We start from the raw sequence: 100,512 nt of genomic DNA, 5'->3' as shown, positions 1-100,512 counted from the left end.
CGCCCCGCGCCGGCCCGCACCCCTCCCACCGGACCCGCACCGCGCCTCCAGGCTGTCTGCCGGAGGTCCCTGGCAGGGTGGGACGCATGTCCGTCGCACCCGCCCCCTCCCGCAGGCGCCGCCGCTGGCCGATCGTCCTCGTCGTCGTGCTGCTCGTGCTCGCCGCCCTGGTCGTCGTCGCCGAGTTCGTCCTCCGCGGCGTGGTCGACCGGGTGATCGCCGACCAGGTCGAGCAGTCCCTCCCCGAGGGCGCGACCGGCGAGGTGACCGCACACGCCGAGGGCGTCGTCCTCCCGCAGCTCGTCACGGGCACCCTGGACCGCGTCGACATCCGCTCCGACCGCCTCACGGTCGACGGGGTCCCGCTCGCGGCCGACGTCACGGTGCACGACGTCCCGGTCGACGGGAAGGGCGACGTGCGGGACGTCGACGGCACGGTCACGCTGGCGTCGTCGAGCGTCAAGGACCTCGCGAAGTACAGCCCGCTGTTCGACCGTCTCACGCTCGTCGACGGCGGGGTCGAGCTCTCCGGGTCCACCGCGGTGCTCGGCTACGACATCACCTACGCGGCGACGGGCGACGTCGCCGCCGAACGGGACGGCCGCGGCGTCACGATCACCCCGAAGGGCGTCCGGATCACGAACTCCGACCTCGGCCTCAAGGTGAACTCGATCCCGGGCGTCACGGACGTGCCCGTGCAGGTCTGCACCGCGCAGTTCCTGCCCGAGCAGCTGCGCGTGCGTGCGCTCGACGTCACGGCCCGACAGGCGACGGTCCGGGTCACCGCCGACCGTCTGCCGCTCACCGAGCAGGGGCTCCGCACCGTCGGGTCCTGCTCCGGCTGACCCGCCCCGCGGGGTCGCGTGGCGCGGACGGTGGCGTAACACCGGACGGGAGGCGCGCCCCGCCTCGCTAGGATCGGGTCCCGTGAGCGAGAACCCACTGGCCCCGCCGCGGCTGCGGTTCCCCGAGGACGCCTCCGCGCTGACCGCGCGGATCTGGCCCGCGTCGGCGACGCGGACCGACGACGGCGAGCTGGCCGTGGGCGGCGTGGCCGCCGCCGACCTCGTCGCGCAGTACGGGTCCCCGCTGTACGTGGTGGACGAGCGTGACGTGCAGTCCCGCGCCGCCCGGGTCCGCACGGCGTTCACCGACGCGTTCGCCCGGATCGGCACCCGCGCCCACGTGTACTACGCCGCGAAGGCCTTCCTCACGACGCAGGTCGCGGCGTGGATGGCCGAGGCGGACCTCCGGCTCGACGTCTGCTCCGCGGGCGAGATGGCGGTCGGGCTCGCCGCCGGGGTCGACCCGGCGCGCATGGGCCTGCACGGCAACGACAAGTCCGACGCCGAGATCGCCCGGGCGGTCGAGCTCGGCCTCGGCACGATCGTGCTCGACAGCCACGAGGAGATCGGCCGCGTCGCGCGTGCCGCCACCGCGGCCGGGACGGTCCAGCGCGTGCGCATCCGGATCAACAGCGGCGTGCACGCGTCGACGCACGACTACCTCGCGACCGCGCGCGAGGACCAGAAGTTCGGCATCCCGCTGACCGAGGCGGTCGCCGCGGCCGAGGCCGTCCGCGCGGAGCCGTCGCTCGCGTTCGTCGGGCTGCACTCGCACATCGGCTCGCAGATCTTCGAGGAGTCCGGATTTCGTGAGGCCGCCCGTCGCCTGATGGACGTGCACGCCGAGCTCGTCGCGACCGGACCCGTCCCCGAGCTGAACCTCGGCGGCGGCTGGGGCATCGACTACACCGAGGCGGACAGCGCCTTCGACCCCGAGGACGTCGCGGAGGCCCTGGCGACGATCGTGGCCGAGGCATGCGCAGAACGGGACATCCCGGTGCCCGAGGTCGCGGTCGAGCCCGGTCGGTACATCGTCGGACCGGCCGGTCTCACGCTCTACCGCGTCGGGACGATCAAGCCGGTCGTGCTCGAGGACGAGCACGGCACCGCGGCCACCCGGACGTACGTGTCGGTCGACGGCGGCATGAGCGACAACGTCCGACCGGCGCTGTACGGGGCGGACTACACGGCCCGGCTCGTGCGCACCTCGGACGTCCCCGCGGTGCTCACCCGGGTCGTCGGCAAGCACTGCGAGTCCGGCGACGTCGTGGTGAACGACGAGTACCTGCCCGGCGACGTGCGGCGCGGGGACCTCCTCGCGGTCGCCGCGACCGGTGCCTACTGCTGGTCGCTCGCGAGCAACTACAACCACGTCGGCCGCCCGCCGGTCGTCGCGGTGGCGGACGGCGCAGCCCGTATCCTCGTGCGGGGCGAGTCGATCGACGACCTGCTCGCCCGCGACACGGGGGTCGTCGTCGGCCCCGGCCGCTGACACCCCCCGGGAAGATCCCCGACCCGACAGGAATGCGCACCAGATGATCGAATACCGCAACGTCCGCGTCGCGCTGCTCGGAGCCGGCTCGGTCGGCTCCCAGGTGGCCCGGCTGCTCCTCGAGCACGGCGACGAACTGGCATCCCGTGCCGGCGCCGGCCTCGAGCTCGTCGGGATCGCCGTCCGCGACGTCGACGCCACGCGCGACGTCGAGCTGCCGGCGGAGCTGTACACGACGGACGCGGAGTCGCTCATCCTCGGAGCCGACATCGTCGTCGAGCTCATCGGCGGCATCGAGCCCGCGCGTTCCCTCGTCCTGCAGGCGCTGCAATCGGGCGCGGACGTCGTCACGGGCAACAAGGCGCTGCTCGCGACGCACGGCCCGGAGCTGTTCGCGGCCGCGGAGCAGGTCGGCGCCCAGCTGTACTACGAGGCCGCCGTGGCCGGGGCGATCCCGATCATCCGTCCGCTGCACGACTCCCTCGCCGGTGACCGCATCGAGCGGATCATGGGCATCGTCAACGGCACGACGAACTTCATCCTCGACCTCATGGACCGCGAGGGATCGACGTTCGAGGACGCCCTCGCGACCGCGACCGCGCTCGGGTACGCCGAGGCCGACCCGACGGCCGACGTCGAGGGCTACGACGCCGCGCAGAAGGCCGCGATCCTGGCCTCGCTCGCGTTCCACACCTCGGTGCCCCTCGCCGCCGTGCACCGCGAGGGCATCACCTCGGTCACGATCGAGCAGGTCCGCGCGGCGCGCAAGGCCGGCTACGTCGTGAAGATCCTGGCGACCGCCGAGCGTCTGACCGACGAGAACGGCGTCGAGGGCGTCAGCGCACGCGTCTACCCTGCCCTCGTGCCCGAGGCGCACCCGCTCGCGAGCGTGCACGGTGCGAAGAACGCGGTGTTCGTCGAGGCCGAGGCCGCCGGCGACCTCATGTTCTACGGCGCCGGTGCCGGCGGGGTCGAGACCGCGTCGGCCGTGCTCGGGGACCTCGTCTCCGCGGCGCGACGGCACGTCATCGGCGGCCCCGGCGTGGCGGAGTCGACGCAGTCCGCGCTGCCGGTGTTCCCGATCGGTTCGGTGAGCACCCGCTACCAGATCACGCTGCACGTGGCGGACGCCCCCGGCGTGCTGTCCACGGTCGCCGGCGTCCTCGCCGACCACGGCGTGAGCGTCGAGACCGTCGAGCAGACCGCGGCGACCGACCCGGGCGACGGTTCGGCCGGCACCGCGAACCTCGTGATCGGCACCCACCTCGCCCGTGAGTCCGCCCTGGCCGCGACCGTCCGGGCCCTCCGCGGCGAGGACGTCGTCGTCGAGGTGACGAGCGTGCTGCGCGTCGTCGGCGCCTAGCCCACGGACGACCCGGTCCGCCGTCGTCGGCGTCGGACCCCCGAACCCCCGAACTGCAACACACCGAACAAGGAGAGCCTGATGGCCCACCAGTGGCAGGGAGTCCTGCGCGAGTACGCCGACCGTCTCGACGTCACCGAGGCGACGCCGGTCGTCACCCTCGGCGAGGGCGGCACCCCGCTCATCCCGGCCCGACGGCTGTCCGAGCGGACCGGCGCCGACGTGTACGTCAAGTTCGAGGGGATGAACCCGACCGGCTCCTTCAAGGACCGCGGCATGACGATGGCGATCTCGAAGGCCGTCGAGCACGGCGCGAAGGCCGTCATCTGCGCCTCGACCGGCAACACGAGCGCATCGGCCGCCGCGTACGCCACGCACGCCGGCATCACCGCGGCGGTGCTCGTGCCCGAGGGCAAGATCGCGATGGGCAAGCTCAGCCAGGCCGTCGCGCACGACGCGCAGCTGCTCCAGGTGCAGGGCAACTTCGACGACTGCCTCGACATCGCGCGCGACCTCGCCGCGAACTACCCGGTGCACCTGGTCAACTCGGTGAACAACGACCGCATCGAGGGCCAGAAGACCGCGGCCTTCGAGGTCGTCGACGTGCTCGGCGACGCGCCGGACTTCCACTTCCTGCCGGTCGGCAACGCGGGCAACTACACGGCGTACTCCCGCGGCTACCGCGAGGACGTCGCGGCCGGTCGCTCGACCAAGATGCCCCGCATGTTCGGGTTCCAGGCCGCCGGTTCCGCGCCGATCGTGCGCGGCGAGGTCGTCCGCCAGCCCGACACCATCGCCTCGGCCATCCGCATCGGCAACCCCGCGTCGTGGCAGTTCGCCCTCGAGGCACGCGACGAGACCGACGGGTACTTCGGTGCGATCACCGACGAGGGCATCCTCGCGGCGCACCGCATCCTGTCCGCCGAGGTCGGCGTGTTCGTCGAGCCCGCGTCCGCGATCGGCGTCGCCGGCCTGCTCGAGCGCGCCGACGCCGGTGTCGTGCCGCAGGGCGCGACGGTCGTCATCACGGTGACCGGCCACGGCCTGAAGGACCCGCAGTGGGCGCTCCGCAGCCCGGACGGCGGCGAGGTCACCCCGACGAGCGTGCCGGTGGACACGAAGTCGGTCGCCGAGGTGCTCGGACTGGTCGGCCCCGCGTGAGCATCGACCGCTCGTCCGGACCGGGGGAGGCCACGACCGCCCACACCGCCGCACCCGCCCGCGGTGCTGTACCGGCCGGACGGGCGGTCCGCGTGCGCGTGCCGGCCACGTCGGCGAACCTCGGGCCGGGCTTCGACTCGCTCGGGCTCGCCCTGGCGCTGTACGACGAGGTCGTCGTGCGCGTCCGTCCGGAGCCCGGCGCGACCGTGACGGTCGAGGGCGTCGGCGCCGGCGAGGTCGCCACCGACGACACGAACCTCGTCGTGCAGGCGGTCCGCCGCGGCCTCGCGCACGCCGGGGTCGAGCAACCCGGCCTCGAGCTGCACGCGGTCAACGCGATCGCGCACGGCCGCGGCATGGGGTCCTCGGCGGCGGCGATCGTCGCCGGGCTGATGGCCGCGAGGGGACTCCTCGAGGGCATCGTCGACCTCGACGCCGCGACGCTCCTCGCCCTGGCCACCGAGATGGAGGGGCACCCGGACAACGTGGCCCCGGCACTGTTCGGCGGCCTGACCATCGCGTGGATGACCCCGGACGGACCGGCCCACAAGCGGCTGCTCGTGCACCGCGGCGTCTCGCCCGTGGTGTTCGTGCCGACGTCGACGCTCTCCACCAAGCTCGCGCGGTCGCTGCAGCCCGCGAGCGTGCCCCACGAGGACGCCGCGTTCAACGTGTCCCGCTCGGCACTGCTCGTGGCGGCGCTCATCCAGAGCCCGGAGCTCCTGCTCGCCGCGACCGAGGACCGCCTGCACCAGTCGTACCGGGCGAGCGCGATGCCCGAGACCGACGCGCTCATCGGCCTGCTCCGGCAGCACGGACTCGCGGCCGTCGTGTCGGGCGCCGGGCCGAGCCTGCTCGTGCTCGGCAGCGACCCGTCGCAGCGCCTCACGGCAGCCGACCTCGTGGCGCGACACGCGGAGTCCGACTGGCGGGCGCTCATGCTGGCCGTCGACCTCGGTGGTGCTACAGTGGTGCCGCACTCGGCGCTCGAAGCCGATCCCGCGTAGGCGTCAGGACGCTCCTCACCAGGACCCCTCTCCGCCAGCGCAGGGTCTGGTGCGCGGGGGCATTCTCTTCCTGATCACCGAATCCCGGACCGTCGTCTGAACGACGGTCGACGCCCAACCTGTGCGCGCCGGGACGGTGGAAACTCTCCGCGTTCTGCGGTTCGAAAGGAAACACCCACCTTGACGAACGTCAACGACTCCACCCCGGTGGAGATCCCCAGCGACCTGCGCGCCCTCCGACTCCCGGAGCTCCAGCGGATCGCTTCCTCGCTCGGCATCACCGGGCTCTCCAAGCTCCGCAAGGGCGACCTCATCGCCTCGATCGAGGACAAGCGCCCGGTCGACGCCGAGCAGGTCGCCGCTGCGGCACCGGTCGAGCAGCCCGTCGCCGACGAGCCGGCCACCGAGCAGCCCGCCGCGCAGCAGGCTCCCGAGCAGCCGGTCGCCCAGCAGGCCGCGCCCGAGCAGGTCGCCCCCGAGCAGCCCGCCGCGCAGCAGTCCGCCCCGGAGCAGGCCGCCACCGAGCAGTCCGCGCCCGAGCAGGCCGCGCCCGAGCAGGGTGGCCCGCGTGGCCGCCGCTCGCGCCGCGTCACCTCCGGTGGCACCGTCACCGCCGCGCCGACCTCGGCAGCGGAGCACACCAACCACGGTCACACCGGCACCGAGGACCTCCTCGCCGGGCTCGACCAGGTCCGCGCCGAGAAGGACGCCCAGGAAGCCGCCCAGTCCGGGCAGCGCCGTGGGCGCGGGAACCGCGCCGGCCGCCAGGACGCCGCGCAGCGCGACGACGTCCAGCAGGACGCCGGCCAGGAGGCTCGTGGTGCGGCCGCCGACGTCGTCGCCGACGCCGACACCACCGAGCAGTCCGACCAGGGCCAGTCGGGTCAGTCCGGGCAGGGCCAGTCCGGTCAGGGCCAGTCGGGCCAGGACGACCAGTCCCAGGGCGACCAGGACGGCGGCTCGCGCCGCGGGCGTCGCAGCCGTGGTCGTGGTCGCGGTCGCGGGCAGAACGGTGACGCCGGCGAGCAGCAGGGCACCGAGCAGCAGAACGGTCAGCAGCAGGGCGGCCAGAAGAACGGCAAGCAGCAGGACGAGCAGAAGTCGACCGACGAGCGCGCCCAGCAGAAGCAGAACGGCCAGCAGCAGAACGGTCAGCAGCAGAACGGCCAGCAGAACGGTCAGCAGCAGGCCGCGCAGCAGAAGCAGCAGGCCGAGGCCGAGGCGGAGAACGGCCGCGGCCGTCGTCAGCGCGACCGCAAGCGCGGCCGCGGCGCCCAGAACGACGACTTCGAGCCCGAGGTCACCGAGGACGACGTCCTGATCCCGATCGCAGGCATCCTCGACGTCCTCGACAACTACGCGTTCGTCCGCACGACCGGCTACCTGCCGGGTCCGAGCGACGTCTACGTCTCCCTCGGCCAGGTGAAGAAGTACCACCTGCGCAAGGGCGACGCGATCGTCGGCTCGATCAAGCAGCCGCGGAACGACGACCAGCAGAGCCGCCAGAAGTACAACGCGCTCGTCAAGGTCGACTCCGTCAACGGTCAGACCGCCGACGAGGCCGCCGCGCGCGTCGACTTCCAGGACCTCACCCCGCTGTACCCGAACGAGCGTCTGCGCCTCGAGACCGAGCCGCAGAAGCTGTCGACGCGGATCATCGACCTCGTGTCGCCGATCGGCAAGGGCCAGCGCGGCCTCATCGTGTCGCCGCCGAAGGCCGGCAAGACCGTCGTGCTCCAGGCGATCGCGAACGCCATCGCCAAGAACAACCCCGAGGCGCACCTCATGGTCGTGCTCGTGGACGAGCGGCCCGAAGAGGTCACCGACATGCAGCGCACGGTGAAGGGCGAGGTCATCGCCTCGACCTTCGACCGTCCCGCCGAGGACCACACCACGGTCGCCGAGCTGGCGATCGAGCGTGCGAAGCGTCTCGTCGAGCTCGGCCACGACGTGGTCGTCCTGCTCGACTCGATCACCCGTCTGGGCCGCGCGTACAACCTGTCCACCCCGCCGTCGGGCCGCGTGCTCTCCGGTGGCGTCGACTCGGCCGCGCTGTACCCGGCCAAGCGCTTCTTCGGCGCCGCGCGCAACATCGAGGACGGCGGCTCGCTCACCATCCTCGCGACCGCGCTCGTCGAGACCGGTTCGAAGATGGACGAGGTGATCTTCGAGGAGTTCAAGGGCACCGGCAACATGGAGCTCCGCCTCAACCGTCACCTCGCCGACAAGCGGATCTTCCCCGCCGTCGACGTGAACGCCTCGGGCACCCGTCGCGAGGAGCAGCTGCTCTCCGCCGACGAGGTCACGATCACCTGGCGGCTGCGTCGGGCCCTCGCCGGCCTCGACACCCAGCAGGCGCTCGAGATCGTGCTGCGCAACCTCAAGGAGACGCAGTCGAACGTCGAGTTCCTGGTCCAGGTGCAGAAGTCGGTCCCGTCGACCGGCGGGCGCCACGACGGCCACCAGGAGTAACCGGTGTTCGAGTCGGTGGCAGGGCTGCTGGCGGAACACGAGGACCTGACGCAGCAGCTGTCGGACCCCGCGCTCCACGCCGACGCAGCCCGTGCGAAGAAGGTGAACCGGCGCTACGCCGAGCTCAACCAGATCAAGGCCGCGTACGAGGCCTGGCAGGCGGCGGGGGAGGACCTCGCCGCCGCCAGGGAGCTCGCCCGTGAGGACGACGCCTTCGCGGACGAGGTCCCCTCGCTCGAGGAGCAGCTGGCCGAGCGGCAGGAGCGCCTGCGCCGACTGCTCATCCCGCGCGACCCGGACGACGGCCGCGACGTGATCATGGAGATCAAGGGCGGCGAGGGCGGCGAGGAGTCGGCACTGTTCGCCGCGGACCTGCTGCGCATGTACACGCACTACGCGGAGACGAAGGGCTGGAAGGTCGAGCTCCTCGAGCGCACCGAGTCCGACCTCGGCGGCTACAAGGACGTCCAGGTCGCGATCAAGTCGAACACGACGGACCCGTCGCAGGGCGTCTGGGCACACCTCAAGTACGAGGGCGGGGTGCACCGCGTGCAGCGGGTGCCGGCGACCGAGTCCCAGGGGCGCATCCACACGTCGACCACCGGCGTGCTGGTGTTCCCCGAGGTGGACGAGCCCGAAGAGGTCCAGATCAACCAGAACGACCTCAAGATCGACGTCTACCGGTCCTCCGGTCCCGGCGGCCAGTCCGTGAACACGACGGACTCCGCGGTCCGCATCACGCACCTGCCCACGGGCATCACGGTCGCGATGCAGAACGAGAAGTCGCAGCTGCAGAACCGCGAGGCCGGCATGCGCGTCCTGCGGGCGCGCATCCTCGCGCGCCAGCAGGAGGAACTCGACGCCATCGCGTCGGACGCGCGCAAGTCGCAGATCCGGGGCATGGACCGCTCGGAGCGCATCCGCACGTACAACTTCCCGGAGAACCGCATCGCGGACCACCGCACCGGGTACAAGGCGTACGACCTGGACCGTGTGATGAACGGTGCGCTGGAGCCCGTGGTCCAGTCCGCCATCAGCGCGGACGAGGAGGCCCGCCTGGCCGCCATCGGCGACCAGGACGCGTGACCGGACCGACGGAGGACGGACGGGAGGCGCGACCCGCCCCCGCCACGTCCGTCCCGTTCGCGGCCGACCGCCTGCTCGACGAGGCGGTCGCCGCGCTCGTCGCGCACGGCGTGCCGTCGGCACGGGTCGACGCCGAGCTGCTGCTCGCCTGGGCGACCGGGACCTCGCGCGGGGCCGTGCAGGTGCGCGCACTCACCGGCGGCGCCATCGCGGGGGAGCACGTCGAGCGCTTCCGGCACGCGGTGGCACGCCGGGTCACGCGCGAGCCGCTGCAGCACATCACGGGCGAGGCGCACTTCCGCGCCCTGACCCTGGCGGTCGGCCCCGGCGTCTTCGTGCCGCGGCCGGAGACCGAGGGCGTCGTGCAGTTCGGCATCGACGCGCTCCGGGCGACCGCGGTCGCCGAGCCGGTCGCCGTCGACCTGGGATCCGGCAGCGGGGCGATCGCCATCGCGATGGACACCGAGGTGCCGAACGCGGTCGTGTACGCGGTCGAACGCTCACCCGAGGCGCTGCCGTGGACCCGCCGGAACATCGAGGCCCACGGCGGGACGGTCCGGCTCGTCGAGGGCGACCTCGGCGACGCGCTGCCCGAGCTCGACGGCACCGTGTCGGTCGTCGTGTCGAACCCGCCGTACGTCCCGGACGACATGGTGCCGGTCGATCCGGAGGTCCGCGACCACGACCCGGCCCTCGCGTTGTACGGCGGCCCGGACGGCCTCGACGCCGTCCGCGCGCTGACCGAGACGGCGTGGCGGCTCCTCGTGCCGGGCGGCCTGGTGGTCGTCGAGCACGCCGAGCAGCAGGGCGCCGGCGTCCGCGAGGTGCTGGCGCGCCGCGGGTTCCGCTCGCCGGAGACGCACGTCGACCTCACCGGTCGCGACCGCACGACCACGGCGACCCGCTAGCCGGGGCGAGCAGCGCCTCCCGGCCGTGACCACGCGATCAGCGTGACCCGACCGGCGGAGGTGTGTCGCGCCTCCCGGCCGTGACCACGCGGTCCGCGTGACGCGACCGGCGGAGGTGTGTTGCGCCTCCCGGCCGGTGCTCGGGGCGACCCCGCGGGTCAGGCGACCGTGACCTGCTCGCGGGCGGCGACGAAGGCGCGCACGGCCTCGCGCAGGTCGGTGTGCTCCTCGACGAGCACGGCGTGGATGCCGACGCTCGCAGCCGCCTCGACGTTGACCGGCATGTCGTCGGCGAAGAACGCGCGCTCGGCGGGCACCCCGTGGTGTGCCAGCGCCCGCTCGAACACGGCGCGGTCGGGCTTCCGGGCGCCGAACGCGCTCGTCGTGTCCAGGTGCTCACCGAACAGCGGCGGCAGCGACGGCGCCCAGCGCGGGATCCAGCGTCCGGCGAGCGGCCCGTTGTTCGTGAGCAGGCCGACGCGGCCGTGCTCGGCGGCGATCCGGACCGCCTCGACCCGCTCGGGGAGCTCGGTCATCGCGGCACCGCGGATCCGTGCCCACTCGTCCTCCGGGACGTCGCAGCCCATCGCCTCGGCGAAGGCCGCCAGGTAGGCGTCGGCGTCGGGGTAGTGGCCGGCCTCGGCGCGGGCCTCGTTGCCGCAGTCCCACCAGCGGCGACGCAGCTCCTCGAAGGAGTGTCCGGTGAGCTCGGCGAGGGCTGCCATGCGGACCCGCCAGTCGTAGTGGACCAGGACCTCGTCCATGTCGAACAGGAACAGGAGTCGGGGCGCGGGCGTCTCGTTCACGATGCCACCATTGTGTCGCACTATCATCGTCGAGTCATGGCCTCCCGATACGACTGCACCGACCCCGACGGGCTCCTGACCGGGATGCGGCTCGCACGTGCCGCGCTCGGACGCGGAGAGCTCGTCGTCGTCCCCACCGACACCGTGTACGGCCTGGCGGCGGACGCGTTCAGCGCGAGTGCCGTCCAGCGGCTGCTCGACGCCAAGGGGCGGACGCGCCAGTCCCCGCCGCCCGTGCTGATCCCCGGCCCGGCGACGCTCGAGGCGCTGGCGACCGACATCCCGCAGCAGGTCCGCGACCTCGTCGACGCCTTCTGGCCCGGCGGGCTCACGGTGATCCTGCGCGCGCAGCCGTCGCTCGACTGGGACCTGGGGGAGACCCGGGGCACCGTGGCGCTCCGCATGCCCGACTCGCGCATCGCGCTCGAGCTCCTGCAGGAGGTCGGCCCGCTCGCGGTCTCCTCGGCGAACAGCACGGGGGACCCGGCCGCGATGGACGTGGACCGTGCCGAGGCGATGCTCGGCGACAGCGTGTCGGTCTACCTCGACGGCGGACCGCTCCCCGAGCACGAGGGCTTCGCCGCGTCCACCGGGTCGACGATCGTCGACGCGACGGGCCTCTCGTCCGGCGGCACGCTGACGATCGTCCGGCACGGGGTGATCCCCGACGACGAGATCGTCCGGGTCGTCGGAGCCGACCACGTCTCGTGAAGTACTACCTGCTCGCGGGGGCGATCGCCGCGGTCGTGAGCTTCTGCATGAGCTGGATCGTGTGGAAGGCCGGGCTGCGGTACGGCTGGTACCCGAAGGTCCGCGAGCGTGACGTGCACCGCACGCCGACGCCGCGGCTCGGCGGCATCGCGATGTACATCGGCGTCATCGTCGCGATGCTCGCGGCGTGGTTCCTGTTCCCGTCGATCGCGGGCACCGACTACTTCCGGCTGGTGTTCAGCGAACCGGGCCGCGTGCTCGCCGTGCTCGGCGGGGCGACCATCATCGTGGTCCTCGGCGTCGCGGACGACATCTGGGACCTCGACTGGATGACGAAGCTCGCGGGGCAGATCATCGCCGCGGGCATCCTCGCGTGGCAGGGCGTCGCGATCGTGTCGCTGCCCATCGGCAACACGCTCGGGGTCGGGTCCTCGTACATGAGCCTGATCTTCACCGTGCTCGCCGTGGTGCTCGTGATGAACGCGGTCAACTTCATCGACGGGCTCGACGGCCTGGTCGCCGGAGTCGCGATCATCGCGGGAGGGGTGTTCTTCCTCTACACGTTCTTCATCAACCGCGTGGTCGTGCAGACCGAGTTCTTCTTCAACCTGCCGTCGCTGCTCACCGCGGTGCTCGTCGGCGCGTGCGCCGGCTTCCTCGTGCTGAACTGGCACCCCGCGAAGCTCTTCATGGGCGACGCGGGTGCGCTCCTCGTCGGCTTCCTGATGGCCACGAGCGCGGTGTCGGTCACGGGCAACATCGACCCCGCCGCGGTGCAGACACGCCAGGCGCTCCTGCCGGCGTTCATCCCGATCCTGCTGCCGTTCGCGATCCTCATCGTGCCGATCCTCGACTTCGGGCTGGCGGTCACCCGGCGGCTCAGCGCGGGGAAGTCGCCGTTCTCGGCCGATCGCAAGCACCTGCACCACCGCCTGCTCGACATGGGCCACTCGCACTTCCACGCCGTCCTCGTGTTCTACGCCTGGACCGCCACCGTCGCGGTCGGCTGCCTGCTGTTCCTGTTCGTGGACTGGTACTGGGTCGTGGCCGTCGTCGCGGTCGGCTTCACCGTCTGCGCCGTCGCCACCTTCGCCCCGCTGGGCCGCAAGCGTGCCGAGTTCGCCGCGCAGGTCGCCACCCGGTCGTCGTCCGTCGTCGACGCCCGACTCGACCCGCTGGACCGCGCCGCCAACGACCGATCGATCCCTGGAGACCCCTCGTGACCACACCGAACGCGCTCGACCACGTCCGTCCGGTGTTCCGCCGGATCCTCGTCTGGGCGGCCGTCCTCGCCGTCGCCCTCGCCGTCGTCGGGGGAGTCGTGGGTCTCGTGGTCAGCGGCACGCCCGGTCTCGTCGGCGGCCTGCTCGGCGCCGTGCTCAGCGTCGTGTTCCTCGGCCTGACGGCGGTCTCGGTGCTCGTGGCGCTGCGCGTCTCCAAGGGGCAGATGATCTCCGGCGCCTTCTTCGGCATCGTGATGGGGACCTGGTTCCTGAAGTTCGTGCTCTTCCTCGTCGTGCTCATCGCCCTGCGCGACCGGAGCTGGGTCGACTTCCCGGTCCTGGCCGTCGTCATCATCGCCGGCGTCGTGGGCTCCCTGGTGATCGACGTGGTCGTCGTCGCGAAGGCCCGCATCCCGATCGGCGTTGCCCTGCCCGGTGACGGCGCGGACCGACCGGCAGAGCCTGGGAAGCCCGACCCGCGCGTCTGAGAGCCCGAGCAGGCTCTCTCACCTGATAGGGTTTGTTGCGTCCGCGTCCGGAGCAATGCTCGGAGCGGACAGCCTCCACACAGTCCACCATCGCGTGCCATGACGTGCGCGCGCCGACACAGGAGACAGCGCTGCTATCCCACGCTCTTCCCCTGTCCCTCACCGCTGCGGCCAACACCGTTGCGGCGGGGAGCAGTAAGGCCGCCGAATTCCATGGTCCGTCGATCGGGGAGTTCTTCCCGGACCCGATCTTCTTCGCGGGCACGCCCTTCGAGATCGATCGCGTCGTCATCATCCGCTTCATCGCGGTCGCCGTGCTGCTCGTCTTCGCGTTCGCGGGCACCCGTGCACTGAAGCTCGTCCCCAACCGGGGTCAGGCGTTCATCGAGTACGCGTTCGACGTCGTCCGCCGCAACACCTTCGACAACCTCGGTGAGAAGGACGGCAAGCGGTTCCTGCCGCTGCTGGCGACGATCTTCTTCGGCGTCCTCTTCATGAACCTCACCGGCCTCATCCCGGCGCTGAACCTCGGTGGCACCAGCCGCATCGCGATGCCGATGATCCTCGCGATCGTCGCCTACGTCGCGTTCATCTACGCCGGCCTCCGCAAGCACCCGGGTGCGTTCCTCCGCAACGCGCTCTTCCCGCCCGGGGTGCCGTGGCCGCTCTACATCATCGTGACGCCGATCGAGCTGGTCTCGACCTTCGTGCTCCGTCCCGTCACGCTGACGCTGCGACTCCTGATGAACATGGTCGTCGGGCACCTGCTCCTCGTCCTGTTCTTCTCGGCCACGTGGTTCTTCTTCTTCGACGCCGAGGGCCTCTTCAAGTTCTTCGGCATCGGGACCCTGGCGTTCGGCATCGCCTTCAGCTTCTTCGAGATCCTCGTCGCGCTGCTCCAGGCCTACGTCTTCATGCTCCTCACCGCCGTCTACATCCAGCTGGCGCTGGCCGACGAGCACTGATTCCTCACTGACCCCCTACGGGACCGGCGACCGTCGGACCCGCACCTCGAAAGGAAAACACGTGGACGCAACGACCGTTCTCGCGGAGATCAACGGCAACATCGCGACGGTTGGCTACGGCCTCGCTGCGATCGGCCCGGCCATCGGCGTCGGCATCGTCGTCGGCAAGACGATCGAGTCCGTCGCTCGCCAGCCCGAGCTCCAGGGCCGCCTGACGACCCTCATGTACATCGGTATCGCCTTCACCGAGGCCCTCGCGTTCATCGGTATCGCGACGTACTTCATCTTCACCAACTAAGGTTCCTCGATGCAGCACGCACTCATCATCGCGGCGGAGGAGAACATCAATCCGCTGATCCCCCCGGTGTACGACATCGTGTGGTCCGCGGTGGCCTTCGTCATCATCTTCCTGGTGTTCTGGCGTGTCGTCACGCCGCGCATCACGAAGATGCTCGATGAGCGCACCGAGGCCATCGAGGGTGGCATCAAGAAGGCCGAAGCTGCCCAGGAGCAGGCCGCGGCCGCGCTCGACGAGTACAACAAGCAGCTCGCCGACGCCCGTGCCGAGGCCTCGCGGATCCGTGAGCAGGCCCGTGCCGACGCGACCGCGATCGGCAACGAGGTGCGCGAGCAGGCCTCGGCCGACGCCGCGCGCATCACCGCCAACGCCCAGGCCCAGATCGAGGCCGAGCGCCAGTCCGCTCTGCAGTCGCTGCGGAGCGAGGTGGGCACCCTCGCCCTCGACCTCGCCTCCGGCGTGATCGGGGAGTCGCTCAAGGACGACGCGAAGTCGGCAGCGGTCGTGGACCGCTTCCTCGCCGACCTCGAGGCGTCCCAGGGCCAGACGGCCGGGGAGCGCTGAGCATGCGCAGCGCCACCAGGGAAGCACTCGGGTCGACGAGGGCGGTGCTCGCCGACCTCGGCGGTGCCGTCACGCTCGACACGGGTGTCCAGATCCTCGCCGCAGGGCGGGCGATCGCCGGTGCGCCGCAGCTCCTGGGCCTGCTGTCCGACCCGACCGCCGACGCCGTCGGCAAGAAGGTGCTGATCGACCGCGTCTTCGCCGGGCAGTCGACCGAGACGCGCGCGGTCCTGACCGCCGTGGCCGGGTCGCGCTGGTCCTCGCAGGAGGACCTGCTCGCCGGCATCGAGGACGCGGGCATCCGCGCCGTCGCCGCCACCGCGTCGTCGGACACCTCGATCGAGGCCGAGCTGTTCGCGTTCGAGACCGCGGTGCGGTCCGACGCGAAGCTCGAACTCGCGCTCGGCACGAAGCTCGGCAGTGCGTCCGAGAAGGCGTCGCTCGTCGAGCGGCTCCTCGCGGACAAGACGTCGGCGCAGACGACCGCGATCCTGTCGCACCTCGTGCAGCAGCCCCGTGGCCGCCGCATCGGTGAACTGGTCCGCGACGCCTCGCGCATCGTGGCCGACCAGGCGGGCAAGCTCGTCGCGACGGTCGTCACCGCGTCCCCGCTCTCGGACGGCCAGGCGGCTCGCGTCGCCCGGGGTCTCGCCGAGCGGTACGGCAAGGACATCAGCGTGAACCGCGTCGTCGACCCCGCGGTCGTCGGCGGGGTGCGCGTGCAGGTCGGTGGCGACGTCATCGACGGCACGGTGTCCACGCGCCTGTCGGAGCTCCGGCTCCAGCTCGCCGGCTGAGCGTACGGTCGAAGCCGCCCCACCCAAGTCCACAACGGGAACTGCCGGTCAGGCAGCATCACCCTCTCGGAGCCGCAGGGCCCCGGAAACCAACAAGGAAAATCCCATGGCAGACATCACCATCAGCCCCGATGAGATCCGTGATGCCCTGAAGGACTTCGTCTCGAACTACGAGCCGACGAAGGCCTCCACGGCCGAGGTCGGGCACGTCACCGACGCGGGCGACGGCATCGCGCACGTCGAGGGCCTCCCCGGCGTCATGGCGAACGAGCTCATCCGCTTCGAGGACGGGACCCTCGGTCTCGCGCAGAACCTCGACGAGGACGAGATCGGCGCCATCGTGCTCGGCGAGTTCGCCGGCATCGAGGAAGGCCAGGAGGTCACCCGCACGGGTGAGGTCCTCTCGGCTCCCGTCGGCGACGGCTTCCTCGGTCGCGTCGTCGACCCGCTCGGCGCCCCGATCGACGGCCTCGGCGAGATCCAGGCCGAGGGCCGTCGTGCCCTCGAGCTGCAGGCGCCCGGCGTCATGTCCCGCAAGTCGGTGCACGAGCCGCTCCAGACCGGCATCAAGGCGATCGACGCGATGATCCCCGTCGGCCGTGGCCAGCGTCAGCTGATCATCGGCGACCGCCAGACCGGCAAGACGGCCATCGCGATCGACACGATCATCAACCAGAAGGCCAACTGGGAGTCGGGCGACGAGAACAAGCAGGTCCGCTGCATCTACGTCGCCATCGGCCAGAAGGGCTCCACGATCGCCTCCGTCAAGGGCGCGCTCGAGGACGCCGGTGCGATGGAGTACACGACCATCGTCGCGGCCCCCGCCTCCGACCCGGCCGGCTTCAAGTACCTCGCCCCGTACACCGGTTCGGCCATCGGCCAGCACTGGATGTACCAGGGCAAGCACGTCCTCATCATCTTCGACGACCTGTCGAAGCAGGCCGAGGCCTACCGTGCGGTGTCGCTCCTCCTGCGTCGTCCGCCGGGGCGTGAGGCCTACCCGGGTGACGTCTTCTACCTGCACTCCCGTCTGCTGGAGCGTTGCGCGAAGCTGTCCGACGAGCTCGGCGCCGGGTCGATGACGGGTCTGCCCATCATCGAGACCAAGGCGAACGACGTCTCGGCGTACATCCCGACCAACGTGATCTCGATCACCGACGGCCAGATCTTCCTGCAGTCGGACCTGTTCAACGCGAACCAGCGTCCGGCCGTCGACGTGGGCATCTCGGTGTCCCGCGTCGGTGGTGACGCACAGGTCAAGTCGATCAAGAAGGTCTCCGGCACGCTCAAGCTCGAGCTCGCGCAGTACCGCTCGCTTGAGGCGTTCGCGATGTTCGCATCCGACCTCGACCAGGCGTCGCGTCGTCAGCTCGACCGTGGTGCGCGTCTGACCGAGCTCCTCAAGCAGCCGCAGTACTCGCCGTACCCGGTCGAGGAGCAGGTCGTCTCGATCTGGGCCGGCACGAACGGCAAGCTCGACGAGGTGCCCGTCTCCGACGTGCTCCGCTTCGAGTCCGAGCTGCTCGAGCACCTGCGTCGCAACTCCGACGTCCTGACCACCCTGCGCGAGACCAACCAGCTCAGCGACGACACCGTTGCTGCGATGGAGCGCGAGATCGACGCCTTCACGAAGGGCTTCCAGACGAGCGACGGCAAGACGCTCGGCTCGGAGCAGTTCGACGCGGCCCAGGCCGAGGATGTCGACCAGGAGCAGATCGTCAAGGGTCGTCGCTAGATGGCGGCACAGGTCCGGGTCTACCGACAGCGCATCAAGTCGGCGAAGACCACGAAGAAGGTCACTCGCGCGATGGAGCTGATCTCGGCGTCGCGGATCCAGAAGGCGCAGGCTCGCATGGCCGCGTCCGGCCCGTACTCGCGGGCCGTGACGCGGGCCGTGTCGGCCGTGGCGACGTTCTCGAACGTCGACCACGTCCTCACCACCGAGCCCGAGACGTCGACGCGCGCCGCGGTCGTCCTCTTCACCTCGGACCGCGGCCTCAACGGCGCGTTCAGCACCAACGTCCTCAAGCAGGGCGAGGAACTGGCGTCGTTGCTCCGCAGCGAGGGCAAGGACGTCGTGTTCTACCTGGTCGGGCGCAAGTCCGTCGGGTACTTCGCGTTCCGTGAGCGCCCGTCCGAGCGCCAGTGGATCGGCGGCACCGACCAGCCCGAGTTCGCCACGGCGAAGGAGATCGGCGACGCGGTCGTGTCGAAGTTCCTCCAGGACACGACCGAGGGCGGCGTGGACGAGATCCACATCGTCTTCAACCGGTTCATCAGCCTAGCGACCCAGGAGCCGCAGGTCGTGCGCCTGCTCCCGCTCGAGGTCGTCGAGGGTGTCGAGGAGCCGACGTCCGGCGAGTCGCTGCCGCTGTACGAGTTCGAGCCGGACGCCGACGCGGTGCTCGACGCGCTGCTCCCGGTGTACATCGAGAGCCGGATCTTCAACGCCATGCTGCAGTCGGCTGCCTCCGAGCACGCCGCCCGCCAGAAGGCGATGAAGTCCGCCAGCGACAACGCCGACTCGCTCATCAGCGAGTACACCCGTCTCGCGAACAACGCGCGTCAGGCCGAGATCACCCAGCAGATCTCCGAGATCGTCGGCGGCGCCGACGCCCTCTCGTCGAAGAAGAAGTAGTCCGCGTCGTTCGCGGACACACCACCCCCTCAGGAAGGCACCAGCCATGACCGACACCGCTACCACCGCGGTCGAGACGTCGTCGGCGCCCGGTGTCGGCCGGATCGCCCGTGTCACGGGCCCCGTCGTCGACATCGAGTTCCCGCACGACGCAATCCCGGAGATGTACAACCTCCTGTTCACGACGATCACCATCGGTGACTCGTCGCAGGAGATCGGCCTCGAGGTCGCGCAGCACCTGGGCGACGACCTCGTCCGTGCCATCTCCCTGAAGCCGACCGACGGTCTGGTCCGTGGCCAGGAGGTCCGTGACTCGGGCGCCCCGATCTCGGTCCCCGTCGGTGACGTCACCAAGGGCAAGGTCTTCGACGTGCTGGGCAACGTGCTCAACACCGACGAGAAGCTCGAGATCACCGAGCGCTGGCCGATCCACCGCAAGGCCCCGGCCTTCGACCAGCTCGAGTCCAAGACCTCGATGTTCGAGACCGGCATCAAGTCGATCGACCTCCTCACGCCCTACGTGCAGGGTGGCAAGATCGGCCTCTTCGGTGGTGCGGGCGTCGGCAAGACCGTCCTCATCCAGGAGATGATCCAGCGCGTCGCGCAGGACCACGGCGGTGTGTCGGTGTTCGCCGGTGTCGGTGAGCGCACCCGTGAGGGCAACGACCTCATCGGTGAGATGGAAGAGGCGGGGGTCTTCGACAAGACCGCCCTCGTGTTCGGCCAGATGGACGAGCCGCCGGGAACGCGTCTGCGCGTGGCCCTGTCGGCGCTGACGATGGCGGAGTACTTCCGCGACGTCCAGAAGCAGGACGTGCTCCTCTTCATCGACAACATCTTCCGCTTCACGCAGGCCGGTTCCGAGGTCTCGACGCTGCTCGGTCGCATGCCGTCCGCGGTGGGCTACCAGCCGAACCTCGCCGACGAGATGGGTGTGCTCCAGGAGCGCATCACCTCGACGCGTGGTCACTCGATCACCTCGCTGCAGGCGATCTACGTCCCCGCCGACGACTACACCGACCCGGCGCCGGCGACCACGTTCGCGCACCTCGACGCCACGACCGAGCTCTCCCGTGAGATCGCGTCGCAGGGCCTGTACCCGGCCATCGACCCGCTGACCTCCACGTCGCGGATCATGGACCCCCGGTACCTGGGTGCCGACCACTACGAGACCGCGACGCGCGTCAAGCAGATCCTCCAGAAGAACAAGGAGCTGCAGGAGATCATCGCCATCCTCGGTGTCGACGAGCTCTCCGAAGAGGACAAGATCACGGTGGAGCGCGCACGCCGCATCCAGCAGTTCCTGTCCCAGAACACCTACATGGCGAAGAAGTTCACGGGTGTCGAGGGCTCCACGGTGCCGCTCAAGGACACCATCGAGTCCTTCCGCGCCATCGCCGACGGCGAGTTCGACCACGTTGCGACGCAGGCGTTCTTCAACGTCGGTGGCATCAACGACGTGGAAGAGAAGTGGGCGCAGATCCAGAAGGAGAACCGCTGACATGGCGGCACTCACCGTGAGCGTCGTCTCGGCGGACCGTGAGGTCTGGACGGGCGAGGCCACCATGGTCGTGGCACGCACGACGGAGGGCCAGATCGGCATCCTCGCGGGACACGAGCCGCTGCTCGCGACCCTCGCGCAGGGCCAGGTCCGCATCACCCGGGCCGACGGTTCGACGGTGGCTGCGGACGCCGAGGACGGCTTCCTGTCGGTCGAGCACGACACGGTCACGATCGTGGCGCGGCAGGCCGCGCTGGCGTCCTGACCGGACTGACCGTCCTCCTCCCGCCGTCCGAGACGAAGCGGGAGGGCGGGGACCCGGAGCGCACCCTCGACCTGGGTGCACTCTCCTTCCCGGAACTGTCCGACGAACGGGCCGCGGTGATCACCGCGGCCCGTTCCGTCAGTTCCGAGGAGTCCACCGCGCGGACGGCCCTCAAGCTGGGACCGCGGTCGATCGCCGAACGGTTCCGGAACCTGACGCTCGACACGTCGCCGACCATGTCGGCGATCGAGCGCTACACCGGCGTCCTCTACGACCCCCTCGACGTGGCGTCCGCCGACGACGCGACGCGGCGGTGGTGGGCGGAGCACGTCGTCGTGCAGTCGGCGATGTTCGGGCCCGTGGGCGCGGGCGACCCGATCCCGGCGTACCGGCTCTCGCACGACGCGCGGCTCGGTGCGCTCAAGCTCGCGCGGCACTGGCCCGGGCCCTCGAGCGCGGCGATCGCGCAGCGGCGTGCTGGGTTGGTCCTGGACCTGCGGTCGGAGGGCTACCGTGCCCTCGGCCCGGTCGACGACGCGGTGACGCTGCGGGTGGTGAGCGTCGACGGCGGAGGTCGTCGGAAGGCGCTCAACCACTGGAACAAGACGGCGAAGGGCCGCATGGTCGGCCTGCTGGGTCGCACGGGTGCGGATGTGAGGTCGATGGAGGACCTGCTCGCGTGGGCCGCCGCGAACGGGGTCGCGATCGAGCGCACGTCCGACGGGTGGGACCTGGTCGCGGAGAGCCTGGAACCGCGCGCAGGCTGATCCTCCACAGGTCGGGTGGCGCGGCCCTCCCTCCACAGGTGGTCGGCTCCGACCGGTCTGGAGGCGCGGCGCACGTCACGATCTCGTGCATGACCTCGACTCCAGGACGAACCCCGGCTGCCCAGACCCGCTACCCCCGCGAGATCGCGGCGGCGGTGACCCTCCGCGCCGCGTGCGCGGCGCTGGTCGCGCCGACCTCGCCGGCCGACGTGCCCCACACGGACCGGTTGCGGTCCGCGACCGTGCGGACGGCGTGCGGGGCCCTCGCGACCCGCTTCGCCATCCTGCGCTTCCTGACCGCGGTCGACCGACCCGATCCGCGCACGGTCGTGCCGTTCGACCCGTTCCGCGAGCCGACGCCACCGGCCCTGCGGGGCGAAGGACCGGCACCCGACGGTGCCGTCGTGCGGAGCGCGGGGGACCGGCTGACGGCAGCATGGCAGGCGTGGCGGCGTGACGGCCCCTCGTCGGTCGACGACGCGATCGCCGCCGCCGGAGCGCTGGCCGTCGGTGCGTGGTGTGCGTGGGCACTCGGTTCGTCCGCGCGGGCCGAGGTCCGGGCCCGCCACGCGCTCGACACGTGGTCGGACGACCCGCTCGCGGCGCTCGTGCTGCGGTCGGTGCGCCTGGGCGTCGGGCCGTCCTGGGACCGCACACCGAGCAGGGGCGCGACGGGGCGGACAGGATCGTCTACGGTGGAGTGACCATGCAGCGAGACACCAACGACGGCGAGGTGCCCGTCAGCGACGTCGGAGCACGGGCGGGCGTCGAGCAGGCGCGGCCCCAGCGGGCGCTCGTCGAAGCGGCGGACGCTGATCGGCGTTGCAGCGGCGGTGCGGCGGACGACACGGTGCTGCGGGCGGCCCGCCCGTCGGTCGTCACGGGGCCGGACCGCGACGACCTCGGGGACACGGTCATCGTCGCGCGGTCGTTCGGCGCAGCGGGCTCGCCCGGCGCCGGGGGCTCGCCGGACGACACGATCGTGCGGAGCCGACACGACGACACCGTCCTCGTGAGCCGACCGCCGCACCCGCTCGGAACCGACCAGACGACCACGGGGGGACGTCCTGACCACCGTGTGTCGGGCCTCCAGACCGGCGTGCCCGGGACGGGACCGACGGCGACCCGGACGCGCGTCCCGTCCGTCCGCGTCGGCGGTCGGACGGTCCGGCTCGACCGTCCCGTCGTCGTCGGCCGCAGGCCGTCGCCGCCCCGCGTCCTGACCGGACCCGGACCCGAGCTGGTGACCGTGCCCTCGCCGAGCGGTCAGGTCTCGTCGTCGCACGTCGCCCTGCACGCCGAGGGCGAGGCCGTCGTCGTCGAGGACCTGCGCTCGACGAACGGCACCGTGATCCGACCCGCCGGGGCGGCCGCGTCGCGCATGCCCGCGGGTGCCTCGATCGTCGTCCTGACCGGTACGCTCGTCGAGATCGGTGACGGCAACGTCATCGAGGTCCTGTCGCCGCACCTGCGTGTCGGTTCCTCCGACCGTCTCCCGCCCGTCCCCTCGGCACCGGTGACCGGCTGACCGGCCGGCACGCCCCGAACCCCCAGAGAGCGACCCTGAAACCGTGACCGAACTCGGCCGAGCAGCCACCGAGCACGCCATCGACGTCCCCGGGGCCGACGGCTCCGTCCTCACGCTCTCCTGGGGAGCCGCGACGGACGTCGGACGCCGACGGGACCACAACGAGGACAGCTACCTCGTCGGGGCGCCGTTCTTCGTCGTCGCCGACGGCATGGGTGGGCACCTCGCCGGCGACCGTGCGAGCGACGCGGTGGTCCGCCGGCTCGAGCAGTCGGTCGACGGTGCGTTCTCGTCGCGGAAGCAGATCCAGCAGGCACTCCTCCTGGCGACCGCCGACATCGAACGTGCTGCGGGCGGCAACGCGCTCGGCGCCGGGACGACGGTGACCGGGCTCGCGCTCGTGTCCTCCGACGGTCAGCCCGCGGCGCTCGTGTTCAACGTCGGGGACTCCCGCACCTACCGCATCGAGGACGGCACGCTCCGCCGCGTCACGGTCGACCACTCGGTCGTGCAGGAGATGGTGGACGCCGGTCTGCTCCGTGCCGAGGACGCCGAGCAACACCCCGACAGCAACGTGATCACGCGGGCGGTCGGGTTCGGCGAACCGCCGGTCCCGGACTGGTGGACGCTGCCGCTCCGGGCCGGCGACCGCTACCTCATCTGCTCCGACGGCCTGACCAAGGAGCTCGGCGACGTCGGCATCAGCCGCATCGCCGCACGCGTCCCCGGCGCCCAGGAGCTGGCCGAGCGCCTCGTCGGTGACGCCGTCGTGGCCGGTGGCCGCGACAACGTCACGGTCGTCGTGCTCCAGGTCGACGGCGCCCCGGCGGAGAGCGACCTCGAGGACACCCTCCCGCGCCACTGAGCACCGGTGCCCCTCGAAGAGGGGGCGATGCCGGGGGAGTCCGCGGCACCGGGCCGTCGGTGGGCCCTTCGTAGAATGGCACCACCGCGACGACACCACCGACCGTCCGCCGGGACCGGTCGCCACGAGAGGGGACGACGACGATGGCGCGACGCCTGCCGTCCGACCCACCCGTCATCCCGGGCTCCAGTCCGGTGCACGTCCTCGGCTCCGGCGGGTTCGCCGACGTCTTCCTCTACGAGCAGGACATGCCGCGACGCCAGGTCGCGGTCAAGGTGTTGCTCGACGAGGTCGTCGACGACCGCGTGCGCCAGATGTTCCAGGCCGAGGCGAACCTGATGGCGCGCCTGAGCACGCACCCGTCGATCCTCACGGTGTTCCAGGCGAGCGTGGCGGCCGACGGACGGCCCTACCTCGTGATGGAGCTGTGCTCGTCGTCGCTCAGCGAGCGGTACCGCCGGGAACCCCTGCCGGTGTCCGAGGTCCTGTCCATCGGCGTGCGGATCGGCTCGGCGCTCGAGACCGCGCACCGCGAGGGCGTGCTCCACCGCGACGTGAAGCCCTCGAACATCCTGCGGACCGCGTACGGCAACCCCGTGCTGTCCGACTTCGGCATCGCGGCGACGATCGGCGGGGCAGACCCGAACGAGCCCGTCGGGATGTCGATCCCGTGGTCCGCTCCCGAGGTGCTGGCCGACGAGTCCACCGGCAGCGTGCAGTCCGAGGTCTACTCCCTCGCCGCGACGGTCTACTCCCTGCTCGCCGGGCGGAGTCCGTTCGAGGTCCGGGGCGGGAAGAACGGCGCTGCCGACCTCATGGCGCGCATCGACAAGGGCGGGGTCCCGCCGATCGGCCGACCGGACGTGCCGCCGTCCCTCGACCGTCTGCTCGCGACCGCGATGTCCCGCCGGGTCGCCGCGCGGCCGTCGACCGTGCTCGAGCTCGTCCGCGGCCTCCAGCAGGTCGAGGCCGAGCTCGGGCTGCCACAGACCGCCGCCGAGGTCGCGGTCGAGGCCTGGGCCACGTCGATGCCCGGCGCCGACCGGGACCGCACCGTCGTGCGCGAACTCCTGCCGCAGGCCCGGGCCGGCCGACGCCGGCGCACGCGACGCCCGCTGCAGGGCGGTGCGTCCGTCGGTGCCCAGAGCGTCGGCACCGTCCACCGGACCGGCTCCGCGACCCGGACGCGCTCGACCGTCGTCTGGGTCGCGTCGGCCGCGGCGCTCGTGGTCGTCGCCCTCGCCGTCGCGACCGTCCTCGTCGTGACGCGGCTCGGGACGGCGTCGATCCCGGTCGTGGCGGACGTCCGTGCGGAGTCCGCCCAGGGAGCGGTGTCGTTCTCGTGGGACGACCCCGGTGTGCGCCCCGGCGACACCTACGTCATCACCTCGGACGGCGCGACGAGCCAGCAGACGGGGACGACCTTCGTCGTCTCGGGGACCCCGGGTGACGAGGAGTGCATCACCGTCGCCGTGAACCGTGACGGCAAGACCGGGACCGCGAGCCCGGAGCGGTGCGGGACGAGCGGTGGCGCACGGTGATCCGGGCCTTCCTCGCGAAGCGGCGGTCCGCGGTCGTGACGCTCGGCGCCTCCGTGGTGGTCGGCGCGGTCGTGGCGACCGCCGCCGTGGTCTCCACGGGGTACCACACGCAGCGCATCGACCTCGGGGACGGCACCGTGTGGGTGCCCTCGGCCGAGTACGGCGCGGTCGGCCGGGCGAACACCGGGGTGCTCGAGCTCAACACGGCCGTCGAGAGCCCGAGCGACGACCTCGGCGTCCTGCAGCGCGGCAGCGAGGTCTACAGCGTCGACCGCACGAAGGGCACCGTGGCGAAGGTGGACGTCGCGGACGCCACCCTGGGCGACCCGGTCACGCTGCCGGCGGGGACGCCGCAGGTCTTCTTCGCCGGCGACACCGCGGTCGTCGGCAACACGTACACCGGCGAGCTCTGGTCGACCCCGGCCGCGGAGCTCGCGCGGTTCGACGCCGCCACCAAGGCCGACCTGACGCTCGGCGCCGACGCGGTCTTCGACGCCTCCGACGACCACGTCGCGGTCTACTCGCCGCGGACCGGCCGCGCGTCGCTCGTCGACGTGGGGACACAGCTCCGGGTCGACCGCAGCTGGCAGGTGCGCGCCGACCGCGACCACGACTTCCAGGTGGCATCCTCCGGCGAGCACGTCGCGGTGCTCGACCGCACCGCGGGCACCCTGTCGGTCGACGGCACCCCCGTCGACCTCGGTGACCGCATCGGGAGCGCCCCGGCACTGCAACGGTCGTCGGACCGTACCGCTGCGTTCGTCGTGGCGGGCACCGCCGGGCTGGTCCGTGTCAGCCCGTCGGGGCAGGTCGAGGCGACCGCCCTCGGTGTCGCCGGCCGCCCGGCCCGGCCCGTCGTCGTCGGGTCCTGCACCTACGCGGCGTGGGCTGGCGGACAGGCCGTCGACTCCTGCCGTGGTCGAGCGGTGCAGCGGCTCGCGAGCACCGACGGAGTCGCCGACCTGCAGATCCTGCGGAACGGCGACACCGTCGTCGCGAACGACCCGCGGAGCGGCCGGTCCTGGGCCATCGACCGCAGCGGCCAGCTGATCGACAACTGGGCCGACCTGGTGCGACGCGACGACGAGCAGCAGCGCGAGCAGGTCTCCGCGGACGACCCCCAGGTCGACAAGGACCAGAAACCGCCCGTCGCCGTCGACGACGACCTCGGAGCCCGCCCTGGGCGCACCACCAGCCTGCCGGTGCTGCTGAACGACCACGACCCGAACGGCGACCCGCTGGTGATCGCCGACGTCGGCGCGGTCGACGCGCGCACCGGCACCGTGGCCGTCGTCGGCGACGGGCAGCGTCTCCAGATCACGCTGCCCGCGGACGCCACGGGGACGATCTCGTTCCCGTACACGATCACCGACGGCAACGGCGGCTCGGCCTCGGCCACCGTCCGGGTCTCCGTCCGGCCCGAGTCCGAGAACGAGCCCCCGCAGCAGGTCCGCTCGACGTCGGCGGACGTCGTGCGCAACGGCCACGTCGTCACGAACGTGCTGTCCGACTGGGTCGACCCCGACGGGGACCCGGTGTACCTGCGGTCGGCGACCGCGGACGGCGACACCGTGTCGACCACGCCGGACGGACTCGTCGACTTCCGCAACCAGAGCGGACGCACGGGGGACCGACCGGTGCAGCTCGTCGTGAGCGACGGCCGCGACGACGGCCGCGGCACCATGACCGTGCGGGTCGCCGACCCCGGACAGGTGCCACTGCGCGCCGACGCCTTCGCGGTCCAGGGCTACGCAGGGAAGCCCTTCGAGGTCCGTCCGCTCGACCACGTGCGCGGCGGCAACGGCACGGTGACCCTGACGAGCGTGTCCTCGTCCTCCGGCCTCACCGTCACGCCGGCCTACGACGCGGGGACCTTCCGCGTCGAGGGCACGGCGGCCGGCGACCACCAGCTCGAGTACACCGTCACCGACGGCACGAAGACGACGAGCGGCGTCGTGCGCGTCGGCGTGCTCGCGCCGCCCGACGCCTCGACGCCGCCGGTCACCACACCGAAGACCGTGTTCGTCCCGACGTTGTCGACGAAGGACACCGACGTCACCGCCACCGACACCGACCCCGCCGGCGGCGTGCTCATGGTCACCGCGCTCGACGGGCCCGACCGCGGCTCCGGCGTGCAGGCCACCGTGCTCGACCAGCACACGGTCCGCGTCACCCTGACGGCCCCGCTCGACGGCCCGGTGACCTTCCGCTACACGGAGTCGAACGGGCTCGCGACGGCGACCGGCACCGTGACGGTCGTCGAGATCCCACGGCCCGAGCGGATCCAGCCGCCCGTCGCCCAGGCCGACACCGCCACGGTGCGCGTCGGGGACGTGGCCGAGATCGACGTCCTCGCGAACGACACCCAGCCCGAGGGCGAGCCGCTCACCCTCGTGCCCGAGCTCGTCCAGAACGTGCCGGGCGACGGCGGGCTGCTGTTCGTCTCGGGCGACCGGCTCCGCTACCTCGCGCCGAAGACGCCCGGAAGCCACACGGCGGTGTACCGCGTGGCCGGGCCCGACGGGCAGTACGCCGACGCCACCGTGACGATCTCCGTCCGGGAACGCGAGGCGGCGACGAACAACCCACCGGTCCCGAAGACGGTCACCGCCCGGGCGGTCGCCGGCCAGTCGGTGCGGGTCACCGTCCCGCTGAACGGCATCGACCCGGACGGCGACTCCGTCCAGCTCGTCGGCGTGGCGGACAACCCCGAGAAGGGGTCGGTCAGCGACGTCACGACGGACGCCTTCACCTACGAGGCGGGCGACTACTCCGCCGGGACCGACGAGTTCACCTACACCGTCGTCGACGCCCTCGGTGCGCGTGCGACCGGGACCGTCCGCGTCGGCATCGCGCCGCGCGCCGAGCAGGCCTCCGACCCGGTCGCGCAGCCCGACCGCGTCACGATCCGACCGGGCGGCAGCGTCGCCGTCCGGGTGTTGCAGAACGACTCGGACCCCGAGGGCGGCCAGCTGCGCGTCACGGCGGCGACCCCGACTGCTGACGGCGTGGTGGCGAAGGTCGTGCGCGGGAGCCAGGTCCGCGTGACCCCGCCACGGACCGCGACGAGCGGGGACTTCGCCGTGCTGTACACGGTGGAGAACCCGACCGGTGGGTCGAGCACGGCGTTCCTGACCGTGACCGTCGACCCCGACGCCCGGCCCCTCCGCCCCGAGGTCGACGACACCGTGCTCGACCTGCAGGACATCCTGCGACGGCAGAGCGTCACGGTCGACGTCCTCCGCAACGTCTTCTTCGCCGAGGGGTCGACGTCCCGCCTCCGGGTCGGCGTCGTCGACGGGTACGGCGACACCGCCCAGGTCACGCCGGACCGTCGCATCGCGGTGCGTCTGACCGACGCGTCGCAGGTGATCCCGTTCTCGGTGACCCGCGAGGACCATCCCGACGTCACCTCGTACGGGTTCATCCACGTCCCCGGCTTCGACGACGCCCTGCCCCAGGTCGACCGGAGCGCGGGCGCGATCACGGTGACGAGCGAGTCGACGGTGCGCATCCCGCTCGACCGGTACGTCGTCACCGCGAACGGCCGGACCGCGCAGATCACCGACCGGGGCACGGTCAAGGCGACCCACGCCGACGGCGGCGACCTCGTCGTCGACCGCTCCACCCTGCAGTTCACCTCGGCGAAGCTCTACTACGGCAGCGCCTCGATCTCGTTCGAGGTGACCGACGGTTCGAGTGCGAACGGCGGCAAGGGGCGTGTGGCGACCCTCGTCCTGCCGATCAAGGTGACGCCCCGGTCGAACCAGCCGCCGGCGTTCACCGGCTCGACGCTCGACCTGCAGCCCGGTGACACGCGCACGATCGACCTGACCAAGCTCACCGACTACCCGTACCCGGACGACCTCGACGAGCTCCGCTGGTCCGTGGTCAGCCGGCCCGGGTCCGGCACCACCGCGACCGTCGACGGCCGCCAGCTGCGCATCGACGTCGCCGACTCGGCGCAGAAGGGCACGTCGGCATCGATCGGGATCGGCGTGGCCGACGCCGCTGCGGCCGGACGGTCGGGCGTCGTCACGGTCGACGTCGTCGGGTCCACCCGGCCGCTCGTGCAGCCCGGCGCGGACCGGGCGGTCACGAAGCGCGGCACGTCGACCACCGTCGACGTGCTCGACAACGACCAGCCGACCAACCCGTTCCCGGCGCAGCGGCTCCGCGTGGTCGCCATCCGCGGCCTGGACGGTGGGCTGCCCGCAGGGGTGTCGGTGACCCCGAGCGCGGACCGGTCCCGGCTCCAGGTCGCGGTCGCCGCGGGCGCACAGCCGGTCGACGCGCACCTGCAGTACCAGGTCGCCGACGCGACGGACGACCCGGACCGCTTCGTGTGGGGCGACGTGACCGTCTCGGTGCAGGACGTCCCGGACGCACCGGGTGCCCCCACCCGCACGGGGTCGTACCAGGGCGGGCAGGCGACGGTGTCGTGGTCGGCGCCGCAGGCCAACAACTCGCCGATCACCGGGTACCGGCTGCTGGGCACGGGCGGGCTGTCGAAGGACTGCGGCACGTCGACCGTGTGCACGGTCACGGGCCTCGACCCCTCGGCGTCGTACCGGTTCTCGGTCGTCGCGAGGAACGCCGTCGGCGACTCCGAGCCCTCGGCCACCTCGGTCCCGATCAGCGCCGACTTCGTGCCGGCCGCACCGAAGGGCCTGACCGTGACGCCGGACACGAGCACGCCGAACCAGCTCGACGTGCGCTGGGACGCGGTGGGCGCACCGAACGGCGGCACGCCGGTGACGGACCACGTCGTCACCGTCACCGGTCCTGGGCTCTCCACGACCCGGAGCGTCGGCACCGCCACGAGCACCTCGTTCACCGGCGTGCAGGGCGGACAGTCCTACCAGGTACGGGTGTCGGCGCGGAACGCGGCCGACCGTGACGGTTCGGTCGTGCAGTGGAACGAGGCGTCGGCCTCGGGCACGGCGGTCGGCAGCCCGGCCACGCCGCTGTTGCGCGCGACCGGTCAGCGCAGCGGGTCGACCACGGCGGTCGACCTGCAAGCGACCGAGTCGGACTGGGGCGGTGGCGGCCAGGGCTGGCGCATCGCGAAGTACCCGGCGGGAGCATCGATCCCGGGCGGCTGCTCGACGGCGGGTGCGGAGCGCGTCTGGAACGCTGCCAGCGCGACCGACCAGATCTCGAGCGGCTACCGGTACGTCGCGCTGGCCGACAACGGGCTCTTCTGCACGGCATCGGCACCCGCGGACGTCGAGGGCTTCGAGACGCCGTCGGCTCCTTCCGGCACCGTCTCGGTCGTCCAGGACGCGGGGGACCGGTCGACGTGGACCCTCACCGTGCGCGCGACGTCCACGTCCCCGTTCCTGTACTACTCGGTCGGTGGCGGCCCGCTCGTGCGCTTCGACGGGACGGCGTCGGCGGGAGCCGGTGCGGGCTTCGGCCTGGAGAGCAGCATCGTGTTCACGTCGTGTGCGACGGACGGCGACTACTGCGCCGCGAGCGGACCGGTCACGGGGACGGCCTTCACGACGCGTGCGACCATCGCCGGGGCAACGGTCGGCCAGTCTCCGGTCATCAACGCCCCGGACAACAACGGCAAGCTCACGCCGAGCGGGTACCGGATCAGCTACTGCACGAACGGACTGTTCGGGTCGTGCTCGACGACGAACCCGGCGACCGGGAGACCCTGGGCCACCACGGACGCCGTCCCCGCCGGCTTCGACACCATCCGGGTGCAGGCGACGGTGTCCGGTCAGCAGGACCCCGACGCTGCGACGCGCGCGATCCAAGCCGCCCCCGCCGGGACACCGCCGTCCACAGGCACCGGCGGGTGACCCACGGCGGCACCGCCGCCCCGTACGCTGCCCCTACCGCACCACGAGCACCACGAGGACCCACCGCATGAGCATGACCCCCGAGCAGGCCGCCTGGTTCGCCGACGTCGCCGGCCGCATCGTCACGAACGTCGAGCAGGTGCTCCTCGGCAAGACGTTCGTGATCCGACTCGCCGTGACCGCGATGCTCAGCGAGGGGCACCTCCTGCTCGAGGACGTCCCGGGCACCGGCAAGACGAGCCTCGCGCGCGCGCTCGCCCAGAGCGTGCAGGGCTCCACGAACCGGATCCAGTTCACGCCCGACCTGCTGCCCGGGGACATCACCGGCATCAGCGTCTACGACCAGCGCACGCAGGAGTTCGACTTCCACCGCGGCCCCGTCTTCTCGAACATCGTCCTCGCCGACGAGATCAACCGCGCGAGCCCGAAGACGCAGTCGGCCCTGCTCGAGGCGATGGAGGAGTCTGCGGTCACGGTCGACGGGGTGACGCACCGCCTCGGCGCCCCGTTCATGGTGATCGCGACGCAGAACCCCGTCGAGCAGGCCGGCACCTACCGTCTGCCCGAGGCGCAGCTCGACCGGTTCCTCATGAAGACCTCGATCGGCTACCCCGACCACGCGGCGACGGTGCGCATCCTCGAGACGGCCTCGTCGCCGTCGGTGTCGATCCCGCTCGCCGCCGTCGTGCCCGCCGCGACCATCACCGAGATGGCGGCGCTCGCGCGCACCGTGCACGTCGACCCGAGCATCGCGGACTACGTCGCACGGCTCGTCGAGGGCACCCGTTCGGCGAGCGAGGTCCGGCTCGGCGTGAGCGTCCGCGGCGCCATGGGACTCGTGCGGTCCGCACGCGTGCTCGCCGCGGTGAACGGTCGCCACTACGTGACGCCCGACGACGTCAAGGCCCTCGCGGTCCCGGTGCTCGCCCACCGTCTGGTGCTCGACGCGGAGGCCGAGTTCGACGGCGTCAGCACCACGAGCGTGGTCGGGCAGCTGCTCGTCGAGACGCCGCCGCCCGCCGACCGCGCGGCGTCGTGACGGACCACCGCCCCACCGCCACCAGGTCGCGCCGTGCCGGCGACGCGGCGGACCGCACCGGGACCGTCGCGGGCCTCACCAACGTGCGGACCCGGCTCGTCGGTGAGCGGGACGGCGTCGTGGCCGACGCGGTCGTCGGCCTCGCCAAGGCCTGGTCGACGGTCTGGAGGCTCGTCGGACGTGGGTGGACGGCGGTCACATCCGTGGTCACCGGGTTGGGTTGGGCGGTCGCCCTGGTCACGTTCGTCGCGTTCGTCGCGGGGTACCGGTTCGGGCTGCGCGAGGTCGTCGTGGTCGGCTTCGCGGGTGCCGTGCTCGCGGTCGTCGCGGCCGTCGCGCTCGTCGGGCGTTCGCGCCTCGTCGTGCGGATGGACCTGCCACAGCACCGCGTCGCGGTCGACGACCAGGCCACCGTGGTGGTGACGGCCGAGAACCCTGCGCGCCTGCCGTCGGTGCCGACGACCGTCGAGGTCCCGGTCGGCACCGGGCTCATCGACGTCGCCCTCCCGGCGATCGCACCGCGCGGCACGTCCGAACAGCACGTCCCCGTGTCGACGGTGCGCCGAGGCGTCCTCGACGTCGGGCCGGTCACCGGGGTCCGCGCCGACCCGGTCGGGCTGGTCCGCCGCGAGGTCGTCTGGACGCGCCGCGAACAGGTGATCGTGCACCCGCGGACGATCGCCGTCCCGTCGACGAGCACCGGTCTCGTGCGTGACCTCGAGGGGCAGGCGACGAGCGACCTCTCGCCGTCGGACATCGCGTTCCACGCCGTCCGCGAGTACGTCCCCGGTGACGACCCCCGGACGATCCACTGGCGGTCGACCGCGAAGTCGGGTGCCCTCATGGTGCGGCAGTTCGAGGACACCCGGCGATCGCACCTCGTGGTCGCACTCGGCGTCTCGCGGAGCGAGTACGCGGACGACGACGAGTTCGAGCTCGCGGTCAGTGCGGCGGCCTCGCTCGGCGCGCGCGCGGTGCGTGACGGCCGCGACGTGTCGGTCGTCGTCTCGGCACCGACACCCGCGTACGCCAAGCGCGCGGTCTACGCGGTGCAGCAGCTGCCGACGGTCACGCCGACCCGGCTCCTCGACGCGTTCGCCACCGTCGGGCTCTCCGACTCCTGCCTGCCCGTCGCCGAGGTCGCCCGGATCGTCGGCGCGGACACGGCCGGGATCTCGGTCGCGTTCCTCGTGGTGGGGTCGACCGTCGGACTCGCCGCGCTCCGCCTCGCGGCCACGCGCTTCCCCGTCGGCGTCGAGGTCGTCGCGGTCGTCTGCGAACCCGAGGCGCGACCCGGTCTCCTCCGCATCGCGGGCCTGACGGTCGTCACCGTCGGGTACCTCGACGACCTCCGGCACGCACTGCACCGGCAGGGCGCGGCATGAGCGTCGCGACGCAGACACGAGCCGGTGCGCGCCGGTCGGCCCGACGGACCGCGGCCCGCTGGGAGCCGCTGCGGGTCGTCATCAGCACCGCGGTCGTCTGGCTCCTCCTCGCCCTCGCGAGCACGTCCTGGTGGCCCGTGTACCAGGACGGTGCGATGACCACCGCGGCCGTGACCGCGGTCGTCGCCGGTTCCGTGGTCGCGCTCGGCGGTGCGCTCGCCAGGCTCCCCGCCGTCGTCGTCGGCGCAGCCACGGTCGCGGCCTTCGCCCTCACGGGTGTGCCGGCAGCGGTGCCCGGCGAAGCCGTGGGGATCCTGCCGAGCGGCGCCGGACTGCTGCACCTGTTCGCCGGGGTCGCCCTCGACTGGAAGCGGCTGGTGACCATCTCGCTGCCGGTGGGGTCCTACGAGTCGCTGCTCGTGCCGTTCTTCGTGACGCTCCTCGTCGCGACGGTGACGTCCGTGAGCGTGGCGACCCGCGCCTCCCGTCCGGAACTGGCGAGCATCCCGGCGTTCGTCGTGTTCGGGGCCGGTGTCGTCGTCGGCCCCGCCCGCCTCGACGTGTCGATCGCGACCGCCGTCGCCCTGGCCGGGATCGCGCTCGTCTGGGCGCTGACGGTGCGGCACGTCCGACGCGCCGCGGCCGTCGCGGCGACGGTCGGCGCTCGGGTGCCCGTGTGGCGATCGGTGTTGCGGCCCGCACTCGTCGGGACGGGGACCATCGTCGCCGCGGCCGTCGTCGCGACGGGCCTCGGGCTCGTCGCACCGCCCGCGGCGCCCCGCACCGTCGCCCGCACCGACGTCGTGAAGCCCTTCGACCCCCGGGACGAGGTCAGTCCGCTGAGCGGGTTCCGGGCGTACGAGGAGCGCGGCACGTCCGACGCGCCGCAGCTGCGCGTCACCGGTCTGCCCCGCGGCGGGTTCGTCCGGATCGCGACCCTCGACACCTACGACGGCGTCGTCTACCGCGTGGGCGGCAGCGACGACGCCTCGCCGTCGGGCACGTTCGAGCGCGTCCCCACGTCGGTGGACACGAGCGGCACCACCGGGACGGACGTCCGGGTCGGTGTGCGCGTCGAGGGCTACCGCGGTGTCTGGCTCCCGACCGTCGGCGACCTGTCGTCCGTCACCTTCACCGGCCGCGAGGCCGAGGCGGACCGCGGGGCCTTCTTCTACGACCGGACGACGAGCACGGGCGCGGTCGTCGGCGGGGTCGACGACGGGACGACCTACGAACTGCGCGCCGTCCTGCCCGACCAGCCGTCGGAGGACGAGCTCGCGTCCGCGCGACCGGGCACGGCCTCCGTCCCCACCCCCACCGGTGTCCCCGACGCCGTCCGGGAGCGGGCCGGTGCGCCCGGCTCCGGGGCGCCCGGTTCGGCGCTCCTCGACGCGATCCGCGAGCTGCAGCGGACCGGCTACGTCAGCCACGGTGTCGGCGACGACCGCACGAGCCGGTCCGGACACGGCGCCGACCGGATCCAGGAGCTCCTCACGGCGCCCGTGATGATCGGCGACCAGGAGCAGTACGCGGTCGCGGCGGCCCTGCTCGCGCGGCAGCTCGGGTTCCCTGCGCGGGTCGTGATGGGCTTCACCGCCGGCGGCGACTCCGGCGGCGACTCCGGTGGCGGCGCCGGCCCCGGCGCCGCGACGAGCGGAGGGACGGACACGACGACGACGTTCCGCGGGTCCGACGTCACCGCACGCCTCGAGGTCGACACCGCACAGTGGGGCTGGGTGATGCTCAACCCGAACCCCGTCGTGCGCGAGATCCCCGACGAACAGGACCAGACGCCGGAGCCCGTCACCCGGCCCGAGACGGTCGTGCCGCCGCCGCCCGTCGAGCAGCAGGACCAGGACCAGCAGGCACCGCCGCAGAGCGACCGGACCACGCCACCCGTGCAACCGCTCTGGCTGCAGATCCTCCTCGCCGCGCTGCCGTGGGTCCTCGCGGTGCTCGGCCTCGCGGCCCTCGTGTTGCTCCCGTCGGCGGTGGTCGTGTCGATCAAGCGGCTCCGTCGTCGTCGCCGTCGCCGCGCACCGAGTGCCCGCGCACGAATCGTCGGTGCGTGGGACGAGTACCGCGACGCGTTGCTCGACCGTGGTCACGACGTCTCGCGTGCGGCCACGCGCCGGGAGGCCGTCGTCGGAGCTCCGGGCGAGGGTGGCAGCGGACTCGCGGCGTTGGCGGACCGCTCGGTGTTCGGACCGGACGACACGGACGACGGCACCGCCGACCGGATGTGGAGTGCTGCGACCGAGGCAGTGCGGTCCCTCCGCGACGGACGGACGCGACGCCAGCGGTGGCGGGCAGCGGTCTCACTGCGCTCGCTGACGGGAGAGTCGGGCTGGCTCGGACGGGGACTCCTGGGCCACCGGGGGCGTCCGGGGCGGCGCGACTACCATGGTCCGGAGGCCGGCGAGCGTCGTGGACGGCCGAGTGAGGACGACACACCGTGATCAGATGCGAACACTGCGGATCGATGCTCCCCGACGGGGCGATCTTCTGTGGTGAGTGCGGCCGATCGGTCACCGTCTCGGCGAACCGCCGACCGGCACCCGTGACCCTCGACGACCACGCCACCCCGCCGCCCCTGCAGCAACCCGGCCGCGACGGTACCCGGACCGACCCCGCGTCCGACGCCTGGCTGCCCGAGGCCACCCTCGACCCGGCCACGCGCGCGTGGCTCACCGGTGCAGACCGCGCGGCGGACCGGCCCCGACCGACGGACCGCGGGTACGCGGACGAGGCCCCGCGCGCGGCCCGTCCCGCACCCCCTGCCGTGGTGCCGACGAGCGGGCAGCGGCACGACGCCGTTGCAGGCGGCGACGGCTTCCGAGACGAGCCGTCGGCCGAACCGGACGAGCCGGCCCTCGACCCGGACGCCTACCCTGCCGGACCCGCCGCGGCGACCGACGTCGACGAGCTGACCGCCCGTCCGGACGTCGACCGACCGGCCGCCGCCCGACCGGACCTCGACCGGGCCACGTCCTCCGGCGCTTCCACCGACCCGACAGCAGGCCAGCAGCGCCACGAGCGGTCCTCCACCGACGCGTCCGGAGCGGGCGGGGACGACCTGCGGTCGCCGGCCGCCGCACCGGCGTGGAGCGCACCGGCACCAGCCGCACCGGTGGCGCCGTCCCGGCCGTCGTGGTGGATCGGTCGCGAACCCGTGACCCCTGCCGCGGTCGACGAGGACGTGGCCACCACGTCCTCGACGAGCGCGGGGACCGACCATGGAGCCCAGCCGGGGGACACCGCGGTCGTGGAGCCCCTCGTCGACCGTCGACCACCGCGCCCCACGCCGCTCGTGACCCCGGGCAGTGGTCCGACGACGTGTCACGTCTGCGGACACACCCTGGAGCCGGACGACATCTTCTGCGCGGAGTGCGGTGCGGTCCGCCCCGCGGTGACCGCTGCGTTCACCGGGCCGGTCGTCCCGCTGCCGATCGCACGGCCGGACTGGGCCGCCACCGACCGCGACGAGCTGGACACCGACACGCACGCCGGCGCAGCGGGTGACACCGACGACGCGGCGGACGCCGGTGCGGCCGGTGACGCCGCCGTCGCGCCCGGTGTCGCGGGGGACACCGATCACCACCTCGTCGGCGACGACCGGGTCGACCTCGACGTTCCAGGTGCCGCCCGCGAGCACGAGGTGGCTGCACGTCCGTCCGGACGGGACGACGGTCGTGACCTCGACGCGTCGGGTGCCCTCGACGCGTCCGATGACCTCGATGCGTCAGGCGACCTCGACACCTCGGCTGACCTCGACGGGACGGACGACATCGGCGCGGACGTCGACGAGACCCCGCGGGTGGTCCTGCCGCCGCTGCCGCCGGTCCCGGGTGCCCCGGCCGCGCCGCCCTCGGCTCCGCAGGCGTCGGCCACCTGGTCGTCCCGTCCGCCCACCGCTGCACCGCTGCCGCCCCTGCCCGGTTCGACCGGTCCGGTCCTCCCGCCGATCGGCTCCGTCACCGCTCCGACGAGCGGCGACGCCGACGAGGTGGACGACGACGAGGTCGACGACGACGAGGACGTCGAGGAGACGCGCATCGTCGCGAAGCACACCTCGACCGCGCCGTTCGTCCTGCACTTCAGCACCGGTGAGCGGATCGACGTGCACGGCTCCGGCCTGCTCGGACGGCTCCCACGTCCGCAGCCGGCGGAGCGGTTCGACGAGCTGCTGACGATCCACGACCCGGGCAAGTCCGTGTCGAAGACGCACCTCGAGTTCGGGCGAGACGGCGACGACCTGTGGGTCTCGGACCGGGCGTCGGGCAACGGCACCGTCATCCGGCACATCGACGGGTCGATCCGCCGTTGTGAGCCGGGACGTCGCTACCGCGTCGAGCGCGGTGCCCGGGTCGACATCGGGGAGCAGTTCTTCCTGGTGCAGTGACCGGGCGGTTCCTCCACACGTTCGTGGTGGGGGAACCGTCTCCACAGTTCTGGCGTGACGACCGCGCGACGGTGGGGGCTGTGATGCCCTGGTGCGGTGTCCCCGTCCCTCGCCCGTTGGCTCCTCGTCCCCGCTGCCGTGCTCCTCGTGGTGGCGGGGTTCGCGGCGTCGCTGGGGGGTCCGCAGCGCGCCGTCCTGCTCGCGACGGCCGCGTGCTGTGCGTTGCTGGACGCAGCGGTGCGTCGATCCCCGGAGAGCGGGCCACCCCGTGCTCCTGCAGAGCCGCCCTCCCGCCGTGCGCGCCGGATCACCGCCCCCGCCGGTCCGGATCCGTTCGGTGGCGCCGCTCGGTCCGACGTCGCACCGGAGCCGTCCGGGTCCGGAGCGGGGTGGTCGTCGTCCGCGTCCGCGTCGGGTGGGCTCGTGCTGGGCACCCTGCCCGACGGCACCGGAGTGACGCTGCCGGTCGGGCCTCCCGGGCGGAGCACGCACGTGGTCGTCCTCGGACGGGGCGCACTGGCCGAGGCGGTCCATCGCGGGCTCGCCGGTCAGCTCGCGCGTGTCTGCGCGGGAGGTCCGCCCGGTGCCGACCAGCTCGCCAGCGACCGAGCCGCCGGATCGGCCGACCCCGACGAGCTCCTGAGCGCCCGTGACGGCGGGTCGCCCGCGCCCGTCCTGCCCGGGGAGGACCAGGCCACGGGACCGGGCGGCGACGAGCGTGTCCGGTGGTGCTCGTCCGACGACGTGCACCGCGACGTGAGCACTTCGGTGGTCGCTGTCCCGCCGCCGATCGCGGTCGATCCGACGGACGGATCGTGCACGCCGTCCCTGTCGTCCACCGGGACCCCGCTGCCCGCGGGCAACAGCGTCGCCGTGGGCTTCGTCGACGAGGGGCCGGCGATCGTGGCGACCGTCGTCCTGGTCCCCGGACTCCAGCAGCTGCCGCGGGCGTGGGACGCCCTCGTCGAGGTCAGCCGCTACGGGTGCACCCTGCGGACCCGTGACGGCACCGTCGCGCGGGCCGTCGAGCCGGTGCTGCCGCTCCTCGAGCCGGACCACGTTCCCCGTGTGCCCGCCCGGAGCGGGGGAGCGCCGTGAGACACCGCACAGGTCTGCGGAGCCGTCCCGCAGCACCGCAGGTGCAGTGCGGGGGTCGCCCGGCTCGATCGGTGCTCTGGCGCGCTCAGCGCAGCCCGGACCCCGCGCGCAGGGCACCGACGGGGACGCCGCCGCCGAGCACCTGCTCGCCGGTCGCAGCCATGACGTCGGCGACCCCTGCCTCGTCCACCAGACCGTTGCGCTGGAGCAGGGTCAACGCTGCGAGGGTCCCCGCCCGGTGCGAGCCGTCGAGTGTCTTCACCGCGACGGCCGGACCACCGGGCAGACCCATCACCATGACGCCCTCGGCCCCGAACTTCGCGAGCACACCGAGCCGCTCGATGGCGACCGTGTTCGCCCGGCCCACGCCGTCGATCGCCCACGGGTGGTCGAGCACTGCGTCCACGAGGGCGGCGCTGTCCGAGTCGCTCCGGGCCGTCACGCCCGCGATGCCGCGCGCCAGGCCGGTCAGCGTCAACGGGAAGACCGGTGCACCGCAGCCGTCTGTCCCGACCACGTCGACGACCTCGCCGGTGTACGCCTCGACGATGTCACGGACCCGTTGCTGCAGGGAGTGCGACGGGTCCAGGTACGACGCCTCGTCCCAGCCGTTGACCCGGCACGCGGCGAGCATGCCCGCGTGCTTCCCCGAGCAGTTCATCGCGAGACGACGCGGTTCGGTCATGGTCCGCCCGGTCGCGCGGTCGAAGGGCATGTCCGGCGGGCAGCCGAGGTCGGCCTCGACGTGGTCGAACGACTCGAGCATGTGGAGGGCGAGTGCCTGGTGCGCCGCGGTGCCGGCGTGGCTCGCCGTGGTCAGCACGAGTTCCTCGTCACTGAAGTCCGCGCCGGCCGCCCGGATCGCGAGCGCCTGGAAGGGCTTCATCGTGGACCGCGGCCAGATGCTCGCCGACGGGTCCCCGACGCGGTCGAGCACCGTGCCGTCGGCGGCCACGACGACGCCGGCACCGAGGTGTCGGCTCTCGTCGAAGCCGTTTCGATCGAGCACCGCGAGCTCGACCGAGCCCTCCGCGGTGAGAGGATGGCGATCAGTGCGGACGTCGTGGCTCACCGGCATGGCGCAAGCGTACCGACGACCGCGCCGCCAGCACCGCCACCACCGCACCGCCACCACCGCACCGCCACCGCCACCGCCGCCACCGGCACCGGCACCGACAGCACCGCACCACCGACGAAGGGCCACCGTGAGCGACCACTCCTACGAGGTCTCCGTCCGCTGGACCGGCGACCGCGGCACCGGGACGAGCGGCTACCGCGACTACGGCCGTGAGCACCTCGTCTCCGCGCCGGGCAAGCCCGACGTCCCCGGCTCCGCCGACCCCACGTTCCGCGGCGACGCCGACCGGTGGAACCCCGAGGAGATGCTCCTCGGGGCCCTCGCGCAGTGCCACATGATGAGCTACCTGTACGTCGCGGTCCAGCAGGGCTTCACGGTCGTCGAGTACACCGACACCGCGACCGCCGCGCTCGACGTCCACCGCGACGGCACCGGCGAGCTGACCGCCGCGGAGCTGCACCCCGTCGTGACGATCCTCGAGGCGGACCGCGTCGCCGACGCCGAGGCAGCCCACGTCCGGGCGAACGAACTGTGCTTCATCGCCCGCTCCGTGGCGTTCCCCGTCCACCACGCGTCGGTCACCAAGGTCCGTGCGGCAGACTAGGTCCCCGTGATGCGTCTCCGTCTGCTCCCGATCGCCCTCGTCCCCGCCGTCGTGCTCGGACTCGCCGCCTGCTCCGGTTCGGGGTCGGGTGACGCATCCGCCTCGCCGAGCGCGTCCTCGAGCGCGTCCGCCGCCCCGATCTCCACGTGCCCGAAGCCCGGGTCGGCGTCGAAGAGCATCAAGGTGACCGGGGCCGTCGGCGGCAAGGAAGCGCCGACCGTCACGTTCGACAAGGGACTCAGCGCGAAGACGCCCCAGGCCTCCACGGTGGCCCAGGGCGACGGCGCGAAGCTGCAGAAGGGCGAGTTCGCCCAGGTCTCCTACGCCGTCTACCAGGCGAAGGACGCCTCGAAGCTCGGCGCGGTCGGCTTCGACCAGGGCAACCCCCAGGTGCTCTCGGTCGGCGGGACCGGCTTCGGGGCCCTCCTCGCGTGCACGAAGGTCGGCGACCGCGTCGCGGCGATCGGCGCGTCGTCGGCGCTCGGCTTCACCACCAGCGGCGACATCGTCGTCGTGGCGGACGTGATCGCGAAGACCCCGACCAAGGCGACCGGTACGCCGCAGCAGCAGGACCCGGCGCTCCCGACGGTGAAGGACAAGGCCGACGGCGAGCCGGAGATCACGATCCCGTCCGGGTACAGGGCGCCCGCTACGACCCAGGTCGAGGTCCTGAAGCAGGGCGACGGACCAGAGGTGCAGAACGGGGACAGCGCCCTCGTGCAGTACAAGGGCGTTCTGCTCGACGGCGGCAAGGAGTTCGACTCGTCGTGGTCGAAGGGCGCCCCGACGACGTTCACCGTCTCCGAGCAGGGCCTGATCAAGGGCTTCGTCACCGGCCTCGTCGGGCAGAAGGTCGGTTCGCAGGTCCTCATCGTCGCCACGGCCGAGGACGCGTACGGCGCGAACCCGCGCGAGGGCTCGGGGATCCCGGCGAACGCTCCGCTCGTCTTCGTCGTGGACATCCTCGCGCTCGGCTGAGGCCGTCCCGGCGGGTTGCCCACCCGCACGGCAGAGGGCGGCGAGCAACTGCTCGCCGCCCTCTGCCGTGTCGGGAAGGCGTCAGCGCTGGACCTTGGTCATGGTGACCGTGACGTTCAAGGTGACGGTCGCGTTCGCTCGGTAGGTGTACGCCATACCGTTCGAAGCCCAGAAACTGGTCCGACGGTCACCGGTCGAGTAGCTGATGATCTTCTTCCACGAGCCGGTGCGCGTACCACTCCCGGCCAGGCCGTACGGGGTGCCGGTGATGCTCCGCATGCAGACGCTCGTGGACGTGCATCCCGGTCCGATCGGGTTGAGCGCTCGGTCGGCGACGGCCTCGGCGGCGAGGACCTCCCCAGTACGTGCGTCGACGTAGAGGGAGACCGGGTCGTCACCGTCGAGGAGCGCGTCGATCGCTTCACGAGACTGCGCGTTGCTCAGCGCGCGGAGTCGGGTCAGCTCGTCGGTCTCCGATGCCGGGCCAGCCGCGTGAGCGGCGGCGGGGACGGCTCCGACCAGCGCGAGCGCCGTGAGCGTGGTCGTGATGAGCGCGGGGAGGAATCGCTTGGTCGCTTTCATTATGCCAACATTCCAAACATCACGCCCCGCCGACAAGGGGTGCCTGGATAGGGTGACGTCATGGACCTCCCGAAGCGCCGCATCGTCGTCCTCGGCAGCACCGGCTCGATCGGCACGCAGGCCCTGGACGTCGTCGCCCGCAACCCCGACCGCTTCGAGGTCGTCGGTCTCACCGCCGGCAGCAACCGTGACCTCGTCGCCGAGCAGGCCGCGCGCTTCGGGGTCACGGACACCGCGTTCGGCGCCGCCGACGCCGAGCGCCTGGTCCGCAGCGTCGAGGCCGACGTCGTCCTGAACGGCATCACCGGCTCGGTCGGTCTCGGTCCGACGCTCGCGGCGCTCGGCACGGGCGCGACGCTCGCCCTCGCGAACAAGGAGAGCCTCATCGTGGGCGGCCCGCTCGTGCAGGCAGCGGCGGCACCCGGGCAGATCGTGCCGGTCGACAGCGAGCACTCCGCGATCGCCCAGGCGCTGCGGTCGGGGTCGGACGCGGAGGTCCGCCGGCTCGTCCTCACCGCGAGCGGCGGCCCCTTCCGCGGCCGTTCCCGCGCCGAGCTCGTGGACGTCACCCCGGCGCAGGCGCTCGCGCACCCCACCTGGGACATGGGGCTCGTCGTCACGACGAACTCGGCGACGCTCGTGAACAAGGGCCTCGAGGTCATCGAGGCGCACCTGCTCTTCGGGGTGCCCTACGACCGCATCGACGTCACGGTGCACGCGCAGTCGATCGTGCACTCCATGGTCGAGTTCGTCGACGGCTCGACGATCGCGCAGGCGTCGCCGCCGGACATGCGCCTCCCGATCGCCCTCGGCCTGGCGTGGCCGGACCGCGTCCGGGGCGTCGGCGTCCCGCTCGACTGGACGACCGCGAGCACCTGGACGTTCGAGCCGCTGGACACGCAGGCGTTCGGGGCCGTCGACCTCGCGAAGCACGTCGGGGTCCTCGGCGGCACGTTCCCCGCGGTGTTCAACGCGGCCAACGAGCAGGCCGTCGCCGCCTTCCACGCGGGGGCCATCGGGTTCCTCGACATCGTCGACACGGTGCGCCGGGTCGTCGACGCGCACACGGCGGGGGAGCCGTCGCTCGACGGGGTGCTCGCCGCCGAGCGGTGGGCCCGCGACACGGCCGACCGCGTCCTGTCGCGCTGACGCGCCGACGCGGTCGGCGCCACGCGACCGCCTCCTCGACGACCCGTCGACGTGCGCGGGGCACGCGACCCGGCCGCGTGGCGACGCGACGGGTGCGCGTCACGTGCACCGCGCCTCCAGACCGGACGGGAGGCGCGGCAGACCTCTCAGGGTGCGCTCGGCTCCGTCATGGCCAGGGTCCCGTACCCTCTCCTGGTGACCGTCGAAACCGTGCTCCTCTTCGTCCTCGGCGTGGTCGTCTTCATCGTCGGCCTGCTGGTCTCGATCGGACTCCACGAGCTCGGACACCTGTCCTTCGCGAAGCTCTTCGGGGTGAAGGTCACGCAGTACTCGCTCGGCTTCGGGAAGCCCCTCTGGTCCTTCCGCCGCGGTGAGACCGAGTACGGGATCCGACCGATCCTGCTCGGCGGGTACATCTCGATGGTGGGCATGCTCAAGCCGCGTGCCTCCGGCAAGCCGAGCGCGATCACGAACACCGGCATGTACGGCGCGTTCGTGCAGGACGCCCGCGAGGCGAGTGCGGCCCAGATCGCCGACTCCGGCGGCGACGACTCCCGTGCCTTCTACCGCCTGACGCCGTGGAAGCGCATCATCGTCATGGTCGCCGGTCCCGCGATGAACCTCGTCATCGGTGTCGTGCTGTTCGGCGTGCTGCTCTGCGGGTTCGGCGCCCCGACGACGACCTTCACGTCGAGCGTCGACTGCGTCCTCCCGTCGAGCAATGCAACGGCGTGTGCGCCCGGAGACGCCGAGTCGCCCGCGAAGCAGGCCGGCATCCGGGACGGCGACGTCGTGCTCGCGGTGGACGGGCGGCAGGACCCGACGATCGCCGAGGTCTCGAAGGTCTTCCAGCGGTCCGCGGGCGAGCGTGTCACGGTCGTGGTCGAACGCCACGGCGAGCGGAAGACCCTCGAGGTCACGCCGCAGCTCGCCACGCGTGACGTGGTGAAGGCGGACGGCACGGTCGCGAAGCAGGCCGACGGGTCGACGAGGACGCAGGAGGTCGGCGTCGTCGGCGTCAGCATCGGGCAGTCGCTCGTCCGCCAGTCCCCGGCGGCGGTGCTCCCGGCGACCGGTGCGCAGATCGCGGCGTCGGCGCACCTCATCATCGACCTGCCGCAGCGGCTCGTCGCGGTGTGGAACGCGGCGTTCGGCTCGCAGGCGCGGTCGCAGGACAGCCCGGTGTCGGTCGTCGGCGTCGGCCGCGCGATCGGCGAGGTGTCCTCGATGAGCGGGGTGCCGGTCGTCGACAAGGCGTACACGATCCTCGGGCTGCTCGCGTCGCTCAACATCGGTCTGTTCGTCCTCAACATGGTCCCGCTGCTGCCGCTCGACGGCGGGCACATCGCCGGGGCGCTGTGGGAGGCGGTGAAGCGTCGGGCCTACGTGCTCGCCGGCAGGCCGGACCCGGGTGCGATCGACCTCGCGAAGACGATGCCGCTGACGATGGTCGTCGTCGTGCTCCTCGCCGGGATGAGCGCGCTGCTCATCTACGCCGACCTCGTCCGCCCGGTCGACCTGTTCGGCTGACCCGGTTCCTCCACACGGCCCCGGCAGTCGGGGTGCGTCCACAGGACGCGCCTGACGGCCGGCTGCCCGTCGCGTCCGCCGCTACGCTCGCCCCATGAGCACAGTCCCCGAGGTCCGCGCCGTCGAGCGCCAGGGCATCGACGTCATCGCCGAGTCCGACCGCAAGGGCCGACCGCGGGGGCTGTTCTGGCCGTGGTTCGCCGCGAACGTCTCGGTCCTCGGCCTGAGCTACGGTTCGTTCGTCCTCGGCTTCGGGATCTCCCTCGTGCAGGCGACGGTCGTGTCCGTCGTGGGCGTGGCGTTCTCGTTCCTGCTGTGCGGCATCGTGGCGATCGCCGGCAAGCGCGGTTCGGCACCGACCATGGTGCTCAGCCGGGCGGCCTTCGGGGTGCGCGGGAACCGGCTGCCGTCGTTCCTCAGCTGGGTGTTGACGGTCGGGTGGGAGACCGCGCTGGCCTCGCTCGCCGTGCTCGCCACGTCGACGGTGTTCCGCGAGCTCGGCTGGGACGACGGCGTCCTGACGAAGCTCGTCGCCCTGGTGGTGGTGGCGGCGCTCGTCGTCGGGGCCGGCATCGCGGGCTTCGACGTCATCATGCGGCTGCAGACCGTGATCACCGTCGTGACCGCGGTGCTGACCGTGGTCTACGTCGTGCTCGCGGTGCCCTCGATCGACCTCGGCACCCTCGGGGCCCTGCCTGCGGGCAGCGCGCAGAACGTCCTCGGTGCGCTCGTGCTCGTGATGACCGGCTTCGGCCTCGGCTGGGTCAACGCGGCGGCCGACTACTCGCGGTACCTGCCGCGCACGGCGTCGACCGGCGGAGTGGTCTGGTGGACGACGTTCGGCGGTGCCCTCGCCCCCGCGGTGCTGGTCGTGGTCGGGGTCCTGCTCGCCGGCTCGTCGAAGGGGCTGAACGACGCGATCGGCGCCGACCCGATCGGTGCGCTCACGACGATCCTGCCGGTGTGGTTCCTCATCCCGTTCGCCCTCGTCGCGATCCTCGGGCTGGTCGGTGGTGCCGTGCTCGACATCTACTCGTCGGGTCTGGCGCTCCTCAGCGCCGGGGTGCGCATCCCGCGGCCGGTGGCGGCCGGGGTCGACGGCGTCGTCATGGTCGCCGGCGCGGTGTACGTGGTGTTCTTCGCCCGCGACTTCATCTCGCCGTTCCAGGCCTTCCTCGTCACGCTCGGTGTCCCGGTCGCCGCGTGGGCGGGCGTGTTCGTCGCCGACGTCCTGCTCCGCCGTCGGGCCTACGCCGACACCGAGCTCGACGACCGCCGTGGTCGCTACGGCGACGTCCGGTGGGCGGCGATCGGCCTCGTGGTGCTCGGCACCGTCCTCGGTTGGGGGCTCGTGACGAACACGTACGGTGTGCCCGCCTGGCTCAACTGGCAGGGCTACCTGCTCGGCCCGTTCGGCCTCGGCGGCCGCGACGGTGCCTGGGCGTCCGCGAACCTCGGCGTCCTCGTGGCCCTGGTCGTCGGCTTCGTCGGCACGCTGCTCACCGCGCGCGGCACGGTCCGGCGGCAGGAGCGGGCGTGAGCGTCGCCGTGTCGGACGACGCCTGGCTCGTCGCGATCGACCTGCAGCGGATCTTCACCGGGGACAGCCCGTGGGCGGCGCCGCGCTACGACGACGCGGCCGCCGGCACGGAACGGCTGCTGCCGCGCTTCGCCGGCCGCACGGTCGTCACCAGGTTCGTCGCCCCGTCCCGGCCCGCCGGTGCCTGGGTGCCGTACTACCGCGACTGGTCCTTCGCGCTCGTCCCGGACACCGACCCGCTGTACGCGCTGACCGAGCCGTTCGCAGCGGCAGCGGCAGTGGCAGCGGCGGCATCGGCAGCGGCCTCGTCACCGGGGTCGTCGGCCGGACGGCTCCCCGTCGTCACCGAACCCACCTTCGGCAAGTGGGGGAGCACCCTCCGCGCGGTCGTCGGCGAGCACCCGCACCTCGTGCTCACCGGCGTCTCGACCGACTGCTGCGTGCTCAGCACCGCCCTGGCCGCCGCGGACGCGGGCGCGACGGTGACGGTCGTGGCCGACGCCTGCGCCGGCGCGACCGACGCCGACCACGAACGAGCCCTCGACGCGATGCGGCTCTACGCCCCGCTCATCACCGTCGTCGAGCGCGGGACGGACCTGGTGACGGGCAGCGAGTGACGTCACCCGGACCGCGTAGAGTGACGCGCGTGCCAGCAGTGAACCTCGGTCTGCCGAAAGTCCCCGAAACCCTCGCCCCGCGCCGGAAGTCCCGGCAGATCCGGGTCGGCAAGGTGCTCGTGGGCGGTGACGCCCCGGTGTCGGTGCAGTCGATGACGACCACCCCGACGACGAACATCAACGCGACGCTGCAGCAGATCGCCGAGCTCACCGCCTCGGGCTGCGACATCGTCCGGGTGGCGGTCCCGAGCCAGGACGACGCCGACGCACTGCCGATCATCGCGAAGAAGTCGCAGATCCCGGTCATCGCCGACATCCACTTCCAGCCGAAGTACGTCTTCCAGGCGATCGACGCCGGCTGTGCAGCGGTCCGCGTGAACCCCGGCAACATCCGCAAGTTCGACGACCAGGTCGGCGCCATCGCCCGTGCCGCCAAGGACGCCGGCGTGTCGCTCCGCATCGGCGTGAACGCGGGGTCGCTCGAGCCGAGTCTGCTGCAGAAGTACGGCAAGGCGACGCCCGAGGCGCTCGTCGAGTCGGCGGTGTGGGAGGCGAGCCTGTTCGAGGAGCACGACTTCCACGACTTCAAGATCTCGGTCAAGCACAACGACCCGATCGTCATGGTCAAGGCCTACCGGCAGCTCGCCGCGGCGGGGGACTGGCCGCTGCACCTCGGCGTGACCGAGGCCGGCCCGGAGTTCCAGGGCACGATCAAGAGCGCGACCGCGTTCGGCATCCTGCTCGCCGAGGGCATCGGCGACACCATCCGCGTCTCGCTGTCGGCACCGCCCGCGCAGGAGGTCAAGGTCGGTCTGCAGATCCTGCAGTCGCTGAACCTGCGGGAGCGCAAGATCGAGATCGTCTCCTGCCCGAGCTGCGGCCGTGCGCAGGTCGACGTCTACCAGCTCGCGAACGACGTCACCAAGGGGCTCGAGGGCATGACCGTGCCCCTGCGCGTCGCCGTCATGGGCTGCGTCGTGAACGGTCCGGGCGAGGCCCGTGAGGCCGACCTCGGTGTCGCGTCGGGCAACGGCAAGGGCCAGATCTTCGTCAAGGGCGAGGTCGTCAAGACCGTGCCGGAGCGCGAGATCGTGCAGACGCTCATCGCCGAGGCGAACCGCATCGCCGACGAGATGGGGCCGGACGCGGCTCCCGGCACCGTGCAGGTCGTCACCGCGCCGTAGCACGCCGCTAGGCTTGCGTCCGTGGTCACACGGCTCTCGCATCTGTTCCTCCGTACGCTCCGCGACGACCCCTCCGACGCCGAGGTGACGAGCCACAAGCTGCTCGTCCGCGCCGGGTACGTCCGTCGCCAGTCGCCCGGTGTCTTCGCCTGGCTGCCGCTCGGACTGCGTGTCCGGCGGCGCATCGAGGAGATCGTCCGCGCCGAGATGATCGCCGCCGGTGCGCAGGAGGTCCTGCTCCCCGCGCTCCTGCCGCGCGAGCCGTACGAGGCCACGGGTCGCTGGACCGAGTACGGCGACGGCATGTTCCGCCTGCAGGACCGCAAGGGCGCGGACCACCTGCTCGCGCCGACCCACGAGGAGATGTTCGCGCTCCTCGTCAAGGACCTGTACGGCTCGTACAAGGACCTCCCGGTGACGCTGTTCCAGATCCAGGACAAGTACCGCGACGAGGCCCGCCCCCGTGCCGGTCTGCTCCGTGGCCGCGAGTTCACGATGAAGGACGCCTACTCGTTCGACCTCACCGACGAGGGGCTCGAGCGCAGCTACCAGGTGATGCGCGACGCGTACGAGCGCATCTTCACCCGTCTCGGCCTCGAGTACGTCGTCGTCAAGGCGGACGCCGGTGCGATGGGCGGCTCGAAGTCGGAGGAGTTCCTGCACCCCATCGGCGTCGGCGAGGACACCTTCGTCCGCAGTGCCGGCGGCTACGCGGCGAACGTCGAGGCGTACGTCACCCCGGTGCCCGACGCCCTGCCGATCGAGGGCCAGCCGGAGCCCGTGACGCTGCCGTCCGCGGACACCCCGACGATCGACACGCTCGTCGCCCACGCGAACGCCGTCGCGCCGCGCGAGGGGGCACCGTGGACCGCGGCCGACACCCTCAAGAACGTCGTGCTCGCCCTCACGCACCTCGACGGCGCCCGCGAGGTCGTGGTCGTCGGCCTGCCCGGTGACCGCGACGTCGACCTCAAGCGCGCCGAGGTCGCCTTCGCGCCCGCGGACGTCGAGCCGGCCGGCGACGACGACTTCCGGAAGCACCCGGGCGTCTTCGTGAAGGGCTACATCGGACCGCAGGTCCTCGGCGCGGACAGCCCCTCCGGCATCCGGTACTTCGTCGACCCCCGTGTCGTCGACGGCACCGCGTGGATCACGGGTGCGAACGAGCGCGGCGTGCACGTCTCGGGCCTCGTGATGGGCCGCGACTTCACCGCGGACGGCGTCGCCGAGGTGTCCGACGTCCGGGCCGGCGACCCGGCCCCGGACGGCTCCGGACCGCTCGAGACCGCGCGCGGCATGGAGATCGGCCACGTGTTCCAGCTCGGTCGCAAGTACGCCGAGGCGCTCGACCTCAAGGTCCAGGACGAGAACGGCAAGCTCGCGACGGTCACGATGGGCTCGTACGGCATCGGCGTGACCCGCATCATGGCGATCCTGGCCGAGGCGCACAACGACGAGAAGGGGCTGGCCTGGCCCAAGGAGGTCGCCCCGTTCGACGTCCACGTCGTCGCCACGGGCAAGGACCAGACGGCGTACGACCTGGCGACGTCGCTCATCACGTCGCTCGAGGCCGAGCGTTACGACGTCGTGTACGACGACCGTCCGAAGGTGTCGCCCGGCGTGAAGCTCCGCGACGCCGAGCTGCTCGGCGTCCCCGTCGTGGTCGTCGCCGGTCGGAACGCCGCCGACGGCGTCGTCGAGCTCTGGGACCGCCGGTCCGGCGAGCGTCGCGACGTCCCGGTCGCGGACCTCCTCGAGGCGGTCCGCGCGATCCAGTAGCACCCGTCGCCGGTCACGGACGACGCGACCAGGGCGGCTGCCCGCAGCGGGATCCCGCTGCCGGGCAGCCGCCCTCGTCACGTTGCGTGGGTGGGCGCGGACCGCGGGGCGGACGGGAGGCCCGTGGCGGGCCCGCCACGGGCCTCCCGTCCGGAACTGGGGTACGCTGATCGCCGACTTCCGCGCAGATCCACCCCGCGGAGGCGACTCAGCTGAACACGGAGGCACCTCGGTGAAGATCGACCTCGCAGTCCTGCGACTCATGGAACGCGAGCGGGAGATCCCGTTCGACGAACTCGTCCAGATCATCGAATCCGCCATCCTGACGGCGTACCAGAAGCACTCCGCCGAGAACGGCGAGCCCGCGGATGCGCAGTCGCGCGTCGAGCTCGACCGCAAGAGCGGCGAGGTCTCGGTCTACGTGCCGGAGCGCGACGAGGAGGGCACCGTCGTCGGCGAGGCCGTCGACCAGCCCAGCGACTTCGGGCGCATCGCCGCCTTCGCCGCGAAGCAGGTCATCAACCAGCGGCTCCGCGACATCGGTGACGACAAGATCCTCGGCCAGTTCCGCGGCAAGGAGGGCGACATCGTCGCCGGCATCATCCAGCAGGGACCGAACCCGAAGATGGTGCACGTCGACCTCGGCACGGTCGAGGCGATCCTGCCGCCCGAAGAGCAGGTCCCGGGCGAGGAGTACAAGCACGGGCAGCGCATCCGCGTGTACGTGACGAGCGTCGGTCGCGGCCCCAAGGGTCCGCAGATCATCGTGTCGCGCACCCACCCCGGTCTCGTCCGCAAGCTGTTCGCCCTCGAGGTCCCGGAGATCGCGTCCGGCGTCGTCGAGATCACCTCGATCGCCCGCGAGGCCGGCCACCGCACCAAGCTCGCGGTGAAGGCGAACGAGCAGGGCGTCAACGCCAAGGGTGCCTGCATCGGTGAGCTCGGTGCCCGCGTGCGGGCCGTCACGACGGAGCTCGGCGCCGAGAAGATCGACATCGTCGACTGGTCGTCCGACCTGTCGTCGTTCGTCGCGAGCGCACTGTCGCCGGCCAAGGTGACCAGTGCCTTCGTGCTCGACGCCTCGACGAAGGCCGTCCGTGCGCTCGTCCCGGACTACCAGCTGTCGCTCGCGATCGGCAAGGAGGGGCAGAACGCCCGTCTCGCCGCGAAGCTCACGGGTGCCCGCATCGACATCCAGCCGGACAGCATCCTGGACGGCGAGGACTAGGGACCAGCACGGTGGACCGGCTGCCCGACCCCCGGTCGGCGGCCGGTCTTCGCTCGTGGCGTGACCGGATCGGGCGCGCCGGATCGCGGTCGTCCGAGGCAAGGAGTAAGGTGGTACCCGTCAGAACGTGCATCGGCAGTCGTCGCCGTGCTCCCCGATCCTCCCTCCTCCGTGTCGTCGCCCTGCGTGACGGTCGCGTCGTGGCGGATCCGAAGGCAGTCATGCCGGGCAGGGGAGCGTGGCTCACCCCGACCGTCGATGCCTACGAGCTGGCCGTCAAGCGCCGGGCCTTCCGCCGGGCGCTCCGGCTGGATCGCGAACCCGACACGTCCGCAGTGCTCGACCATCTGCTCAGCCTCACAGCTGCGCGGTCGGACGGACACGAGGACACGACAGAACAGGCTGAACGGCTTATGGACAACTGATGAGCGGCTCGAAATGAGACCCGTCATCCAGTGAGTCCTGCCCCCTTCGCGGGGTGGGACCCGTGAAGGAGAACAGTGGCGAAACCACGCGTACACGAGATCGCATCCGAACTCGGTGTCGACAGCAAGACCGCAATGGAGAAGCTCAAGGAACTCGGCGAGTTCGTCAAGGGCCCGAGCTCCAGCGTTGAACCCCCCGTCGCGCGCAAGCTCCGTGCTGCGCTGCAGGCTGCTGGCGCCTCGGCGTCCGCCCCGGCAGCGTCCGCATCGACGAGCGCGCCCGCCAAGAGCGCCGCGCCGAAGTCGAGCGCGCCGAAGCCCGGCGGTCCCCGCCCGGGTCCGGCACGTCCGGCCGCCGCCGAGCCCGAGCCCGAGGCCCAGACGCCGGCTCCCGCCTCGGACGCTCCGGTGCCCGCTGCGCCGAAGTCCGTCGCCCAGCGACAGGCCGAGGCCGAGGCTGCCCGCAAGGCCGCTGCCGCCGAGAAGGCCGCAGCAGCCGAGCAGTCGACCGAGCAGGGCTCCGCCGACTCCGGCGAGCCGAAGAGCGACGCCGTCAAGCCCGGTGGCGCCCCGAAGCCCGGGTCGGCCGCCGGCCCGAAGCCGGGTGGCCCGAAGCCGGGCGCACGTCCCGGCAACAACCCGTACGCGTCGAGCCAGGGCATGGGCTCGCGCCCGCCGCGTCCGGGCAACAACCCGTACTCGTCCAACCAGGGCATGGGGCAGCGTCCCGCTGCCGGTGCCGGTGGTGGGAACGGCATCCCGCGTCCGGCCCCGCCGCGTCCGGGCGTGCCCCGTCCGGGTGCTCCGCGTCCGGGTGGCCCCGGTCAGGCGAACCGTCCCAACGGCTTCGGGCAGCGCCCGGGCCAGGGTGGCGGCCGTGGTGGCCCCGGCGGTCGTCCGGGTGCACCGGGTGCCGGTGGCGGCTTCCCGCGTCCGGCCTTCAGCGGCCCGCGTCCCGCCGGTGGCGGTGGCCGTGGTCGTGGCCCCGGCGGTGGTACCGCAGGTGCGTTCGGTCGCGGTGGCGGCAAGAGCCGTGCCCGCAAGTCGAAGCGGACGAAGCGCGCCGAGTACGAGATGCGGCAGGCGCCGTCGCTCGGCGGTGTGCAGGTCCCTCGTGGCGACGGCAACACGGTCGTCCGTCTGCGTCGCGGTGCGAGCATCTCGGACTTCGCGGACAAGATCGACGCCATGCCCGGCAACCTCGTGACGGTGCTGTTCCACCTCGGTGAGATGGCGACCGCCACGGAGTCGCTCGACGAGGCGACGTTCGAGGTCCTCGGCGAGGAGCTGGGCTACAAGATCCAGATCGTCTCGCCCGAGGACGAGGACCGCGAGCTCCTCGAGGGCTTCGACATCGACCTCGATGCCGAGCTCGAGGACGAGGACGACGACGTGCTGCAGCAGCGCCCGCCGGTCGTCACCGTCATGGGTCACGTCGACCACGGCAAGACCCGCCTCCTCGACGCGATCCGCAACTCGAAGGTCGTCGAGGGCGAGGCCGGTGGCATCACCCAGCACATCGGTGCGTACCAGATCACGACCGAGCACGAGGGCATCGAGCGCCCGATCACCTTCATCGACACCCCGGGTCACGAGGCGTTCACCGCCATGCGTGCCCGTGGTGCGCAGGTGACGGACATCGCGATCCTCGTGGTCGCGGCGGACGACGGCATCATGCCCCAGACGATCGAGGCACTGAACCACGCGCAGTCGGCCGGTGTGCCGATCGTGGTCGCGGTGAACAAGATCGACAAGGAGGGTGCGAACCCCGCCAAGGTGCGTCAGCAGCTCACCGAGTACAACCTGGTGGCCGAGGAGTACGGCGGCGACGTCATGTTCGTCGACGTGTCGGCGCGCAACAACGTCGGCATCCAGGACCTCCTGGACGCCGTGCTGCTCACCGCCGACGCCGGGCTCGACCTGCGTGCGAACCCCGACAAGGACGCCCGCGGTGTGGCGATCGAGGCGCGACTCGACAAGGGTCGTGGTTCGGTTGCGACCGTGCTCATCCAGTCCGGAACGCTGCACGTCGGCGACGCGATCGTCGCGGGTACGGCCTACGGCCGCGTCCGTGCGATGACGGACGAGAACGGCGACCCGGTCAAGGCCGCGACGCCGAGCCGCCCGGTCCAGGTGCAGGGTCTGTCGTCGGTGCCCCGCGCCGGTGACACGTTCCTCGTCACCGAGGAGGACCGTACGGCCCGTCAGATCGCCGAGAAGCGTGAAGCCGCCGAGCGCAACGCCCAGCTGGCCAAGGCCCGCAAGCGCATCTCGCTCGAGGACTTCACCCGTGCGCTCGAAGAGGGCAAGGTCGACTCGCTCAACCTCATCATCAAGGGTGACGTCTCCGGTGCCGTCGAGGCACTCGAGCAGTCGCTCCTGGACATCGAGGTCGACGACAGCGTCCAGCTCCGGATCCTGCACCGCGGCGTCGGTGCGATCACGGAGTCGGACATCGACCTGGCCACGATCGACAACGCGATCGTCGTCGGCTTCAACGTCCGTCCGGACGTCAAGGCCCGCGAGCGTGCAGCCCGCGAGGGCATCGACGTGCGCTTCTACTCGGTCATCTACAACGCACTCGAGGACATCGAGCAGTCCCTCAAGGGCATGCTCAAGCCCGAGTACGAAGAGGTCCAGTCGGGTGTCGCCGAGATCCGCGAGGTGTTCCGCTCCTCGAAGTTCGGCAACATCGCCGGTGTCATCGTCCGCTCCGGCACGATCACGCGCAACGCCAAGGCGCGCGTCATCCGTGACGGTGTGGTGCTCGCCGACGGCCTCGCGATCGAGTCGCTGCGTCGCTTCAAGGACGACGTCACCGAGGTCCGCACGGACTTCGAGGCCGGTATCGGTCTGGGCAAGTACAACGACATCCAGATCGGTGACGAGATCGAGACCACCGAGCTCGTCGAGAAGCCGCGCGACTGATCGTGTGACTACTCTGGGCCCCGGCCTCCTTCACGGGAGGCCGGGGCCCGACCCCGTTCCGGGGCCATCCGCCCCGGGACACGAACCAGGAACACCGTGCGGGACGCGTCCCGCCACTGCCCCAGGAGGCACCCATGGCCGATCCGCAGCGCGCACGCAAGATGGCGGACCGCATCAAGGAAGTCGTCGCCCGACGACTCGACAAGGGGCTGCGCGACCCGCGCCTCGGATTCGTGACGATCACGGACGTCCGGGTGACGGGCGACCTGCAGCACGCCTCGATCTTCTACACCGTGTACGGCTCCGACGAGGAGCGCGCCGACTCGGCCGCGGCGCTCAAGGCGGCGACCGGCATGCTCCGCTCGGAGGTCGGCAAGAACATCACCGCGCGGCTGACCCCGTCGCTCGAGTTCATCGCCGACGCCCTGCCGGAGACCTCCGCGCACATGGAGGACCTGCTCGTGCAGGCGCAGGTCCGCGATGCGCAGGTCAAGGCTGCGGCCGCCGGCGCGCAGTACGCCGGCGACGCCGACCCGTACAAGCACGACGAGGACGACGACGAGGACGAGACCGACCGGGCGTAGTCCTCACGCAGACGGGAGCGTGTACCCGCGTGCATCGTCACCGACGGCCAGACCGTCGCGGACGAGCGAGGCGAGGGCACGCTCCCGTTGTGCGTCGTCGGGCCACACCAGGTCGATCTCCGACCGGGTCACGGGGACGTCGCTCGACCGCAGCTCGGCCATGAGCAGCCCGCGCACCTGACGGTCGCTGCCGGCGAACCTCGCCTGCTTCGGCGCCCGCGGGCCGTCGTGCTCCGGGTACCCGGCGGCACGCCACGCGCAGCGGTCCGCGATCGGGCAGGCGTCGCACGCGGGGGAGCGGGCCACGCACACGAGCGCGCCGAGCTCCATCACGGCGGCGTTGGTCGCGGCGGCGGCGTCCCGGTCGGCGGGCAGCACGGACTCCATGAGCGGCAGGTCCTGCTTCGCCTTCGCGGGCCCCGGTTCGCCCTGTCCGAGCAGGGCACGTGCGAGCACGCGTCGCACGTTGACGTCGACCACCGGGTGCCGGTCGCCGTACGCGAACACCGCGACCGCCCGGGCCGTGTAGTCGCCGATGCCCGGCAGCGCGAGCAGCGCGTCGACGTCGCGCGGGACGACGTTGTCGTGCTGCTCGGCGATCGCGGTCGCCGCCGCGTGCAGCGCGAGCGCGCGTCTCGGGTAGCCGAGCCGGTCCCAGGCACGCACCGCCTCCGCCGGAGGCGACGCCGCGAGGTCCGCAGGGGTCGGCCACCGGGTGAGCCACGCCTCCAGTCGGGGGACCACGCGCGCGACCTGCGTCTGCTGCAGCATGACCTCGCTCACCAGCGTGCCCCACGCGGGGAAGCCGGGGTGGCGCCAGGGCAGGTCCCGCGCCTCGGCGCGGAACCAGGCGACCAGCGGGGTCGCGATGTCGGGGTGGATCGCGGCCGACGGGTCGTCCACGGGTGAGCGGGTGACGTCCGGTGGGCCGTCCACAGGGGGACGGGAGGCTCCGCGCGCGTTCACCACGACAGCCTACGGTGGGTGCATGGCACGCTGGGCACCGCAGGAGACCGACACGTACGCCGAGATCGCGGGCGAGGTGATCGCACAGGTCGGGACCAACCGCGCCGTCGTCGGTGTCGACGGGCAGGACGGCGTCGACCTCGAGCGCGTGGCCGCCGGGCTGGTCGCCGGGTTCGCCCGGCACGGGGTGTCCGCGATGGCGGCGGCGGCGCCCTCGAGCGACGTCGACGTGCTGCGCTCCGACGTCGTGACCCCGTTCCGCACGACCGGGGCCGGGGACGGCGTGCTCGTCGTGCACGGGCACGGCCTGCTGGCACCGGGCGCGCGCGGGCTGTGGCGCTGGTCGCTGTGGGCGGAGCAGGAGACCGGTCGGCTCGAGCGGCGGGCCGACGTCAAGATCGCGGCCTCGGCGGTGCTCGACGTCACCGACCCGGACCACCCCCGCCGCGAGTGGAACGACGCCTGCTGACGGGCGGCACCGGGGTCGCGGCGGGCGTGGCCGCTGGTAGCCTCGTCCGGTGCTCGCATCCGCGCCTGACGGCATCCTCCTCGTCGACAAACCGCAGGGCATCTCCAGCCACCGCGTCGTCTCGATCGCACGGCGGCGGCTGGGTCTGAAGAAGATCGGGCACGCGGGCACCCTCGACCCGATGGCGACGGGTCTGCTCATCCTCGGGGCCGGACCGTCCACGCGGCTCCTCACGCACCTCGTCGGGCTCGGCAAGACCTACACCGCGACCATCCGCCTCGGCGTCTCGACCGACTCGGACGACGCCGACGGCACACCGACCGCCGCCGTGGGCGTCCGGGACGCCGACGTCTCGGCGGACGCCGTCGAACGGGCCGTCGCCGCGCAGCGCGGCACCATCGACCAGGTCCCGTCGACCGTCAGTGCGATCAAGGTGGACGGTCGTCGCGCCTACGACCTGGCGCGGAAGGGCGAGGAGGTCGTCCTCCGTGCACGGACCGTGACGGTCTCGCGGTTCGAGGTGACCGGACGCGAGGAGCACACCGTCACGGTCGACGGCACCGACGTCACGGTCGTCGACCTCGACGTCGTGGTCGACTGCTCGTCGGGCACCTACGTCCGGGCCCTCGCACGCGACGTCGGGGCCGCGCTCGGCACCGGCGCCCACCTCACGGCGCTCCGGCGCACGGCGGTCGGTCCCTTCGCGGTGACCGACGCGGTCGACATCGAGGACGAGTCCGTCGACGTCACCGCGGCCCTCGCCCGTCCTGCGGACGTCGCACGACGGCTCTTCCCGGTCGTCACGCTCGACGCCGCCGAGGCGAAGGACCTGACCGACGGCAAGCGGGTCGCCGCAGAGCACCCCGATTCGGAGGCCCCGGTCGCGGCGGTCGCACGCGAGGACGACCGGCTCGTCGGACTGGTGTCCGTCCACCGTGGGCGCCTGCGCGTCATCACGAACTTCCCGGCACCGACCCCGGCCTCCGCCGCCCGCGGGACGGAGGCACGCCCGTGATCGAGTGGTTCACCTGGGTGCAGGTCGTCCTCGCCGTCGTCGTGGGGCTGTTCGCGGTCGTCGTCGGGTTCGTGGGGTGGAAGCCCGACGACTACACGGTCGGTGCGCTGGCGCTCGTCGAGCTCCTGCTCCTCGCGCAGGGCGTCGTCTCGCTCGTCCTCCCCGCGACCGGTTCGCCGCCACAGGGCAACGCGCTCGAGTTCGGGGTCTACGCGGTGTCGGTGCTGCTCGTCCCGCCGGCCGCGATCGTGTGGGCACTGATCGACCGGACGCGGTGGAGCACGGTCGTCCTCGGCGCGGGGGCGTTCACGGTCGCCGTGATGGTCTACCGGATGTACCAGATCTGGTTCGCCCTGAACTGAAGCGGACCGCGGACCGGCCCCACCGTCGGGCCCGCTGTGGGGCGTCGGCGGGCGTCCGTCGTCGGCTGTCCCCGGGCGTCGGTAGACTCGGTGCAATGGCGACCAGATCCTCCCTCGCGACCGGTGTCGGGCGCGTCCTCATCGCCGTCTACGGCATCCTCGCCCTCGCCGCGACCGGTCGCAGCGTGGTGCAGATCATCGAGAAGTTCTCCCACGCTCCCGTCGCCTACACGCTCAGCGCCCTCGCCGCGGTCGTCTACATCGTCGCGATGATCGCGCTGATCGCACCCGGCCGGGCCTGGTACCGCGTCGCCTGCGTGACGATCGGCTTCGAGATGGCCGGCGTGCTCGTCGTCGGCACGCTCTCGCTCGTCGACCGCCAGCTGTTCCCCGATGACACCGTCTGGTCCTACTACGGGCTCGGTTACGTCTTCGCCCCGCTCGTCCTGCCGATCGCCGGGCTGTGGTGGCTGCGCAAGCACCACCGTGCCGCGGTGGCCGAGCCCGCGCGGGCGTCCGTGCCGGCAGCCGGCGAGTAGGGCGCGCCGTGCAGTTCTACGACGACGTCGCGGACGTCGCCCAGGGGTTCGGCCCGAGTGCCGTCACGATCGGCAAGTTCGACGGCGTGCACGTCGGCCACCGTGCCGTCATCGCACACCTCGAGCGCGCCGCCCGCGAGCACGGCCTGGTGTCGACCGTCGTGACGTTCGACCGGCACCCCCTGAGCGTCATCGACCCGCAGCGGGTCCCGCCGTCGCTCACGAGCACCGCGCAGCGTCGCGAGCTGCTCGAGTCGATCGGTGTGGACGCCACGCTGCTCCTGCACTTCGACGACCGACTGCAGTCCCGCGAGCCCGAGGCGTTCGTGTCGGACGTCCTCGTCGACACACTGCACGCCCGGCTCGTCTTCGTCGGCAGCGACTTCCGCTTCGGTGCCCGCGGTGCCGGTGACGTCGCGCTGCTCCGGCAGCTCGGCGAGCGGCACGGCTTCCGGGTCGAGCTGATCGACGACGTCGACCTCCGCGACGACGTCCGCGCCGCCGACGAACGACGCGTGTCCTCGACCTGGATCCGCGAGCTGCTCACCGACGGCCGGGTCGCCGAGGCCGCACGGCTGCTCGGGCGCGAGCACGCGGTCCGCAGCACCGTGGTCCGCGGCAACCAGCGCGGCCGGCTCATGGGCTACCCGACCGCGAACCTCGACCCGGCATGCGAGGGCTTCGTCCCGGCCGACGGGGTGTACGCGGCGCGGGTGCTCCACGACGGGACGATCTACCCGGCCGCCGTCTCCGTCGGCAACAACCCGACGTTCGAGGGTGTGCCGGCCAAGCAGATCGAGGCGCACCTGCTCGACGTCGACATCGACCTGTACGACGAGACGATCTCGGTCCTGTTCGTCGCGTACGTCCGCGGGATGGTGGCGTTCTCGTCGATGGACGAGCTCGCGACGCAGATGCGGCAGGACGACCTCGACATCCGGCTCCTGCTCGGGATGCAGTCGTCGGCCTGAGGCTCCCGACGGTCTGAGGCTCGCGACGGTCTGAGGCTCCCGACGGTCTGAGGCTCCCGACGGTCTGAGGCTCCCGACGGACTGAGGCTCCCGACCGTCTGAGCTTCCCGGAGGCGGTCCGCAACGCAGGAGGCCCCGTGACCGATCGGTCACGGGGCCTCCTGCGTCGTCCGGGGTGGTGTCAGCCGCCCAGTGCGTCGAGCCAGATCCGGCGGGCGTCCAGGGCTTCCTGCGCGTCCTTGATCTTGCGGGCGTCACCGGTCGCACGCGCGTCGGCGAGCTCGGCCTCGAGCTTGCCGATGGCGTCCTCGAGCTGGCTCGCGAGGCCGGTCTGTCGGGCCTTGCGCTCCGGGTCGGAGGACTTCCAGTGCTGGTCCTCGAGGCTCCGCACGTGGTCCTCGACGGCGCGGAGGCGGTCCTCGATCCGGCGCACGTCACCGCGGGGGACCTTGCCGATCTCGTCCCAGCGACGCTGGATGTCGGTCAGGGTCCGGCGTGCGGCGACCCGGTCGGTCTGCTGCAGGAGCGGCTCGGCCTCGGTGAGGAGGGCCTGCTTGGCGACCAGGTTCGCGGAGAACTCCTCGTTCTCGACCGCGACCTCGGCGTGGCGCTGCTCGAACAGCACGTCGCCGGCGGCCTTGAACCGTGCCCAGAGCGCGTCGTCGTGACGCTTCCCGGCGCGTCCGGCGCGCTTCCAGTCGTCGAGCAGCTCGCGGTAGGCGGGGATCCCGTCGGCACCGCGCGACGCGAGGGCCTCGGCCTGCTGGACGAGCTCCTGCTTGCGGGTGCGGGCGTCGCGGTGCTGCGCGTCGAGCTCCGAGTAGAACGCACGGCGGTGCTGGTCGACGGTCGAGCGGGCGGCACGGAAACGCTTCCACAGCTCGTTCGCCTCGTTCTTGGGCAGACGCGGGCCGTCGTGCTGGTGCTGCTGCCAGCGTGCGAAGACGTCGTCGAGCTGCGCCGTGATCTGCTTCCACTGCGCACGGGCGGGGTCGACCGCGGCCAGCGCCTCGGCCTCCTCGACCAGTGCGGTGCGGTGCGCGAGGGCTTCGGTGAGGGCCTGCTGCGCCTGGGCAGCCTGCTCCGCGGTCAGGGAGCCGACCTGCTCGGACAGCGCCGCGACGCGGGTCTCGAGCGACTTCAGGTCGCCGACGACCCGGGCCTCGGCCACCTGGGCGCGCAGGTGCTCGACGCTCCGCGAGACGTCGTTCGCCGAGGCACCGCCCTTGGCGCGCTGCTCGGCGATCTTCACCTGGCCCTCGAGGTCGGCGTACTTGCGCGCGAAGTACGCGAGCGCTTCGTCCGGGGTGGCGTCCGGGTACTCACCGACCGCCTTCTCGGTGTCCTCGTACCGGACGTACACCGTCCCGTTCTCGTCGACCCGGCCCCAGGTCGTTGCTTCGTCAGGTCCCACAGGTCTCGCCTCGATCGTGGTAGTGCATCGCCGACGTCACCGTCGGCACGGTCAGGTCGTCAGCCTATTGCACGGACGGCCCCAGCGGCCCGCCGTGACGGGGACCTGTGGACTACTGCTCCTCGCGGATGGTCGCACCGGTGATCGTGGTGGCGACCTTCGGCTTCCCCGTGCCGTCCGCCCCGGGGTCCTGGACGCCCTTCGACGTGATCGTCGACTCGAGCGCGTCGAGACCGCTCGTGACCTTGCCGACGACCGTGTAGCCGCCGGTCGAGCCGTCGAGCGTGGTGTCGCCGTAGACGATGAAGAACTGCGTGGACTGCGAGTACGGCGAGGCCCCGCGGGCGATCGCGATGTCGCCGGTCGCGTACTTCCCGTCGGCCGGGACGTTCTCGAGCGGGCCGTACTGGAACCCGGCGTCACCGGTGCCGTCGCCGTTCGCCGACCCGCACTGCAGGAAGCGGAGGTCGGCGCCGTCAGCCAACCGGTGGCAGGTCGTCCCCGTGTAGAACTGCTTGCGGATGAGGTCGATCTCGACGCTCGCCGCCTGCGGGGCCGCCGCACCGTCGAGCTCGATGCCGAGGTCGACGGTCTTGTTCAGCGTCAGCGTGCCGGTCCAGGTGGCGCCCTTCGCGATGCGCTTGCTCGGGACGTCGCCGGTGTTGCCGGCCGCGCTCGCGGACGGTGTCGGCGTGGCGGTGGCCGACGCACTCGCGTCCGCTCCGGCCGATCGGTGCGTGCCGGCGAAGGCGAGCTGCGACCCGGTCGCGAGCGCGGCGACGAGCACCAGAACCACGATCCCGACCGTGTCGTCCCGGACACGCCGGCGTCGCTGCCGCTCGTGGAGGCCCTGACGGGCCTGGTACAGACGGAGCCGCTCGCGCGCCTCGCGGTTGTCGCGCGACTGGTTCTTCGGTGCCACGGTGCTGGTCGGACCTCTCGTCGAGTGTGCCGACGAGCGTAGCGGACGGCGCGGTGCGCCCGGCCTGGAGGCGCGCCCCCCGTCGGTGGGTCGGCCTACGATCGTCTGCATGGCAGCGGATCGATCGGGGATGCGTGCGCCCACCACGGGTGGGCGCGCGGGCCTGGCACAGGGGTCCGTCCCGCTCGCGGTGCGGATGCGCCCGACCAGCCTCGACGAGGTGGCCGGGCAACAGCACCTGCTCGGACGCGGCAGCCCGCTCGTGCAGCTCGCGTCCGGCACCCGTGAGAACCCCGGTGGGGTCTCGGTGATCCTGTGGGGTCCTCCCGGCACCGGCAAGACGACCCTGGCGCAGGCGATCGCCCGGCAGTCCGGGCGCGAGTTCGTCGAGCTCTCGGCGGTGACCGCGGGCGTCAAGGACGTGCGCGAGGTCATGGAGAAGGCCCTGACCCACCGCGACCTGTACGGATCGACGACGGTCCTGTTCCTCGACGAGATCCACCGCTTCAGCAAGGCCCAGCAGGACGCGCTGCTCCCCGGGGTCGAGAACGGGTGGGTCATCCTCATCGCAGCGACGACCGAGAACCCGTCGTTCTCGGTGATCTCGCCGCTGCTCTCCCGGTCGCTCCTGCTCACGCTCAAGCCGCTCACCGACGAGGACCTCGGCATGCTCGTCGACCGTGCCGTCGAGGACCCGCGCGGCCTCGGCGGTTCGGTCGTGCTCGGCGACGACGCCCGGGCGGCCATCGTGCGGCTCTCGTCCGGCGACGCCCGCCGCGCCCTCACGGCGCTCGAGGCCGCGGCGGCCTCGGCCACGTCGCTGCACGAGGACGACGACGCGGACGGCCCCGCGCTCGACGGGGTCGACACCGTGCCGCTGGTGGACGCCGACACGGTCGCCGCCGCGGTCGACCGTGCCCTGCTGCGCTACGACCGACAGGGCGACGAGCACTACGACGTCATCAGCGCGTTCATCAAGTCGGTGCGGGGGAGCGACGTCGACGCCGCGCTGCACTACCTGGCCCGCATGATCGAGGCGGGGGAGGACCCGCGCTTCATCGCTCGTCGCATCATCATCTCGGCGTCCGAGGACATCGGCATGGCGGACCCGCAGGCGCTGCCGATCGCGGTCGCCGCCGCGCAGGCGGTGCAGCTCATCGGCATGCCCGAGGGGCGCATCCCCCTGGCCGAGGCGGTCGTCTACCTGGCGACCGCGCCGAAGTCGAACGCCGCGTACAACGGGGTGAACGCCGCGGTGGCCGACGTCAAGGCCGGTCGCATGGGGGTCGTGCCGCCGCACCTGCGCGACGCGCACTACCCGGGGGCGAAGCGCCTCGGGCACGGCAAGGGCTACGTCTACTCGCACGACGCCGAGCACGGTGTGGCGCGTCAGCAGTACCTGCCCGACGCGCTCGACGGCACCGAGTACTACACGCCCACCGGCAACGGCTTCGAGCGCGAGCTCGGCCCGCGGCTCGAGCGGCTCCGGAAGATCACCCGCGGCGAGTAGCCACGCCGACACCGGCGTCCTGCGCCGGGCCGCGGTTGCTGCTATCGTTGACGAGCCCACGTCCCGGTCCTCGCGTGCGGCTGCGTCGAGGACAGAGTGTCCACCGGTCTCCGGTGCCACGCGGACAGGGTTCGGACTGTAGCCGTCCGATCCCACAGGCTCATCCCTCTGGATCCCGTCGTCGGGTCCGACCGCGTCCGTTCGTCGAGCGCGCGTCCGGTGCCCCTCGAGTATTCAGTTCAGACAGAGAAAAGGACCCTGTGTCTACCAAGTCACGCACCCGTAGCAAGACCCGCCTGTCGCGCGCCCTCGGCATCCCGCTGACGCCGAAGGCGGCCCGGTACCTCGAGAAGCGCCCCTACGGCCCCGGTGAGCACGGCCGCACCCGCCGTCGTGCGGACAGCGACTACGCCGTCCGCCTCCGTGAGAAGCAGCGTCTGCGCGCCCAGTACGGCATCCGCGAGAAGCAGCTCCGCATCGTCTTCGAAGAGGCCCGCAAGACGAAGGGCCTGACCGGTGAGAACCTGGTCGAGCTCCTCGAGCAGCGCCTCGACGCCCTCGTGCTCCGTGCCGGCTTCGCCCGCACCACCGCGCAGGCCCGTCAGCTGATCGTGCACCGCCACATCATGGTCGACGGCAAGCTCGTCGACCGCCCCTCCTTCCGCGTGAAGGAGGGCCAGATGATCCACGTCAAGCAGCGCTCCGAGTCCCTCGAGCCCCTCCAGGTCGCCGCCGCCGGTGGCCACCTCGAGGTCCTCCCGAAGGTCCCGGGCTACCTCGAGGTCGAGATCGAGAAGCTCCAGGCCCGCCTGGTCCGTCGCCCGAAGCGCGCCGAGGTCCCCGTGACCTGTGAAGTGCAGCTCGTCGTCGAGTACTACGCAGCTCGCTGATCACCTGATCACCCCGAACGGCGGGTCGTCCTCTCAGGAGGGCGGCCCGCCGTTCTGCGTTCCCGGGACGTCCCGCCGCTAGACTCGTCGGCGCACGCAACCGCCCGCGTGCGCGAGAGGGAGAGGCACCGTGAAGCAGCTGGTCTTCGTCGCCGTCGGCATCGTCATCGGCTTCGCCGCTGCGCACCGGATCGCCCACACGCCCGGTGGTGCCCGCTTCTTCGCCGACGTGGACGCGCGCACGAAGGCCTTCACCGGCGCCGTGGCCGACGGCTACCGCTCGCGCGAGGCCGAGCTCCGCACCGACGCCTGACCCCCGCGGGGCGACCCGCCAGCGACCGCGTCACCGCACGACCCGTGCACCGCACGACCCTCCCGCCGACCTGAATCAGGAAGCACCATGCAGACCGCAGAGATCCGCCGCCGTTGGCTCCAGTTCTTCGGTGACCGCGGCCACACCGTCGTCCCGTCCGCGTCGCTCGTCTCGGACGACCCGTCGCTCCTGTTCACCGTCGCGGGCATGGTGCCGTTCATCCCGTACCTCACCGGTCTCGTGCCGGCGCCGTACCGTCGTGCGACGAGCGTGCAGAAGTGCATCCGCACGAACGACATCGAGGAGGTCGGCAAGACCCCGCGGCACGGCACGTTCTTCCAGATGAACGGCAACTTCTCGTTCGGCGACTACTTCAAGGAGCAGGCGATCGAGTACGCCTGGGAGTTCCTGACGTCGGCGGAGTCGGACGGCGGCCTCGGGTTCGACCCCGAGGACCTCTGGGTCACGGTGTACGAGGAGGACGACGAGGCGATCGCGTTCTGGAAGCAGCACTCCACGCTGCCCGACGAGCGCATCCAGCGCCTGGGCAAGGACACGAACTACTGGTCGACCGGCCAGCCCGGCCCGGCCGGACCCTGCTCGGAGATCTTCTTCGACCGCGGACCCGAGTACGGCGTCGACGGCGGTCCGGCGACCGACGACGACCGCTACGTCGAGATCTGGAACCTCGTGTTCATGCAGTACCAGATCCAGAACGTGCGGTCGAAGATCGACTTCGACATCACCGGCGACCTGCCGAACCAGAACATCGACACCGGCATGGGCCTCGAGCGCGTCGCGTTCATCAAGCAGGGTGTCGACAACATGTACGAGACCGACCAGGTCCGCCCGGTGCTCGACCGTGCCGCGGCCGTGTCCGGTCGTCGGTACGGTGCGGTGCACGAGGACGACGTCCGCATGCGGGTCATCGCCGACCACGTCCGGTCGTCGCTCATGCTCGTCGCCGACGGCGTCACCCCGTCCAACGAGGGCCGCGGCTACATCCTCCGCCGCCTGCTCCGTCGCACGGTGCGGGCGATGCGCCTGCTCGGCGTCGAGGGCGCGACCTTCCCCGAGCTGTTCCCGGCGTCGCGCGACGCCATGCAGGACGCCTACCCCGAGGTCGCCGAGCAGTACGACCGCATCGCGCGGATCGTCTACGCCGAGGAGGAGACCTTCCTCCGCACCCTGGCGCAGGGCACCACGATCCTGGACGTCGCGGTCGAGCGCGCGAAGCAGGACGGTGCGGCGGCGATCGGCGGGGACACCGCCTTCCTGCTGCACGACACGTTCGGCTTCCCGATCGACCTGACGATGGAGATGGCCGAGGAGGCCGGGGTCCACGTCGACCGCACGGCCTTCGAGACGCTCATGTCGGAGCAGCGGTCCCGCGCGAAGGCCGACGCGAAGAGCAAGAAGACCGCCCTCGCCGACCTCAGCGTCTACAGCGCCTTCCGCGCTGCCGGCGAGACGGTCTTCCTCGGGTACGACGCGCTCGAGGCCGAGTCGGCGATCCTCGGCATCATCGTCGGCGGGGTCAGCGTCGACCGTGCGGTCGCCGGCGACATCGCCGAGGTGATCCTCGGCGAGACCTCGCTGTACGCCGAGTCCGGTGGCCAGGACGCCGACCAGGGCTCGATCGTCGGCAACGGGTTCGACCTCGAGGTGCTCGACGTGCAGCGCCCCGTCGCCGGCCTCTGGAGCCACACCGTGCAGGTCCGCTCCGGCGAGGTCGGGGTCGGGGACGCCGCGACCACGGTCGTCGATGCCGAGTACCGCCGCGGTGCGACCCAGGCGCACTCGGCCACGCACCTCGTCAACGCCGCGCTCCGCGACGTCCTCGGTCCCGAGGCGCTGCAGGCCGGCTCGTACAACAAGTCCGGCTACATGCGCCTGGACTTCTCGTGGTCGCAGCCGGTGTCCACCGCGACGCGCTCCGAGATCGAGGAGGTCGTGAACGCCGCGATCCGCTCCGACCTCGAGGTCTCGACGCGTGTGCTGCCGCTCGACGAGGCGAAGTCCCTCGGTGCGCAGGCCCTGTTCGGCGAGAAGTACGGCGCCGAGGTCCGCATGGTCGACATCGGCGGCCCGTGGTCCCGCGAGCTGTGCGGTGGCACGCACGTGGCCTCGAGCGCCCAGGTCGGGCTCGTCAACCTCGTGGGGGAGTCGAGCGTCGGTTCGACGAACCGTCGTGTCGAAGCCCTGGTCGGGCTCGAGGGCTTCCGCGACCTCGCCGCCGAGCGCACGATCGTGTCGCAGCTGTCCAGCGCGCTCAAGGCGCCGCGCAACGACCTGCCCGCGCGGGTGCAGAGCCTGATGGAGGACCTCCGGAACGCCCAGAAGCGCATCGCGGAGTTCGAGTCGGCCAACCTGCAGCAGCGCGTCCCGACCATCGCGAAGCAGGCGACCACCGTCGGCTCGACGACCGTCGTGGCGGAGGCCGTCGACGGCCTGCAGTCGGGCGACGAGCTGCGGTCCCTCGCCACGGGCGTGCGTGCACAGCTCGGCGACGCCGCGGCCGTGGTCGTGCTCGGCGCCGTGGTCAGCGGCAAGCCGGTCGTGATCGTCGCGACGAACGACGCCGCGCGCGCCGCCGGTGTCCAGGCGGGCCCGCTCGCCAAGGAGGCCGCCGGCGTCCTCGGCGGTGGTGGCGGCGGCAAGCCCGACCTCGCCCAGGGCGGCGGGACCGACGCGGCGGCACTCCCGGCCGCGCTCCGCGCCGTCACCGCGCGTCTGGCGGGCTGAGGGTGGCGATGCGGTCCGGGCGACGACTCGGCGTCGACGTCGGGCGCGCCCGGATCGGCATCGCCGTCTGCGACCGGGACGGGCTGCTCGCCACCCCGGTCGAGACCGTCCGTCGTGACGACAAGACCGACGTCGGTCGCATCCTCGCGATCGCCGACGAGTACGACGTGCTCGAGATCGTCGTCGGGCTGCCGCTGTCGATGTCCGGCGACGACACGGCCTCGACGGCCGATGCCCGCGCGTTCGCCGACCGGCTGGCACGGCACCGACCCGTCCGGCTCGTCGACGAGCGACTGTCGACCGTCACGGCGCAGCGTGGCCTGCACCAGGCGGGCCGGAACACGAAGAAGTCGCGGGCCGTGATCGACCAAGCGGCCGCTGTTATCATTCTGCAACACGCGCTCGACCACGAGCGCGCGTCCAGCGCCGCCCCAGGCGCCACGCTCCCCTGACCGGCCGGCCCGGGACGCCGCGCCGACCGTCGTACCCGGACCGACGACCCCAGGCGGAGAACCCCGACCCGAGAGACCGAGGATCTGTTGGCAGACGACCTGGACTGGAACGCGATCATCGCGCCCGGCGACGACGCCGAGGGGCGGAACCAGCCTTCCGACCGTCCGACCGACACCGTCCGACCGCGCTCACGCCGCGAGGCGCGTGCAGCCGAGGCCCGTGCCCAGCAGGAGCAGGAGCAGGAGCAGGCGCTCAGGGCTCCGCAGCAGCAGGAGCCGCAGGAGCAGCCGGTGCCGCACCAGGCGATCACGCCGGACGAGGCCGCGCCGCAGCGACGCCGCGCGCAGCAGCAGGACCGGCCCGTCTCACCCGCTGACGCTCCCGTCGCGCGTGACCACGACGAGCTGCACCCCGAGGTGCAGGCCCTCCTGACCGGCGAGGTCCCGGCCGGTGCGGCTCGCGCCGGCGGCGCGGGAGGATCCGGACGTGACGGCGGCGACGGAGCCGGCCACGGCGGTGGCGGCGCGGGAGACGACGGACGCGACGGTCGTGGCGGGCGTGGGCGAGCCTCCCGTCAGCCGCGCGGACCGCGCCCGAAGCGGCGCCGCGGTCCGCTCGTGGCGGGCATCGTGATCGTCGCGGTCGTGCTGGCGGCCGGTGGTGGCGCGTACGCCTTCGCCGCGCCCAAGATCCAGCAGGTCGTGCAGGCATTCAGCGGGTCGCAGGAGTCCGACGACTACTCCGGCTCGGGCACGAGCAAGGTGACGATCACGATCAAGCAGGGCGACATCGGCGAGGACGTCGCGAAGACCCTGCAGCGCAGCGGTGTCGTGAAGAGCTCGAAGGTGTTCTACAAGCTCCTGCTCACCTCGCCCGACGTGCAGTTCCAGCCCGGCTCGTACGAGCTGAAGAAGCAGATGAGCGCGAAGTCGGCGCTCTCGGCCCTGCAGGACACGAAGAACCGGGTCCAGGCGTCGATCGTCATCCCCGAGGGCACAGCGCTGCAGGACATCGAGGCCGGCATGGTCTCGAAGGCCGGACTGAGCAAGGACGAGGTGTCCTCGGCCGCGAAGGACGTGCAGGCGTACGGTCTGCCGGCCGGTGTGACGACCCTCGAGGGCTGGCTGTTCCCCGCGACCTACCCGATCAACCCGGGGTGGAGCGCGAAGCAGTACTTCCAGTCGATGGTCGACACCATGAAGCAGCACCTGCAGGCCGCCGGCGTCGCCGAGGCCGACCAGGAGCGCGTGGTGGTCTTCGCCTCGCTGGTGCAGAAGGAGGCCGGCCAGGCCGACGACTTCCCGAAGGTCGCGCGCGTGTTCCAGAACCGCCTCGACAAGGGGATGCTCCTGCAGTCCGACGCGACGGTGGCCTACGGGACGGGGAACACCCACACCGTCACGACCACCGACGCCGAGCGCGCGGACGCGGACAACCCGTACAACACCTACGTGCACAAGGGGCTGCCCCCGGCACCGATCTCGAACCCGGGCGACGTCGCGATCAAGGCCGTCACCCAGCCGGCCACGGGCAACTGGCTGTACTTCGTGACCGTGAACCTGGACACCGGCGAGACCGTGTTCTCGGACACGCTGGCGCAGCACGACGCGGCGGTCGCCCAGTTCCGAGCGTGGTTGCGGGCGCACCCCGAGTACCAGTAGCAGCGGGGGCGTCGCAGGCCGTCGCACGTGCACGGGCTGTGGGAGGATGGGCGGCATGCTTCGTTGGTTGACCGCTGGTGAGTCCCACGGACCCGAACTCATCGCGATGCTCGAGGGCCTGCCCGCTGGCGTCCCGGTGTCGTTCGAGTCCATCCGCACCGACCTCGCGCGACGCAAGCTCGGCTACGGCCGTGGCTCGCGCATGAAGTTCGAGCAGGACGAGCTGCACGTCTCGGGCGGCGTCCGCCACGGGTACTCCATGGGCAGCCCCATCGCGATCCGCATCGGCAACACCGAGTGGCCGAAGTGGGTCGAGGTGATGAGCCCGGAACCGATCGAGCAGACCGAGATGTCCCGTGGTCGCGGCGCACCCCTCACCCGGCCCCGCCCCGGCCACGCCGACCTCGTCGGCATGCAGAAGTACGGCTTCGACGAGGCCCGCCCGATCCTCGAGCGCGCCTCGGCCCGCGAGACCGCGGCTCGTGTCGCCCTCGGCGCCGTCGCGAAGTCCTTCCTGGCCGAGCTCGGCATCCGGTCGGTCGCGCACACCCTGCAGGTCGGTACCGTGCGCGTGCCGGACGGCACCGCGCTGCCGATGCCCGACGACGTCGACCGCCTCGACGAGGACCAGCTGCGCTGCGCCGACCCCGAGACGTCGGCACGCATGGTCACCGAGGTCGAGGCCGCGAAGAAGGACGGCGACACGCTCGGCGGCGTCGTCGAGGTGCTGTTCTACGGGGTCCCGCCGGGCCTCGGCTCGCACGTGCAGTGGGACCGTCGGCTCGACGCTCGGCTCGCCGCGGCGATCATGGGCATCCAGGCCATCAAGGGCGTCGAGGTCGGCGACGGCTTCGCGACCGCCGGTCGTCGCGGTTCGGCCGCGCACGACGAGCTGTACCGCGAGGACGGCGAGATCATCCGGACGAGCGACCGCGCCGGCGGGACCGAGGGCGGCATGTCCACGGGCACCGTGCTGCGGGTCCGTGCCGCGATGAAGCCGATCGCCACCATCCCGCACGCGCTGCACACCATCGACACCACCACGGGTGAGGACGCCGCAGCGCACCACCAGCGCAGCGACGTCTGCGCCGTGCCGGCCTCCGGCGTCGTCGCCGAGGCGATGGTCGCGCTCGTGCTCGCCGACGCCGTGCTCGAGAAGTTCGGCGGCGACAGCCTGGCCGAGACCAAGCGCAACCTGGAGGGGTACCTGGCCGCGATCCCGGAGACGCTGCGCTCCCGGCGCACCGAGACCACCGAGCCGACCGCCGCCCGGTGACCGGGACGGGACCGGCGCAGGCGGCCACCGCGGGCAGCACCGCGCCGGTCGTGGTCATCGGACCGATGGGCGCCGGCAAGTCCAGCGTCGGCAAGCGCGTCGCGAAGGCGCTCGGGGTGTCCTTCACCGACACCGACCGTGCGATCGTCCGCGAGCACGGTCCGATCCCCGGCATCTTCGCCGACCGCGGTGAGGCGGCGTTCCGCGAGCTCGAGGCCGAGGCCGTGCGCGCCGCGGTCACGCGCGGCGGCGTCGTCGCCGTCGGCGGGGGAGCGGTCACGCACGCGGCGACCCGCGAGGCGATGGCCGGCGCGCGGATCGTCCTGCTGACCGTCTCGCCCGAGGCCGTCGCCGACCGCATCGCCGGCAGCGACCGGCCGCTGCTGGCGGACGGCGGCATCGACGCGTGGCAGACCATCCTGGACGCACGCGCGGCGACGTACGCCGAACTCGCGCACGCGACCTTCGACACCTCGCGGCGGCCGATGTCGCACGTCGTTGACGAGGTCGTCGCGTGGGTGCGGGGAAGCACACCGCCCGACCCCCGCACGCCGGCCGGTACGAGCACCCCGGCCGACACGAACACGCCGACCAGTGCGAGCACGCCGACCGGCACGAGCACGCCGACCGACACGAGCCCCGGAGCGGGGCGTCGCACCACCACCGGAGGGACCCCGTGAACCAGTCGACCCCGAGCACCCACCTGCCGGAGGGCACCACCGAGATCCGTGTCGGCGGCGAGGGCGGCTACGTCGTCGTGGTCGGGAACGGGCTGCTCGGCGCCGTCCCGGCACTGCTCGGGCCGCGGGTCGCGAAGGTGCTGATCGTGCACGCGCCGACGCTCGGCGCCCGCGCGAACGAACTCCGCGCGCTGCTGGCGGACGCCGGGCTCGAGGCGCTCATCGCCGAGGTGCCCGACGCCGAGGGCGCGAAGCGCGTCGAGGTCGCCGCATTCTGCTGGCAGGTGATGGGGCAGGCCGACTTCACCCGGACCGACGCCGTCATCGGGCTCGGCGGGGGCGCGGTGACCGACCTCGCGGGCTTCGTCGCCGCGACGTGGCTCCGCGGCGTCGCGTTCCTGGCGATCCCGACGAGCGTGCTCGCGATGGTGGACGCGAGCGTCGGCGGGAAGACGGGCATCAACACCAACGAGGGCAAGAACCTCGTCGGGGTGTTCGCCGCGCCGCGTGCGGTGGTCGTCGACCTCGACCTCGCGAAGACCCTGCCGCGGAACGAGATCCTGACCGGGTTCGCCGAGATCGTGAAGGCCGGGTTCATCGCGGTGCCGGAGATCCTCGACCTGGTCGAGGCCGACGTCGCCCGGGTCACCGACCCCACCACGCCGGAGTTCCGTCGCGTGGTCGAGCTGGCGATCGAGCTCAAGGCGCAGGTGGTGTCCGACGACTTCACCGAGCAGGGCCGCCGGGAGATCCTGAACTACGGGCACACGCTCGGGCACGCCATCGAGCACGCTGAGCGGTACCAGTGGCGGCACGGCGCGGCGGTCGCCGTCGGCATGGTGTTCGCGGCCGAGCTCGCTCGGCTCACGGGGCACCTCGACGACGCCACGGTCGATCGGCACCGCTCGATCCTGGAGTCGCTCGAGCTGCCGACCACGTACGGCCTCGGCCGGTGGGAGGGACTGCTCGCGACGATGCGTCGGGACAAGAAGGCCCGGGCCGGGATGCTGCGGTTCATCATCCTCGACGGGGTCGGCAAGCCGGTCACGCTCGAGGGACCCGAGGACCACCTGCTGTTCACGGCCTACCAGGAGGTCGGGGTCTAGGCCGACGCCGCCGAAGGGGTTCAGCGGAGCGTCGGCCGTGTCCGCCGCCACCACCACTTCAGGCGCATCGACACCGTGAGCACCCCGGTGCGTTGCCACTCCCGGAACTCCTCGACCGTGGCGCCGTTCTCCCACGCCCAGTACTCGTCGTCGTCCCGGTCGGGGTCGAGGGCGTCCGGCAGCGGCTTCAGGAGAGACATCAGGAGGGCTCCTCATCGGGTGACGGTGTCTGCAACGGTGACGATGACGGCGGTTGTCGTGGCGGTCGTGGTGGTTGCGACGCGACGGCGGGGTCGCTGGCGAGGGCGCGACGCGCGAGGCGTCGGTCGGCCTTCGGCCAGGACGTTACCGTCGCCAGGTTCCGCAGTACAGCGGTGGAAATGTTGTACGCGCTGCTGCCCGGGCGCTGGTCGAGCGCCCAGGTGAAGCGGTCCCAGGCATGGTGTCGGACCGCCGTTCGCCGCGCCTGGTGGGCGCCGAACCAGCTGACCGCCGCACCGACGATCGATGCGACCGCCGCGAGAGCGGCTGCGATGACTGCTGTCTCCATGCGATGATCCTGCGGCCCGGAAGGCGAGGCGAGGACGGCGGTGCGCCGACCTGTGGATGCCGCGCCGCGCCTCCAGGCTGTGGAGGAACACGGGCGCTGCGGCTGTCGCGCAGGGCCGGGGAGCAGACTGGTCCGGTGCCCACTCCGCCCCGCCTGAGCGACCTCGGTCAGCAGGACGTCGAGGTCGGGAGCCTGCGGTCCCGCGGCCGTCGCTTCGCCGAGCTGCTCGCGATCGCCCGCCGTCACCGGCTGCTGCCGTTCCGTCGACTCGACTTCACCCGTGACCCCGCGACCGCGGACCTGCGACGTGACCAGGCCGAGCACCTGCGCCGAGCGCTCGAGGAGGCCGGCGGCGGGTTCGTGAAGATGGGGCAGCTGCTGTCGACCCGGGACGACCTGCTCCCCGAGGAGTGGACCGAGGGGCTCGTGCACCTGCAGGGGAGCGTGACGCCCGCCGCCCCCGACGAGGTCGCCGCGCTGCTCCTGGAGGAGCTCGGCGCGCCGGTCGACGAGGTGTTCGCGACGTTCGACCCGGAGCCGGTCGCCGCGGCCTCGATCGCGCAGGTCCACCGCGCGACGCTGGCCGACGGGACCACCGTGGCCGTCAAGGTGCAGCGCCCCGGCATCGACGCGGCGGTGCGGCGGGACGTCGACATCGCGATGCGGGTCGTGCGGTTCCTCGCCCGGACCAGCGCCGAGGCGCGGCAGGTCGGCATCGTCGACGTCGCGCAGCAGTACGCCGACGACCTGGTCCGCCAGGTGGACTTCGCCTCCGAGATGCGGAACCTCGCGGCGCTGCGTGCGGCGCAGGCCCGGAGCGCGCGGCCGGATGCGGTGGCGTTCCCCGAGCCGTACCGGGAGCTCTCCACGCGACGGGTGATGGTGATGGAGTTCCTCGAGGGCGAGACCCTCAGCGCGCTCCGCGCCGTCCGGTCCGACCGCGACCTGGACGCGCCGATGCGCGCCGTCCTCGACGCGTTCCTGCGACAGGTCGTGTTCGACGGGATCTACCACGCCGACCTGCACCCCGGGAACGTCGTGCTCCTGCCGGACGGTCGGCCGGCGCTCATCGACTTCGGGTCGGTCGGGCGGCTCGACCCGGGGCTGCGGGAGACCGTCCAGGAACTCCTCGCCGGGTACATCCAGGACGACACGGCACGGATCGCCGACGGGGTGCTCCGGATGGCGCCCGTGCGGGACCCCGAGGACGAAGCCGACTTCCGCCGGGACATCGCCGCGTTCGTCGCCGACGAGCTCGGGCCGGGTGCCCGCATCGGCGTGGAGACGGTGGACGACGCCGTGGCCGTCTTCGGGCGGTACCGGCTCAAGCCGCCGCCGGACTTCGTGGCCGCCGCCCGGGCACTCGCCATCTTCGAGGGGACGCTCCGGACCCTGGCGCCGTCGTTCGACCTGCTCGAGGAGTCCCGGGACCTGGCCCGTCGCCAGATCCGCGACCAGCTCCGGCCGAAGGCGGTGCGGGACCTGGCGCTGCGCGAACTCGTCGGCGTGGCGTCGACGCTCCGGAAGCTCCCGCGCCGGATCGACCGGATCGGCGAGGCCGTCGAGAAGGGCGACCTGGCGGTCCGGATCCGGCTGTTCTCGGACCGGCGCGACCGGGAGGTCGTCGCCGGCCTGGTCCGTCGGGTGCTGCTCGTGCTCCTCGGGGCAGGCGCCGGCGTGCTCGCGATCGTGTACCTGGCGACGCCCGTGCGGTCGGACGCCGTGCTGTCGACCGCGAGCGCCGGGGGACTGCTCGGCGGGACGGCGGTGGTGCTGCTGGTGTGGGCGGCCGTCGACGCGTGGATCGCACGGCGGAGACGGTGACGCCGTGCCGTGCCGCGGGCGTCCTGCGGCGGCAGGGACGCTGACGCCTGCGGCGACGCTGACGCCGTGCGTCGGCGGTCCTGCGGCGCGGGCGTCCTGCCCTGCGGGCGTCCCGCCCCCGTCCGCTAGACTCGTCCGGGCGTCGGCTCGGGTCACCCCGGCCGACACCGGGACCGGACGCACGTCCGGGAGACCTTCACAACACCATCGAACGGAAGACCCATGGCGAGTACCACTGACATCAAGAACGGCGCCGTTCTCATCATCGACGGGCAGCTCTGGTCGGTCGTCGAGTTCCAGCACGTCAAGCCGGGCAAGGGCGGCGCATTCGTCCGCACCAAGCTCAAGAACGTCGTCTCGGGCAAGGTCGTCGACCGCACGTTCAACGCCGGCGCGAAGATCGACACCGCGACCGTCGACCGTCGCGACTACCAGTACCTGTACCAGGACGGCGAGTCCTACGTGTTCATGGACACCGACACCTACGACCAGGTCCACGTCTCGGAGACCGTCGTCGGCGACGCCAAGAACTTCCTGCTCGAGTCCGCCATGGTCACCATCGCGATGAACGAGGGCAACCCGCTCTACATCGAGCTCCCGACCTCCATCGTCACCGAGGTCGAGACCGAGCCCGGCCTGCAGGGCGACCGCTCGTCCGGTGGCACGAAGGACGCGACGATCATCGCGACCGGCCACCGCATCCAGGTCCCGCTGTACCTCGAGAGCGGCACCACCGTGAAGATCGACACGCGCGACGGCAGCTTCCTCGGCCGCGTCAACAACTAGGCGACGCTGTATGAGTGCTCGTTCGAAGGCCCGCAAGCGCGCCCTCGACATGCTGTACGTGGCCGAGGTGCGTGAGCTCCCGATCACCGACGTCCTGGCGACGGAGACCGTGCGGCACCTCGACCAGCCCGAGCGTGCCTCGAGCTGGGACTACGCACGACAGATCGTGACCGGTGTCGACGACGACCGGTCCGCGATCGACAAGGTGATCATCGAGCACGCGCAGGGCTGGTCGATCGCCCGGATGCCCGTGCTCGACCGCTGCATCCTCCGGATGGGCGTGTGGGAGATCCGGTACAACCCGGAGGTGCCCGACGCGGTGGCCATCGCCGAGGCGGTCGAACTCGCGCAGTCGCTGTCGACGGACGACTCGGCGAGCTTCGTGAACGGCGTCCTCGGCGCCGTCGCGGGCGGCCGGGGAGCAGCCGGTCGGAACGGCGACCACGGCACCACGCAGCACGAGGAACCGTCCGATCGGACGGTCGCAGGGGACCAGGAGTCCCGGTAGGGTTGTCCACGTCAGCGTCCTTTAAGTCCGTCCGGTGAGGCGGGGAAGGAGGTCGGCGTGGGAACCAGAACGGTCCTGCAGCAGTCCGACATCACGCGTGCTCTGACACGCATCGCACACGAGATCCTCGAGGCCAACCACGGTGCCTCGGACCTGGTGTTGCTCGGCATCCCGACACGGGGTGCCGTCCTGGCCGAGCGGCTCGACCGCGTCCTGGCCGACATCGAGCCCGAGTGGGCCCACGACCGCGACCAGCGGGTCGGGACCCTCGACGTCACGATGCACCGTGACGACCTCGGGCACGGCATCGGTCGCGCCCCGCACCGCACGACGATCCCGACGAGCGGCATCGACGGCAAGGTCGTCGTGCTCGTCGACGACGTGCTGTACTCCGGCCGGACCGTCCGGGCGGCGCTCGACGCGCTGCAGGGCATCGGCCGCCCGCGCGCGGTCCGCCTCGCGGTGCTCGTCGACCGCGGGCACCGGGAGCTGCCGATCCGGGCCGACCACGTGGGCAAGAACCTGCCCACCGCGTCGGACGAGCGGGTCACGCTGCGGCTGACCGAGACCGACGGCACGGACGAGGTCGTCATCGTGCAGCCCGGCACGCCCGGGCAGCCGAGCGCGACCGAGCAGCCCGTGCAGCCCGGCACCGCCGAGCAGCAGGGGGGCGCAGCGTGAAGCACCTCCTCTCCACCGCCGACCTGTCCCGCGCCGAGGCCGTCCACGTCCTCGACGTCGCCGAGGAGATGGCCGAGGTGAACACCCGCGAGGTCCGGAAGCTCCCGGCCCTCCGCGGCAAGACGGTCGTGAACCTCTTCTTCGAGGACTCCACCCGCACCCGCATCTCGTTCGAGGCCGCCGCCAAGCGCCTCTCGGCCGACGTCATCAACTTCGCCGCCAAGGGCTCGAGCGTCTCGAAGGGCGAGTCCCTCAAGGACACCGTGCAGACCCTCGGCGCGATGGGCATCGACGGGATCGTGATGCGCCACCACGCCTCCGGCGCACCGCGCGTGCTCGCCGAGGCCGACTGGATCGACGTGCCCGTGGTGAACGCCGGCGACGGCACCCACGAGCACCCGACGCAGGCGCTCCTCGACGCCTTCACGATGCGGCGCCGCCTGCACGGTGGTGCGAGCCGCGGGAAGGGCCTCGACGGCGTCCGGGTGACGATCGTCGGCGACGTCCTGCACAGCCGGGTCGCGCGGAGCAACGCCTGGCTCCTCCGCACCCTCGGGGCCGAGGTCACCTTCGCCGCCCCGCCGACGCTGCTGCCCGCGGTGGACCGCCCGTTCGGCGCGGCGGTGCACCACGACCTCGACGCGGCCCTCGCCGAGGACCCGGACGTCGTGATGCTGCTCCGCATCCAGCAGGAGCGCATGAACGACGCGTTCTTCCCGAACCCCCGCGAGTACACGCGGCACTTCGGCCTGACCGCGGCCCGCGCTGCGGCGCTGTCCGAGCGCACGCTGATCATGCACCCGGGGCCGATGAACCGCGGGCTCGAGATCGCCGGCGTCGCCGCCGACGACCCCCGCTCGACGGTGGTCGAGCAGGTCGCGAACGGCGTCTCGGTCCGGATGGCCGTCCTGTACCTCGCCCTGACGGGCGAGCACGAACCGAAGGAGTCCGTCGCATGACCGCCCACCTCATCCGCGGCGCGCAGCTGGTCGACGGCTCGCGTGCCGACATACGCCTGGAGGCGCGGCGCATCACCGCCGTCGGGTCCGGTCTCGACGTGGCCGGTGCCACGGTCGTCGACGCCGACGGGCTGATCGCCCTGCCCGGTCTGGTGGACCTCCACACCCACCTGCGCGAACCCGGTTTCGAGGAGTCCGAGACGGTGCTCACCGGGTCCCGCGCCGCGGCCGCAGGCGGCTTCACGGCCGTGAACGCGATGGCGAACTCGTCGCCGGTCGCCGACACCGCGGGCGTCGTCGAACAGGTGCAGGCACTCGGTGACGACGCCGGCTACGTCACGGTCCGCCCGATCGGTGCGGTCTCGCAGGGGCTGCAGGGCACCCACCTGTCCGAGATCGGCGCGATGGCGACGTCGCGGGCGAAGGTCCGGGTGTTCTCGGACGACGGTTCCTGCGTCGCCGACCCGCTGCTCATGCGCCGGGCGCTCGAGTACATCAAGGGCTTCGGCGGGGTGCTCGCGCAGCACGCCCAGGAGCCGCGACTGACCATCGGCGCGCAGATGAACGAGGGCCGGCTGTCGTCGGAGCTCGGGCTCGCCGGGTGGCCCGCCGTGGCCGAGGAGGCGATCATCGCCCGCGACGTGCTGCTCGCCGACCACGTCGGTGCCCGGCTGCACGTGTGCCACGTGTCGACCGCCGGCAGCGTCGAGGTCGTCCGGTGGGCGAAGTCCCGCGGGATCGACGTCACCGCCGAGGTCACGCCGCACCACCTCGTGCTCACCGAGGACCTCGTCGCCGGGGTCGACGGTGCGCCCGGGTACGACGCCCGGTACAAGGTGAACCCGCCCCTGCGCTCCCGCGAGGACGTCGACGCGCTGCGGGCTGCCCTGGCCGACGGCACCATCGACATCGTCGCCACCGACCACGCGCCGCACACGGCGGAGGCGAAGTGCTGCGAGTGGCCGGCCGCCGCGAACGGCATGGTCGGGCTCGAGTCGGCACTGAGCGTCGTGCACGCCGCCGTGGTCGAGAGCGGGCAGCTCGACTGGGCGGACGTCGCCCGGGTGCTCTCCGAGGCGCCGGCGCGGATCGGGCAGGTCCAGGGGCACGGCCAGGGCATCGTGGCGGGCGCACCCGCCGAGCTGACGCTGTACGACCCCGCCGCGGTGCGCGAGTTCTCGGTCGACGACCTCGCGGGGCAGTCGCAGAACTCGCCCTACCTCGGCATGCGCCTGCCCGGCCGCGTCGTCGCGACCTTCCACCAGGGCTACCCGACGCTGCTCGACGGCCGGCTCGTCGACACCGACACCGTCGCGGCCGCCGCGGCGACCGCGACGGCGGCGCTCCGGTGAGCGGCGACGGGCTGCGCTGGCTGACCGGCGGGGTGGTGCTGCTGCTGGTGGCGCTGCTGTTCGTCGCGATGGCGCGCACCTGGCGGACCCGCACCCGCGCGCAGACGGCGGCCGTGCCTCCCGTCCCGGTCCCGGCCGGGCTGGGACCGGCGGCCGGGTCCTGGGACGGCTTCACCGTCGCGACGACCGGTGCCGACCAGCCGCTCGAGCGGATCACGGCGGGCGGACTCGGCTTCCGGGGCCGCGGCGGCGTGACCGTGCACGACACCGGTGTGGTGCTGCACCACGCCGGGGTGGCCGACCGCTGGATCGCGGCCGGCGACGTCCGCGGTGCCGACCGCGCGACCACGGCCATCGACCGCGTGGTCGAGCCGGGGGGACTGGTCCGTCTGCGATGGACGGCGACCGGCACCGCAGGTGCGACGGACCTCGACACCTACTTCCGGTTCCCGCAGGGAGACCAGGCCGCACTGGCCGCCCTGCAGGGACTGACGACGACGAACGACCACCCGCAGAGCGCGGGCGAAGGGACGAACTGATGACACGCGAACGGGCTGTACTGGTCCTCGAGGACGGCACACGGTACGACGGTTGGGCGTACGGCGCACGAGGCCGATCCCTCGGCGAGGTCGTCTTCGCGACCGGCATGACCGGGTACCAGGAGACGCTCACCGACCCCTCCTACGCCGGGCAGATCGTGGTGCAGACCGCGCCGCACATCGGCAACACGGGCGTCAACGACGAGGACCCCGAGTCCCGTCGCATCTGGGTCGCCGGGTACGTGGTGCGCGACCCCAGCCGCGTGGTGTCGAACCACCGTGCGAACGCGACGCTCGACGACCACCTGGTGCGCGACGGCATCGTCGGCATCTCGGGGATCGACACCCGCGCGCTGACCCGCCGGATCCGCGACGCGGGCGCCATGAAGGGCGGCGTGTTCAGCGGTGCGGACGCAGCGCTCGACCCGGACGCGCAGCTCGACGCGGTCCGGTCGCAGGCGACGATGGCCGGGGCGAGCTTCTCGTCGATCGTGTCGACGCCGGAGACGTACGTCGTCCCCGCCGTCGGCGAGCAGATCGGCCGGCTCGCGGTGCTCGACCTCGGCGTCAAGGCGTCGACCACGCGGTACCTGGCGGAGCGCGGCTTCGAGGTGCACGTGGTGCCGCAGGACATCACCGCCGCCGAGCTCTCGGCGCTCGACCCGGACGCGCTCTTCTACTCGAACGGCCCGGGCGACCCCGCGGCGAGCGACGCGCAGGTCGCGCTGCTGCAGGAGTCGCTGCGGACCGGGCGACCGTTCTTCGGCATCTGTTTCGGCAACCAGCTCCTCGGCCGCGCGCTCGGCTTCGGCACGTACAAGCTGCCGTTCGGCCACCGCGGGATCAACCAGCCGGTGCTCGACACGGCCACCGGCAAGGTCGAGATCACGAGCCAGAACCACGGCTTCGCGGTCGACGCGCCCCTCGGCGAGGTGCTCGAGTCGCCGGCCGGGTTCGGCCGCGTCGAGGTCTCGCACTACTCCCTGAACGACCAGGTCGTCGAGGGCCTCCGCGCGCTCGACGTGCCGGCGTTCAGCGTGCAGTACCACCCGGAGGCGGCGGCCGGTCCGCACGACTCCATGTACCTGTTCGACCGGTTCGCCGAGATGGTCCGCGCACGACGTGCCGGCGAGCCGCTCGACGCGGCGACCGCCACCGCGACCACCCCCGCAGCCGACGTCACGAAGGAAGCCAACTGATGCCGAAGCGCGCAGACATCGAGTCCGTCCTCGTCATCGGCTCCGGTCCGATCGTCATCGGGCAGGCCGCCGAGTTCGACTACTCCGGCACCCAGGCGTGCCGCGTCCTCCGTGCCGAGGGCGTCCGCGTGATCCTCGTCAACCCGAACCCGGCGACGATCATGACCGACCCGGACTTCGCCGACGCGACGTACATCGAGCCGATCACGAGCGCCTCGCTCGAGGAGATCATCCGGATCGAGCGTCCGGACGCCGTCCTGCCGACGCTCGGCGGCCAGACGGCCCTGAACGCCGCGATCAAGCTCGACGCCGAGGGGATCCTCGCGAAGTACGACGTCGAGCTCATCGGCGCGAAGGTCGACGCGATCCAGCGTGGTGAGGACCGGCAGCTCTTCAAGGAGCTCGTGCTGGAGTCCGGCGCCGACGTCGCCCGGAGCCACATCGCGCACACGCTGGACGAGGCGAAGGAGTTCGCGAAGGACCTCGGCTACCCGCTCGTCGTGCGCCCGTCCTTCACGATGGGTGGTCTCGGCTCCGGCTTCGCGTACAACGAGGAGGAGCTCATCCGCTTCGTGGGCGACGGCCTGCAGTCGAGCCCGACCACCGAGGTGCTCCTGGAGGAGTCGATCCTCGGCTGGAAGGAGTACGAGCTCGAGCTCATGCGCGACAACTTCGACAACACCGTCGTGATCTGCTCGATCGAGAACGTCGACCCGGTGGGTGTCCACACGGGTGACTCGATCACGGTCGCCCCCGCGCTGACGCTGACCGACCGCGAGTACCAGAACATGCGGAACATCGGCATCGACATCATCCGCCGCGTGGGCGTCGACACGGGTGGCTGCAACATCCAGTTCGCGGTCGACCCGTCGAACGGCCGGCTCATCGTCATCGAGATGAACCCGCGCGTGTCCCGCTCGTCGGCCCTGGCGTCGAAGGCGACCGGGTTCCCGATCGCCAAGATCGCCGCGAAGCTCGCGATCGGCTACCGCCTGGACGAGATCGAGAACGACATCACCCGCGTCACCCCGGCGAGCTTCGAGCCGACGCTCGACTACGTCGTCGTGAAGACCCCGCGGTTCGCGTTCGAGAAGTTCCCGGCCGCCGACGCGACGCTCACGACGACGATGAAGAGCGTGGGCGAGGCGATGGCCATCGGCCGGAACTACGCCACGGCGCTGCAGAAGTCGCTCCGCTCGCTCGAGAAGCGCGGCTCGTCGTTCCACTGGGACACCCCGGCGGCGGAGCTCGACAAGGACGCCCTGCTCGAGAAGGCCCGGATCCCGACCGACGGCCGCATCGTGACGGTGCAGCAGGCCCTGGTCGCCGGTGCCACCGCGGACGAGGTCTTCGAGGCCACGAAGATCGACCCGTGGTTCATCGACCAGATCGTGCTCATCAACGAGGTCGCGGCCGAGGTCGCGGCAGCGGGGACGCTCGACGCCGACACCGTGCGCTGGGCCAAGGAACACGGCTTCAGCGACGCGCAGATCGCGAGCCTGCGCGGCATCTCCGAGCAGGAGGCACGCGACGCCCGGCACGCGTTGGGCATCCGCCCGGTCTTCAAGACCGTCGACACCTGTGCCGGCGAGTTCCCGGCCCTCACGCCGTACCACTACTCGTCGTACGACACCGAGACCGAGGTCGCCGCGAGCGACCGGAAGAAGGTCGTCATCCTCGGGTCCGGCCCGAACCGCATCGGCCAGGGCGTCGAGTTCGACTACTCGTGCGTGCACGCGTCCTTCGCGCTGAGCGACGCCGGGTTCGAGACGATCATGATCAACTGCAACCCCGAGACGGTGAGCACCGACTACGACACCTCGGACCGCCTCTACTTCGAGCCGCTGACCACCGAGGACGTCCTCGAGGTCATCGCCGCCGAGGCGGCGTCCGGCGAGCTCGTGGGCGTGGTCGTGCAGCTCGGGGGCCAGACCGCCCTCGGGCTCGCGAAGCCGCTCGAGGCCGCTGGCATCCCGATCCTCGGCACGACGCCGACCGCGATCGACTCCGCCGAGGAGCGCGGCCAGTTCTCGCGCATCCTCGAGGAGGCCGGGCTGCTGGCGCCGCGCAACGGCACGGCGCACGACCTCGCGAGCGCGACCGCCGTGGCGGAGGAGATCGGCTACCCGGTGCTCGTCCGGCCGTCGTTCGTGCTCGGCGGCCGCGGCATGGAGATCGTCTACGACCCGACCGCCCTCGCCGACTACTTCGACCGGATGGCCGACCAGGCGATCATCGGGCCGGACCTGCCCCTGCTGGTGGACCGGTTCCTCGACGACGCCGTGGAGATCGACGTCGACGCGCTGTTCGACGGGGAGCGCCTGTACATCGGCGGCATCATGGAGCACATCGAGGAGGCCGGCATCCACTCCGGTGACTCGGCGTGCACCCTGCCCCCGGTCGGCCTCGGCAAGGCGGAGATCCGCGGCGTGGTCGCGGCGACCGAGAAGATCGCCCGCGGCATCGGCGTGCAGGGCCTGCTCAACGTGCAGTTCGCCATCGGCGCGGGTGTGCTCTACGTCCTCGAGGCGAACCCGCGTGCCAGCCGCACGGTCCCGTTCGTGTCGAAGGCGCTGGGGATCCCGCTCGCCAAGGCCGCTGCGCGGATCATGACGGGCACGACCATCGACGCGCTCGTCGCCGAGGGCATGTTGCCCGAGCGCGACGGTTCCTCGGTGCCGCCGCAGGCCCCGGTCGCCGTCAAGGAGGCCGTGCTGCCCTTCCGCCGGTTCCGCACCCACGACGGCCAGGTCGTCGACTCGGTGCTCAGCCCGGAGATGCGCTCCACGGGCGAGGTCATGGGCATCGACCGCGACTTCCCGCGCGCGTTCCTCAAGTCGCAGGACGCCGCGTACGGCGGGCTGCCGACGAGCGGCACCGTGTTCGTGAGCGTCGCGGACACCGACAAGCGCCAGGTCGTCCTGCCCGTGCACCGGCTGCAGCAACTCGGCTTCACGATCACCGCGACCGAGGGGACCGCCGAGGTCCTGCGCCGCAACGGCATCGAGGTCACGCTCGTCGGCAAGTACAGCGAGGGCGGCGAGAGCGTCGTCGACCTGCTCGCCCGCGACGCCGTCGACATCGTGATCAACACCCCGTCCGGCGCGGCCGGTCGTGCCGACGGCTACGAGATCCGCGCGGCGACCGTGGCCGCGGACAAGCCGCTCTTCACGACGATCGCGCAGCTCGGCGCGGCGGTCGCCGCGATCGAGACGATCGGCACCCCGCTCAGCGCGCGCAGCCTGCAGGACTACGCGCTCGAGCGCGCGAGCTGGTGACGGTGACCGACGTGGTCACCGACCGGCCGGGAGGCGCGACCCCCTTCGGCGTGCGGCTCGCCGCCGCCGTGGGGGAGCGTTCCCCCCTGTGCGTCGGCATCGACCCCCACGCCGCCACCCTGGCGGCGTGGGGGCTCGGCCGCGACGAGGCCGGCCTGACGGCCTTCGGCGCGACCCTGGTCGACGCGGCCGCCGGCCGCGCGGCGATCGTCAAGCCGCAGGTCGCCTTCTTCGAGGCGGCCGGGGTGGCGGGCTACCGTGCGCTCGACGCGACCCTGCGTCGGGCACGCGATGCGGGCCTCCTGGTCGTCGCCGACGTCAAGCGGGGCGACATCGGCTCGACGGGTGACGACTACGCGCTCGCGTGGCTCGACCGCGACGGGCCGTTCCGGGCGGACGCGATGACCGTGTCGCCCTACCTCGGCTACGGATCGCTGGCCGGCACCGTCGACGTCGCGCGCCGGAACGGCGCCGGGGTCTTCGTGCTCGCCGCGACGAGCAACCCGGAGGCGCGCCTGCTCCAGACCGCGGTCGTCGCGGAGGGCCCGCGTGCCGGACGGAGCGTGGCGGCCGGTATCGTCTTGGACGTGGCAGACGACAACCGGACCGGCGGCGACCAGCCGCTCGGGGACGTCGGGCTCGTGCTCGGCGCCACCCTCGACCTCGACGACTTCGGCATCGACGCGCAGGCCATCGGCTCCGCGCCGGTGCTCGCCCCGGGCTTCGGAGCCCAGGGCGCCCGCATCGAGGACCTCCGGTCGCTGTACGGCGCGCGTGCCGAGCAGGTCCTGGTGAGCGAGTCGCGCGGGCTGCTCGTCGACGGACCGGACGGTGTCGCGGCGCTCGTGCGCGACCGTGCGGACCGCATCCGCACAGCCCTGGCGGTCGCCGCGTGACCGACGACCGCGACGCCCTGCCCGCGCACCGCAACCCGCCCGAGGTCGACCGCGTCGCCGCCGCCCGCGCAGCCGTCGCCGCGCGACGCGCCCGGGCCGCGGTGAAGGCCCAGGTCGCCTCGGGGGAGCGCAGCCCCCTCGAGGTGGCGCGGGCCGCCTGGTCGGACGCCGACCTGCCCGCCGAGAAGTCCCTGCGGGTGCGCGACCTGCTGACGAGCATCTCCGGCATCGGTCCCGCGCGCGCCGAGGCCGTGATGGGCGAGCTCCGCATCGCGCCGTCGAAGCGCCTCGGCGGACTCGGGTCCCGGCAGCGGACGGCCCTCGCCGACTGGCTCGCCGCACGTGGCCGCAAGCGCGGGGCGTCGAAGCTCGTCGTGCTCGCCGGACCGACCGCCGTCGGCAAGGGCACGGTGAGCGCGTACATCCGCGAGCAGTACCCGGACGTGAACCTCAGCGTCTCGGCGACGACCCGCAAGCCGCGTCCCGGCGAGGTCGACGGCGTGCACTACTACTTCGTGGACGACGCCGAGTTCGACCGGATGATCCGCGACCGCGAGCTGCTCGAGTGGGCGGTCGTGCACAACTCCTACCGCTACGGCACACCCCGTCCGCCGATCGACCGTGCGCTCGACGCCGGCGACAAGGTGATGCTCGAGATCGACCTGCAGGGCGCCCGGCAGGTGCGCGACGCCATGCCCGAGGCCGTGCTCGTGTTCCTGCTCCCGCCGACGTGGGACGAGCTCGTCCGTCGACTGATCGGCCGCGGCACCGAGTCCGCCGAGGAACAGGCGCGACGGCTCGAGACCGCGAAGGTCGAACTGGCCGCCCAGGACGAGTTCGACGTGCGGATCGTGAACTCCGATGTCGGCACCGCGGCACGCGAGGTCGTAGACTTGTTCTCTGCGCCCTGACACGGGCGTCCCCGCGCCCGCCGGCCAGCTCCGGCAGCGCGTCCCGCGAGTCCGGCCCCGGTCGGCGTCGCGCCCCACGCATCCGCTGCCGACAGGAGACACCATGGCCAACCCCCAGGGCATCATCGACCCGCCCATCGACGACCTGCTCGCCAAGGTGGAGTCGAAGTACGCGCTCGTCATCTTCGCCTCGAAGCGCGCACGCCAGATCAACGACTACTACGCCGACCTGCACGAGGGTTCGCTCTTCGACAACGTCGGCCCGCTCGTCGACTCGACGATCGACGACAAGCCGCTGTCCGTCGCTCTCCACGAGATCAACGAGGACAAGCTGACCGTCACCAAGCAGCAGCAGCCCTCCGACTGATCGCGGTGACGAGCACCAACCTGCGCCTCTTCACGTCCGAGTCGGTGACGGAGGGGCACCCCGACAAGATCTGCGACCAGATCTCGGACACGATCCTCGACGCCCTGCTCACGGTCGACCCGCACGCGCGCGTCGCCGTCGAGACGATGGTGACGACGGGTCTGGTGCACGTCGCCGGCGAGGTCACCACCTCGGGCTACGTCGAGATCCCGAAGCTCGTGCGTGACGTCATCACGGGCATCGGGTACAACTCGTCCGAGGTCTCCTTCGACGGCCGCACCTGCGGCGTCGAGGTGTCGATCGGGGCGCAGTCCCCGGACATCGCGCAGGGGGTCGACGAGTCGCTCGACTCGCGCTCCGGTGCTGGCGTCGACCCGCTCGACCGCCAGGGTGCCGGCGACCAGGGCATCATGTTCGGCTTCGCGACGAACGAGACGCCCGAGTACATGCCCGTCGCGATCTGGCTGGCGCACCGTCTGGCCGAGCGTCTGGCCGAGGTCCGCAAGACCGGGCAGCTCGACTTCCTGCGTCCGGACGGCAAGACCCAGGTCACCGTCGGGTACGACGGCGTCGTGCCGAAGACGGTCGAGACCGTCGTGCTCTCGACGCAGCACTCGCCGGCCGTCACGCTGGCCGAGCTCACCGCGCAGATCACCGAGCACGTCATCCGTCCGGTGCTCGACCTGGTCGACCTCGACTCGTCGCACGTCGACGTCATCGTGAACCCGACCGGCCGCTTCGAGATCGGCGGTCCGCAGGGCGACGCCGGGCTCACCGGGCGCAAGGTCATCGTCGACACGTACGGCGGCGCGTCCCGCCACGGCGGTGGCGCGTTCAGCGGCAAGGACCCGTCGAAGGTCGACCGTTCGGCCGCGTACGCGCTCCGTTGGGTCGCGAAGAACGCGGTCGCAGCGGGCCTGGCCGACCGCCTCGAGGTCCAGGTCGCCTACGCCATCGGCCGTGCGAAGCCGGTCGGGCTGTACGTCGAGTCCTTCGGCACCGGCCACGTCGACGACGCCACGATCGAGGCCGCGATCCTCGAGGTCTTCGACCTCCGTCCGGCCGCGATCATCCGCGACCTCGACCTGCTCAAGCCGCGGTACGCGCAGACCGCCGCGTACGGGCACTTCGGCCGCGAGCTGCCCGGGTTCACCTGGGAGCAGCTCGACCGTGTCGACGCCCTCCGCGCTGCAGCAGGGCTCGTCGCCGCAGCCGTCTAGGCACCGCGTGCGTCCGTCCCGCCGACGTCCGGGCACCGTGTGACCACCGTCGCGCGCGTCGTCCTCGACTCGCCGCTCCCGCAGTTGGACCGTCTGTTCGACTACCGGGTGCCGGCCGAGCTCGAGGACGACTGCGTGCCCGGGGTCCGCGTGAAGGTGCCGCTGCGCACCGGTGCCCGGATGTCGGACGCCTACGTCGTCGAACTCGTTTCCGAGGGGGACTGGCCGGGCGAGTTGAGTCCGATCGAGCAGGTGCTCTCGCCGGTCCCGGTGCTCGCGCCCGAGATCTGGACGCTCGCCCGTGCCGTCGCCGACCGTGCGGCGGGGGTGGCGTCCGACGTGCTCCGGCTCGCGGTCCCGCCCCGGCAGGTCCGTGCCGAGAAGGCCTGGCTCGCCCGGGACACGTCGTGGTCGCCGCCGCCGGTCGTCGCCCCGCCGGTCACCGGCTACGCCGAGGGCGTCCTGGAGGCGCTGGTCGCCGAGCGCGGTCGGGCTGCGGTGGCCGCGGTGCCGCACCCGGTGGCGCTCCGCCCGGTCCGGGGTGGTCCGTCGGCGGCGGCCGCGCCGTCCTCGACTCCAGATGTCGGGTCTGCAACGGCGGGCGCCCCGCCCTCGGCGCACGCCGAGCCGTCTGCGACGCACCCCGAGGCGTCTGCGACGGCGGACGCGCCGTCCGCGGCGGCGGACGTGCCGGCCGTGACGGCACCGGCGCCGGCCTCGACCCCGGGCGGGTCGTCACCGCTCGGCGCGGGCCTCGACGACGTGTGGGTGCCCGGCTGGGCCGCCACCGTCGCCCAGGCCGCCGCGCACGCGCTGGCCGCCGAGCGGTCCGCGGTCGTCGCGGTCCCCGACTTCCGCGACGTGCAGGACCTCGAGCGGGCGCTGCTCGCCGTGCTGCCGCCGGAACGCGTCGTGCGGTTCGACGCGAAGCAGACGAACGGGCAGCGTGCGAAGGCACTGCTGCAGGCCCGGACGCACGCGGTGGTCGCGATCGGCAACCGCACCGCCGTCTACGCGCCGGCGACGGAGCTCGGACTCGTCGTGCTGTGGGACGACGGCGACGCCTCGTTCGTCGAGCCGCGCGCGCCGTACGTGCACACGCGCGACGTCGCCCTCATCCGGGCCGCACAGTCGGGCGCCGGTCTGCTGTTCGTCTCGCACGCGCGGAGCACCGACGTGCAACGCCTCGTCGAGCTGCACTGGCTCGACGAGGTGACGCCGTACCGCGTGCGGACGCCGAAGGTCATCCCGACCGTGCAGCAGTCGGCGGCCGAGGGCCACGCCGCGCAGGCCCGCATCCCGAGCACCGCATGGCGCGCTGCCCGTGAGGCCAGTCGTGAGGGACCGGTGCTCGTGCAGGTCGCGAGCCCCGGGTTCGGCACCGGACTCGTCTGCGCGCAGTGCGGGGAGCGTGCGCACTGCCGCGTGTGCGGCGGCCCGCTCGGGCAGCCCCACCGCGGCGCCACACCGCAGTGCCGGTTCTGCGGCGCCCTCGCGGTCGGGTTCCGCTGCCCGACCTGCGGCAACGGGACCGTCAAGGCCGTCGGACAGGGGGCGCAGCGCACGGCCGACGAGCTCGGTCGGGCGTTCCCCGGCACGCGCATCGTCGTCGCGGACGGTTCACGCCCGCTCGACGAGGTCCCCGCCCGCCCGTCCGTCGTGGTGGCGACGCGCGGCGCCGAGCCGAACGTGCCCGGGGGCTACGCCTGCGTACTGCTGCTCGACGGTGAGCGCATGCTCGCCCGCGAGGGCCTGCGCGTGCAGGAGGACGTGCTGCGCTTCTGGACCGGCGCCGCCGCGAAGGGGGCACCGGGCGCTGAGGTGTACCTCGTCGGCATCGGGGGACGGCTCGCGACCGCGATGGCGCTCTGGCGGCTCGACGGCCCCGCGCACGACGAACTCGTCGACCGCCGGGCGTTGCACTTCCCGCCGGCGGTCCGCGTGGCGACGCTGACGGGCACGGACGAAGCGGTGACCGCCGCGGTGGAGGCACTCGGTGACGCCACGGCCGGCCCCGTGCTCGGCCCGGTCCCGGCGCCGGACGACCCGGTCCCGGGGACGGTCCGGGCGATCGTGCGCTTCCCGTACGCGCACGGCGCCGAGGTCGCGGCGACCCTCAAGGCCGAGGTCATCCGGCGGTCGTCGACCCGCCGCGTGCTGCCGGGCGGCAACCGGCGCCGCGCCGCCCCGACGCTCCGGGTGCGGATGGACGACGTCGAACCCTTCAGCGAGGTCTGACCCCCGTCCCTGCCCGGGCATCCCCGAACGCCCCGGAACGCACGGTCGGCGGTTGCTCGCAGCGAGATGTCGCTACGAGCAACCGCCGACGTGGCGTGGCGCGGGTGCCGCTCGGGGGCGGACCGGCCGGACCGACCGAGGTCGACCGAGCCGGATGGGCGTCAGGCGCTGACCGGGGTGCGACGGCCGCGCGGGAAGATGATCCCGAGCGCGACCATGCCGACGGCGAGCACGAGGTGCAACCAGTTGTCGGCGTTGTTGAGCGGCACGAAGTTCGCTCCGGTGCTGTGGCCGGCGGTGAACAGGCCGTAGATCCAGAGGACGAAGTAGACGATGCCGCCGATGACGAGGTACATGCGGGAGCCGCTGGCGCGGTTGGCCGCGAGCAGGCCGACGACGCCGAACAGCAGGTGGACGACGTTGTGCAGCACCGAGACCTGGAAGATCCCGAGCAGCATCGCCATCGAGCCGTGGCCGGCACCGGCGAGGTCGCCGGAGGTCAGGCCGGGGACGAACCCGGCGATCCCGACGAGCAGGAAGACGATGCCGACGACGAGCGCGACCTTCTGGACGGACGAGCCCGCGTAGCGGTTGGTGGACGTGGTGACGTCAGACATGGTGGTGCTCCTTCGATCGCTGTGGTGCAGACGCTACGCAGGATCTTCACGGGCCGTTCTCAGTCCGACGCGTTCGCGCGTGCCGTGGACAGATCGGTCTGCTGTGGAGGGCGTCACGGGCTGTGGAGGAGTGCTGGCGGCGGCCCGGCCCGTGGGACCATGGATGCCATGCGTCTCGTCGTCGCCGGCAGCCCCGCTGCGGCCGTCCCCACCCTCCGCCGCCTCGCGGCGTCCGACCACGAGATCGCCGCCGTGCTCACCCGCCCGCCGACGCCGCAGGGCCGCAAGCGCGTCCTCACGCCGACCCCGGTCGCCCAGGCCGCCGAGGAGCTCGGGCTCCCGGTGATCGAGGCCGTCCGTGTCGACGACGAGGTGACCGCCCGGATCGCCGACCTCGGGGTCGACCTCGGGGTCATCGTCGCGTACGGGGCACTGCTCCGGCGTCCCGCGCTCGACACGCCCCGTCACGGGTGGGTCAACCTGCACTTCTCCGACCTGCCCGCCTACCGGGGCGCCGCTCCCGTGCAGCGTGCGGTCATGGCCGGCGACACCCGCACCGCCGCCACCGTCTTCCAGCTCGTGGAGGCCCTCGACGCCGGGCCGGTCTTCGCGAGCGACCCGTTCACGATCGACGCCGAGGCCACGGCGGGCGAAGTCCTCGCGGCGATGGCCGAGCGCGGCGCCGACACCGTGCTGCGGGTCGTCGACGCGATCGCCGACGGGACCGCCGTCGCGCACGAGCAGGTCGGCACCCCGACCACCGCCCCGAAGACCACGATCGAGGACGGCCTGGTCCGCTTCGCCGCGCCCGCCGCCGTCGTGCACGCCCACCTGCGCGGCGTCACGCCCGAGCCCGGTGCGTACGCCCACCTCGGCGAGACGCGGGTCAAGCTGCTCCGCAGCGCCCGCCTGTCGCCAGGCTCGTCCGAGCCCGTCCCGTCGCTCGCCCCCGGCGCGCTCGCCCTCCACGGCGGTCGGCTGCTCGTCGGGACCGCCGACGACCCGCTCGTGCTCACCGAGGTCCAACCCGCCGGCAAGAAGGCCATGGACGGTGCCGCCTGGGCCCGCGGGCTCGGCGACCTCACCTCGGCGGTGCTGTCGTGAGCGCCGCACCACGCCGTCCGCAGGGCGGGCGCCCGGCGGGTCCGCGCACCACGAGTGCGCGGCGGGTCGCGTTCGACGTGCTCCGCGCCGTGCAGGTCGACGACGCGTACGCCAACCTGCTGCTACCGAGCCGCATCCGGCGTGCCGGCCTGTCCGCCCGCGACGCGGGGTTCGCGACCGAGCTCACCTACGGCTCGATCCGCATGCTCGGTCGCTACGACGCGATCATCGGCGTCGCGTCCGGACGCCGTGTCGAGAACGTCGAAGCCGACGTGCTCGACGTGCTGCGGCTCGGTGTGCACCAGCTCCTCGGCATGCGCACGCCCGTGCACGCGGCGGTCTCGGCGACCGTCGAGCTCGCACGCGAGGTCGGCGCGCGCCGGGCCACGGGCTTCGTGAACGCCGTGCTGCGCAAGGTCGCCGCCCGCACCGACGACGAGTGGGACGCCTCGATCACCGAGGGCCGGGCGGGCGACGCCCTGCTCGCGACCCGCTGGTCACACCCAGCGTGGGTGGTCGCGGCCCTGCGGGACGCCCTGGCGGCGGAACGGTCCCGCGACGAGCTCGCGGCGCTGCTCGCGGCCGACAACGTCGCGCCGCGGGTCCAGCTCGTGGCGCTGCCCGGACTCGCGACCGACGAGGACGTGCGCACCGCGGTCCGCCCACCCGCGTCGGCACCGGAGGACGACGTGACCGACGCCGTCGACCGCGACCAGTCGTCCGACGGAACGGGGGACCCGTCCGTGACCGCGTCGGGGCCGCGAGCCGCCGACGGTACGGACGCCGCGCCTCCCGTCCCGGACGTGGTGGTCGAGGCGGACCGCAGCCCGGTCTCACCCGTCGGCATCCGTGGCGTCTCCGGCGACCCCGCCCGGGTGCCGGGCGTCGCCGCCGGACGCCTGCGCGTGCAGGACGAGGGTTCGCAGCTCGCGGCCCTCGCGCTGAGCCGGTCCTCGGCGGTGCGGCCGGGCGAACGCTGGCTCGACATGTGCGCCGGGCCCGGCGGCAAGGCGGCGCTCCTCGCCGCCGAGGCCCGCGTCGGCGGCGCGACCCTGGTCGCGAACGAACTCGTGCCGGCCCGCGCCGGGCTGGTCCGGAAGGCGCTGTCCACGGTCGCCGACGAATCCGTGGTGACCGTCCGCCAGGGCGACGCACGACGGTTCGGCGCACCGGGGGACGAGCGCTTCGACCGCATCCTGCTCGACGCGCCGTGCACCGGACTCGGTGCCCTGCGACGGCGGCCCGAGGCACGGTGGCGCAAGCAGCCCGAGGACGTCCCCGAGCTGGCGGCCCTGCAGACCGAGCTGCTCGACGCCGCGGTCCGGGCCCTCGCACCCGGCGGCACGCTCGCGTACGTCACGTGCTCGCCGCACCTCGCCGAGACGCGCGGGCAGGTCGACGCGCTGATGTCCCGGCACGGCGACGTGCTCGAACAGCTCGACACCGCGGGCATCGTCCGTGCGGTGGCCGCCCGTGACCCGCAGGTCGCCGACGGTCGGACGGTGCAGCTCTGGCCGCACCGGACCGGCACGGACGCCATGTTCGTCGCGCTGTTCCGCCGGACCGCCTGACGCAGCACGCCCGACCCGTTGCAGTGTCGGAGGGCGTCTGATATGTTGGTCGGACAAGACCGGTTCCGCCTGCTCAGCAGGTCCAGGGCCGGTCCTCTTCGTTGTCGGGGGCGTCCCGTCATCGGGGACGGCCCGCTGTCAGGGCCGCTGATCGCAGGGAAGGTCGGTTCCGTCGCACGGTGTCGACGGGGTGCGGATCGAGTGGGGGTCGATGTCCGAGGTCGAGCGTTACTGCTCTCAGGAGGAACAGGTCGTCCTGCTCCGCGGCCGCGGGTTGCACATCGACGACGAGGGCATCGCCGTCGACCGACTCCGGCAGATCGGCTACTACCGGCTGAGCGGGTACTGGTACCCCTTCCGTGTCCTCCAGGGCGACCGCCGCACCGACTCCTTCGTCCCCGGCTCGACCCTCGACGACGTCCTCGCGTTGCACTCGTTCGACGAACGCCTCCGAACCGCCGTGCTCGGCGCGCTCGGAGCGGTCGAACTCGTCGTCCGTGCTCGACTCGGCGACGCGCTCGGGCGGGTCGACCCGTGCGCCCACCTCCGGCCCGACCTGCTCGGTCCGCTCGCGCGTGACGGACGCGACCACGACGAGTGGCTCCGGCGGCACCACGCCGAGGTCGCCCGTTCGCGCGACGAGTTCGTCGAGCACCATCGCGCGTCGTACGGGGGACGGCTGCCGGTCTGGGCCGCGGTCGAGGTCATGGACTGGGGAGCGCTGACGAGACTGTTCAGCTTCGCGTCGCCGCCGGTGCAGCGGTCCGTCGCGAGCACGTTCGACCTCCGGCCGCCGCAGATGGTGTCCTGGCTCCGAGCGCTCAACGTCCTGCGCAACGTGTGCGCCCACCACGGTCGCGTGTTCAACCGCGTCTACGCGAAGCAGCCTCGGCTGCCCCGGCCAGGCGGACCTCGCCGCTCTGGGCGTCACGCGACGCTGCACAGCCGCGTCGGTAGGCTTGTCCGGTGACCATCCGCATCGCGCCGAGCATCCTGTCCGCCGACTTCGCGAACCTCGAGCGGGAACTGCACCGCATCGAGAGCGCCGACCTGGTGCACGTCGACGTGATGGACAACCACTTCGTGCCGAACCTCACCCTCGGCCTGCCGATCGTGCAGCGGTTGCAGGAGGTCTCCCCGGTGCCGCTCGACGTGCACCTGATGATCACCGACGCCGACACGCAGGCGCCGAAGTACGCCGAGACCGGTGCGTCGAGCGTCACGTTCCACTTCGAGGCGGCGGCCGACCCCGTGGCGACCGCGGCGGCGATCCGCTCGAACGGCGCCCGCGCGGCGGTGGCGATCAAGCCCGGGACGCCCGTGACCGACGTGCTGCGGCACCTCGACGCCTACGACATGGTCCTGCTCATGACGGTCGAGCCGGGCTTCGGCGGCCAGTCGTTCATGCCGTCCGTGATGCCGAAGCTCGCCGACGCCCGCGCAGCGGTCGACGCCTCGGGGCTCGACGTGTGGCTCGAGGTCGACGGCGGGATCGCGGTCGACACGGTGCCCGAGGCGGTCCGCAGCGGTGCCGACACGCTCGTCGCGGGGTCCGCCGTCTACGGCGGGGAACCGTCGCAGCGCATCGCCGACCTGCGGGCGGCAGCCGCGGCGGCACGCGCGTGACCGCCGACGCGACCGGCGCGTCGGACCCGGCCCGCGCCTCCCGGCCGACCGGAGCGGCCGACGGTGCGGACGACGGTGCGGACGTCGGCGTGACCGCCGGTGTCCCGGTGGGTGGGTCCGCCGGGGCGGCCGGGGACGGTAGCCTGTCCTCCGTGAAGACGTTCGACGACCTGTTCGCGGAGCTGACCGAGAAGGCGCGGACGCGCCCCGAGGGCTCCGGCACCGTCGCCGAACTGGACGCAGGCGTGCACCAGATCGGCAAGAAGATCGTGGAGGAAGCCGCCGAGGTCTGGATGGCGGCCGAGTACGAGGGCGACGAGCGCACCTCCGAGGAGATCTCGCAGTTGGTCTACCACCTGCAGGTCCTCATGGTCGCGAAGGGCCTGACCCCGGCGGACGTCTGGCGACATCTGTAGGCAGGCGTGTCGCGCACCGAGCGCCACCGCCCCCGCAGCCGTCCCGACCTCCAGCAGAAAGCAGACCCTGATGCTCCGCATCGCCGTGCCCAACAAGGGCTCGCTGTCCGAGACCGCCTCCGAGATGCTCAAGGAGGCCGGGTACGCCGGTCGCCGCGACCCGAAGGCGCTGCACCTGCTCGACGAGCGCAACGGCGTCGAGTTCTTCTTCCTCCGTCCGCGGGACATCGCGACGTACGTCGGGTCGGGGGCGCTCGACGTCGGCATCACCGGTCGCGACCTGCTGCTGGACTCCGGCTCGGCGGCGCACGAGGTCGACGCGCTCGGGTTCGCCGACTCGACGTTCCGCTTCGCGGGCACGCCCGGCCGCTTCACCGAGCTGCAGGACCTCGACGGCGTGCGGGTCGCGACCAGCTACCCCGGCCTGGTCGGGGAGTTCCTCGCCCAGCACGGCGTCTCCGCGACCCTCGTCAAGCTCGACGGCGCCGTCGAGAGTGCGGTGCGCCTCGGTGTCGCCGACGCGGTCGCCGACGTCGTCTCGACCGGCAGCACCCTCCGCGCCGCCGGCCTGGAGATCTTCGGCCCGGTCATCCTCGAGTCGACCGCGCTGCTCATCTCGACCGACGAGTCGATCCCGGGCATCGACGTCCTGCGCCGTCGGCTGCAGGGCGTGCTCGTCGCCCGCGGCTACGTGATGCTCGACTACGACATCCCCACCGGCCTGCTCGAACAGGCCACCGCGGTCGCCTCGGGCATCGAGTCGCCGACCGTGTCGCCGCTGCACGACCGCGACTGGTCGGCGGTGCGGGTGATGATCCCGCGCGAGGACGCGAACCTCATCATGGACGCGCTCTACGACCTCGGCGCACGCGCCATCCTCGTCAGCCCGATCCACGCCGCACGCCTGTGACCGACGCAGCGGAGCCGGGCGTGTCCGGCGCACCGGCGGCGGTCGGCGGGGTCGCCGTGCGCGTCGTGCCGTGCCTCGACGTGCAGGGCGGTCGCGTCGTCAAGGGCGTCAACTTCCTGGACCTGCAGGACGCCGGCGACCCGGTCGAACTCGCGGCGCGCTACTACGAGCAGGGCGCCGACGAACTGACCTTCCTCGACGTCGGAGCGACGGTCGAGAACCGCGCGACGATGTACGACACCGTGACGCGAACCGCCGAGCAGGTGTTCATCCCGCTGACGGTGGGCGGCGGGGTCCGCAGCGTCGACGACGTGTCGCGCCTGCAGCAGTGCGGCGCCGACAAGATCGGTGTGAACAGCGCCGCGATCGCCCGGCCCGACCTGGTCGGCGAGATCGCGGACCGCTTCGGCGCGCAGGCGGTCGTGCTCTCGCTCGACGTCAAGCGGTCCGACCGGATGCCGTCCGGCTTCGTCGTGACGACGCACGGCGGGCGCACCGAGTCCGACCTCGACGCGATCGCGTGGGCGCGCGAGGGCGTCGAACGCGGCGCGGGGGAGCTGCTCGTCAACTCGATCGACGCCGACGGCACGAAGAACGGCTTCGACCTCGAGCTCATCGCCGCGGTCCGCGCGGTGTCCTCCGTCCCCGTGATCGGGTCCGGCGGCGCGGGTCAGGTCGAGCACTTCGCCCCGGCCGTCGAGGCGGGCGCCGACGCGGTCCTCGCGGCGAGCGTCTTCCACCGCGGCGAGATGACCATCGGCGACGTCAAGGCCGCGCTGCGCGCGGACGGTCTCGTCGTCCGCTGACCGGTCCTCGTCGACCGCGCCCCCGCCCCGTGGTGGACCGGAGGCGCGTCGGCCCTGCCTCCGCCCCGTGGCGCGACCACGGCCGGCCGGGAGGCGCGGTGCGGGCCCGCACCGCGCCTCCCGCCCGGCACGCCGTAGGCTAGGAGCCTCATGACCGACAGCACCAGCACCAGCACGGACGCGGTCCTCGACCGCGCGCGGTTCGGTGCGGACGGGTTGCTCCCCGCCGTCGTGCAGGAGGAGTCCACGAAGGACGTCCTCATGCTCGGCTACATGGACCGGGAAGCCCTCCGCCGCACCCTGACCGAGGGCCGGGTGACCTTCTGGTCACGCTCCCGGCAGGAGTACTGGCGCAAGGGCGACACGTCCGGCCACGCCCAGTACGTGCGTGCCGCGGCGCTCGACTGCGACGACGACACCCTGCTCGTCACCGTGCAGCAGGTCGGTGCGGCGTGCCACACCGGCGCGCACCGCTGCTTCGACGTCGACCCGCTCGACCCGGTCACGGCCTCCGCGCCGCCCGCCGGGTCCGCCGCGGACGAGGCCGTCGCGGCCTGGACCGCACTCACCGACGCCGCCACGTCGGACGGAGCGGCACGGTGACCGCGGCGACCGCGCACGGCTCCGACGAGCCGCGCACGACGACCCGCTCCGCGTACGACGGTCTGCTCGCCGACCACCGGGTGGTCCCGGTCGTCCGCGCGCTCTACGCGGACAGCGAGACCCCGGTCGGCGTCTACCGCAAGCTCGCGGACGGTCGTCCCGGGTCGTTCCTGCTGGAGTCCGCCGGCCAGGGCGGTCTGTGGTCCCGCTGGTCCTTCGTCGGCGTGCGCAGCTTCGGTGTGCTCACGCAGGAGGGCGACCGCGCCGCCTGGATCGACACCGGCATCAGCGCCGAGCGCGCGGTCGGCTCGCTCGACGGCGCGCCGCTCGAGGTGCTCGCACGACTGCACGAGCGCTGGGCGACCCCGCGCGTCCCGGGCACCCCGCCCCTCGTCGGCGGTACGGTCGGCTTCGTCGGCTGGGAGGCCGTCCGTCAGCTCGAGCACCTGCCCGACGCCCCGCCCGCGGACTTCGACGTCCCGGGACAGGCGCTGTCCTTCGTGTCGGAGCTCGCGGCGCTCGACCACCGCACCGGACTCGTGCTGCTCGTCGCGAGCGTCCTCAACGACGGCACCGACGACGCCGACGCGATGTGGAGCGACGCCCAGGTACGACTCGACCGGATGCAGGCCGACCTCGTGCAGCCGACCGTCGCGACCGTGGCCGAGGCGTTCGAGATCGCCGAGCCCACCCCGACCCACCGCACCTCTCCCGACGACTACATGGCCGCGGTGGTCCGGTCGAAGGACTTCATCCGCGACGGCGACGTCTTCCAGGTCGTCATCTCGCAGCGGTTCGACCACGAGGTCACCGCCGACCCGCTCGACGTCTACCGCGTGCTGCGGACGCTCAACCCGAGCCCGTACATGTACTTCCTGTCGCTCGCGGACACCGCCGACGAGCGGTTCTGGATCGTCGGCGCGTCGCCCGAGGCGCTCGTCAAGGTGCAGGGCGGCCGGGCCATCACGCACCCGATTGCCGGATCGCGTCCGCGCGGGGCCTCGCCCGTCGAGGACGTCCGTCTCGGCGAGGAACTGCTCGCCGACCCGAAGGAGCGCGCCGAGCACCTCATGCTCGTCGACCTCGCCCGCAACGACCTGCAGAAGGTCTGCGAGCCGGGCACGGTCGCCGTGACCGAGTTCATGACGGTCGAGCGGTTCAGCCACATCATGCACCTCGTGTCGAGCGTCGAGGGGTCGGTCCGGCCCGGGGCGTCCGCGATCGACGTGTTCCGCGCGACGTTCCCGGCCGGGACGCTGTCGGGTGCGCCGAAGCCACGCGCGCTCGAGATCATCGACGAGCTCGAACCGGCGAAGCGCGGCGCGTACGCCGGTGTCGTCGGCTACTTCGACTTCGCGGGCGACGCCGACCTGGCGATCGCCATCCGCACCGCCCTGATCAAGGACGGCGTCGCGCGCGTGCAGGCCGGCGCCGGGCTCGTCGCCGACTCCGACCCGCACACCGAGCACGTCGAGGCCGTCAACAAGGCGGCGGCCCCGCTGCGCGCGGTCGCGACGGCGAACCGGATGCGCGAGGTGCGTCCGTGAGCCGCACCCGGTCACTGACCCGCGCGCGGTCGCGCCCGCTGGTGGTCGTCGGCGGCCTCGCGGTGGCCGGCATCGTGATGCTCTCGTGGACGCAGACCTGGTTCACCGTGCGGCTCCACGCCGGGACCGCCGTGGTGTCGCAGGTCGTCGCGGACGGCGCGGCCGCGGTGCCGCAGTACACCGCGCTCGCGATCGCCAGCCTCGCGCTGTTCCTCGCGCTCACGATCGCCGGCCGCGTCCTCCGGGTCGTGCTCGGAGTCGTCGAGGTGCTGCTCGGTGCCGGTGTCGTCCTCACCGGCGCCTCGGCACTGGCCGATCCCGTCGCCGCGTCGAAGGGCGCCGTGGGCGGGGTCGCCGGCGTGAGCGACATCGACGCCGTGCGCCGAACCGTCGCGAGCGTCGTCGTGACCGTCTGGCCGGCCGTCGGCATCGCCGGTGGCGTCCTCGCGGTCCTGCTCGGCGTCGCGGTCCTGGTGCTCCAGCGGTCCTGGCCCGGTCCGACCCGCAAGTACGGCGCGCAGACGACCGGTGCGGCCGCGGCGGCACGGGCTGCGGCACCGGCGCAGCGCGATGCGATCACCGACTGGGACGACCTCAGCGCCGGCGACGACCCGACCGTCCTCGACGGTGCGCAGGGCGGCGCGGTGGGGGAGCCCACCACGACCGGCGCGGTAGGATCGCAGGGGCGTCGATCGGACGACGACGCCGGAACCGAACGAGGAGCACCGTGAGCAACACTGAGCCCGCAGAACTCGGCGAAGGCCACTCGCCCGCCGCCTGGACCGCCGTCGTGATCATGCTGATCGGGTTCGCGGCCGGGACGCTGTTCTTCTGGTTCGACATGGCGTGGGGCGTCTGGGCCTCGGCCGGTGTCGTGGTGGTCGGCCTGATCGTGGGCGCCGTCATGGGCAAGGCCGGCTACGGCGTCAACGGCCCGAAGTACGTCGCCAAGCACCACGCGGAGTAGTCCCGTGGCGAACGTGCTCGAGACCCTCGTCGCCGGTGCGCTCGAGGACGCCGAAGCCCGGCGCCTCGACCGCCCCTACGCCGACGTCGAACGCGACCTCGACCGGGTCGCGTCGCCGCTCGACGCCCTGGAGTTCCTGGCCCCCGGCGACCGCGTGAAGATCCTCGCCGAGGTCAAGCGTGCGAGCCCGTCCCGCGGCTCGATGGCCGCGATCGAGGACCCGGCCGCACTCGCCGCCGACTACGAGCGCGGCGGTGCGTCGACGATCAGCGTGCTCACCGAGGGGCGGAAGTTCCTCGGGAGCCTCGCCGACCTCGAGGCCGTCAAGGCCCGGGTCGGCGTGCCGGTGCTCCGCAAGGACTTCATCGCAGACCCGTACCAGGTCGTCGAGGCACGTGCGTCCGGCGCCGACCTCGTGCTGCTCATCGTCGCGGCCCTCGACCAGCAGCGGCTCGTCGAGCTGCACGGCCTGGCCGAGGAGCTCGGCATGCGCGTCCTCGTCGAGGCGCAC

General features: G+C 72.4%; 90 protein-coding genes (1 of these 90 running past the window's edge). 82 read left to right on the top strand and 8 right to left on the bottom strand.

Annotated elements, in window-relative coordinates:
- The first annotated feature begins 86 nt into the window (after positions 1–86).
- The 8 genes from BEP24_RS00940 to prmC all read left to right on the top strand — a co-directional run bounded on the left by BEP24_RS00940 (position 87) and on the right by prmC (position 10,334).
- Entirely contained in the window at positions 87–845 is a 759-nt protein-coding gene (locus BEP24_RS00940; RefSeq protein WP_065959279.1) for an LmeA family phospholipid-binding protein, read from the top strand.
- A gap of 82 nt (positions 846–927) precedes the next feature.
- Positions 928–2,337, top strand: coding sequence for a diaminopimelate decarboxylase (gene lysA, locus BEP24_RS00935; RefSeq protein ID WP_065959278.1), 1,410 nt, complete (start codon positions 928–930; stop codon positions 2,335–2,337).
- 43 nt (positions 2,338–2,380) lie between these two features.
- Positions 2,381–3,700 carry a homoserine dehydrogenase gene (locus tag BEP24_RS00930; protein WP_065959275.1) on the top strand — a complete coding sequence of 440 codons (1,320 nt, stop codon included), beginning with the start codon at positions 2,381–2,383 and terminating at the stop codon, positions 3,698–3,700.
- Between the two features lie 81 nt (positions 3,701–3,781).
- Entirely contained in the window at positions 3,782–4,861 is a 1,080-nt protein-coding gene (gene thrC, locus BEP24_RS00925; protein ID WP_065959274.1) for a threonine synthase, read from the top strand.
- A 92-nt stretch (positions 4,862–4,953) separates the two neighbouring features.
- Entirely contained in the window at positions 4,954–5,868 is a 915-nt protein-coding gene (gene thrB, locus BEP24_RS00920) for a homoserine kinase (protein WP_065959346.1), read from the top strand.
- Between the two features lie 180 nt (positions 5,869–6,048).
- Entirely contained in the window at positions 6,049–8,340 is a 2,292-nt protein-coding gene (rho, locus tag BEP24_RS00915; RefSeq protein WP_065959272.1) for a transcription termination factor Rho, read from the top strand.
- 3 nt (positions 8,341–8,343) lie between these two features.
- Entirely contained in the window at positions 8,344–9,426 is a 1,083-nt protein-coding gene (prfA, locus tag BEP24_RS00910; protein WP_065959270.1) for a peptide chain release factor 1, read from the top strand.
- Between the two features lie 71 nt (positions 9,427–9,497).
- Complete coding sequence (gene prmC, locus BEP24_RS00905) at positions 9,498–10,334, top strand: peptide chain release factor N(5)-glutamine methyltransferase (protein WP_065959343.1); 837 nt, start codon at positions 9,498–9,500, stop codon at positions 10,332–10,334.
- A 158-nt stretch (positions 10,335–10,492) separates the two neighbouring features.
- Here the strand turns inward: prmC and BEP24_RS00900 are convergent, their stop codons facing one another.
- Positions 10,493–11,140, bottom strand: coding sequence for an HAD family phosphatase (locus BEP24_RS00900; RefSeq protein WP_171898687.1), 648 nt, complete (start codon positions 11,138–11,140; stop codon positions 10,493–10,495).
- Positions 11,141–11,176: 36 nt separating this feature from the next.
- On the opposite strand from BEP24_RS00900, the gene BEP24_RS00895 reads away from it, so the two are divergent.
- The 22 genes from BEP24_RS00895 to BEP24_RS00790 all read left to right on the top strand — a co-directional run bounded on the left by BEP24_RS00895 (position 11,177) and on the right by BEP24_RS00790 (position 39,028).
- Positions 11,177–11,851 carry an L-threonylcarbamoyladenylate synthase gene (locus BEP24_RS00895; RefSeq protein ID WP_065959262.1) on the top strand — a complete coding sequence of 225 codons (675 nt, stop codon included), beginning with the start codon at positions 11,177–11,179 and terminating at the stop codon, positions 11,849–11,851.
- A complete protein-coding gene (locus BEP24_RS00890; protein ID WP_139197476.1) occupies positions 11,848–13,074 on the top strand; it encodes an MraY family glycosyltransferase in 1,227 nt (408 codons plus the stop codon). Before BEP24_RS00895 ends, BEP24_RS00890 begins: the two co-directional genes overlap by 4 nt.
- On the top strand, positions 13,071–13,562 hold the full coding sequence (locus tag BEP24_RS00885) for a hypothetical protein (protein WP_083229954.1): 492 nt from the start codon (positions 13,071–13,073) through the stop codon (positions 13,560–13,562). The genes BEP24_RS00890 and BEP24_RS00885 overlap by 4 nt, the downstream gene beginning before the upstream one ends.
- Positions 13,563–13,666: 104 nt before the next feature.
- Positions 13,667–14,527, top strand: a complete 861-nt coding sequence (gene atpB, locus BEP24_RS00880) for a F0F1 ATP synthase subunit A (RefSeq protein ID WP_253181519.1) — start codon at positions 13,667–13,669, stop codon at positions 14,525–14,527.
- Positions 14,528–14,588: 61 nt separating this feature from the next.
- On the top strand, positions 14,589–14,825 hold the full coding sequence (gene atpE, locus BEP24_RS00875; RefSeq protein ID WP_027465781.1) for an ATP synthase F0 subunit C: 237 nt from the start codon (positions 14,589–14,591) through the stop codon (positions 14,823–14,825).
- Between the two features lie 9 nt (positions 14,826–14,834).
- Positions 14,835–15,389, top strand: coding sequence for a F0F1 ATP synthase subunit B (locus BEP24_RS00870; RefSeq protein WP_065959259.1), 555 nt, complete (start codon positions 14,835–14,837; stop codon positions 15,387–15,389).
- A gap of 2 nt (positions 15,390–15,391) precedes the next feature.
- Positions 15,392–16,186, top strand: coding sequence for a F0F1 ATP synthase subunit delta (locus tag BEP24_RS00865; protein ID WP_065959256.1), 795 nt, complete (start codon positions 15,392–15,394; stop codon positions 16,184–16,186).
- A 106-nt stretch (positions 16,187–16,292) separates the two neighbouring features.
- Positions 16,293–17,921 carry a F0F1 ATP synthase subunit alpha gene (gene atpA, locus BEP24_RS00860; RefSeq protein WP_065959254.1) on the top strand — a complete coding sequence of 543 codons (1,629 nt, stop codon included), beginning with the start codon at positions 16,293–16,295 and terminating at the stop codon, positions 17,919–17,921.
- Positions 17,922–18,824, top strand: coding sequence for a F0F1 ATP synthase subunit gamma (locus tag BEP24_RS00855; RefSeq protein WP_065959252.1), 903 nt, complete (start codon positions 17,922–17,924; stop codon positions 18,822–18,824).
- Between the two features lie 46 nt (positions 18,825–18,870).
- A complete protein-coding gene (atpD, locus tag BEP24_RS00850; protein ID WP_065959250.1) occupies positions 18,871–20,325 on the top strand; it encodes a F0F1 ATP synthase subunit beta in 1,455 nt (484 codons plus the stop codon).
- 1 nt (position 20,326) lies between these two features.
- Complete coding sequence (locus BEP24_RS00845) at positions 20,327–20,590, top strand: F0F1 ATP synthase subunit epsilon (RefSeq protein ID WP_065959246.1); 264 nt, start codon at positions 20,327–20,329, stop codon at positions 20,588–20,590.
- Entirely contained in the window at positions 20,587–21,357 is a 771-nt protein-coding gene (gene yaaA / locus BEP24_RS00840) for a peroxide stress protein YaaA (RefSeq protein ID WP_366556875.1), read from the top strand. The genes BEP24_RS00845 and yaaA overlap by 4 nt, the downstream gene beginning before the upstream one ends.
- Positions 21,358–21,446: 89 nt before the next feature.
- Positions 21,447–22,061: a hypothetical protein gene (locus tag BEP24_RS00835; RefSeq protein ID WP_065959242.1), complete on the top strand. Its 615-nt coding sequence runs from the start codon at positions 21,447–21,449 to the stop codon at positions 22,059–22,061.
- A gap of 2 nt (positions 22,062–22,063) precedes the next feature.
- The gene (locus BEP24_RS00830) at positions 22,064–22,885 is read left to right on the top strand and encodes an FHA domain-containing protein (RefSeq protein ID WP_065959240.1); all 822 of its coding nucleotides are present in this window, start codon (positions 22,064–22,066) and stop codon (positions 22,883–22,885) included.
- Between the two features lie 43 nt (positions 22,886–22,928).
- Positions 22,929–23,750: a protein phosphatase 2C domain-containing protein gene (locus BEP24_RS00825; RefSeq protein WP_065959237.1), complete on the top strand. Its 822-nt coding sequence runs from the start codon at positions 22,929–22,931 to the stop codon at positions 23,748–23,750.
- 143 nt (positions 23,751–23,893) lie between these two features.
- Positions 23,894–25,291 carry a serine/threonine-protein kinase gene (locus BEP24_RS00820; RefSeq protein WP_065959235.1) on the top strand — a complete coding sequence of 466 codons (1,398 nt, stop codon included), beginning with the start codon at positions 23,894–23,896 and terminating at the stop codon, positions 25,289–25,291.
- Positions 25,264–31,104, top strand: coding sequence for an Ig-like domain-containing protein (locus BEP24_RS00815; RefSeq protein ID WP_065959233.1), 5,841 nt, complete (start codon positions 25,264–25,266; stop codon positions 31,102–31,104). Before BEP24_RS00820 ends, BEP24_RS00815 begins: the two co-directional genes overlap by 28 nt.
- Before the next feature lie 67 nt (positions 31,105–31,171).
- Positions 31,172–32,143, top strand: a complete 972-nt coding sequence (locus BEP24_RS00810; protein WP_065959230.1) for a MoxR family ATPase — start codon at positions 31,172–31,174, stop codon at positions 32,141–32,143.
- A complete protein-coding gene (locus tag BEP24_RS00805; protein ID WP_083229953.1) occupies positions 32,140–33,528 on the top strand; it encodes a DUF58 domain-containing protein in 1,389 nt (462 codons plus the stop codon). The genes BEP24_RS00810 and BEP24_RS00805 overlap by 4 nt, the downstream gene beginning before the upstream one ends.
- Positions 33,525–35,987, top strand: coding sequence for a transglutaminaseTgpA domain-containing protein (locus BEP24_RS00800; protein WP_065959228.1), 2,463 nt, complete (start codon positions 33,525–33,527; stop codon positions 35,985–35,987). The genes BEP24_RS00805 and BEP24_RS00800 overlap by 4 nt, the downstream gene beginning before the upstream one ends.
- Complete coding sequence (locus BEP24_RS17320) at positions 35,984–37,930, top strand: zinc-ribbon domain-containing protein (RefSeq protein ID WP_290439167.1); 1,947 nt, start codon at positions 35,984–35,986, stop codon at positions 37,928–37,930. Before BEP24_RS00800 ends, BEP24_RS17320 begins: the two co-directional genes overlap by 4 nt.
- Positions 37,931–38,353: 423 nt before the next feature.
- A complete protein-coding gene (locus tag BEP24_RS00790; RefSeq protein ID WP_141693303.1) occupies positions 38,354–39,028 on the top strand; it encodes a hypothetical protein in 675 nt (224 codons plus the stop codon).
- 85 nt (positions 39,029–39,113) lie between these two features.
- Here BEP24_RS00790 and BEP24_RS00785 read toward each other — a convergent pair whose 3' ends face one another.
- A complete protein-coding gene (locus BEP24_RS00785) occupies positions 39,114–40,106 on the bottom strand; it encodes an asparaginase (protein ID WP_065959220.1) in 993 nt (330 codons plus the stop codon).
- Positions 40,107–40,233: 127 nt separating this feature from the next.
- Between BEP24_RS00785 and BEP24_RS00780 the strand changes: the two genes are divergently transcribed.
- Together BEP24_RS00780 and BEP24_RS00775 are read left to right on the top strand one after the other, a co-directional pair.
- Complete coding sequence (locus BEP24_RS00780; RefSeq protein WP_065959213.1) at positions 40,234–40,710, top strand: OsmC family protein; 477 nt, start codon at positions 40,234–40,236, stop codon at positions 40,708–40,710.
- Positions 40,711–40,719: 9 nt separating this feature from the next.
- Entirely contained in the window at positions 40,720–41,688 is a 969-nt protein-coding gene (locus BEP24_RS00775) for an FKBP-type peptidyl-prolyl cis-trans isomerase (RefSeq protein WP_065959211.1), read from the top strand.
- Between the two features lie 81 nt (positions 41,689–41,769).
- Here BEP24_RS00775 and BEP24_RS00770 read toward each other — a convergent pair whose 3' ends face one another.
- Positions 41,770–42,270 carry a hypothetical protein gene (locus BEP24_RS00770; protein ID WP_065959209.1) on the bottom strand — a complete coding sequence of 167 codons (501 nt, stop codon included), beginning with the start codon at positions 42,268–42,270 and terminating at the stop codon, positions 41,770–41,772.
- A gap of 60 nt (positions 42,271–42,330) precedes the next feature.
- Between BEP24_RS00770 and dxr the strand changes: the two genes are divergently transcribed.
- From dxr to rbfA, 10 genes are all read left to right on the top strand, one after another.
- A complete protein-coding gene (gene dxr / locus BEP24_RS00765) occupies positions 42,331–43,419 on the top strand; it encodes a 1-deoxy-D-xylulose-5-phosphate reductoisomerase (RefSeq protein ID WP_065959206.1) in 1,089 nt (362 codons plus the stop codon).
- A gap of 195 nt (positions 43,420–43,614) precedes the next feature.
- A complete protein-coding gene (locus tag BEP24_RS00760) occupies positions 43,615–44,949 on the top strand; it encodes a site-2 protease family protein (protein ID WP_171898686.1) in 1,335 nt (444 codons plus the stop codon).
- 94 nt (positions 44,950–45,043) lie between these two features.
- Positions 45,044–46,489 carry a cytosine permease gene (locus BEP24_RS00755; RefSeq protein ID WP_065959204.1) on the top strand — a complete coding sequence of 482 codons (1,446 nt, stop codon included), beginning with the start codon at positions 45,044–45,046 and terminating at the stop codon, positions 46,487–46,489.
- A complete protein-coding gene (locus tag BEP24_RS00750) occupies positions 46,486–47,106 on the top strand; it encodes an isochorismatase family protein (RefSeq protein ID WP_083229951.1) in 621 nt (206 codons plus the stop codon). Before BEP24_RS00755 ends, BEP24_RS00750 begins: the two co-directional genes overlap by 4 nt.
- A gap of 50 nt (positions 47,107–47,156) precedes the next feature.
- Positions 47,157–48,290 carry a flavodoxin-dependent (E)-4-hydroxy-3-methylbut-2-enyl-diphosphate synthase gene (gene ispG, locus BEP24_RS00745; RefSeq protein ID WP_065959328.1) on the top strand — a complete coding sequence of 378 codons (1,134 nt, stop codon included), beginning with the start codon at positions 47,157–47,159 and terminating at the stop codon, positions 48,288–48,290.
- Between the two features lie 21 nt (positions 48,291–48,311).
- Entirely contained in the window at positions 48,312–50,069 is a 1,758-nt protein-coding gene (locus BEP24_RS00740; RefSeq protein WP_065959202.1) for a proline--tRNA ligase, read from the top strand.
- A 232-nt stretch (positions 50,070–50,301) separates the two neighbouring features.
- Complete coding sequence (gene nusA, locus BEP24_RS00735; RefSeq protein WP_065959200.1) at positions 50,302–51,297, top strand: transcription termination factor NusA; 996 nt, start codon at positions 50,302–50,304, stop codon at positions 51,295–51,297.
- Between the two features lie 11 nt (positions 51,298–51,308).
- A complete protein-coding gene (locus tag BEP24_RS00730) occupies positions 51,309–51,722 on the top strand; it encodes a YlxR family protein (protein WP_366556874.1) in 414 nt (137 codons plus the stop codon).
- 75 nt (positions 51,723–51,797) lie between these two features.
- On the top strand, positions 51,798–54,650 hold the full coding sequence (gene infB / locus BEP24_RS00725) for a translation initiation factor IF-2 (protein WP_065959198.1): 2,853 nt from the start codon (positions 51,798–51,800) through the stop codon (positions 54,648–54,650).
- Positions 54,651–54,784: 134 nt separating this feature from the next.
- Positions 54,785–55,234 (top strand): 30S ribosome-binding factor RbfA, encoded by a 450-nt coding sequence (rbfA, locus tag BEP24_RS00720; protein ID WP_065959197.1) that lies wholly within the window; start codon positions 54,785–54,787, stop codon positions 55,232–55,234.
- Positions 55,235–55,237: 3 nt separating this feature from the next.
- On the opposite strand, the gene BEP24_RS00715 is transcribed toward rbfA, so the two are convergent.
- Positions 55,238–56,116, bottom strand: coding sequence for an A/G-specific adenine glycosylase (locus tag BEP24_RS00715; RefSeq protein WP_065959324.1), 879 nt, complete (start codon positions 56,114–56,116; stop codon positions 55,238–55,240).
- 106 nt (positions 56,117–56,222) lie between these two features.
- On the opposite strand from BEP24_RS00715, the gene BEP24_RS00710 reads away from it, so the two are divergent.
- The 5 genes from BEP24_RS00710 to BEP24_RS00690 all read left to right on the top strand — a co-directional run bounded on the left by BEP24_RS00710 (position 56,223) and on the right by BEP24_RS00690 (position 59,556).
- Positions 56,223–56,669 (top strand): hypothetical protein, encoded by a 447-nt coding sequence (locus tag BEP24_RS00710; RefSeq protein WP_065959195.1) that lies wholly within the window; start codon positions 56,223–56,225, stop codon positions 56,667–56,669.
- A 49-nt stretch (positions 56,670–56,718) separates the two neighbouring features.
- Complete coding sequence (truB, locus tag BEP24_RS00705) at positions 56,719–57,684, top strand: tRNA pseudouridine(55) synthase TruB (protein ID WP_065959193.1); 966 nt, start codon at positions 56,719–56,721, stop codon at positions 57,682–57,684.
- A complete protein-coding gene (locus BEP24_RS00700) occupies positions 57,681–58,046 on the top strand; it encodes a hypothetical protein (protein WP_065959191.1) in 366 nt (121 codons plus the stop codon). Before truB ends, BEP24_RS00700 begins: the two co-directional genes overlap by 4 nt.
- 95 nt (positions 58,047–58,141) lie before the next feature.
- Positions 58,142–58,585: a hypothetical protein gene (locus tag BEP24_RS00695; RefSeq protein WP_065959189.1), complete on the top strand. Its 444-nt coding sequence runs from the start codon at positions 58,142–58,144 to the stop codon at positions 58,583–58,585.
- Between the two features lie 8 nt (positions 58,586–58,593).
- Entirely contained in the window at positions 58,594–59,556 is a 963-nt protein-coding gene (locus tag BEP24_RS00690; RefSeq protein ID WP_065959188.1) for a bifunctional riboflavin kinase/FAD synthetase, read from the top strand.
- 181 nt (positions 59,557–59,737) lie between these two features.
- Here BEP24_RS00690 and BEP24_RS00685 read toward each other — a convergent pair whose 3' ends face one another.
- Positions 59,738–60,970 (bottom strand): DUF349 domain-containing protein, encoded by a 1,233-nt coding sequence (locus tag BEP24_RS00685; RefSeq protein ID WP_171898685.1) that lies wholly within the window; start codon positions 60,968–60,970, stop codon positions 59,738–59,740.
- Between the two features lie 112 nt (positions 60,971–61,082).
- Positions 61,083–61,892, bottom strand: a complete 810-nt coding sequence (locus BEP24_RS00680) for a peptidylprolyl isomerase (RefSeq protein ID WP_065959185.1) — start codon at positions 61,890–61,892, stop codon at positions 61,083–61,085.
- Positions 61,893–62,022: 130 nt separating this feature from the next.
- Here BEP24_RS00680 and BEP24_RS00675 point away from each other — a divergent pair, with 130 nt between their 5' ends.
- From BEP24_RS00675 to aroB, 9 genes are all read left to right on the top strand, one after another.
- Positions 62,023–63,402 carry a replication-associated recombination protein A gene (locus BEP24_RS00675; RefSeq protein ID WP_083229949.1) on the top strand — a complete coding sequence of 460 codons (1,380 nt, stop codon included), beginning with the start codon at positions 62,023–62,025 and terminating at the stop codon, positions 63,400–63,402.
- A gap of 260 nt (positions 63,403–63,662) precedes the next feature.
- Entirely contained in the window at positions 63,663–64,292 is a 630-nt protein-coding gene (rpsD, locus tag BEP24_RS00670; RefSeq protein WP_058742120.1) for a 30S ribosomal protein S4, read from the top strand.
- A gap of 130 nt (positions 64,293–64,422) precedes the next feature.
- Complete coding sequence (locus BEP24_RS00665) at positions 64,423–64,605, top strand: hypothetical protein (protein ID WP_065959183.1); 183 nt, start codon at positions 64,423–64,425, stop codon at positions 64,603–64,605.
- Between the two features lie 87 nt (positions 64,606–64,692).
- Positions 64,693–67,350, top strand: coding sequence for an alanine--tRNA ligase (gene alaS / locus BEP24_RS00660; protein WP_065959178.1), 2,658 nt, complete (start codon positions 64,693–64,695; stop codon positions 67,348–67,350).
- 8 nt (positions 67,351–67,358) lie between these two features.
- Positions 67,359–67,802 carry a Holliday junction resolvase RuvX gene (gene ruvX, locus BEP24_RS00655; protein WP_065959320.1) on the top strand — a complete coding sequence of 148 codons (444 nt, stop codon included), beginning with the start codon at positions 67,359–67,361 and terminating at the stop codon, positions 67,800–67,802.
- A gap of 87 nt (positions 67,803–67,889) precedes the next feature.
- Positions 67,890–69,464 (top strand): endolytic transglycosylase MltG, encoded by a 1,575-nt coding sequence (gene mltG / locus BEP24_RS00650; RefSeq protein WP_253181518.1) that lies wholly within the window; start codon positions 67,890–67,892, stop codon positions 69,462–69,464.
- A 55-nt stretch (positions 69,465–69,519) separates the two neighbouring features.
- Positions 69,520–70,740 (top strand): chorismate synthase, encoded by a 1,221-nt coding sequence (aroC, locus tag BEP24_RS00645; protein WP_065959318.1) that lies wholly within the window; start codon positions 69,520–69,522, stop codon positions 70,738–70,740.
- The gene (locus tag BEP24_RS00640) at positions 70,737–71,420 is read left to right on the top strand and encodes a shikimate kinase (protein ID WP_366556873.1); all 684 of its coding nucleotides are present in this window, start codon (positions 70,737–70,739) and stop codon (positions 71,418–71,420) included. Before aroC ends, BEP24_RS00640 begins: the two co-directional genes overlap by 4 nt.
- Positions 71,421–71,443: 23 nt before the next feature.
- A complete protein-coding gene (gene aroB / locus BEP24_RS00635; protein ID WP_065959316.1) occupies positions 71,444–72,526 on the top strand; it encodes a 3-dehydroquinate synthase in 1,083 nt (360 codons plus the stop codon).
- 20 nt (positions 72,527–72,546) lie between these two features.
- Here the strand turns inward: aroB and BEP24_RS00630 are convergent, their stop codons facing one another.
- Entirely contained in the window at positions 72,547–72,726 is a 180-nt protein-coding gene (locus BEP24_RS00630) for a hypothetical protein (protein WP_065959176.1), read from the bottom strand.
- Between the two features lie 485 nt (positions 72,727–73,211).
- On the opposite strand from BEP24_RS00630, the gene BEP24_RS18095 reads away from it, so the two are divergent.
- From BEP24_RS18095 to BEP24_RS17780, 14 genes are all read left to right on the top strand, one after another.
- Entirely contained in the window at positions 73,212–74,900 is a 1,689-nt protein-coding gene (locus tag BEP24_RS18095; protein ID WP_065959174.1) for an AarF/UbiB family protein, read from the top strand.
- Positions 74,901–75,122: 222 nt separating this feature from the next.
- Entirely contained in the window at positions 75,123–75,686 is a 564-nt protein-coding gene (gene efp / locus BEP24_RS00620; RefSeq protein WP_065959173.1) for an elongation factor P, read from the top strand.
- Between the two features lie 10 nt (positions 75,687–75,696).
- A complete protein-coding gene (gene nusB / locus BEP24_RS00615) occupies positions 75,697–76,194 on the top strand; it encodes a transcription antitermination factor NusB (protein WP_253181517.1) in 498 nt (165 codons plus the stop codon).
- 57 nt (positions 76,195–76,251) lie between these two features.
- A complete protein-coding gene (gene pyrR / locus BEP24_RS00610) occupies positions 76,252–76,875 on the top strand; it encodes a bifunctional pyr operon transcriptional regulator/uracil phosphoribosyltransferase PyrR (protein ID WP_065959171.1) in 624 nt (207 codons plus the stop codon).
- The gene (locus BEP24_RS00605; RefSeq protein WP_065959169.1) at positions 76,872–77,834 is read left to right on the top strand and encodes an aspartate carbamoyltransferase catalytic subunit; all 963 of its coding nucleotides are present in this window, start codon (positions 76,872–76,874) and stop codon (positions 77,832–77,834) included. Before pyrR ends, BEP24_RS00605 begins: the two co-directional genes overlap by 4 nt.
- On the top strand, positions 77,831–79,186 hold the full coding sequence (locus BEP24_RS00600; protein WP_065959167.1) for a dihydroorotase: 1,356 nt from the start codon (positions 77,831–77,833) through the stop codon (positions 79,184–79,186). Before BEP24_RS00605 ends, BEP24_RS00600 begins: the two co-directional genes overlap by 4 nt.
- Positions 79,183–79,725, top strand: coding sequence for a hypothetical protein (locus BEP24_RS00595; RefSeq protein ID WP_083229947.1), 543 nt, complete (start codon positions 79,183–79,185; stop codon positions 79,723–79,725). Before BEP24_RS00600 ends, BEP24_RS00595 begins: the two co-directional genes overlap by 4 nt.
- Positions 79,725–80,924 carry a glutamine-hydrolyzing carbamoyl-phosphate synthase small subunit gene (gene carA / locus BEP24_RS00590; RefSeq protein ID WP_065959166.1) on the top strand — a complete coding sequence of 400 codons (1,200 nt, stop codon included), beginning with the start codon at positions 79,725–79,727 and terminating at the stop codon, positions 80,922–80,924. The genes BEP24_RS00595 and carA overlap by 1 nt, the downstream gene beginning before the upstream one ends.
- Positions 80,924–84,202, top strand: coding sequence for a carbamoyl-phosphate synthase large subunit (gene carB, locus BEP24_RS00585; RefSeq protein WP_065959159.1), 3,279 nt, complete (start codon positions 80,924–80,926; stop codon positions 84,200–84,202). Before carA ends, carB begins: the two co-directional genes overlap by 1 nt.
- Positions 84,199–85,098, top strand: a complete 900-nt coding sequence (gene pyrF / locus BEP24_RS00580; RefSeq protein ID WP_083229946.1) for an orotidine-5'-phosphate decarboxylase — start codon at positions 84,199–84,201, stop codon at positions 85,096–85,098. Before carB ends, pyrF begins: the two co-directional genes overlap by 4 nt.
- Positions 85,095–86,009, top strand: coding sequence for a guanylate kinase (gmk, locus tag BEP24_RS00575; RefSeq protein WP_253181516.1), 915 nt, complete (start codon positions 85,095–85,097; stop codon positions 86,007–86,009). The genes pyrF and gmk overlap by 4 nt, the downstream gene beginning before the upstream one ends.
- A 103-nt stretch (positions 86,010–86,112) precedes the next feature.
- On the top strand, positions 86,113–86,376 hold the full coding sequence (gene rpoZ, locus BEP24_RS00570; RefSeq protein ID WP_065959155.1) for a DNA-directed RNA polymerase subunit omega: 264 nt from the start codon (positions 86,113–86,115) through the stop codon (positions 86,374–86,376).
- A 5-nt stretch (positions 86,377–86,381) separates the two neighbouring features.
- Positions 86,382–87,596 carry a methionine adenosyltransferase gene (gene metK / locus BEP24_RS00565; RefSeq protein ID WP_065959153.1) on the top strand — a complete coding sequence of 405 codons (1,215 nt, stop codon included), beginning with the start codon at positions 86,382–86,384 and terminating at the stop codon, positions 87,594–87,596.
- Between the two features lie 39 nt (positions 87,597–87,635).
- Complete coding sequence (locus tag BEP24_RS17780) at positions 87,636–89,834, top strand: hypothetical protein (protein WP_065959150.1); 2,199 nt, start codon at positions 87,636–87,638, stop codon at positions 89,832–89,834.
- Positions 89,835–89,995: 161 nt separating this feature from the next.
- On the opposite strand, the gene BEP24_RS00555 is transcribed toward BEP24_RS17780, so the two are convergent.
- Positions 89,996–90,451, bottom strand: a complete 456-nt coding sequence (locus BEP24_RS00555; protein ID WP_065959146.1) for a DUF4383 domain-containing protein — start codon at positions 90,449–90,451, stop codon at positions 89,996–89,998.
- A 168-nt stretch (positions 90,452–90,619) separates the two neighbouring features.
- On the opposite strand from BEP24_RS00555, the gene BEP24_RS00550 reads away from it, so the two are divergent.
- From BEP24_RS00550 to trpC, 12 genes are all read left to right on the top strand, one after another.
- Positions 90,620–91,555: a methionyl-tRNA formyltransferase gene (locus tag BEP24_RS00550; protein WP_065959145.1), complete on the top strand. Its 936-nt coding sequence runs from the start codon at positions 90,620–90,622 to the stop codon at positions 91,553–91,555.
- Positions 91,552–93,126: a transcription antitermination factor NusB gene (locus BEP24_RS00545; protein ID WP_083229945.1), complete on the top strand. Its 1,575-nt coding sequence runs from the start codon at positions 91,552–91,554 to the stop codon at positions 93,124–93,126. The genes BEP24_RS00550 and BEP24_RS00545 overlap by 4 nt, the downstream gene beginning before the upstream one ends.
- Positions 93,127–93,316: 190 nt before the next feature.
- On the top strand, positions 93,317–94,096 hold the full coding sequence (locus BEP24_RS00540) for an Abi family protein (RefSeq protein ID WP_065959143.1): 780 nt from the start codon (positions 93,317–93,319) through the stop codon (positions 94,094–94,096).
- Positions 94,093–94,752 carry a ribulose-phosphate 3-epimerase gene (gene rpe / locus BEP24_RS00535; protein ID WP_065959142.1) on the top strand — a complete coding sequence of 220 codons (660 nt, stop codon included), beginning with the start codon at positions 94,093–94,095 and terminating at the stop codon, positions 94,750–94,752. The genes BEP24_RS00540 and rpe overlap by 4 nt, the downstream gene beginning before the upstream one ends.
- A gap of 152 nt (positions 94,753–94,904) precedes the next feature.
- Positions 94,905–95,168, top strand: coding sequence for a phosphoribosyl-ATP diphosphatase (locus BEP24_RS00530; protein WP_058742152.1), 264 nt, complete (start codon positions 94,905–94,907; stop codon positions 95,166–95,168).
- Between the two features lie 70 nt (positions 95,169–95,238).
- Positions 95,239–96,078, top strand: a complete 840-nt coding sequence (gene hisG / locus BEP24_RS00525; RefSeq protein ID WP_065959140.1) for an ATP phosphoribosyltransferase — start codon at positions 95,239–95,241, stop codon at positions 96,076–96,078.
- A gap of 20 nt (positions 96,079–96,098) precedes the next feature.
- A complete protein-coding gene (gene hisF, locus BEP24_RS00520) occupies positions 96,099–96,884 on the top strand; it encodes an imidazole glycerol phosphate synthase subunit HisF (RefSeq protein ID WP_065959304.1) in 786 nt (261 codons plus the stop codon).
- Between the two features lie 150 nt (positions 96,885–97,034).
- On the top strand, positions 97,035–97,487 hold the full coding sequence (gene hisI / locus BEP24_RS00515; RefSeq protein WP_065959139.1) for a phosphoribosyl-AMP cyclohydrolase: 453 nt from the start codon (positions 97,035–97,037) through the stop codon (positions 97,485–97,487).
- Positions 97,484–99,034 carry an anthranilate synthase component I gene (locus BEP24_RS00510; RefSeq protein WP_065959137.1) on the top strand — a complete coding sequence of 517 codons (1,551 nt, stop codon included), beginning with the start codon at positions 97,484–97,486 and terminating at the stop codon, positions 99,032–99,034. The genes hisI and BEP24_RS00510 overlap by 4 nt, the downstream gene beginning before the upstream one ends.
- Positions 99,031–99,765 carry a Trp biosynthesis-associated membrane protein gene (locus BEP24_RS00505; protein ID WP_065959134.1) on the top strand — a complete coding sequence of 245 codons (735 nt, stop codon included), beginning with the start codon at positions 99,031–99,033 and terminating at the stop codon, positions 99,763–99,765. Before BEP24_RS00510 ends, BEP24_RS00505 begins: the two co-directional genes overlap by 4 nt.
- Positions 99,762–100,001, top strand: a complete 240-nt coding sequence (locus BEP24_RS00500; protein WP_065959132.1) for an HGxxPAAW family protein — start codon at positions 99,762–99,764, stop codon at positions 99,999–100,001. Before BEP24_RS00505 ends, BEP24_RS00500 begins: the two co-directional genes overlap by 4 nt.
- A gap of 13 nt (positions 100,002–100,014) precedes the next feature.
- On the top strand, positions 100,015–100,512 hold the 5' portion of the coding sequence (gene trpC / locus BEP24_RS00495) for an indole-3-glycerol phosphate synthase TrpC (protein WP_065959303.1). It continues 303 nt past the right edge of the window; only the first 498 of its 801 coding nucleotides appear in the window; it begins with the start codon at positions 100,015–100,017; its stop codon lies off the right edge, out of view.

The organism is Curtobacterium sp. UCD-KPL2560, assembly GCF_001705035.1.
In the GTDB taxonomy this organism is placed as follows: Bacteria; Actinomycetota; Actinomycetes; order Actinomycetales; family Microbacteriaceae; genus Curtobacterium.
The sequence above is the reverse complement of the archived record's forward strand: the minus strand, read 5'-3'. Positions and strand labels throughout refer to the sequence as shown.

What these genes read in the sequence shown, in the direction of transcription:
- BEP24_RS00770 (WP_065959209.1), bottom strand. Translation starts at nt 42,270, where the DNA reads ATGAAAGCGACCAAGCGATTCCTCCCCGCGCTCATCACGACCACGCTC.
- BEP24_RS00775 (WP_065959211.1), top strand. Translation starts at nt 40,720, where the DNA reads ATGCGTCTCCGTCTGCTCCCGATCGCCCTCGTCCCCGCCGTCGTGCTC.
- atpA (WP_065959254.1), top strand. Translation starts at nt 16,293, where the DNA reads ATGGCAGACATCACCATCAGCCCCGATGAGATCCGTGATGCCCTGAAG.
- efp (WP_065959173.1), top strand. Translation starts at nt 75,123, where the DNA reads ATGGCGAGTACCACTGACATCAAGAACGGCGCCGTTCTCATCATCGAC.
- BEP24_RS00845 (WP_065959246.1), top strand. Translation starts at nt 20,327, where the DNA reads ATGGCGGCACTCACCGTGAGCGTCGTCTCGGCGGACCGTGAGGTCTGG.
- nusB (WP_253181517.1), top strand. Translation starts at nt 75,697, where the DNA reads ATGAGTGCTCGTTCGAAGGCCCGCAAGCGCGCCCTCGACATGCTGTAC.
- BEP24_RS00710 (WP_065959195.1), top strand. Translation starts at nt 56,223, where the DNA reads ATGGCACGCTGGGCACCGCAGGAGACCGACACGTACGCCGAGATCGCG.
- BEP24_RS00820 (WP_065959235.1), top strand. Translation starts at nt 23,894, where the DNA reads ATGGCGCGACGCCTGCCGTCCGACCCACCCGTCATCCCGGGCTCCAGT.
- BEP24_RS00930 (WP_065959275.1), top strand. Translation starts at nt 2,381, where the DNA reads ATGATCGAATACCGCAACGTCCGCGTCGCGCTGCTCGGAGCCGGCTCG.
- ruvX (WP_065959320.1), top strand. Translation starts at nt 67,359, where the DNA reads ATGCGGTCCGGGCGACGACTCGGCGTCGACGTCGGGCGCGCCCGGATC.
- BEP24_RS00810 (WP_065959230.1), top strand. Translation starts at nt 31,172, where the DNA reads ATGAGCATGACCCCCGAGCAGGCCGCCTGGTTCGCCGACGTCGCCGGC.
- dxr (WP_065959206.1), top strand. Translation starts at nt 42,331, where the DNA reads ATGGACCTCCCGAAGCGCCGCATCGTCGTCCTCGGCAGCACCGGCTCG.
- atpD (WP_065959250.1), top strand. Translation starts at nt 18,871, where the DNA reads ATGACCGACACCGCTACCACCGCGGTCGAGACGTCGTCGGCGCCCGGT.
- hisG (WP_065959140.1), top strand. Translation starts at nt 95,239, where the DNA reads ATGCTCCGCATCGCCGTGCCCAACAAGGGCTCGCTGTCCGAGACCGCC.
- carA (WP_065959166.1), top strand. Translation starts at nt 79,725, where the DNA reads ATGACACGCGAACGGGCTGTACTGGTCCTCGAGGACGGCACACGGTAC.
- BEP24_RS00835 (WP_065959242.1), top strand. Translation starts at nt 21,447, where the DNA reads ATGACCTCGACTCCAGGACGAACCCCGGCTGCCCAGACCCGCTACCCC.
- BEP24_RS00895 (WP_065959262.1), top strand. Translation starts at nt 11,177, where the DNA reads ATGGCCTCCCGATACGACTGCACCGACCCCGACGGGCTCCTGACCGGG.
- rpoZ (WP_065959155.1), top strand. Translation starts at nt 86,113, where the DNA reads ATGGCCAACCCCCAGGGCATCATCGACCCGCCCATCGACGACCTGCTC.
- BEP24_RS00785 (WP_065959220.1), bottom strand. Translation starts at nt 40,106, where the DNA reads ATGCCGGTGAGCCACGACGTCCGCACTGATCGCCATCCTCTCACCGCG.
- aroC (WP_065959318.1), top strand. Translation starts at nt 69,520, where the DNA reads ATGCTTCGTTGGTTGACCGCTGGTGAGTCCCACGGACCCGAACTCATC.
- hisI (WP_065959139.1), top strand. Translation starts at nt 97,035, where the DNA reads ATGACCGACAGCACCAGCACCAGCACGGACGCGGTCCTCGACCGCGCG.
- BEP24_RS00695 (WP_065959189.1), top strand. Translation starts at nt 58,142, where the DNA reads ATGGCGACCAGATCCTCCCTCGCGACCGGTGTCGGGCGCGTCCTCATC.
- BEP24_RS00830 (WP_065959240.1), top strand. Translation starts at nt 22,064, where the DNA reads ATGCAGCGAGACACCAACGACGGCGAGGTGCCCGTCAGCGACGTCGGA.
- BEP24_RS00800 (WP_065959228.1), top strand. Translation starts at nt 33,525, where the DNA reads ATGAGCGTCGCGACGCAGACACGAGCCGGTGCGCGCCGGTCGGCCCGA.
- BEP24_RS00870 (WP_065959259.1), top strand. Translation starts at nt 14,835, where the DNA reads ATGCAGCACGCACTCATCATCGCGGCGGAGGAGAACATCAATCCGCTG.
- BEP24_RS00600 (WP_065959167.1), top strand. Translation starts at nt 77,831, where the DNA reads ATGACCGCCCACCTCATCCGCGGCGCGCAGCTGGTCGACGGCTCGCGT.
- BEP24_RS00755 (WP_065959204.1), top strand. Translation starts at nt 45,044, where the DNA reads ATGAGCACAGTCCCCGAGGTCCGCGCCGTCGAGCGCCAGGGCATCGAC.
- BEP24_RS00675 (WP_083229949.1), top strand. Translation starts at nt 62,023, where the DNA reads ATGCGTGCGCCCACCACGGGTGGGCGCGCGGGCCTGGCACAGGGGTCC.
- BEP24_RS00865 (WP_065959256.1), top strand. Translation starts at nt 15,392, where the DNA reads ATGCGCAGCGCCACCAGGGAAGCACTCGGGTCGACGAGGGCGGTGCTC.
- BEP24_RS00550 (WP_065959145.1), top strand. Translation starts at nt 90,620, where the DNA reads ATGCGTCTCGTCGTCGCCGGCAGCCCCGCTGCGGCCGTCCCCACCCTC.
- rbfA (WP_065959197.1), top strand. Translation starts at nt 54,785, where the DNA reads ATGGCCGATCCGCAGCGCGCACGCAAGATGGCGGACCGCATCAAGGAA.
- BEP24_RS00555 (WP_065959146.1), bottom strand. Translation starts at nt 90,451, where the DNA reads ATGTCTGACGTCACCACGTCCACCAACCGCTACGCGGGCTCGTCCGTC.
- alaS (WP_065959178.1), top strand. Translation starts at nt 64,693, where the DNA reads ATGCAGACCGCAGAGATCCGCCGCCGTTGGCTCCAGTTCTTCGGTGAC.
- BEP24_RS00940 (WP_065959279.1), top strand. Translation starts at nt 87, where the DNA reads ATGTCCGTCGCACCCGCCCCCTCCCGCAGGCGCCGCCGCTGGCCGATC.
- carB (WP_065959159.1), top strand. Translation starts at nt 80,924, where the DNA reads ATGCCGAAGCGCGCAGACATCGAGTCCGTCCTCGTCATCGGCTCCGGT.
- BEP24_RS00855 (WP_065959252.1), top strand. Translation starts at nt 17,922, where the DNA reads ATGGCGGCACAGGTCCGGGTCTACCGACAGCGCATCAAGTCGGCGAAG.
- BEP24_RS00630 (WP_065959176.1), bottom strand. Translation starts at nt 72,726, where the DNA reads ATGTCTCTCCTGAAGCCGCTGCCGGACGCCCTCGACCCCGACCGGGAC.
- thrC (WP_065959274.1), top strand. Translation starts at nt 3,782, where the DNA reads ATGGCCCACCAGTGGCAGGGAGTCCTGCGCGAGTACGCCGACCGTCTC.